The sequence below is a fragment of the Dyella terrae genome, assembly GCF_004322705.1.
GTDB classification, from domain to species: Bacteria; Pseudomonadota; Gammaproteobacteria; order Xanthomonadales; family Rhodanobacteraceae; genus Dyella_D; species Dyella_D terrae.
Genome location: NZ_SIZZ01000002.1, coordinates 514,750 through 630,092, shown reverse-complemented (window position 1 = coordinate 630,092; position 115,343 = coordinate 514,750). Strand labels below are relative to the sequence as shown.

General features: G+C 64.3%; 103 protein-coding genes, 3 tRNA genes, 1 other RNA gene, 1 pseudogene and 1 riboswitch (2 of these 109 only partly in view). Of the genes and pseudogenes, 41 read left to right on the top strand and 67 right to left on the bottom strand.

What is annotated here, in order from left to right; all coding sequences use genetic code 11:
• Positions 1-1,837, bottom strand: the 5' portion of a protein-coding gene (gene ppc / locus EYV96_RS13660) for a phosphoenolpyruvate carboxylase (RefSeq protein WP_131152087.1). The gene continues 869 nt to the left of window position 1, outside the view; the window shows 1,837 of its 2,706 coding nt (coding positions 1-1,837); it begins with the start codon at positions 1,835-1,837; the stop codon falls past the left edge of the window.
• Positions 1,838-2,021: 184 nt separating this feature from the next.
• Complete coding sequence (locus EYV96_RS13655) at positions 2,022-4,523, bottom strand: S9 family peptidase (RefSeq protein WP_131152086.1); 2,502 nt, start codon at positions 4,521-4,523, stop codon at positions 2,022-2,024.
• A 132-nt stretch (positions 4,524-4,655) separates the two neighbouring features.
• Positions 4,656-4,747: riboswitch (S-adenosyl-L-homocysteine riboswitch) on the top strand.
• Between the two features lie 39 nt (positions 4,748-4,786).
• Here EYV96_RS13655 and ahcY point away from each other — a divergent pair.
• The 5 genes from ahcY (at position 4,787) to EYV96_RS13630 (ending at position 10,647) form a co-directional block, all read left to right on the top strand.
• A complete protein-coding gene (gene ahcY, locus EYV96_RS13650; RefSeq protein ID WP_131152085.1) occupies positions 4,787-6,220 on the top strand; it encodes an adenosylhomocysteinase in 1,434 nt (477 codons plus the stop codon).
• A 121-nt stretch (positions 6,221-6,341) separates the two neighbouring features.
• A complete protein-coding gene (locus EYV96_RS13645) occupies positions 6,342-7,880 on the top strand; it encodes a serine hydrolase domain-containing protein (protein ID WP_131152084.1) in 1,539 nt (512 codons plus the stop codon).
• 206 nt (positions 7,881-8,086) lie between these two features.
• Positions 8,087-8,914, top strand: coding sequence for a methylenetetrahydrofolate reductase [NAD(P)H] (gene metF / locus EYV96_RS13640; RefSeq protein WP_131152083.1), 828 nt, complete (start codon positions 8,087-8,089; stop codon positions 8,912-8,914).
• Positions 8,915-8,943: 29 nt separating this feature from the next.
• Positions 8,944-9,576 (top strand): DUF4124 domain-containing protein, encoded by a 633-nt coding sequence (locus tag EYV96_RS13635; protein ID WP_131152082.1) that lies wholly within the window; start codon positions 8,944-8,946, stop codon positions 9,574-9,576.
• A gap of 153 nt (positions 9,577-9,729) precedes the next feature.
• Positions 9,730-10,647 carry a branched-chain amino acid transaminase gene (locus tag EYV96_RS13630; protein ID WP_131152081.1) on the top strand — a complete coding sequence of 306 codons (918 nt, stop codon included), beginning with the start codon at positions 9,730-9,732 and terminating at the stop codon, positions 10,645-10,647.
• A gap of 54 nt (positions 10,648-10,701) precedes the next feature.
• On the opposite strand, the gene EYV96_RS13625 is transcribed toward EYV96_RS13630, so the two are convergent.
• The 7 genes from EYV96_RS13625 to EYV96_RS13595 all read right to left on the bottom strand — a co-directional run bounded on the left by EYV96_RS13625 (position 10,702) and on the right by EYV96_RS13595 (position 15,671).
• The gene (locus EYV96_RS13625) at positions 10,702-11,979 is read right to left on the bottom strand and encodes a sensor histidine kinase (protein WP_131152080.1); all 1,278 of its coding nucleotides are present in this window, start codon (positions 11,977-11,979) and stop codon (positions 10,702-10,704) included.
• Positions 11,963-12,649, bottom strand: a complete 687-nt coding sequence (locus EYV96_RS13620) for a response regulator transcription factor (RefSeq protein ID WP_131152079.1) — start codon at positions 12,647-12,649, stop codon at positions 11,963-11,965. The genes EYV96_RS13625 and EYV96_RS13620 overlap by 17 nt, the downstream gene beginning before the upstream one ends.
• Before the next feature lie 307 nt (positions 12,650-12,956).
• Entirely contained in the window at positions 12,957-13,451 is a 495-nt protein-coding gene (locus tag EYV96_RS13615; protein ID WP_131152078.1) for a hypothetical protein, read from the bottom strand.
• A gap of 42 nt (positions 13,452-13,493) precedes the next feature.
• On the bottom strand, positions 13,494-14,372 hold the full coding sequence (rimK, locus tag EYV96_RS13610; protein ID WP_131152077.1) for a 30S ribosomal protein S6--L-glutamate ligase: 879 nt from the start codon (positions 14,370-14,372) through the stop codon (positions 13,494-13,496).
• Positions 14,369-14,830, bottom strand: coding sequence for an ATP-dependent zinc protease family protein (locus EYV96_RS13605; RefSeq protein ID WP_131152469.1), 462 nt, complete (start codon positions 14,828-14,830; stop codon positions 14,369-14,371). The genes rimK and EYV96_RS13605 overlap by 4 nt, the downstream gene beginning before the upstream one ends.
• A gap of 203 nt (positions 14,831-15,033) precedes the next feature.
• On the bottom strand, positions 15,034-15,510 hold the full coding sequence (locus EYV96_RS13600; RefSeq protein ID WP_131152076.1) for an OmpA family protein: 477 nt from the start codon (positions 15,508-15,510) through the stop codon (positions 15,034-15,036).
• An 87-nt stretch (positions 15,511-15,597) separates the two neighbouring features.
• Positions 15,598-15,671: transfer RNA gene (locus EYV96_RS13595), tRNA-Gly, on the bottom strand.
• Between the two features lie 239 nt (positions 15,672-15,910).
• Here EYV96_RS13595 and EYV96_RS13590 point away from each other — a divergent pair.
• The 5 genes from EYV96_RS13590 to EYV96_RS13570 all read left to right on the top strand — a co-directional run bounded on the left by EYV96_RS13590 (position 15,911) and on the right by EYV96_RS13570 (position 22,410).
• Complete coding sequence (locus tag EYV96_RS13590) at positions 15,911-18,346, top strand: DUF6600 domain-containing protein (RefSeq protein ID WP_131152075.1); 2,436 nt, start codon at positions 15,911-15,913, stop codon at positions 18,344-18,346.
• Positions 18,347-18,560: 214 nt separating this feature from the next.
• Positions 18,561-18,761, top strand: coding sequence for a sulfur carrier protein ThiS (gene thiS / locus EYV96_RS13585; protein WP_131152074.1), 201 nt, complete (start codon positions 18,561-18,563; stop codon positions 18,759-18,761).
• A gap of 43 nt (positions 18,762-18,804) precedes the next feature.
• Positions 18,805-19,605, top strand: a complete 801-nt coding sequence (locus EYV96_RS13580) for a thiazole synthase (RefSeq protein WP_131152073.1) — start codon at positions 18,805-18,807, stop codon at positions 19,603-19,605.
• Between the two features lie 71 nt (positions 19,606-19,676).
• Positions 19,677-20,375 carry a tRNA (guanosine(46)-N7)-methyltransferase TrmB gene (gene trmB, locus EYV96_RS13575; protein WP_131152072.1) on the top strand — a complete coding sequence of 233 codons (699 nt, stop codon included), beginning with the start codon at positions 19,677-19,679 and terminating at the stop codon, positions 20,373-20,375.
• Between the two features lie 217 nt (positions 20,376-20,592).
• A complete protein-coding gene (locus EYV96_RS13570) occupies positions 20,593-22,410 on the top strand; it encodes an SLC13 family permease (RefSeq protein ID WP_131152468.1) in 1,818 nt (605 codons plus the stop codon).
• Between the two features lie 14 nt (positions 22,411-22,424).
• Here EYV96_RS13570 and EYV96_RS13565 read toward each other — a convergent pair whose 3' ends face one another.
• Positions 22,425-22,766 carry a Rieske (2Fe-2S) protein gene (locus tag EYV96_RS13565; RefSeq protein WP_131152071.1) on the bottom strand — a complete coding sequence of 114 codons (342 nt, stop codon included), beginning with the start codon at positions 22,764-22,766 and terminating at the stop codon, positions 22,425-22,427.
• A 79-nt stretch (positions 22,767-22,845) separates the two neighbouring features.
• On the opposite strand from EYV96_RS13565, the gene EYV96_RS13560 reads away from it, so the two are divergent.
• From EYV96_RS13560 to yedA, 3 genes are all read left to right on the top strand, one after another.
• On the top strand, positions 22,846-23,124 hold the full coding sequence (locus EYV96_RS13560) for a hypothetical protein (protein WP_131152070.1): 279 nt from the start codon (positions 22,846-22,848) through the stop codon (positions 23,122-23,124).
• 69 nt (positions 23,125-23,193) lie between these two features.
• A complete protein-coding gene (locus EYV96_RS13555; protein WP_131152069.1) occupies positions 23,194-24,066 on the top strand; it encodes a methylated-DNA--[protein]-cysteine S-methyltransferase in 873 nt (290 codons plus the stop codon).
• 153 nt (positions 24,067-24,219) lie between these two features.
• Complete coding sequence (yedA, locus tag EYV96_RS13550) at positions 24,220-25,149, top strand: drug/metabolite exporter YedA (RefSeq protein ID WP_131152068.1); 930 nt, start codon at positions 24,220-24,222, stop codon at positions 25,147-25,149.
• 15 nt (positions 25,150-25,164) lie between these two features.
• On the opposite strand, the gene EYV96_RS13545 is transcribed toward yedA, so the two are convergent.
• From EYV96_RS13545 to EYV96_RS13465, 17 genes and pseudogenes are all read right to left on the bottom strand, one after another.
• A complete protein-coding gene (locus tag EYV96_RS13545; protein ID WP_165488681.1) occupies positions 25,165-26,175 on the bottom strand; it encodes a fimbrial protein in 1,011 nt (336 codons plus the stop codon).
• Positions 26,176-26,193: 18 nt separating this feature from the next.
• A complete protein-coding gene (locus EYV96_RS13540) occupies positions 26,194-26,691 on the bottom strand; it encodes a lysozyme family protein (protein WP_131152066.1) in 498 nt (165 codons plus the stop codon).
• The gene (locus EYV96_RS13535) at positions 26,691-30,401 is read right to left on the bottom strand and encodes a hypothetical protein (protein ID WP_131152065.1); all 3,711 of its coding nucleotides are present in this window, start codon (positions 30,399-30,401) and stop codon (positions 26,691-26,693) included. Before EYV96_RS13535 ends, EYV96_RS13540 begins: the two co-directional genes overlap by 1 nt.
• A gap of 18 nt (positions 30,402-30,419) precedes the next feature.
• Positions 30,420-31,166, bottom strand: coding sequence for a type IV secretion system protein (locus EYV96_RS13530; RefSeq protein ID WP_165488680.1), 747 nt, complete (start codon positions 31,164-31,166; stop codon positions 30,420-30,422).
• A 111-nt stretch (positions 31,167-31,277) separates the two neighbouring features.
• Positions 31,278-32,027: a TrbJ/VirB5 family protein gene (locus EYV96_RS13525; protein WP_131152063.1), complete on the bottom strand. Its 750-nt coding sequence runs from the start codon at positions 32,025-32,027 to the stop codon at positions 31,278-31,280.
• Between the two features lie 117 nt (positions 32,028-32,144).
• A pseudogene (locus EYV96_RS19095) lies at positions 32,145-32,774 on the bottom strand (TrbI/VirB10 family protein); the annotation flags it as partial.
• A gap of 602 nt (positions 32,775-33,376) precedes the next feature.
• Entirely contained in the window at positions 33,377-33,895 is a 519-nt protein-coding gene (locus EYV96_RS13515; protein WP_165488679.1) for a hypothetical protein, read from the bottom strand.
• A 2-nt stretch (positions 33,896-33,897) separates the two neighbouring features.
• A complete protein-coding gene (gene trbG / locus EYV96_RS13510; RefSeq protein WP_131152060.1) occupies positions 33,898-34,791 on the bottom strand; it encodes a P-type conjugative transfer protein TrbG in 894 nt (297 codons plus the stop codon).
• A gap of 12 nt (positions 34,792-34,803) precedes the next feature.
• Positions 34,804-35,535 carry a VirB8/TrbF family protein gene (locus EYV96_RS13505; protein WP_131152059.1) on the bottom strand — a complete coding sequence of 244 codons (732 nt, stop codon included), beginning with the start codon at positions 35,533-35,535 and terminating at the stop codon, positions 34,804-34,806.
• Entirely contained in the window at positions 35,532-38,072 is a 2,541-nt protein-coding gene (locus tag EYV96_RS13500; RefSeq protein ID WP_240732549.1) for a VirB4 family type IV secretion/conjugal transfer ATPase, read from the bottom strand. The genes EYV96_RS13505 and EYV96_RS13500 overlap by 4 nt, the downstream gene beginning before the upstream one ends.
• Positions 38,069-38,380, bottom strand: a complete 312-nt coding sequence (locus tag EYV96_RS13495; RefSeq protein WP_131152058.1) for a conjugal transfer protein TrbD — start codon at positions 38,378-38,380, stop codon at positions 38,069-38,071. The genes EYV96_RS13500 and EYV96_RS13495 overlap by 4 nt, the downstream gene beginning before the upstream one ends.
• Positions 38,381-38,384: 4 nt before the next feature.
• The gene (locus EYV96_RS13490) at positions 38,385-38,771 is read right to left on the bottom strand and encodes a TrbC/VirB2 family protein (protein ID WP_131152057.1); all 387 of its coding nucleotides are present in this window, start codon (positions 38,769-38,771) and stop codon (positions 38,385-38,387) included.
• A 32-nt stretch (positions 38,772-38,803) separates the two neighbouring features.
• Complete coding sequence (gene trbB / locus EYV96_RS13485) at positions 38,804-39,784, bottom strand: P-type conjugative transfer ATPase TrbB (protein ID WP_131152056.1); 981 nt, start codon at positions 39,782-39,784, stop codon at positions 38,804-38,806.
• A gap of 110 nt (positions 39,785-39,894) precedes the next feature.
• Positions 39,895-42,591 (bottom strand): fimbria/pilus outer membrane usher protein, encoded by a 2,697-nt coding sequence (locus EYV96_RS13480; protein WP_131152055.1) that lies wholly within the window; start codon positions 42,589-42,591, stop codon positions 39,895-39,897.
• Positions 42,592-42,720: 129 nt separating this feature from the next.
• Positions 42,721-43,464 carry a fimbrial biogenesis chaperone gene (locus tag EYV96_RS13475; protein ID WP_131152054.1) on the bottom strand — a complete coding sequence of 248 codons (744 nt, stop codon included), beginning with the start codon at positions 43,462-43,464 and terminating at the stop codon, positions 42,721-42,723.
• A 106-nt stretch (positions 43,465-43,570) separates the two neighbouring features.
• Positions 43,571-44,122, bottom strand: coding sequence for a fimbrial protein (locus EYV96_RS13470; RefSeq protein ID WP_131152053.1), 552 nt, complete (start codon positions 44,120-44,122; stop codon positions 43,571-43,573).
• Between the two features lie 242 nt (positions 44,123-44,364).
• Positions 44,365-47,529 carry an autotransporter family protein gene (locus EYV96_RS13465; RefSeq protein ID WP_131152052.1) on the bottom strand — a complete coding sequence of 1,055 codons (3,165 nt, stop codon included), beginning with the start codon at positions 47,527-47,529 and terminating at the stop codon, positions 44,365-44,367.
• A 322-nt stretch (positions 47,530-47,851) separates the two neighbouring features.
• Here EYV96_RS13465 and EYV96_RS13460 point away from each other — a divergent pair, with 322 nt between their 5' ends.
• Positions 47,852-49,264: a short-chain fatty acid transporter gene (locus tag EYV96_RS13460; RefSeq protein WP_240732542.1), complete on the top strand. Its 1,413-nt coding sequence runs from the start codon at positions 47,852-47,854 to the stop codon at positions 49,262-49,264.
• Positions 49,265-49,383: 119 nt separating this feature from the next.
• On the opposite strand, the gene EYV96_RS13455 is transcribed toward EYV96_RS13460, so the two are convergent.
• The 4 genes from EYV96_RS13455 to EYV96_RS13440 all read right to left on the bottom strand — a co-directional run bounded on the left by EYV96_RS13455 (position 49,384) and on the right by EYV96_RS13440 (position 53,905).
• Positions 49,384-50,703 (bottom strand): ABC transporter permease, encoded by a 1,320-nt coding sequence (locus tag EYV96_RS13455; protein WP_131152466.1) that lies wholly within the window; start codon positions 50,701-50,703, stop codon positions 49,384-49,386.
• Positions 50,704-50,723: 20 nt separating this feature from the next.
• Complete coding sequence (locus EYV96_RS13450; protein ID WP_131152050.1) at positions 50,724-51,881, bottom strand: ABC transporter permease; 1,158 nt, start codon at positions 51,879-51,881, stop codon at positions 50,724-50,726.
• A gap of 10 nt (positions 51,882-51,891) precedes the next feature.
• The gene (locus tag EYV96_RS13445) at positions 51,892-52,578 is read right to left on the bottom strand and encodes an ABC transporter ATP-binding protein (protein ID WP_131152465.1); all 687 of its coding nucleotides are present in this window, start codon (positions 52,576-52,578) and stop codon (positions 51,892-51,894) included.
• Between the two features lie 85 nt (positions 52,579-52,663).
• Entirely contained in the window at positions 52,664-53,905 is a 1,242-nt protein-coding gene (locus EYV96_RS13440; protein WP_131152049.1) for an efflux RND transporter periplasmic adaptor subunit, read from the bottom strand.
• 274 nt (positions 53,906-54,179) lie between these two features.
• Here EYV96_RS13440 and EYV96_RS13435 point away from each other — a divergent pair, with 274 nt between their 5' ends.
• The 3 genes from EYV96_RS13435 to EYV96_RS13425 all read left to right on the top strand — a co-directional run bounded on the left by EYV96_RS13435 (position 54,180) and on the right by EYV96_RS13425 (position 56,914).
• Positions 54,180-54,866, top strand: a complete 687-nt coding sequence (locus EYV96_RS13435) for a fumarylacetoacetate hydrolase family protein (protein WP_131152048.1) — start codon at positions 54,180-54,182, stop codon at positions 54,864-54,866.
• 83 nt (positions 54,867-54,949) lie between these two features.
• Positions 54,950-55,357 carry a large-conductance mechanosensitive channel protein MscL gene (gene mscL / locus EYV96_RS13430; RefSeq protein WP_131152047.1) on the top strand — a complete coding sequence of 136 codons (408 nt, stop codon included), beginning with the start codon at positions 54,950-54,952 and terminating at the stop codon, positions 55,355-55,357.
• Between the two features lie 114 nt (positions 55,358-55,471).
• Entirely contained in the window at positions 55,472-56,914 is a 1,443-nt protein-coding gene (locus EYV96_RS13425) for a M20/M25/M40 family metallo-hydrolase (protein ID WP_131152046.1), read from the top strand.
• A 68-nt stretch (positions 56,915-56,982) separates the two neighbouring features.
• Here EYV96_RS13425 and EYV96_RS13420 read toward each other — a convergent pair whose 3' ends face one another.
• The 3 genes from EYV96_RS13420 to EYV96_RS13410 all read right to left on the bottom strand — a co-directional run bounded on the left by EYV96_RS13420 (position 56,983) and on the right by EYV96_RS13410 (position 62,034).
• Positions 56,983-60,090, bottom strand: a complete 3,108-nt coding sequence (locus EYV96_RS13420; protein ID WP_131152045.1) for an efflux RND transporter permease subunit — start codon at positions 60,088-60,090, stop codon at positions 56,983-56,985.
• A gap of 4 nt (positions 60,091-60,094) precedes the next feature.
• Entirely contained in the window at positions 60,095-61,222 is a 1,128-nt protein-coding gene (locus EYV96_RS13415) for an efflux RND transporter periplasmic adaptor subunit (RefSeq protein ID WP_131152044.1), read from the bottom strand.
• 347 nt (positions 61,223-61,569) lie between these two features.
• Complete coding sequence (locus tag EYV96_RS13410) at positions 61,570-62,034, bottom strand: MarR family winged helix-turn-helix transcriptional regulator (RefSeq protein ID WP_131152043.1); 465 nt, start codon at positions 62,032-62,034, stop codon at positions 61,570-61,572.
• 78 nt (positions 62,035-62,112) lie between these two features.
• On the opposite strand from EYV96_RS13410, the gene EYV96_RS13405 reads away from it, so the two are divergent.
• Entirely contained in the window at positions 62,113-62,628 is a 516-nt protein-coding gene (locus EYV96_RS13405; protein ID WP_131152042.1) for an O-acetyl-ADP-ribose deacetylase, read from the top strand.
• Between the two features lie 6 nt (positions 62,629-62,634).
• On the opposite strand, the gene EYV96_RS13400 is transcribed toward EYV96_RS13405, so the two are convergent.
• The 11 genes from EYV96_RS13400 to EYV96_RS13350 all read right to left on the bottom strand — a co-directional run bounded on the left by EYV96_RS13400 (position 62,635) and on the right by EYV96_RS13350 (position 75,268).
• Entirely contained in the window at positions 62,635-64,317 is a 1,683-nt protein-coding gene (locus EYV96_RS13400) for a BatD family protein (protein WP_240732540.1), read from the bottom strand.
• On the bottom strand, positions 64,314-66,206 hold the full coding sequence (locus tag EYV96_RS13395; RefSeq protein WP_131152041.1) for a VWA domain-containing protein: 1,893 nt from the start codon (positions 66,204-66,206) through the stop codon (positions 64,314-64,316). Before EYV96_RS13395 ends, EYV96_RS13400 begins: the two co-directional genes overlap by 4 nt.
• On the bottom strand, positions 66,203-67,189 hold the full coding sequence (locus tag EYV96_RS13390; protein WP_131152040.1) for a vWA domain-containing protein: 987 nt from the start codon (positions 67,187-67,189) through the stop codon (positions 66,203-66,205). Before EYV96_RS13390 ends, EYV96_RS13395 begins: the two co-directional genes overlap by 4 nt.
• A complete protein-coding gene (locus tag EYV96_RS13385) occupies positions 67,182-67,724 on the bottom strand; it encodes a DUF4381 domain-containing protein (RefSeq protein WP_240732539.1) in 543 nt (180 codons plus the stop codon). Before EYV96_RS13385 ends, EYV96_RS13390 begins: the two co-directional genes overlap by 8 nt.
• Positions 67,721-68,656 (bottom strand): DUF58 domain-containing protein, encoded by a 936-nt coding sequence (locus EYV96_RS13380; RefSeq protein WP_131152039.1) that lies wholly within the window; start codon positions 68,654-68,656, stop codon positions 67,721-67,723. Before EYV96_RS13380 ends, EYV96_RS13385 begins: the two co-directional genes overlap by 4 nt.
• On the bottom strand, positions 68,653-69,648 hold the full coding sequence (locus EYV96_RS13375; RefSeq protein ID WP_131152038.1) for an AAA family ATPase: 996 nt from the start codon (positions 69,646-69,648) through the stop codon (positions 68,653-68,655). The genes EYV96_RS13380 and EYV96_RS13375 overlap by 4 nt, the downstream gene beginning before the upstream one ends.
• 305 nt (positions 69,649-69,953) lie before the next feature.
• Positions 69,954-72,125, bottom strand: a complete 2,172-nt coding sequence (locus EYV96_RS13370; protein WP_131152037.1) for a type IV pilus secretin PilQ — start codon at positions 72,123-72,125, stop codon at positions 69,954-69,956.
• Positions 72,126-72,181: 56 nt separating this feature from the next.
• Positions 72,182-72,718 carry a pilus assembly protein PilP gene (locus EYV96_RS13365; RefSeq protein ID WP_131152036.1) on the bottom strand — a complete coding sequence of 179 codons (537 nt, stop codon included), beginning with the start codon at positions 72,716-72,718 and terminating at the stop codon, positions 72,182-72,184.
• Positions 72,715-73,374, bottom strand: coding sequence for a type IV pilus inner membrane component PilO (locus EYV96_RS13360; protein ID WP_131152035.1), 660 nt, complete (start codon positions 73,372-73,374; stop codon positions 72,715-72,717). Before EYV96_RS13360 ends, EYV96_RS13365 begins: the two co-directional genes overlap by 4 nt.
• Entirely contained in the window at positions 73,371-74,210 is an 840-nt protein-coding gene (locus EYV96_RS13355; RefSeq protein WP_131152034.1) for a PilN domain-containing protein, read from the bottom strand. The genes EYV96_RS13360 and EYV96_RS13355 overlap by 4 nt, the downstream gene beginning before the upstream one ends.
• Positions 74,210-75,268 carry a pilus assembly protein PilM gene (locus EYV96_RS13350; RefSeq protein WP_131152033.1) on the bottom strand — a complete coding sequence of 353 codons (1,059 nt, stop codon included), beginning with the start codon at positions 75,266-75,268 and terminating at the stop codon, positions 74,210-74,212. The genes EYV96_RS13355 and EYV96_RS13350 overlap by 1 nt, the downstream gene beginning before the upstream one ends.
• A gap of 262 nt (positions 75,269-75,530) precedes the next feature.
• On the opposite strand from EYV96_RS13350, the gene EYV96_RS13345 reads away from it, so the two are divergent.
• Positions 75,531-78,056 (top strand): penicillin-binding protein 1A, encoded by a 2,526-nt coding sequence (locus tag EYV96_RS13345; RefSeq protein ID WP_131152032.1) that lies wholly within the window; start codon positions 75,531-75,533, stop codon positions 78,054-78,056.
• 118 nt (positions 78,057-78,174) lie between these two features.
• Positions 78,175-78,855, top strand: a complete 681-nt coding sequence (locus tag EYV96_RS13340; RefSeq protein WP_131152031.1) for a hypothetical protein — start codon at positions 78,175-78,177, stop codon at positions 78,853-78,855.
• 101 nt (positions 78,856-78,956) lie between these two features.
• Here EYV96_RS13340 and EYV96_RS13335 read toward each other — a convergent pair whose 3' ends face one another.
• The 7 genes from EYV96_RS13335 to rpoZ all read right to left on the bottom strand — a co-directional run bounded on the left by EYV96_RS13335 (position 78,957) and on the right by rpoZ (position 87,176).
• The gene (locus tag EYV96_RS13335) at positions 78,957-80,252 is read right to left on the bottom strand and encodes a citrate synthase (RefSeq protein WP_131152030.1); all 1,296 of its coding nucleotides are present in this window, start codon (positions 80,250-80,252) and stop codon (positions 78,957-78,959) included.
• 259 nt (positions 80,253-80,511) lie between these two features.
• Entirely contained in the window at positions 80,512-80,757 is a 246-nt protein-coding gene (locus EYV96_RS13330) for a type B 50S ribosomal protein L31 (RefSeq protein ID WP_131152029.1), read from the bottom strand.
• A 105-nt stretch (positions 80,758-80,862) separates the two neighbouring features.
• Complete coding sequence (locus EYV96_RS13325; RefSeq protein WP_131152028.1) at positions 80,863-81,798, bottom strand: nucleoside hydrolase; 936 nt, start codon at positions 81,796-81,798, stop codon at positions 80,863-80,865.
• Positions 81,799-81,871: 73 nt separating this feature from the next.
• The gene (recG, locus tag EYV96_RS13320) at positions 81,872-83,983 is read right to left on the bottom strand and encodes an ATP-dependent DNA helicase RecG (protein ID WP_131152027.1); all 2,112 of its coding nucleotides are present in this window, start codon (positions 83,981-83,983) and stop codon (positions 81,872-81,874) included.
• A gap of 75 nt (positions 83,984-84,058) precedes the next feature.
• Positions 84,059-84,442: a RidA family protein gene (locus EYV96_RS13315; protein ID WP_131152026.1), complete on the bottom strand. Its 384-nt coding sequence runs from the start codon at positions 84,440-84,442 to the stop codon at positions 84,059-84,061.
• A gap of 144 nt (positions 84,443-84,586) precedes the next feature.
• On the bottom strand, positions 84,587-86,752 hold the full coding sequence (locus EYV96_RS13310) for a RelA/SpoT family protein (protein WP_131152025.1): 2,166 nt from the start codon (positions 86,750-86,752) through the stop codon (positions 84,587-84,589).
• Between the two features lie 133 nt (positions 86,753-86,885).
• Positions 86,886-87,176, bottom strand: a complete 291-nt coding sequence (rpoZ, locus tag EYV96_RS13305) for a DNA-directed RNA polymerase subunit omega (RefSeq protein ID WP_131152024.1) — start codon at positions 87,174-87,176, stop codon at positions 86,886-86,888.
• Between the two features lie 212 nt (positions 87,177-87,388).
• Between rpoZ and EYV96_RS13300 the strand changes: the two genes are divergently transcribed.
• Entirely contained in the window at positions 87,389-88,252 is an 864-nt protein-coding gene (locus EYV96_RS13300; protein WP_131152023.1) for an MlaA family lipoprotein, read from the top strand.
• A gap of 75 nt (positions 88,253-88,327) precedes the next feature.
• Here the strand turns inward: EYV96_RS13300 and EYV96_RS13295 are convergent, their stop codons facing one another.
• From EYV96_RS13295 to EYV96_RS13265, 7 genes are all read right to left on the bottom strand, one after another.
• Complete coding sequence (locus EYV96_RS13295) at positions 88,328-88,636, bottom strand: STAS domain-containing protein (RefSeq protein WP_131152022.1); 309 nt, start codon at positions 88,634-88,636, stop codon at positions 88,328-88,330.
• Positions 88,636-89,307, bottom strand: coding sequence for an MlaC/ttg2D family ABC transporter substrate-binding protein (locus EYV96_RS13290; protein ID WP_131152021.1), 672 nt, complete (start codon positions 89,305-89,307; stop codon positions 88,636-88,638). The genes EYV96_RS13295 and EYV96_RS13290 overlap by 1 nt, the downstream gene beginning before the upstream one ends.
• 35 nt (positions 89,308-89,342) lie before the next feature.
• Positions 89,343-90,191, bottom strand: a complete 849-nt coding sequence (mlaD, locus tag EYV96_RS13285; protein WP_131152020.1) for an outer membrane lipid asymmetry maintenance protein MlaD — start codon at positions 90,189-90,191, stop codon at positions 89,343-89,345.
• Between the two features lie 46 nt (positions 90,192-90,237).
• Positions 90,238-91,005, bottom strand: a complete 768-nt coding sequence (gene mlaE / locus EYV96_RS13280; RefSeq protein ID WP_131152019.1) for a lipid asymmetry maintenance ABC transporter permease subunit MlaE — start codon at positions 91,003-91,005, stop codon at positions 90,238-90,240.
• Entirely contained in the window at positions 91,002-91,838 is an 837-nt protein-coding gene (locus EYV96_RS13275) for an ABC transporter ATP-binding protein (RefSeq protein WP_131152018.1), read from the bottom strand. Before EYV96_RS13275 ends, mlaE begins: the two co-directional genes overlap by 4 nt.
• 148 nt (positions 91,839-91,986) lie before the next feature.
• Complete coding sequence (gene gmk / locus EYV96_RS13270; protein ID WP_131152017.1) at positions 91,987-92,625, bottom strand: guanylate kinase; 639 nt, start codon at positions 92,623-92,625, stop codon at positions 91,987-91,989.
• The gene (locus tag EYV96_RS13265; RefSeq protein WP_131152016.1) at positions 92,622-93,482 is read right to left on the bottom strand and encodes a YicC/YloC family endoribonuclease; all 861 of its coding nucleotides are present in this window, start codon (positions 93,480-93,482) and stop codon (positions 92,622-92,624) included. The genes gmk and EYV96_RS13265 overlap by 4 nt, the downstream gene beginning before the upstream one ends.
• A gap of 88 nt (positions 93,483-93,570) precedes the next feature.
• Between EYV96_RS13265 and rph the strand changes: the two genes are divergently transcribed.
• The 11 genes from rph to cydX all read left to right on the top strand — a co-directional run bounded on the left by rph (position 93,571) and on the right by cydX (position 104,158).
• On the top strand, positions 93,571-94,314 hold the full coding sequence (gene rph / locus EYV96_RS13260) for a ribonuclease PH (RefSeq protein ID WP_131152015.1): 744 nt from the start codon (positions 93,571-93,573) through the stop codon (positions 94,312-94,314).
• A 2-nt stretch (positions 94,315-94,316) separates the two neighbouring features.
• Positions 94,317-94,919, top strand: a complete 603-nt coding sequence (gene rdgB, locus EYV96_RS13255; RefSeq protein WP_131152014.1) for an RdgB/HAM1 family non-canonical purine NTP pyrophosphatase — start codon at positions 94,317-94,319, stop codon at positions 94,917-94,919.
• A 4-nt stretch (positions 94,920-94,923) separates the two neighbouring features.
• On the top strand, positions 94,924-96,087 hold the full coding sequence (gene hemW, locus EYV96_RS13250; protein ID WP_131152013.1) for a radical SAM family heme chaperone HemW: 1,164 nt from the start codon (positions 94,924-94,926) through the stop codon (positions 96,085-96,087).
• A gap of 134 nt (positions 96,088-96,221) precedes the next feature.
• On the top strand, positions 96,222-98,495 hold the full coding sequence (locus EYV96_RS13245; RefSeq protein WP_131152012.1) for a DUF1631 family protein: 2,274 nt from the start codon (positions 96,222-96,224) through the stop codon (positions 98,493-98,495).
• Positions 98,492-98,854, top strand: coding sequence for a PilZ domain-containing protein (locus EYV96_RS13240; RefSeq protein ID WP_240732537.1), 363 nt, complete (start codon positions 98,492-98,494; stop codon positions 98,852-98,854). The genes EYV96_RS13245 and EYV96_RS13240 overlap by 4 nt, the downstream gene beginning before the upstream one ends.
• Positions 98,855-98,941: 87 nt before the next feature.
• Complete coding sequence (pepQ, locus tag EYV96_RS13235) at positions 98,942-100,264, top strand: Xaa-Pro dipeptidase (RefSeq protein WP_131152011.1); 1,323 nt, start codon at positions 98,942-98,944, stop codon at positions 100,262-100,264.
• 7 nt (positions 100,265-100,271) lie between these two features.
• Positions 100,272-100,739 carry a hypothetical protein gene (locus EYV96_RS13230; protein WP_131152010.1) on the top strand — a complete coding sequence of 156 codons (468 nt, stop codon included), beginning with the start codon at positions 100,272-100,274 and terminating at the stop codon, positions 100,737-100,739.
• A gap of 330 nt (positions 100,740-101,069) precedes the next feature.
• Positions 101,070-101,294 carry a cytochrome oxidase putative small subunit CydP gene (cydP, locus tag EYV96_RS13225; protein WP_131152009.1) on the top strand — a complete coding sequence of 75 codons (225 nt, stop codon included), beginning with the start codon at positions 101,070-101,072 and terminating at the stop codon, positions 101,292-101,294.
• Positions 101,291-102,868 (top strand): cytochrome ubiquinol oxidase subunit I, encoded by a 1,578-nt coding sequence (locus EYV96_RS13220; protein WP_131152008.1) that lies wholly within the window; start codon positions 101,291-101,293, stop codon positions 102,866-102,868. The genes cydP and EYV96_RS13220 overlap by 4 nt, the downstream gene beginning before the upstream one ends.
• A gap of 10 nt (positions 102,869-102,878) precedes the next feature.
• Positions 102,879-104,009, top strand: coding sequence for a cytochrome d ubiquinol oxidase subunit II (gene cydB / locus EYV96_RS13215; RefSeq protein WP_131152007.1), 1,131 nt, complete (start codon positions 102,879-102,881; stop codon positions 104,007-104,009).
• Positions 104,010-104,026: 17 nt separating this feature from the next.
• Positions 104,027-104,158: a cytochrome bd-I oxidase subunit CydX gene (gene cydX, locus EYV96_RS13210; protein ID WP_131152006.1), complete on the top strand. Its 132-nt coding sequence runs from the start codon at positions 104,027-104,029 to the stop codon at positions 104,156-104,158.
• A 34-nt stretch (positions 104,159-104,192) separates the two neighbouring features.
• Here the strand turns inward: cydX and EYV96_RS13205 are convergent, their stop codons facing one another.
• Positions 104,193-105,284: an aminopeptidase P family protein gene (locus EYV96_RS13205; protein ID WP_165488678.1), complete on the bottom strand. Its 1,092-nt coding sequence runs from the start codon at positions 105,282-105,284 to the stop codon at positions 104,193-104,195.
• Positions 105,285-105,292: 8 nt separating this feature from the next.
• On the opposite strand from EYV96_RS13205, the gene EYV96_RS18795 reads away from it, so the two are divergent.
• A tRNA-OTHER gene (locus tag EYV96_RS18795) sits at positions 105,293-105,383 on the top strand.
• Positions 105,384-105,499: 116 nt separating this feature from the next.
• Here the strand turns inward: EYV96_RS18795 and EYV96_RS13200 are convergent.
• A complete protein-coding gene (locus EYV96_RS13200) occupies positions 105,500-106,069 on the bottom strand; it encodes a UPF0149 family protein (RefSeq protein ID WP_131152004.1) in 570 nt (189 codons plus the stop codon).
• 101 nt (positions 106,070-106,170) lie between these two features.
• On the opposite strand from EYV96_RS13200, the gene EYV96_RS13195 reads away from it, so the two are divergent.
• From EYV96_RS13195 to EYV96_RS13165, 7 genes are all read left to right on the top strand, one after another.
• Positions 106,171-106,410: a TIGR02449 family protein gene (locus tag EYV96_RS13195; protein ID WP_131152003.1), complete on the top strand. Its 240-nt coding sequence runs from the start codon at positions 106,171-106,173 to the stop codon at positions 106,408-106,410.
• 8 nt (positions 106,411-106,418) lie between these two features.
• Complete coding sequence (locus EYV96_RS13190; protein ID WP_131152002.1) at positions 106,419-106,724, top strand: cell division protein ZapA; 306 nt, start codon at positions 106,419-106,421, stop codon at positions 106,722-106,724.
• Between the two features lie 7 nt (positions 106,725-106,731).
• Positions 106,732-106,918: non-coding RNA, 6S RNA (ssrS, locus tag EYV96_RS13185), on the top strand.
• Between the two features lie 103 nt (positions 106,919-107,021).
• Positions 107,022-107,642, top strand: coding sequence for a 5-formyltetrahydrofolate cyclo-ligase (locus EYV96_RS13180; protein ID WP_131152001.1), 621 nt, complete (start codon positions 107,022-107,024; stop codon positions 107,640-107,642).
• Positions 107,639-108,091 carry an EVE domain-containing protein gene (locus EYV96_RS13175; RefSeq protein ID WP_131152000.1) on the top strand — a complete coding sequence of 151 codons (453 nt, stop codon included), beginning with the start codon at positions 107,639-107,641 and terminating at the stop codon, positions 108,089-108,091. Before EYV96_RS13180 ends, EYV96_RS13175 begins: the two co-directional genes overlap by 4 nt.
• Positions 108,092-108,119: 28 nt before the next feature.
• On the top strand, positions 108,120-108,758 hold the full coding sequence (gene rpiA, locus EYV96_RS13170; protein WP_131151999.1) for a ribose-5-phosphate isomerase RpiA: 639 nt from the start codon (positions 108,120-108,122) through the stop codon (positions 108,756-108,758).
• A 157-nt stretch (positions 108,759-108,915) separates the two neighbouring features.
• Positions 108,916-109,425, top strand: coding sequence for a nuclear transport factor 2 family protein (locus EYV96_RS13165; protein WP_205746166.1), 510 nt, complete (start codon positions 108,916-108,918; stop codon positions 109,423-109,425).
• Positions 109,426-109,449: 24 nt separating this feature from the next.
• Here the strand turns inward: EYV96_RS13165 and EYV96_RS13160 are convergent, their stop codons facing one another.
• From EYV96_RS13160 to rplM, 6 genes are all read right to left on the bottom strand, one after another.
• Positions 109,450-109,986 carry a hypothetical protein gene (locus tag EYV96_RS13160; protein WP_131411390.1) on the bottom strand — a complete coding sequence of 179 codons (537 nt, stop codon included), beginning with the start codon at positions 109,984-109,986 and terminating at the stop codon, positions 109,450-109,452.
• Positions 109,987-110,049: 63 nt separating this feature from the next.
• On the bottom strand, positions 110,050-110,769 hold the full coding sequence (locus EYV96_RS13155; protein ID WP_131151997.1) for a hypothetical protein: 720 nt from the start codon (positions 110,767-110,769) through the stop codon (positions 110,050-110,052).
• Positions 110,770-110,826: 57 nt separating this feature from the next.
• Positions 110,827-112,839 (bottom strand): serine hydrolase domain-containing protein, encoded by a 2,013-nt coding sequence (locus EYV96_RS13150; RefSeq protein ID WP_165488677.1) that lies wholly within the window; start codon positions 112,837-112,839, stop codon positions 110,827-110,829.
• Between the two features lie 291 nt (positions 112,840-113,130).
• Positions 113,131-113,204: transfer RNA gene (locus EYV96_RS13145), tRNA-Gln, on the bottom strand.
• Positions 113,205-113,261: 57 nt separating this feature from the next.
• Complete coding sequence (gene rpsI, locus EYV96_RS13140; RefSeq protein WP_131151995.1) at positions 113,262-113,654, bottom strand: 30S ribosomal protein S9; 393 nt, start codon at positions 113,652-113,654, stop codon at positions 113,262-113,264.
• A 9-nt stretch (positions 113,655-113,663) separates the two neighbouring features.
• Positions 113,664-114,092: a 50S ribosomal protein L13 gene (rplM, locus tag EYV96_RS13135; RefSeq protein WP_131151994.1), complete on the bottom strand. Its 429-nt coding sequence runs from the start codon at positions 114,090-114,092 to the stop codon at positions 113,664-113,666.
• Positions 114,093-114,254: 162 nt separating this feature from the next.
• Here rplM and EYV96_RS13130 point away from each other — a divergent pair, with 162 nt between their 5' ends.
• Positions 114,255-115,343, top strand: partial view of a (Fe-S)-binding protein gene (locus EYV96_RS13130; protein WP_240732535.1) — the 5' portion only. 90 nt of this gene lie beyond the right edge of the window; only the first 1,089 of its 1,179 coding nucleotides appear in the window; it begins with the start codon at positions 114,255-114,257; its stop codon lies off the right edge, out of view.

The following is a 115,343-nucleotide window of genomic DNA, read 5'->3' as shown; positions in this document are numbered from 1 at the left end:
GCGCACCACCGCGACTGGCCGATCCGCCACGACCGTGGAAAAACGACAGCCGGACATCGTGTTCCTTCGCGACATCCAGCAGTTCGACCTGCGCCCGCTGCAACCCCCAGCGCGACGCAAGCGTGCCGCCGTCCTTGCCACTGTCCGAGTAACCCAGCATCACCCACTGGCGACCGCCGCGCGAGGACAAGTGTTCGCGGTACACCGGATCGGCGAACAAGGCGCGCAGCGTGGCGGGAGCGTTGGTGAGATCGTCCACCGTTTCGAACAGCGGCGCGATATCCAGCGGCACGTGTTCGTCGGACACCAGTCCGCCGTAGCGTGCGAGCGCCAGCACCGCCAGCACGTCGGCCGCCGTGCGCGCCATGCTGATGATGTAAAGGCCGATGGCCTCGCGACCGTAAATGCGACGTGACCGATGCAGTGTTTCGAACACACCCTTGAGCGACTGCGCATTGGCGTCGTCGCTGCCCTTGAGCGCTGTCCTGCCACCGGCGAAAGGTTGCAGTGTCCGGGTGCGATGCTCGACATCGCGGCCGGCCCATTCCTCATCCCCCAGCAAGGCCGCCAGCGCATCGTCGTGTACGCGCGAGTCCTGACGCACATCCAGTCGCGCCAGGTGAAACCCGAACGTCCGCACGCGGGTGATCATGCGTTGCACCGCGTAGGCGCCTGCATGCAGGCCGCGATGTTCGATCAGGCTGTCCTGGATCAGGGTCAGATCGTCCAGCAGTTCGCGGAACGAGGCGTAGCCTTCCGGATGGTCGTCTTCCAGCGTGGCATCGAGCCGCGCCTCGACCACGGTGAGGAAGCCGCGATACAGCATGTCCGCGTGGCGCGGGCGGATATGTGCAGCGGCCTGGGGAAAACGTCGCCGGTAATCGGCGAGTCGGGCATCCAGTCGCGGATCGACATCGACGCGGCTCTCCGTCTGACTGAGCAGTCGCGCCAGACCGGCGATGTCAGCCTTGTAGTGCTCGAGCACGTGCGCACGCTGTGTCGCGAGGCTCTGGGCAATGGTGTCCGCACCCACGTTCGGATTGCCGTCCATGTCGCCGCCCACCCAGGTGGCGAAGCTGAGCAGGCGCGGCAGTGCCACGGCGACGCCATACACTTCCTGCAGCGCCTCCGTCAGCGATTCGTAGAGCGCCGGCACGATGCGATAGATCGGATTGGCGAGGTAGAATCCGACGTGGTGATGCTCGTCCTGGACACTGGGACGAACGGGCGAGGCCTCGGCCGTCTGCCAGCCCGACGACAGCGCCATGAAGATGCGATCGTCGTCTTCCTTCTTTTCCTGCGGCGTGCGCGTGGGATCGAAGTTGTCGATCAGCGCGCGCACGATGGCCTGCTCTTTCTCCAGCAGCGAACGGCGCATGGCTTCGGTGGGGTGCGCGGTGAACACCGGCTCGACATGCAGGCGATCGAGCCACTCGACCAGCTCGCCCGCGCCCACGCCCTGCTCCTTCAACTGCTGGAGGACATCGAGCAAGGACTCCGGTTGCGGGGCATCGCCCAGGCGCTGGTAGTCACGACGGCGGCGGATGCGATGCACACGCTCGGCGATATTGACCGCCTGGAAATACGTAGCGAAGGCACGAGCGAGTGATTCGGCTTCCGCGGTTTTCAAACCTGTCAGTAGCGTGGCGAGCTGTTCCAGCGGCGCACCTTCATGGCGTCGCGCAATGGCGGCGGTGCGGATGGTCTCGACTTCATCGAGGAACGCGGGAGCGACCTGTTCGGCCAGCATGGTGCCGACCAGGGTGCCCAGGCGGCGGACATCTTCGCGGAGAGGAGCGTCGTGCGGGAAGAACTCAGGACTGCGCTGCTGGTTCATCAATGCCACGTGGTTTTGGATGTCTGGACGGCCAGACTAACCCAATGGGCGTTGATTTTGTGCATTGCGGCAACGCCAGGATGATTAGTTTCAGGCGAAACGAAAAGACCTGGAACGGCGTGCGCGAGCGCAAAAAAAAGGGGCCCCGACAGGCGCCCCTTTTTCCGGATCACCGCCGTGACGCTTACTTCGTCGCGGCCGGCGCCTTCGGCGCCGCCGGCGCGTTCTTCACGTACTTCTCCAGCCACGCATTGGACTCGGCCAGCATCTGCATGATCGATTCGCGTGCACGATAAGCGTGTGCCTCGTTGGGCAGCATCACCAGGCGAGCTGTACCGCCGAGGCCCTTGATGGCCGCATACAGGCGCTCGCTCTGGATCGGGAACGTGCCGGAGTTGTTGTCCTGCTCGCCATGAATCATCAGGAGGGCGTCCTTGATGTCACCGGCGTAGTTGAAGGGCGACATCGTCATGTAGACGTCCTTGGCCTGCCAGTAATTGCGCTCTTCCGCCTGGAAGCCGAACGGGGTCAACGTACGATTGTAAGCACCGCTACGCGCGATGCCGGCCTTGAACAGTCGGGTGTGCGCCAGGAGATTGGCCGTCATGAAGGCACCATAGGAGTGGCCGCCCACCGCGATGCGGTTGCGATCAGCCACGCCACGACGCACCACTTCGTCCACCGCCGCTTCGGCACTGGCGACCAGCTGCGGGACATAGGTGTCGTTCGGCTCCTTCTTGCCCTCGCCGACGATCGGCACGGAGAAGTTGTCCAGCACGGTGTATCCCATCGCCAGAAACGCCTGCGCGCCCCAGTAGCTGATGCGGTTGAAGCGGTACGGCGAACCGGTCACCTGGCCAGCTGAGTCGGCCGATTTGAACTCGGCGGGATAAGCCCACATGAGCATCGGGCGTGGGCCGTCTTTCTTCGGGTTGTAGTTCGGCGGCAGGTAGAGGGTCGCCGTGAGCTCGACGCCGTCCTTGCGCTTGTAGCGGATCTGCTCCTTCTTCACGCCACGCAGTTGCGGCGTGGGATGGGCGAAGTGCGTCAGTGCCACCGGCGCGCTCTTGGCCGCAGTCGTGCGCACATAGAAGTTGGTCGGCTCATCCGGCGTTTCGCGCGACGTCAGCAGGCGCGCGCCTTCGGTATCGAGCAGGGCCTGCGCCTCTTCGTAGTACGGCGCCTCGGAGCGGAACAGGCGCGTCGCCTGGCCGCTGGCGAGGTTCACCTTGTCGACGAAAGGACGATCACCTTCCGGCGATGCGCCATCGCCCAGACGGAAGATGCTGGTGCCGTCGGCAGTGAACATAAGACGCGACTGGCCGCGCTCGTCAGGTCGCGTGGCCGGCGTGCCCGGATCGTTGTAGCGATCTTCCGAGGTGCCTTCGTGCATGAGCTTGGCGCTCTGTTCCGGGTGATCCGGAGCAACGCGCCATTCCTTGATCTTGCGCGACTTCCACCAGAACTCTTCGATCAACGCGACGTCGCCATTGCCCCAGTAGGCACCGGCGTAGCGGCTGGACAGCCTGGCCAGTGTCGTCGGCTGTTGCGAGAACGGGGCTGACTGCATCAGCACCAGGTCGCGAATGTCCGCAGCCTTCGCCGGATCACCGCCGTCCTGCGCTTCGGCCCACACCAGCGTCGCCGGTGCATCGGCGCGCCAGTCGATCTGTCGCACGCCTGTGCGCACGGCATCGTTACCCGTGGGCAAGCCTTCGATCAGCGGCTGGTGGGCCATTTCCTTGACCAGCTTGCCGGCCAGGTCGATGACTTCGATGCGACGCGGGAAGTTCTCCACCGGCACGACGTAGGAGAACGGACGCTCCACGCGCTGGCGCAGCAGGTACTGACCATCCGGCGACGGGCGCACGGCCAGCGTCATCGTCGGCTCGCCCACGGGCGTGACCTTGCCCTGCAGGTCGACCAGTGCGGTCTGCGCGGTGAGGTAATGCGCGAACACGCGCGCGTCGTCTTCGCTATGCAGCAGGTCCTGATAGGTGGGGATGGATTTGACGCCACCGCCGGCCTTGGTTTCCTGCGTATTCGGACCGGTGGGGATGCCGTTGCCGACAGGCGCATCGCCCTGCCCCTGCGGACGCAATTGCACAAGCAATTGCTGGCTGTCCGGCATCCAGGCGTAACCGCGACCAGACACTGTATTGAGCGGCTGCGAGGTGAGGCGCCGCGCCGAACGCGCGGCCACGTCCACGATCCACAGCTCGTTGGTGCCCGCCATCGCGTTCACCTGATTGAAGGCGATGTATTTCTGGTCAGGCGACCACACCGACGAGGCGATGGAGAGCGGCTGCGGCAGGCCGGTCAGACGAATATCCTTGCCGCTGGCGATATCGAGCAACCAAAGATCGCTACCGAAGGAGAACCGGCTCTGCGCGTACGTGCGCGGGTTGATGCGCACGCCGGCGAGTTTCAGTTCCGGCTGCGCCACCAGGTCGATGCCCGGCAGTGCAGGCGTCTGCGTCAGCGCCAGCAGGTCACGGTGCGGGCTGAGCGACACTGCCGGCGGACGCGGCGCGTCGACCAGGGCCTGCAGTGGTGCCGGCGGCAGCTGGTAACCGCCCTGGGTGGCCGTGGCAGCGGTGGGCGTAACGGCCTTGTCGGCATGGGCCAGCGGGAGCGCGGCCAGCAGGAAGGCGGCAAGGGCTAGGCGGCGTAGCGGTCGGTCCATGGTCGGAGTCGTTCCTGTCTCGAAAGAGCTTGCGACCATAGCGGCTGTACAGGGCCGCGACCTAGGCCATCAGTCATGGATGACGTGCGCCTGATCGCCTCTTTAACGCGTCGTCTGGCTATACTTCACGACCCTGTCGAGGGGCGCTGCGACCGCAAGTACCTGTATCCACGGGTCAGGCGGCCAGGCTCGACAGATCGTCATTGGAACGGCGCCCGGTCAACGATGTGGCTTCAGGGCCACACTTATCCGGAGCAAGCCAAATGAACGCAGTCAGCAAAGACGCGGCCTTCCAGGACTACAAGGTCCGTGACATCTCGCAGGCCGACCTCGGCCGTCGTCGTATCCGCATGGCCGAAGAAGAAATGCCGGGCCTGATGCAGATCCGCGCCCGCTACGCCAAGGAACAGCCGCTCAAGGGCGTGCGCCTTTCGGGTTCGCTGCACGTCACCAAGGAAACGGCCGTGCTGGCCGAAACCCTGCGCGCGCTGGGCGCCTCGGTGCGCTGGGCCTCGTGCAACATCTTCTCGACCCAGGACGACGTCGCCGCAGCCCTCGCCGCGGGCGAACTGCCGGTCTTCGCCTGGAAGGGCGAGTCGCTGGAGGAATACTGGGAATGCACGCTCGACATGCTCACCCACCCGGGTGAACTGGGCCCGCAGCTGATCGTGGACGACGGTGGCGACGCCACGTTGCTCATCCACAAGGGCCTGGAAGCCGAAAACGGCGACAACTGGATCAACACCGCCAGCGGCAACCACGAAGAGCAGGTCATCAAGGACCTGATCAAGCGCGTGCTGAAGGAGCGCCCGGGCTTCTGGAAAAAGGTCGCGGCCGACTGGAAGGGCGTGTCCGAAGAGACCACCACCGGCGTGCATCGCCTGTACCAGCTGGCCGAAGCCGGCAAGCTGCTGGTCCCGGCCATCAACGTCAACGACTCGGTTACCAAGAGCAAGTTCGACAACCTCTACGGCTGCCGTGAATCGCTGGCCGACGGCATCAAGCGTGCGACCGACCTGATGGTCGCCGGCAAGGTGGCCGTGGTCTGCGGCTACGGCGACGTGGGCAAGGGTTGCGCGCACTCGCTCAAGGGCTTTGGCGCCCGCGTGATCGTGACGGAAATCGACCCGATCAACGCCCTGCAGGCGGCGATGGAAGGCTTCCAGGTCACCACCGTCGAAGAGTCGCTCGGCATCGCGGACATCTACGTCACCACCACCGGCAACAAGGACATCATCACCCTTGAGCACATGGCGGCGATGAAGAACAACGCGCTGGTGTGCAACATCGGTCACTTCGACAACGAGATCCAGATCGATCGCCTGAACACCGCCGACGGCGTGACGCGCGAGAACATCAAGCCGCAGGTCGACCGCTACACCTTCGCCAAGTCCGGCCACAGCATCTACATGCTGGCTGAAGGCCGCCTGGTGAACCTTGGCTGCGCCCACGGCCACCCGAGCTTCGTCATGTCCAACAGCTTCTCCAACCAGACGCTGGCCCAGCTCGACCTGTGGGCGAACAAGGACAAGTACGAGAAGACCGTGTACCGCCTGCCGAAGAAGCTGGACGAGGAAGTCGCTCGCCTGCACCTGGAGCAGATCGGCGTGAAGCTGACCCGCCTCACGGACGACCAGGCCGCCTACATCGGCGTGCCGGTGGAAGGTCCGTACAAGCCGGATCATTACCGCTACTGATCGACCTTGGTGTCGATTCGGGAAACGGGCGCTTCGGCGCCCGTTTTTTTTGCGCCCTGGTCTTCAACCCTTGCCTGACCTGGCGCATCAGAATCAGACGATCCGGTCCTGGAGCATCCCCATGCGTCTCGCCTTCACGCTCTTCGCTTCGCTGCTCGCGCTTCCCACGCTGGTCCATGCACAGACGTCCAAACCGCCGATCGACAAGGGCACCGTTTTGCTGGAAGTTCCCGCGCAGGGAAAAACCCTGCGCATCACGCTCGGGCAGATGATGTCTTCGCTGCACGTTCCGGGTGTCAGCGTCGCGGTGATCGATGACTACCGGATCACCTGGGCCGGCGGCATCGGCACGACTCGCGAACAAGGCGGCACGCCGATCACCACGGAGACGCCGTTTCAGGCGGCGTCGATCAGCAAACCCGTGACAGCCGCTGGCGCCTTGTGGCTGGTGAGCCAGGGCAAGCTCGATCTGGACCAGGACGTCAATGAGCGACTGGTGCAGTGGAAAGTCCCCGCCAACGATCTGACGAAGACGCAGAAGGTCACGTTGCGTCGTCTGCTCAGCCACAACGCCGGCGTCAATGTGCATGGCTTCGCCGGTTACGAGGCGGGCAAACCGATGCCGACGTTGCGCCAGATGCTCGATGGCGAAGCGCCATCGAACAGTCCCGCCATTCGCGTCACGGCGACGCCCGGAACCCTGTGTCGCTACTCGGGCGGCGGCTTCGTGATTGCGCGCGCGCTGATGGAAGACGTAAGCAAGCAACCCTTCGACGAGTTCATGCAGCAACACGTGCTGACACCGGCGGGCATGAAGCACAGCACGTTTCGCATGGAGCTGTCGCCGGCCGATGCCGCACGCGCACCCACCGGCACGAGCGTGGCCGGCAAATCGCTTCCCGGCCAGTATCACCGCTATCCGGAAATGGCACCTGACAGCTTGTGGACCACGCCTTCCGACCTTGCGCTGTTCGCCATCGAGATCGCGCGCTCCGCGCAGGGCAAGTCCAATCACGTGCTGCCACAGGCCATGGTGCAGGAAATGCTCAAGCCGCAATGCGAAGGCGACGGCGATCGCATTGGCCTGGGCTTTGGGCTGCGCTGGGAACAGACACGCGGTACGTTCGCGCACAACGGCGGCAACGACGGTTTCCAGTCGACGTTGATGATGGATGCGAACACCGGCAAGGGCCTGGCCGTGATGGGTAACGGCGATGGATTCAGCGGCATCGGCGAGGCTGTCATGCGAGTGATCGGTGAGCGATACGGCTGGCACGCCACATTCCGCGACCCTGATCTGGGCGATATCGTGCTCGTGATCGCCGGCGTGAAGGATCTCGATGCGGCCCTCGGCGCCTACCGCCAGGCCAAGGCATCCGGGTTCAAGGGCTATCGCCATGGGCCGGGCACGCTGAATACGCTCGGTTACCAGCAGTTGATGCGCAAAGACACGGCCAGCGCCATTCGCGTGTTCGCCATGAACGTGGCGGAGTTCCCCAAGGATGCGAATGCCTATGACAGCCTGGGCGAGGCATACATGGCTGCCGGCCAGCGGGAGATGGCGATTCAAAACTACGAAAAATCGCTGACACTCAATCCGGATAATTCAAATGCCGAGGAGCAGTTGAAGACGTTGCGAAAAGGGAGTCAGAACGACTGACTTCCGGTGTGAGTCCAGGACTCCGTGGGCACCTCCTCCGCCGCGAACACCCACCCCTCATCCGACCCTCCGGACCATCTTCTTCCGGAGGGAGAAGGTAAAAGCGCTCCCACCCCGTTCACCCGTTTACCGTTCACCGCTCCTTCTATCGCTCCATCGCGAGAAAGAGATATATACTCTGATCCATTGCCGGACAGAGACGTGACATGGCCCAGATCAGCTTCGAATTCTTCCCGCCGAAAACGGACGAACAGCGTGAACAGCTCGACCGCGCCGCCCGCAGCCTGAAGGCCCGGGGACCGGAATATGTGTCGGTCACGTTCGGCGCAGGCGGCTCGACCCTGAGCTACACCGGGGAGACGGTGGCCCGCCTGCACCGCCAGCATGGCCTGGATGTGGCCCCCCATCTGTCCTGCATGGGCGGCACCCGCACCGAAATCGCCGAGCTGCTCGACGCCTATCGCGCGGCGGGTTATCGCCGCGTGGTGGCCCTGCGCGGCGACCTGCCCTCGGGCATGGCCACGCCAGGCGACTTCCGCTACGCCGCCGAGCTGGTCGCCTTCATCCGCCAGCACAGTGGCGATCATTTCCACATTGAGGTGGCGGCTTATCCGGAGACCCATCCGCAAGCCGATGACGCGCTCGCCGATCTGCGCCACTTCAAGAGCAAGGTCGACGCCGGCGCCAATGGAGCGATCACGCAGTACTTCTTCAACGCCGATGCGTATTTCCGCTTCGTCGATGACGTGCAGCGCCTGGGCGTGGACGTCCCGGTGGTGCCGGGCATCATGCCCATCTCCAACTTCAGCCAGCTCAAGCGCTTCTCCGATGCGTGCGGTGCGGAGATCCCGCGCTGGATCGCCAAGCGCATGCAGGCCCACGGCGATGACGCCGACGCCGTGCGGGAACTTGCCGCCGATGTGGTGGCGCAGCTTTGCCAGCGCCTGCTCGATGGCGGTGCCCCTGCCCTGCACTTCTACACGCTGAACCGGGCCAAGGCGACCATTTCGATTCTGGACAGAATCGGCATCTGAGCCGGTAAGTGCGGCGTATCCTCTCCGGGATGCGCCTCGCCTTTTTCCTCCTGCTGATCGTGTGCGTCCTGCGTGTCCATGCGCAGGACGGCGTGCACCGCTGCGTCGACGCCGACGGGCGCCCTTTGTTTACCGACCAGCCGTGCGCGGCCTTGAACGCAACGCCCGTAGCCACGCCCGAAAAAGCGCCGCCGCCTGGCGTGTCCATGACGCGCGAGCCGACCCTGGTGGTCGCACCGCCACCCGTGTTGTGCGCAGGGAGCGTCGGCGCGCTGAAACAGAGTGTGCTCGATGCTTTTGGCGCACGTGATCCGAATCGTCTGGCAGGACTGATGGTGTGGGATGGCGCAGGCCGCCAGTCGGTCGTCGCCAACATTCGCGCCCTGGGCGACCTTATGAAGCGCCCGCTGCTCGATATCAGTGAAGAGGGCGCTGCGCCGATGCCTGCGCCCGTCAAAGCGCACGACGACATCTACGACCTCAGCACGACACCGGGCGTGGTGAATGCGGGCACGCCATCACTGGAACGCAGCCCGGAAGGTGAAGCGCGCGCACTCGTTGTTCGAACGGCCGGTGACGATGGCTCGGGAAATCCGCGTGAATCGCGATTCCCGATCGTCCGCCGCTCCGGCTGCCTGTGGCTGCGACCACGCGGCGAGTAAGAAGGCCGCAGGCACCCATTGCCGGCATGCCGCTGTTTCACATCCTTCACATACGGCCGCCATGCGCTGCGGTACGGCGCCTTCGACAGCAGCGAAAGCATCGCGTAGCCCTCTCCCGCGCTATCATATTGCTCATTTTTCCGGAGAACCGACATGGCGCAGCAGTATCCCGAATGGATCTGGCAGAACGGCCAGATCAAGCCCTGGCGCGAGGCCACCACGCATGTGATGTCCCATGCGCTGCATTACGGCTCGTCGGTGTTCGAGGGTATTCGCAGCTACGCGACGCCGGATGGCGCGGCCATTTTCCGCCTGACGGATCACATCAAGCGCTTGTACCAGTCGGCCAAGATCTACGACATGGAACTGCCGCATACGCAGGACGAGATCTCGGCAGCCTGCCGCGAGGTCATCAAGAAGAACGGACTTAATGCCGCCTACCTGCGCCCGGTGGCTTACCGTGGACTTGGCGGTTTCGGCCTGTCGGCCGAGACGCCGATCGATGTTGCCGTGGCAGCATGGCCGATGGGTCCGTACCTCGGGCCGGAGGCACTGGAGAACGGCATCGACGCCTGCGTGTCGAGCTGGCAGCGTTTTGCGCCGAACACCATTCCGGCGGGTGCCAAGGCGGGCGGCAATTACCTCTCCGGCCAACTGATCGCGCGCGAAGCGCGTCGTCTGGGTTTCGGTGAAGGCATCGCGCTGGCTTCCACGGGCCTGCTCAGCGAAGGCGCGGGCGAGAACCTGTTCCTGGTGTTCGACGGCGTGCTGCACACCACGCCGGCCAGCGCCTCGATCCTCACCGGCATCACCCGCCACACGCTGATGACGCTGGCCCGCGAAGACGGCATCGAAGTCGTCGAACGCGACATCCCGCGCGAATACCTCTACCTGTGCGATGAGCTGCTGATGTGCGGCACCGCAGCTGAAATCACGCCAATTCGCTCGGTGGACGGCAAGCAGGTCGGCTCGGGCAAGGCCGGCCGCGTCACGCGTCGCCTGCAGGAACTGTTCTTCGGCCTGTTCAATGGCAAGACGAACGACCAGTGGGGCTGGCTGGAGCCGGTGTAAACCGCACCGCCCTGCTGCAAGAAAAAGGCCCCGATGATCGGGGCCTTTTTCGTATCAACCAAAGGTGATGGTCGCCACCGCGCCGTTGACATCGGCGCGCGGCTTCATCGAAACATCCCAGTTATAGAGTTCGCACAGGCGACGAACGATCGCCAGGCCGAGGCCCGCGCCGCTGCCGCCGGCCCCTTCACCGCGCACGCCGCGCTGGAACAGGCGCTCGGCGTCTTCCGGCTTGATGCCGGGGCCGGTGTCGATGATTTCGATGCGATCCTTTTCCACGCGGATGGTGACGAGGCCTTCCAGCGTGTACTTGATGGCATTGCCGATCAGGTTGGTCAGGGCCACCGAGAGCACCGATGCCGGTGCATTGATGCTAAGCGGCGAACCCACCACCAGCTCGATGCCCAGCGGCTTGTCGCGCATTTGCGGGCGCTGGCTTTCGATCACGTCACTGGCGACCCTGGCCACATCCGTCGTTTCGCCACGCGTGGGTCCACGGCGCTCGGCGCGCGACAGCAGGAGCAGCGCTTCGATCAGCTCCGTCGCCTGGCGCGATGCGCGCTCGATGCGCTTGAGGCGTTCGCGCAGCTTGTCGGTCAGGTCGGGCGAGCCCTGCAGCAATTCCGTGGTGCTCGCGATCACTGCGAGCGGCGTGCGCAACTCATGGCTGACGTCCGAATTGAATTCGCGGTCGCGCTCGACCATCGCCGTAAGACGATTGGAGTATTCATCCAGCGCCAGCGCCAACTCACCCACTTCGTCATCGGCGAAATGCGGTGCCAGCGGCTCGGCCTTGCCCGTCTTGCGGAACTCACGCAAGCGCTGCGCCAGCTGCGTCACCGGCTTGAGCACCTTGCGCGACAACCACAGGCCGAGCACGAGCGACATCAAACCGAAGATGATCACCGCGCCGATCACGCTGAGCAGCAACTGGCGCTTTCCCAGCTCCTCGCGCGACACGTCGTACTTGATGAAACTGATGACGCCGTTTTCGCGATACACCGCCAGCTTGTAGTGGTGCATCTGGCCGTCTTTGTCGGCCTCGTTGATGTCGTGGACACCGGTCTGCAGGCCCTGCCAGGTCAGCGGCGCCTTGTACAGGGTGCGATCACTGAGCACGCTGCCGGTAAGCAGGCGCGAACTGACCGGCTGACCGGCCTGCGTCTGCTGGTTCGCCCACTTGGCGTCATCCATCAGACTGGAGTTGACCAGCTGGTCTTCCACGCGGGAACGAATGTTGAGCGCCGCGAATGCGAACAGCGCACTCAGTCCGAAACCGAACAGCGCGAACGAAACGATCAGGCGGAAACGGAGCTTACGCCTGGACCGCATCCGGCTCCACCATGCGATAACCGATACCGTGCCGCGTATGGATCAGCGGCTTGTCGAAGGGCTTGTCGATCGCGGCGCGCAGGCCGTGGATATGCACGCGCAGGCTGTCGCTGTCGGGCAGCTCCTCACCCCACACGCGCTGCTCCAGATCCTGGCGGGTCACCACCGACGGGCTGGCTTCCATCAGCGCCTGCAGCAACTTCAGGCCGATCGGATTGAGCTGGATCGACTTGCCATCGCGCGTGACGGTGAGCGTGTCGAGGTTGTAGGTGAGATCAGCCACCTTGAGCACGCGACTCTGCGGACCCTTACCACGACGCGCCAGCACTTCCAGGCGCGCCGCCAGTTCCTGCAGCGCGAACGGCTTGGTCATGTAGTCGTCGGCACCGGATTCGAATCCGGTGAGCTTGTGTTCCAGCGAGTCGCGTGCGGTGAGCATGAGCACCGGCGTCTGCTTGTGCGCTTCGTGACGCAGCTTGCGGGCGACGTCCAGGCCGTCCATGCCCGGCAGGGTCAGGTCGAGCACGATGACATCGAAATCGTGCACGACGGCCAGATGCAGGCCCGTCACACCATCACCGGCGAAATCGACCACGTGGCCGCGATCTTCGAGGTAATCGCCGATATTGGTGGCGATATCGCTGTTGTCTTCGATTACCAATACGCGCATATGCCACTCCATGTCGCTGCCGGCGCCCGGCCGGCTTTGTCGCTTAGCTTAACAAGCTTAACGAATGACGGTAGCGGGAGTCGGTAGCGCTGCTGAATGCGAAATCCGGGGGGCGGGCAAAGAAAAAGGCCCGGGTGTGCGACGGCTGCCGCTTCACCCGGGCCCAAGCTACTGCCCCGATACCGAAATCTGCTGTCACTAGACCATAGCGGTTGAAGTGCCGAGCAAATTGCAGTGGGGTCTTTATAGGGCCGGGCGGGTTACGGTGTAGTTAACCCGTACTCACTTCATCGTTAACCCGTGACGCTCAGCCGCCCGAAACGGCGGCTCCGTGAGTGGCCCTTTCACTTCGGTGAACCTCCTGCATGGTGTTGGCGCCGTCGGCGCTGCGGGCCTCCAGTTGGCGCCGCGTGTCGCACGTACGCTGTGCAATGGCCGAGCCGGTCTGCGTCTGGACGGAGCAGATCTTCTCGTCGCCGTCACGTTGCGTAAGCACGGCGTTCACGCGCTCCTGGTTGTTGAACAGGTCCAGCTGCTGTTGCTGGGTGAGCTGGTCAACGCTGTCGTGTCCTTCCAGGAGCTTCTGCATGGCATCCAGCCGCTGGTCGATTTCCGCGCGTTGGGCGTCATTGACCAGGTATCGGCCGCCGGGCTGCATGTCGGCGCGGACCTTGGCCGCCAGCGCAGGAAATTGCGATGGCGTGGTGGCATTGCGGGGGAACGGATCGGTGTGACTGGCCGCGGCCAGTCCTGTCCAGAGACACAAGGCCGCCGCCAGAACGGCAAGAGACACGTGCTTCATGATGGGATCCTCGTTAACCCGTGGGGACGGGATCCCAATACATCACTTCCGGGCGTGCTGTTCCAAGTGCCGGATGATGTAAGCGGATACGTCGACGCCCGTCGCCGCCTCGATGCCTTCCAGGCCCGGCGAAGCATTCACTTCCAGGATCAGCGGGCCGCGGTTCGACCGAAGGAGATCGACGCCGGCAATGCCCAGGCCCAGGGCCTTGGCCGCACGGACGGCAATCTGCTTTTCCTCGGTGCTCAGCGTGGCGGCGGCGGCGCTGCCACCGCGATGCAGGTTGGCGCGGAACTCACCGGGGCTGGCGTCGCGCTGCATGGCAGCCACCACCTTGCCGCCGACGACGAAGCAACGCAGGTCGCTGCCGTTCGCCTCGCCGATGAACTCCTGCACCAGGAAGTTGGCGTACAAACCACGGAAGGCCTCGATGACGCTCTGCGAAGCGCTGCGCTTCTCAGCCAGCACGACGCCCGTGCCCTGGCTGCCTTCGTTGAGCTTGATCACGTGCGGCGGCTCGCCAAGCATGGCCAGCACGTCAGCCGTGTCGTCGGGGTTGTCGCCGAAGACCGTGACGGGCATGTCCAGGCCCTGCGCGGCCAGAATCTGCAGCGCACGCAGCTTGTCGCGCGCGCGCAGCACCGCGTCGGACGGATTGGGCGTGTACACGCCCATCATCTCCAGCTGACGCAGCACCGCCGTGCCATAGAACGTGCTGGTAACGCCGATGCGCGGGATCACCGCATCGATGTCCTTCAGCGGCTTGCCCTTGTAACGGATCGCCACGTCCCCCGGCGCGATGCGCACGTAGCAGCGCAGCGGGTCGAGCACGCGCACGACATGGCCGCGCTCGCGCGCCACGTCGACCAGGCGCTGGGTGGAGTACAGCCTGGAATTGCGGGACAGAATGGCAATCTTCATGGGTGAGCCTGGTCAACGGATGTCGCGACGATCAGGCGCGACTGGGTATAGGAAAGCCCGGGGTCCACGGCAAAGCGGCCAAGCAATGCCGTGCGCCCCAACAGCATGGGGAAAAGCATGTGACGACGGTCGGTCAGATTGATGTCGACGCCGAAGCGTTGCCCAGCCAACATGATGTCGGTGCGAATGAACCAGCGCTCGCTGCGCTTGCCGCCCGTGTCGGTGACGACGCGACGATCGAGCGCCGGCAGCTCGCAGCACACCTCGGTCGGATGGCGACGCCCCATGCGCACCACGAAGCGCAGCCAGGTGGCACCGTCCCGATCGAACTCCTCGAGCGCGTCAACGTGCAGCGCACTGCTACGTGCACCGGTATCGAGTTTGGCCTTGAGGAGGGGAATGCCGAGCTCCGGCAGCGCCAGACGCTCCCGCCAGCCGAGGGTTATGACTTGCGCCATCATCAGCGTATGCGGTGTGGTTGCGGGGCTCTTGGGGGATGGGAGCGCGAGTGAGGCAGTTGAACTTCCTCGCCGGATAAACCGTGGTTTGAGACGTCTTCGAGACAGTCTGCCCTGGGCCCTGCGGGGAACAGCGTGCGCATCCTACCAACTGTCCGAGCACCGTGTCCAAGCTTCTGGCGGATGCCCTGCTGCGCCACGCCTCACCGTTTTTCATCGACGAAGAAAGGGGCAAAACTGACCCGGCGATTCAGCCTCAGCTGAGGCTCGGACTCATCCTGGGCGACCGCATATTCCGTTGCGAATCCGCTAGGTCCCCTCAGCTGCCATGGCGGTAGCCCGTTCAACAGCATCCAGTCGTACACGGCCTTGGCGCGGCGATAGGAGACTTCCTGGCATTCGACAGGACTGCCACATTCGCGACTGTCGGCGAATCCCTGAACTTCACCGCCCAGGATCGGTTGTTCCTTGAACCCCTGGAGTACCCGATGCAGGTTTTGGCGACTGTCGGCATCCAGATAGCTTTCCAGGTCCGCCGGCCCATCGGTCGGGCCCGGTCTTCCATGAGGAAAGTAGATGAGGGCGACATCGAGACTCGCCTGTTCCGTGCCGGTCATGCGGAGCATGCCCACGACGGCGATTCCCATGACCAACAGCCAAATGCAGTTGCTCAATCGCATCACGATGCCGGACCTGTCTGCTACACCGTCTGCGTCGCAGGCGCGATCGCGGACATCTCATCAAAGGGGATTTGTTACCGAAGAGGCTGGAGCGGGTGAAGGGAATCGAACCCTCGTCAGTAGCTTGGGAAGCTACAGCTCTACCATTGAGCTACACCCGCAACGCCCGGCGATGGTAACCGGGAGCCGCGCGATTGGGAATCGTCCGCAGGCAGGCCTCGCTCAACGGCTGATGAACCGCAGATGGCGGCCGGCTGAATCGCCATCCGCCGGCAAAGCCTGAACTCAGGCGGAGTCGCCGAACCCGTGAGCATAATCAAGCCGTCATCGTCCGAAATCGATGGCGCGTTTTACGCTTATAGATTCCGAAGATTCCTAACCTTTTCATCCGGAGCCATTCATGCGCTCGCTTCACCGCTCCAACCGGCGACCCTGGTCTTTGTTCGCCGCCACGTTGCTGCTCCTCGCGGCAGGCTGGCTGCACGCTCAGGACGCCGCACCGGACGACGGCGACAGCGCCGGCGATCCGCCATCACGCGTCGCGCGTCTTTCCTATCGCACCGGCGACCTCGGCCTCCTTCCGTCGGGCGCCAAGGACTGGAGCGACGCCAATCTCAACCGGCCGCTGACGACAGGCGATCGGCTCTCCAGCGGCGACCATGCCAAGGCCGAACTCGAGCTCGGCGGGAGCAGCCTGCGCATGGCCGCGCAGACCGATCTGGGCGTGCTCACGCTTAACGACCAGATGGCCCAGTTCGAACTCACCCAGGGCACGGCAAACCTGGCTGTGCGCAATCTTGAGGAAGGCCAGACCTTTGAGATCGACACGCCGACCGTGGCGCTGGTGGTCGACCGACCGGGCACCTACCGCGTGGACATCGCGCCCGACGGCAAGGGCACCCAGGTCACCGTCTTCCGCGGGCAGGCCACGGTGTATGGCGAGAACAACGCGCAGCGCACCGTCGTGGCCGGCACGCATTATCAGTTCGACGACTCGTCGCTCCAGCAGGTCTCGCTGACCAACATGGATGGCGGCGACGCCTTCGACGACTGGTGCAGCAGCCGCGACCAACGCTATGCGCAGTCCAATACCCGCCAGTACGTCCCTGAAGACATGGTCGGCTCCCAGGACCTCGATCAGTACGGCGACTGGCGCCAGGATCCCGAGTACGGCGCCGTCTGGTATCCGTCGGACGTCGCCACGGACTGGGCGCCTTATCGTGACGGCCACTGGGCCTATGTCGCGCCGTGGGGCTGGACCTGGGTCGACGATTCGCCGTGGGGCTTCGCCCCCTACCACTACGGTCGCTGGGCGTACGTGCGCGGCTCATGGGGCTGGGTGCCTGGCCCGATCGGCATTCGTCCGGTCTATGCGCCGGCCCTGGTCGCCTTCGTCGGTGGCAGCGGCTGGAGCGTGTCGGTCGGTATCGGCGGCAGCCCGGTGGGCTGGTTCCCGCTGGGCCCGGGCGAGGTCTACAACCCGTGGTACCACGCGAGCCGCCGTTACTACACCAACGTCAACGTCACCAACATCTACGTGCACAATCGCGTCACGGTGATCAACAACATCAACCACCAGTACGACTACTTCCGTCGCGGCCAGATGGCGCCGAACATGCGGTATGCCAATCGCGGCGCGCCGCGTGGCTTCACTGCCATGCAGGGTCGCGACTTTGCCGATGCGCGCAACGTGCGCGGACACATGTGGCAGGGCAATTCGCGTGACGTCGCCAACGTGCCGGTTCTTCCGCGGGGCGCAAACGTGACGCCGACGCGCGCCAGCTTCGCGCCGCCGCGCTCCGCGCAGGCACGCCCGCTGCCGGCGGGCGGTTTCCAGCGAGAGGTGGTCGCGCGCAATGCGCCGCAGAATCCGGGTTGGCATCAGCAAGGTAACAACGGCAACGGTCCGCGCTTTGGCGGCATGCCGCGGCAAGCGAATGCAGCGACGCCGGCGGCGCCTTCGAACGTGCGCGTGCTGGGGCAGAACGGCCATCGCGGCGGCCCGGATGTCGGTCGGGATGGTCCGCAGCCCGCCATGCGCAATCCGGCCAGCGCCGCTGACAATCGCCCGGGATTCGATCGCGCCAATGACAATCGCCCGGGCCCGGATCGCGGCAATGACAACCGCCCTGCTTTCCAACGTGGTGACGCGCAGGTGCGGACGGTCCAGCCGGAACAGGGCGATCGCCCGATGCCGGATCGCGGCAACCCCGATCAGCCGGGCGAACTGCGTTCCTCGCGCTTCGCGCACCCCAATGGCGCGGACCGTGGCAACTGGCGTACGAGCAGTGACCGCCAGCCGCAGGGCGACAACCCGCGCCCGGGCGTGAGCTACATCAGCACGCCGCAGCAGGACCGCGAGCGCGCGGCACAGCAGCAGGTGCAGGAGCAACCGCGCGGCACGCTGCCCGACACCCCGCGCTTCAATCGCGACGCCAGCCCGCGCGATAACCAACCCAGCCCGCAACCGCGCTTCCGCACCGACGAAGGCCGCGACGGCGCCGTCGTCGCCAACCGGCCGGATGCCTCCGCGTGGCGCAACCGCGGCAACGACAACCCGCAGCCTCGTGCCGACAGCGACCAGCCTCAGGTGCGCTCGGAGCCGCAGCGCCAGAACTGGCAGCGTCCGGAGCCTCAGCCGCGACAAGAGCGCCAGAACTGGCAGCCACAACGCCAGCCCGAGCAGGCGCGCATGGAGCAACCTCGTCAGCCCCCCCAGCCACAGCAACCGCAGCCGCAACGCCAGGCGCCGCAAGGCAACGGCAGCGAACGCCAGGCACACAATCCGCCACCGCGCGGGGATGATCACCGGAACAAGCGGGACGATCACAACTGAGGCCGTAACGGGGCATGGCCTCGCCATGCCCCGCGCCTCCTGGCAGGCCCGCCTAAGCTGGCCCGCGCTCCGCGCCACGGACCAGGGCGATCAACCATCCGTCATCTGCCCCAGGCTTCGAATCACCCTGGGGCGACCCCCGCCTCTCTCCGCCCTTCGGGCACCGCGTGCCCTCGGAAGGGAAGGGTCTGGTCGATGGGGCTACAATAGGCGGATGCTGATCACACTTAATGGCAGTCCGCGCGACTGCGCCAACGGAACCACGGTCGCCCAACTGCTGGAAGAAGCCGGTTACGGCCAGCGTCGGGTCGCGGTGGAGGTCAATCGCGAGATCGTGCCGCGCAGCCAGCACATCCGTTACGTGCTGTCCGAGGGCGACCAGATCGAGATCGTGCACGCCATCGGTGGCGGCTGATCCGTCCGGCTTTCGCCAACCCTCCCCTTCCCCAGGATTGCGCATGAATACCAAGACCATCGACGCGGCCGACCCGCTCGTCATCGCCGGCAAAAGCTATGGCTCGCGCCTGCTCACCGGCACCGGCAAGTACAAGGATTTCGACGAGACCCGCCGCGCCTCGCAGGCCGCCGGCGCCGACATCGTCACCGTGGCGATCCGCCGCGTGAACATCGGCCAGGACGCCGGCCAGCCGAACCTGCTCGATGCCCTGCCGCCCGAAGAGTTCACGCTGCTGCCCAACACCGCCGGCTGCTACAACGCCGTGGACGCCGTGCGCACCTGCAAGCTCGCGCGTGAGCTGCTGGACGGCCACAAGCTGGTGAAGCTCGAAGTGCTCGGCGACCAGCGCACGCTGTTCCCGGACGTGGTCGAAACCTTGAAGGCCGCCGAAACGCTCGTGGCTGATGGCTTCGACGTGATGGTCTACACCAGTGACGACCCGATCCTGGCCAAGCGCCTTGAAGAAATCGGCTGCGTCGCCGTGATGCCGCTGGCCGCGCCGATCGGTTCGGGCCTGGGTATCCAGAACCGCTACAACCTGCTCGAGATCATCGAGAACGCCAAGGTGCCGATCATCGTCGACGCGGGCGTGGGCACGGCCTCGGACGCCGCCATCGCGATGGAACTGGGTTGCGACGGCGTACTGATGAACACCGCCATCGCCGGCGCCAAGGATCCGGTCCTCATGGCCCATGCCATGAAGCTGGCGATCCAGGCGGGCCGCGCCGCCTTCCGCGCCGGCCGCATCCCGCGCAAGCGCTTCGCCTCGGCCTCGAGCCCCATCGACGGCACCATCGGCTAAAACCTCGGTACAAGCCGGCAAGCAACCGCCGGCTTGTCCCCGTTCCTCCCTTCACCCTTCACTGCTTTCCAATGACCGATTCGGACGACAACGCCCTCTACCTCCGCCGCATCCGCAGCTTCGTCCTGCGCGAAGGCCGCATGACGCCTGCCCAGCAGCGCGCATTCGACGATCACTGGGCGCGTTTCGGCATCGACTACAGCGGCACGGCGCAGGACTACGCCGCGCGTTTCGGCCGCGAAGCACCCTTGGTGATGGAAATCGGCTTTGGCAACGGCGAAGCGCTGGCCTGGGCCAGTGAGCACGACCTTGCCCGTGATTACGTTGGGATCGAAGTGCATGGACCGGGCGTCGGCCGGCTGATGAATGCCCTGGCCGCGCGCGACGCGAACAACGTGCGGCTGTACAAGCACGATGCGGTCGAGGTGCTGGAGAACGAGATTGCGCCGGGCACGCTGTCCGAGGCACGCATCTGGTTCCCGGACCCGTGGCACAAGAAGCGCCACAACAAGCGCCGCATCATCCAGCCTGCCTTCGTCGCCCAGCTGGCGACACGCATGGCGCCGGGCGGCCTGCTGCATCTGGCCACCGACTGGCAGCCCTATGCCGAGCACATGCTCGAAGTGATGGAAGCGGCGCCCGACTGGACCAATGACGTCGGCCCCGGCCAGTACGCCGAGAAGCCGGCATGGCGCATCGAGACGCACTTCGAGCGCCGCGGCCTGAAGCTGGGCCATGGCGTCTGGGACCTGCTCTACCGGAAGCGCTGAGCTGCCGATCGGCGTTTCGGTTCGGCGTCTCGTTTTCCCTGCTTGCTGCGTTTCTGTTCACCAGCCCCTGAGACATTGCCCCTATACTCGGCGGTCAAACAGGGACGAGCCATCGCAGCGTGATTGCAGCAGCGCACAATCGCATCCACCTCTGTCCGCCGGCCCGTGTGGGTGATATGGGAGACGCCGGCTAGTGGGACTCGCGCTCACCCCCGAAATGATGCTGGTACTCGGGCTGGTGGGCTTCACCATGCTGATGCTGGTGCTGGAGTGGATCCGCGCCGACATGGTGGCGCTGCTCGTGGTGGTGGTCATCGGCCTCACCGGCCTCATCCCCTCCGATCGCGTCTTCAACGGTTTCGCCGGTAATGCCGTCATCGCGATCATCGCGATCATGATCATGGGTGCCGGCCTCGATCGTGCTGGCGTGCTCAGCCTCACCGCCAATTTCGTCATGCGCATGGCACGCGGCGTGGAGTCACGCCTGGGTGTGGTGATCAACCTGGTCACCAGCCTGTTCAGCGCGGTGATTCCAAGCCAGGCGCTTGCCGCCTTGATGATCCCGGTCACCAGCCGCCTCGCCGCGCGCACCGGCGTGCCGATCTCGCGCCTGCTGCTGCCGATGGCGTTCTGCATCCTCACGGCGACCAACACGACGCTGATCGCCAACTCGCCACTGATCGTCCTCAACGACCTGATCGCCAGCGCCAACGCCAATCTGCCGGCCGGCGCGCACACCATTCCGAAGTTCGGCCTTTTCAGCGTGACGCCGGTAGGCCTGGTGCTGGCGTTGACGGGCGTGGCGTTCTTCTACTTCTTCACCGCGAAGCTGCTGCCCGAGCGCGAAGACGAACGCCTCAAGGTGACGCCGGGCCGCACCGAAAGTTACTTTGCCGATACCTACGGCATCGTCGGTGAAACGGCCGAGCTCACGGTGACGGCGGAGAGCCCGCTGGTGGGCATGAGCATCGGCGAAGTCGAACAGCTCTATGGCGCACCACTGATCCTGGCGATCAAGAGCGGCACCGAAGCACGCATGGCGCCGCCGGCCGATCACGTGATCTGGGTAGGTTCGGTACTGGGTGTGCTGGGTCCCCGCGAACAGCTCAACCAGTTCGCCAACAACCAGCTGTGCAAGCTCTCGCCGCGCATGCGCCAGCTGGGTGAGTTGTTCAATCCCACGCGCGCCGGTATTTCCGAGGCCGTGATTCCGCCGAGCTCGCGCTTCATCAAGCAAAACGTGGGCGAGCTGCGCCTGCGCAAGCGCTATGGCATTTCGGTGCTGGCGGTGAATCGCGGCGACCAGGTGTTTCGCGACGATGTGCGCTCGGTGAGCCTGCGCGCCGGTGACACGCTGGTGCTGCATTCGAGCTGGCGTGATCTGAGCCTGGCGTCGGAAGACAAGGATCTCGTGGTCGTCACCGACATCCCGAAGGAAGAACAGCGCCCAGGCAAGATCTGGCAGGCCGTGGGCTTCTTCGTGCTCGCCAAGTGCCTCGCGCTGTTCACGCACCTGGATCTGTCCGTCGCCATGATGACCGGCGCCATCGGCATGCTGCTGACCGGCGTGCTCAACATGGACGAGGCCTACAAGGCCATCAACTGGAAGACGATCTTCGTCACCGCCTGCCTGATTCCGCTGGGCTGGTCGATGGATGCCACCGGCACGGCCGCGTGGGTGGCGCAGGAAGTGTTGCAGCACCTGGGCGAAGCATCCCCGTGGGTGCTCCAGGCCTGCCTCGCCATCCTCACCCTGCTGTTCTCGCAGGTGATGTCCAACGTGGGCGCCACGGTGATGATGGTGCCGATTGCGATCAGCGTGGCCGTGGCCACGGGCGGCAATCCGTCGGCCTACGCGCTGATCGTCGCGGTGTCGTCGTCCAACACCTTCCTGCTGAGCTCCGGCCATCCGGCCCTGATGATGGTGGCCGGCCCCGGCGGATATCGTGCGAAGGATTTCCTGCGCGTGGGCATTCCGCTGACTTTGCTGGTGCTGGCCATCACGCTGGTGGTGATCAACCTGATGTTCCGCTGAGAGAGGCGGGAGCGTCAGTCGAGTACGACGTCCTCGCCGGTCACGCGAACGGCCACGGATCGCAGGTGCTCACCCCGGCAAGGCCCCCCGACGCACAGACCATCCTGCGCCTGAAAGCTGGCGCCATGCGCCGCGCAGACCAGGATGTCGTTCTTGAGCAGGAACTTGCCCGGTGCCCAGTCGAGACGGCGGCCAGCATGCGGGCAGATGTTCATGTAGGCATGCACCCTCTCGCCGCGACGGATGATGATGAGGTTTTCCGGGCCGTCGGGCAGCACGGCGTCGACCGCGATGGCTTCGCCTTCGGTGAGCTCGTCGAGGCGGCAGATATGTCGATCAGATTGCAGTGTGTCCATCTGGCACTTGTCTCTTGAGGGCAAAAGCCCCATCGTTACGCACGTAAGTCATTGATTTTACCACACGGATTTTTAACACATGCGTTTCGTGCTGCCTCTTCCGCGTCGTTCCCGTCATCCGCTGGTGCGTGCCTTGTCCCTGCTCGTGGGCGTGGCATTGGTCGGTGTGCTGTTCGTGTTCGGGTTGATGGTGGCTGGCGTCCTGCTGGTCGGCGGCGGTCTGCTGCTGGCCCTGCGTGCCTGGACCACGCGTGGTCGTCGCGCGTCTGCGCAAGCCGCTGCTGCGCGTCCGCAGCACAAGCCGGAGGTGCTGGAAGGCGAATTCGTCGTCCTGCGCCACACCCGTTCGGCCCACTGAGCAAGATCCGGATGGCCGCGTCGGCGGCGCCCCTCTAGTCTGGCACCGTCGCAGAGCCACGGTGCCAACATGACTATCGCTCATTCTACCGAACTCGTCCTGGAGCATGTCCGCCAGATGGTGGAGCGTGCCGACCAGGCGCCCAGCCTTGCCGCACTGGCCGAGGCTGCCGAACTCAGCCCCAGCCACCTGCAGCGGCTCTTCCGCCGCCGCTATGGCATGAGCCCAGCTGAATACCACCGCGCCCGGCGCTTCGGTCAGTTCAAGGCAGCACTGCGCGACGGTGCCGCCGTCACCGATGCCGTCTACGAGGCTGGATTCGGCTCCGGCAGCCGCGTCTACGAACACACCAATCGCCTGCTCGGCATGACCCCGGCCAGCTATCGCGCCGGCGGGGCGGGCGCGAGCATCCGCTACACGACGACCGAGACCCCGCTGGGTCGCCTGCTCGTCGCGACTACGGCGAAGGGCATCTGCTCGGTGACGCTGGGCGCGGATGATGACGAGCTCGTGCAGCGCCTGGGGAAGGAGTTTCCGCAAGCCGCCTTCGAGCGGGTGGACGCGGGACGCGAAGAATGGCTGGATGCCGTCATCGCACGCATTGCCAGCGAACTGGGCTGGAGCGAAGCCAGCGCGCCAGCCATGCCGCCGATCGATGTCGCCGCCACCGCATTCCAGTGGCGCGTATGGGACGCGCTCACTCGTATTCCCGAGGGCAAGACGGTCAGTTACGGCGAACTGGCCGCGCAGATCGGCATGCCCGGCGCGGCGCGTGCGGTGGGCAACGCCTGCGGCAGCAATCGCCTCGCCCTGATCGTGCCCTGCCACCGCGTGGTGCGCGAGGACGGCTCCCTCGGCGGCTGGCGCTGGGGCGTTGAACGCAAGCGCGTGCTGCTGGCCCAGGAACAGAAGCACCAGGGTCAAACCAGCCGCGCTGCATAACATCCGGATGGCGCGTGCTTCGACACGCGCCTTGAACGCGGCTCAAGCCTGCCTCGCAAAAGCCTCGCTACCGCGGCGATCTGCCACGCCTTATCGTTCATCCCCGTTAGAATTCGCCTCGCATCCGCGTCGCGATGCCCACCGTCCCCGACCATGAACGACACGACATCCACGACCGCCGCTCCCACGGCGAGCAGCTCGCTTGCCGATCCCCGCCTGCTCGTACCGCTGGCGCTGTTCGCGCTGTACGTCATCTGGGGTTCGACTTACCTCGGAATTCGCTTCGCGCTGGAGAGCTACCCGCCTTTCCTGCTCGCAGGCGTGCGCTTCCTGATCGCCGGAAGCTTGTTGTTTGGCGTGCTACGACTGCGTGGCGTTGCCATGCCGACGCGTGCCCAGTGGGGCAATGCCGCTGTCACCGGGATCCTGCTTCTGGGTTTCGGCAATGGTTTGGTGTGCTTCGCCGAACAGACCGTAAGCTCGGGCATCGCCGCCGTCGCCGTCGCGAGCATGCCGCTTTTCGCGGCCGTGTTTGCCTCCGTCTATGGCGAACATCCGACACGCGGCGAAATTGCCGGACTTCTGCTCGGTTTCGTCGGCGTGATCGTGCTCAACCTCGGCAGCGGCCTCAGCGGTTCGCGCATGGGCGCCATCGCCTTGCTTACCGCTGCCGCGGCCTGGGCCTTCGGCTCGGTATGGAGCAAGCGTCGCGACATGCCCAAGGGCCCGATGAACACGGCCGCACAAATGCTGTGCGGCAGTGCCGGCCTGCTTATCGTCGGCCTTCTTCATGGCGAGCGCCTGCCGGATCATCCCAGCGTTCGCGCTACTGCCGCCGTTGCCTACCTCATTGTCTTCGGCTCGCTGATCGCTTTCAGCGCATACCTCTACGTGCTCAAGACCGTGCGTCCAGCGCTTGCCACCAGCTACGCGTACGTCAACCCACCGGTGGCCGTGCTGTTCGGCGTGATGTTCGTCGGCGAGCGCATCGGCCCCTTCGATTTGCTGGGCATGGCCTTGATTCTCTCCGCTGTCGGCTTGATCGCCATGTTCCGTGCACCTGCCAACAAATCGGCCAAGTGAAATGAAAGCGTATCGCTAACGGAACTCGACCATCACGATGGTCGCGCGCCGGAATGAGCCCGCCTGCAGTGCCGCCGTCGTGCGCTTGAGCCGTGCCTTGAACTTGTAGTGATTGCCGGTGGATACGGCCGGCATCGTGCCCTTCACGCCCGGCACGAACGACGTGGAATCCACGTTGTCCTGCGCGACTTCAATGCCTACGCCTTTGACCTTGCCCGTGGGCATGGCAAACAGCGTGCTGTCATCGGCATCCGCGTCATGCGCGAATCCGAACGTGATATCGGCGAAGACGCCACCTGGATCACTGCAATTGGCAGACGTGAGTGCGAATGGCACCCACGGCGACGCGTCCCCGGGACGGGCGAATACGGACGAACTATGGGTTCCAAGCGCAACCTCGCGCATGAATCCGTCGCCGCCTTCTATGCCACAGCTTGGCCGGGAGAACGAAAGATCGTTGATCCAGATGGAACGATATTCGCCGTCGCCGCCCTCCACATAGGATGTGCCGACCTGAACTGGCTCAATGGCGCCGTAATACAGCTCACCCGACATGCGGATCAGTTCGTACTGCAGGTCGTCCGTAAAGGACACCTTCACATCCTCATCAAAGGTACGCCGTACCGTCCAGGGAAATCGATGCATGGCACCGTCGGATCCGCTGCCATGCTCCCTGACCGACAAACGAATACCTACGCCGCTGGCCACGCCGAATCCGGCGACCCGCAGCGGCACGATATCGCCCGACGAAGATGGCACATGGCGAGCGACAAAGCTGTAGGTTCCGGGATCGCACGTCATCTGCCACTGATTGCCCCCGCTATTGCCCATGCCGGTCTTGATGACATCGCCTTCGCTCGCGTTGCCGGGAATCAGCACGGGCGTGCCCTGACCCACCGTGAATTTCGACGTACTGCCCAGGATCACGCAGCCATTGGCGGTGGCCGACGCGGTGAAGGCCATGCCCAACAATGCCAAGCCCGCTGTGACGAACCGGCGGCCAGGGAATCCGATTGAATTAGTCATGCCTTGCATCCTTCCTATTCATGGCGCAACCGAACCCTTCGCCCAGGTCGCGGGCGAGAGTTCGGAAAGATTGACTGAGTGGGTAACGAAATTGCGATCGAGCCAGCGCACCCAGATGGCCGCCTTGCGGCGTAAGTCGTAGCGATATCGCGCGTTGTAGCGAGGCGTGCGCGAGTGATAGTTGGCGACGCGCGTCCAGACATCGCCGGCATCGCTCCTGAGATGACCACGGATGCGCCACGCGGCTAGCTTGTACGCAAAGCATCCTTCCGCCGCCACATGTCCCGGCTCGATCCCGAAACGCGACAACTCCCGCAAGTACGCTGTATTGAACTGGAGTGCGCCAACATCATACGTACCGTTGCGATTGCGCATCCACAGCCCCGGCTTGCCTGCTTCTTTCTCGGCAACCGCCAACATGATGTTGACGGGCACCTGATAGGCGATCGCGGCAGCCACCGAACACGTAACCATGTCCTGCCTGTCAGGCGGAAGATCGGGAAAATCAGGAAGCATCAGTCATCGTCCGGAGCCTTCAAGTCACTCCACCGTTCGTGTCGCTGGCTGAACCGGGCGATTTCGTCGGCATAGTCGTCCACGGCATGGCCATGCGCGACCTCGGGGCCGCGCCCTGCATCAGCGTTGCCGCGCGCGATCTGTTCTTTCCGGGCAGTCGGTTTATCCGTGGTTGAAGTGACCTCCTGGTCCCGACGCGCGGGTTCCTTCGCGTTTTGTTTCTTACGGGACTTGCCGGCGTTCTTCTTGTCTTTCTTCGATTTTTTTCCACGCTTGTCGTGAGGATCATCGACGGCGGAAGAACGCATTGGCGTATGGGCTCCGCCTGGCGCCGATGCGGAATACTCCCGTCGCACGGGCGCGTCTGCGCTGGATGTCGAAGGCATGGCATTCGAGTGCCGGTTGTTGGCACCGTCGGATTTCGCGCCATCCGCCATGGCCTGGGGGCCGGGCTTTTCGTCGGGACGGCTGGTCGCCTGTTTCGGCGACGCCATGGACGGCTTGACCGGCATCGCTACGCCCGATGACGAATCCGATCTGGAAGCATCAGGGGTCTTGGTTCGTGTAGAGGAAGAGGAAGTCGACTTCTCTGCGCCCGGTGTGGTGGCATGGCCGTCCGGCGCAGCGCGTGAGGCCGTCGTGTCGGCGGGTGCCTGAGTCGAAACCGCCGCCGGCATGGTGGCGTTGTTCGAGGGTGCGCCGCTCGTGCGATCGTCGCGCACACGTTGACTCGAAGCTGGCACCATCGCACTCGTTGGCGCGGCCGTCATGCCCGACGCAAGGCCTGCACCATCCGGTGCCCGCGTCGCAGGCGCCGATCCCAAGAAGGAGTCGCTGGCGCCCCCCGCTCCACGCCGCATATCCTTCGCATGCGACGAAGGAGCGGGGCTGTCTGATCGTTGCGCGAAGCCATCGTTCGCCTGCGTAGCGGGCGTCGGCGAAGGGGACGAAGAGGGCGTCTTGCCTTCACCCGAAGCCTGGCCGGCTTGACCTGTACCCGCCACATGCGCGTGCGTTACCTGAGCGGCGACCGGGCTCGCCCCCCGACGTAACCTGACTCCATCTTCGTTCGACGAGGCGGTTCCGTTGTGCGATGCATGCGTCGCGCTTGCCGGGCCTGGCGACACCTGCGCAGCGTCGGACGACGCAGGAGACGGAGCGTTGCTGACGGTTGTGACGCTTTGCCTCGTGCTGTCGCTGCGGGCACCCTGTGATGCCTCGCCAGGCGACGCCGGTGCATGACCAGAAGCGGTGACCATCGTCGATTGCGACGTCATATTCCCGCTGCCCGAATCTTTGCCTTGCGTATCGCTGCGCATGCCCTGCTGCATCGCTGTCGGCTGGGTTGCACCCGGTGCTTGTGGCGTCGCGGGGATAACGGGGGCCGGGGCCGTTGACGTCGGTTGCGTCACGTTCTTCGCGTCGACGGAAACGTTCGTGCCCTGGGCATCGCCACGCATCCCCTGCTGCATCGCTGTCGGCTGGGTTGCATTGGCTGGCTGCGATGTCGCGGAGACGCCATGCGCCGAGGGCGTCGTCGGCTGTTGCGATGCGGACTTTGCATCGACGGAAACGTTTGTGCCCTGGGCATCGCCGCGCATCCCTTGCTGCATCGCCGTCGGTTGGGTTGCGTTGGCTGGCTGGGATGTCGCGGGGACGCCATGCGCCGAGGGCGTCGTCGGCTGTTGCGATGCGGACTTTGCATCGACGGAAACGTTTGTGCCCTGGGCATCGCCGCGCATCCCTTGCTGCATCGCCGTCGGTTGGGTTGCATTGGCTGGCTGGGATGTCGCGGGGACGCCATGCGCCGAGGGCGTCGTCGGCTGTTGCGATGCGTTCTTCGCATCGACGGAAACGTTCGTGCCCTGGGCATCGCCACGCATCCCCTGCTGCATCGCCGTCGGCTGGGTTGCATTGGCTGGCTGCGATGTCGCGGGGACGCCATGCGCCGAGGGCGTCGTCGGCTGTTGCGATGAGGTCTTCGCATCGACGGAAACGTTCGTGCCCTGGGCATCGCCACGCATCCCCTGCTGCATCGCTGTCGGCTGGGTTGCGTTGGCTGGCTGCGATGTCGCGGGGATGCCATGCGCCGAGGGCGCCGTCGGCTGTTGCGATGCGTTCTTCGCATCGACGGAAACATTTGTGCCCTGGGCATCGCCGCGCATCCCCTGCTGCATCGCCGTCGGCTGGGTTGCACCCGGTGCTTGTGGCGTCGCGGGGATAACGGGGGCCGGGGCCGTTGACGTCGGTTGCATCACGTTCTTCGCGTCGACGGAAACGTTTGTGCCCTGGGCATCGCCGCGCATGCTCTGCTGCATCGCCGTCGGCTGGGTTGCACCCGGTGCTTGTGGCGTCGCGGGGATAACGGGGGCCGGGGCCGTTGACGTCGGTTGCATCACGTTCTTTGCATCGACGGAAACGTTCGTGCCCTGGGCATCGCCGCGCATCCCCTGCTGCATCGCGGTCGGCTGGGTTGCACCCGGTGCTTGTGGCGTCGCGGGGATAACGGGGGCCGGTGGCGTTGACGTCGGTGGCGTCACGTTCTTCGCATCGACGGAAACGTTTGTGCCCTGGGCATCGCCGCGCATGCTCTGCTGCATCGCCGTCGGCTGGGTTGCACCCGGTGCTTGTGGCGTCGCGGAGATAACGGAGGCCGGGGTCGTTGACGTCGGTTGCATCACGTTCTTTGCATCGACGGAAACGTTCGTGCCCTGGGCATCGCCACGCATGCTCTGCTGCATCGCCGTCGGCTGGGTTGCACCCGGTGCTTGTGGCGTCGCGGGAATAACCGGGGCCGGGGCCGTTGACGTCGATTGCGCCCCCGGCCTCGCATCCATGGAACCCGTCGCGCCCTGGACGCCCACGGGCATAACCTGGTGGACAGCCGTCGGCAAAGGCTCCGCACCATGCGGCAACCCGCCTTTGCCGCTCCTGGCATCGCCACCTGACAACTGCTGTGCTGCAGTCACATGAGTGGCCGTCCCCGCCGCCTCTGTGTGCGGGCCTGACGTGCTCCGGATACCCTCGCGAGTTGCCGACATGGATTCGGCAGCGGCCAGCATGGCCTGTCGTTCCTGTGCACGCAATGCGATGGCCTCGCGAGGCACCTCACCCCGCGCTGCTGCGCCCAGATCACTGGACGCCGCCATGGCCGGCCTCTCTGCGGGAGGTGGCGAAGACGTACCTTGCCCGCGCGATCCGGATTCGCGGTGCACAACATGCTCGCTACCACTTCCGCCCTGACCGGGCGAACCGGATTTGTCGTCGCGACGATCATCGCCGCGTGCATCAGCATGGCCTTGCTGGGAAGGCGCGGGGGGCCACGCGACGGTTGCCTGCGATGCACCAAAAGGACTGGCTTGTGGGCCTGCGCGCAGATCAGCCTCTGAACGACCCTCCGAGGACCCGGGGTTGACCGGCATTTGCACACTGTCCATGCGATCGACTTCCGCCGATACGTGACGGAAAGCATCCATGACGGTCATGGAGGGCCTCGTTTCACCCGCCGGCGCGGGATCGCGCCATCCCAGGGACGCCATCGCCGAGTGGCCTGCCGACACCATGGCACCCGACGCCATGGCGGCCGTGCCGTTGACCCAGCCGAGCTGCGACCCGGTGATAACCGCATAGAGCAGCTTGGGCACCTTCCACGCGACGACCGCCATGATCAGGGACGCCACCAGCATGATGGCCATGCCGTCGTAGCGCATGTTGCCGCCTTCGTAGACCTATGGCTCCAGGGCGGCAAGGAAGCGATAGCCGATCGACATCAGCACGATCAGGACCAGGATCGCGGCACCTACCGCGATGACATGTTTGTAATAGTTGACGGCTATCTGCGACGTCCAGCGCGAGGCCCCGAAACCCAGCAGGAATATCCCCACATAACCCAGTGCCCAGGCCATCAGCATCAGAAGCGCGGCTTGTGCGGCGACGAGAGTGATGCACAACAGCACGCCCAGGGCCATGCCCCAGGTCGCGATCGCGTCGCCTGTACGCATCGACTCCGTATGAGACATGACGTTGGCGAAAAAATGGATACCGAGATTGCCGAAATGGTCCGCAGGCTCACGCAACACGGGATCGGCGCTGGCGATCTTGCCGCCGATGATGCCCAACGACTCCAGAATGCGCTGGATAAGCCCCTGCCCCGTGGGGTCGCTGGCCGAGGCCAGTAGCCAATAAAAGAAGCCGGTAGCTATCACGAACCGAATCAACTCGAAAAAGAGATCCGAGAAATCGCCGCGACCCATCAACACATGCGCCATTGACCATACGAGGCTCATGACCGCCAAGGACCAAAACAGGGTTTTGGCCGCTTGCATGACGGCAGCAGGCAACGGAAACGGTGAAAAAGAATCGACGAATGACCTGACGATGAAGTTCTTGTCCGGGGCTGCCATGGCATCAAGCGAAACAGCACATAGCAGGCACAGCAATGCGAACGGAAGCCAACGGGATGAACGAATCGACATGGGATCAGGACCAGCATTCCGCCGCATGAACGGCCGATGGAATCAAAGAGGATGGTTCAAGCCTGCCCGTGCAGTGGCAGGCTCGATGCATCACGGGTCGAACGCGAAAAATCAATCCGCGCCAGCGGCACCCGAACGCGTAATGCTGGTACGACGCAGACTCTGCCCCACCGCGATCTCGCGCGCCTCACGGTCCGCCTGAGCCTGTGCCGCGGCATTCTGCGCATTGGCCTGCGCCAACATGAGCGAACGCATCTGGATCAACTGATGCGCCTGCTCACCCGCAATGGCGTTGGCGTACTGCAGCTGGTGGCCCTGGCCCTGGGCGATGGTGGAGTTGTCGACCAACTGGGTCACCAGGTCAGCATCGTGCGACAACTGGCCCTGCTGCGACTTCATCGCATCGACCAGCAGGTCATTGGCGCTCTTGCGCGCCTGTGACCCTTCCAGGTCAGCCGCCGACATCAGCTCACGATCGGAAATCTTGCCGTTGTAATAACCCGAGTCGTAGTTGTTGCCCTTGCTATCGGGAATGGGCGTTACGCCACCACCACCTCCGCCTATGATGATCTTCCAGTCGTAGTTCTTGGTGATCTCATAGTTCCTGATGTCGTACTGCATGCTGACGTCGGTCGAGCGGTCGATATGGGTGGTCGAATTGTCGATGTGTTGCGTCATGTGGTTCATATCGCCTTCCGCCAGCTGCCAGCTGATCACCGCCAGCTCGACCGACTGGATCGTGTTGACGGCGAGGTTAGCCGCGTCCACCACAGGGATACCGGCAACGGCGCCCGTGGACATCGCCATCGCACCACTGGCGACGATGCCCAGCACGCGCCTTTTCGAAACATGTGTCTTCATCTGATCTCTCTTCGTTGCTTTCACTGATAGCGCCCCTGAGGGCGGTCGCTTGCGGCCGGCAGACCGGGAGCAAGCCATGACCGAAGTCAATTACCGTGACACTCGTGCAGGAGATAGTTAGTAATCGAATGGCCGATAGGGCTTCTGGAAGGTGAGGTCCTTCACCACCATGACGTTGAATCGATAGCCCGGGCGAATTTCCAGCGTCGGAGCCATATTCATGTTCTTCCGAAGCATCTCCGTCGCCACGTTGCCGAGCTCGCGGGACAACGACTGGCGCATTTGCGCATCCATCGATACGCCAAATCGATCATCCTCGCTCGTCTGGTTCGCCTTGCTGATGCCTGCAATGACGCCTGACAGCATCACTGCCGAACCGAAGATGCGCAGATAGTGGTTGTTGACCTTGTCCTTGAAACCCGAATAGCCATCGCTGCTTGCTCCAGGCATGGCACCGATGTCGAGCGCCCGGCCATCGGGAAACACGAGCCGTTGCCACGCAACGAGAACGCGTGACTGCCCGTATGCCACGCTGGCATTGTAGGTACCCACCAGCCGCGTACCTTGTGGAATGAGCTTGTGATTGCCGGTCGGCGTGTCGTACACGTCTTCGCTGACCTGGCCGATGATCTGTCCAGGCAGCTCGGAGTTGACACCCGACATCAGAATCGCGGGAATGACGAAGCCCGCGCGCAGTTCAAAAGCAGTGCGTGGTGCTTCGCTTTTCTGTCCTAGCAGCCAGCGATCTCCGCCGGGCTTCAGATCGTAGTTGCCGTAGCTGTTGTCGATCGCCGGCGACTCCCCGCCCGGAGCCATGGGATAGCCCGGGGGTCGTGACGGAGCTCGGGACGATGGTTCCCGCCGGTCGGTGATGCCCACGTCCGGATGCTGGGGCGGCAGCGGCAACGAAGTTGATGACGCCGACTGAGACGAACCGGCGCGTGGCGACGAAGCGCCCGACCCCAGTGAGCTCTTCGCCTCAATGGCGCGCTTGAGCATCGCCATTCGCGCATCGCGCAACTTGTCTGTCTCCACCGGCCCGTCGCCCGGCGGCACCGGAGGTGCATCCGGATCGTGCACGACCGCGAGCGACATAGCCGTGGCTTCCGATTCGGGAACAATGCCATTCATGCTGTCGCCCATCATTTCCATCGCCGAGGCGCTCGCATCCGTGCCGGCCTCCAGCGTGCCCGGCTCCGATGCGCGGTTCATGCGATCGAGGCCAACCATGATGATCAAGCCGACAAAGACCAGCAGCACGCCACCGACGAGGAGCAAAGGCATGTTGTTCACCCGGCGCACACCACCGGACTTGCCGTCGACACCCGCATTGCTCTTGCTTTTCTCGTTCATTTGCCCCGCTCCCGGATGGCCCACACACCTGCTCCATAGATCTGGTCGCCGGCGCGAATGAAGAGCCGCGACAATCGCGTTCCCGCCACGTCCATCTCGACCAGGGTCATGGACGTACCGACGAGCTCCTCCATGCGAAAGCTCAAAGGCAGCCCGCCCACTGGCGCCGACGCGCGCCGCCGGGTCCGATCGCGCATGGGTTCCAGGACGCCATAGCCTTCCGCACGTAGTGCCGAAACGAAGGCCTGGGAGACCGATGCGCCGGCGAGCGACTGGATCGCCAGTTCCGTGTGCGCGGGAGGCACCAGCGCCACCAGCTGTTCGACGGCGTCCTCGACGATTAATGTCTCGAACGCTGTCATCGCGGGCGCGATTGCCCTTGCGGGCGGATGCGCGGCATCCCCGGCATCCGCACCGAAGAAGGACGCGGCTGGCCTCGCAGCAGGGAGAGGCGTGCAACCGGCCGACGCGACGCATGCCAGTACCGCCGACAACGGCATGACGTTGCGCACCACAGTCATTGCGTCCTCTCGATCGTGATCTTCATCTGCCCGCGACCGGTACCGGCGACCAGCATCGCTTTGTCGATGATCGAATCGACGATGTACCGATTTCCCTGCAGGCGATAGTTCAGCAGAACCTGCTCATCCTTCTTGAGCACCGACTGACTGTCGCGAATGGCCATCAACGTCGGAGCCTCGCCCTGCGACAGGGTCTTTGGCATTTCGATGATGGTCTTCCTGCCATCGTGGTAAACGCGCACGGGCTTCCAGGGTGCCCGTCCGGACACCTTGTAGTTGAAGTTCAGGTCGCCGAGATACTCCCTGGTTGCGGGTATCGTCTGGCGCTGGCGTTCCACCTGCTGCGCCCGCTGCAGGGCCGCCCATTTGGCCGCAGCCACTTCCGGATAGATGAACGCGACGCGCGGCATGTACTGCGAACGATGCGAACGCAATCGAATGTGATAGATCCGGATATTGGTTGCCACCACCAGCGACGAGTCGAGTCCAACATCCAGTGGCTTGATGATCAGGTGCTGCACGGCCGCCGGACCGGCTCCACTGATGGCAGGCTCGACCAACCAGCGCACCGCATCGCCGACATTCACTGAGTTGACCACTTCGCCCGGCTGCAACTCCACGTCGCACACCTGCATCACTGCGCAGACGATGCTTGGCTGGCTCGCGCCATAGACAAAGCGAACGGTGCCATCCTCGCCCGGCACAGGCTTGTTCGCTTCACCCGAACGGGACATCCATTTCTCGGAAATGTTGAGGCCAGCCTTTTCCTGGTTCGTCAGGGACGGGTTGGTCTGGCTGAAGTATTGCTCGGCCATCGCCGATTCGCTCGTCTGGGCGCAGAGGGCCAGCGGCGCCGCGGCCATGGCCGCGCCAATAAGAAACTTTTTCATGCGGGATGCTCGTTAGATCTGCTTTGACCAGGAATAGTCGACGACGTAGATGCCCAGCGGGTTGGCCCGCAACTGCTCTTCGTTGCGACTGCCTTCGGTGCTTCGCTGGGTGACCGTCAGCAGCGCGCGCATGCGGAATGGTTTCACGACCAGCTGCCCCGTCTTGCGCGAACGCACTGATTCAATCCACTCGATTTGCCAGGTCTTGTTGGTCTGCGGAATCATCGAGGCAATCTCAATCGAAACGACCTCCTTGGCCGCTCGCTTGAACGGACTGAGATTCGGGTCGCCGTTGTAGAACGTGTTCATCTTTCCCTGCGCAGCGCTTCCGGAAGGAATCATCGAGTAGGCCCTGAAGATCGCCTTGCGCTGCAGCGCCACGTCCGGGGTAACGAGGCGCGCGCTGTTGATGAACTCGGCCAGTTGCGCTCGCACTACACGAGGATCCGCCACCGTTGACAGCGACGCAGGCCGCGCCGCCACCGTGTTCCCCAGCTTGTCCACCTCGACCACATAGGGGACAAACTTGGACTGGCTTCCGATATGAATGATGCCGCCAACGGCGACGAGCACGGCGAGCAACGCCGCGATGGCCGTAAATTGCCACAGCGCGCGGGATGCCGCGAGACTCCCTACGTGGGCGTTCCACGTTCGGCGGGCGTCGAGGTAAGGATTGACCGCTTCACCCGCTTTGCCCTCTTGGACGGCGCGCCGTGCGACCTTGTTTCGCTTTGATAGGATCATGCTGTCACTCCGTAGTCCGCCAGGCGCAGACCCTTGCTTTCAAGCCAGGCGTGCACCCAACCGTCGCCGTAGCGGGCTTCGAGATTCTTGATGGCGGCGATGGACTCCTTGTCCGAAGACCCGACAAACGCAAGCGCGAGCGGCCCCAGGGCCAGGTCGTACAGGCGGCGTCCCTTGTCGGAGGTGTAGTAGTAGTGGCGCTTCTGAACAGCCGTCGCGAGGATCTCGATCTGCCGGGCGTTGAGTCCCATGCGTCGATAAAGCGCCGAAGCATCCTCTTCCCGTGCGAAGGAGTTCGGAAGGAAGATCTTGGTAGCCGTCGATTCGACGATCACATCGAGGATGCCCGAATTGGCTGCATCCGACAGGCTTTGCGTGGCCATCAGCACCAGGCAATTTGCCTTTCGCAACACCTTGAGCCATTCGCGGATCTTCTGTCGGAACACGGGATGACCGAGCATCAGCCATGCCTCGTCGAGGATGATGGCGGCAGGCTGGCCCTTCAACGAAAGTTCGATGCGGCGAAACAGGTAAAGAAGCACCGGCAACACGTATTTGTCACCGAGATTGAGCAGATCCTCGATCTCGAAGACCGTGAAATTGGTCATCTTCAGGCCGTCGCGATGCGCATCAAGCAAATGACCCATGGCGCCATCGGCGGTGTAAGGCTTCAGTGCTTCGCGGATAGCTTCGTCCTGAATCGTCAACACGAATTCCGACAACGTCGTCGCGCCACTCTGGTGCATGCTGACGATGGCCAGCGCGATTTCATTGCGCTGCGCCGGGGTCGTTTCCACGCCATTGAGTGCGAGGATGGTGTCAATCCAGTCCATGGCCCAGCCGCGGTCGGCCTTGGAGTCCAGGAATTGCAGCGGACAGAACGCCAGGTCGTCATCATCACCGGCAACTTCGAAATGCAGGCCGCCGCAGGCCCTCACCAGTGGATACATCGACATGCCCTTGTCGAAGCAGAACAGCGTCATCCCGTGGTAGCGGCGCATTTGGGCGGCGAGCAAGGCCAGATGCGTCGACTTGCCGGCGCCGGTCGGTCCAAAGATGAATGTGTGGCCGAGGTCATTGACATGGAGGTTCAGGCGGAACGGTGTAGCGCCCTGGGTCACGCATTGCATCAGCGCCGGCGACCGCGGCGGGTACATGGGGCACGGCGCCTCCACGCTGCCGGTCCAGATGGTGCTGCTCGGGATGATGTCCGCCAGGTTCAGCGTATTGAGCATCGGACGGCGAACATTCTCGACACCATGGCCCGGCAGCGAACCCAGGAAGGCATCCATGGTGTTGATCGTCTCGATACGCGCCACGAATCCGCGCGCATTGATGGCCTTCTCCACTGTCCGCACGGTCTTCTCCAACGTGTCACGATCCTCGTGCATGAGAATGACGTTGCTGGTGAAGTAACCCTGCGCAACCAGGCCGCTATTGACCTCCGTGATGGCCGCGTCGGCATCGTGCACCATCTGCAGTGCGTCGTAGTTCAGCGACCCGTTGTTGGTATTGAAGAACTGATCGAAGAAGCCGCGCACTTTCTGGCGCCACTTCTTGCGGTACTTTTCCAGGTGGGAAACCGCCTCGTGGGCATCCATGAAGATGTACCGGTTCGACCACCGATACTCGCAGGACAGCTCACCAAGCGAACTGAGGATGCCCGGGTAGGACTCCAGCGGGAAACCCTCGATGGCCACTACCTGGATGTAGTGCTTTCCAATCCTTGGTACAACGCCCGACCAAAGTTCCTGCCCGCCGACAAGGGCGTCAAGATAGGTTGGATGCGAAGGAAGCTGCACCGGATGGTCGATGCCGGACACGCAGTAGTTCAGCCAACGCAGGAAGTCATCGTGCGTGACCTGGCCGCCGTCCTCCGTCACCGAAGCATGACCATGCAGGCGATTGAGCTTGAGGACACTGGTCAGCCGAGATTCGAAACTGACGCATTCACGCTTGAACTGATCCATCAGACCCCGTGTCCGTTCCTCGGAGTTCGCGATGCGCGCATCGTCGTCGAACATCATCTCGACAAATTTCCGCTGCGCGATCATGGGTGGAAACCACGTAAGCGTCAGGACGAAATGCCCTTCGTACGTTGCGCCAAGGCTCTGGAACAGGCGCCTTCGCTCCTCATCCATGGCGCGTGATACCGGATCGGGGAAATGCGAGTCCGCCGAATCCGAATAGTTGGTCGCGTGACGACGGATGGCGTCCACATGGACCATCCAGCCACTGCCCAGGCGGGCAAGCCCCTGATTGATGCGCATCGACACCAGCTCGCGCTGCTCGTCGGTGCTGCTGGCTGCATCGTCACCCTGGTACATCCAGGCCGCCATGAACGCGCCGTTTTTGCAGACGATCACGCCGTCATCGACGACCGCGGCATAGTTGAGCAGGTCCGATACCCCTTGCGCCCCGGAGCGATGAAGCTTCAGCTTGCGTTCGTCGTCGACCTTGCGAATGGCCACGAACAGCAAGCCAAGCATGATCACTCCAAGCAGCGCCACGACCGCTGCAATGGCGATGATGATCATCGGAACTGCACCTCTTCGGCTCGTCCATTCACCCGAAAGGGCGTGCTGCGGGGTGCGTAGTATTCACGGTAGCGGCGCTGGCGCAGGTATACATGGCGCATTTTGGGATCCGATTTAGCCATCAGACGAAACACATAGAGCGCGGCAATCCACAGACCTACGCCGAAGACAAAGGCCTTGAAATCCTGGGCCGAGAAGATCATGGCCGCGGCCATCAGCCCGCACAGCAGCACGAGCTCCCTATCACCGCCCATGAAGAGATTCTCGCGATTGCCGGCCCGGCGTATGGGAATCGTTCGGATGGCCATGACGTCAGCTCAGGTGACGCGTCTCGAGTACCTGGCCGGTCTGCGACAAGCCGGGATCAGCGGCCTGCACCCGGAACACGCGAACGATAGTGGCCGAATTCACGATGAGCGAGATCACCAGCACGAGGAAGACCAGGGTGCGCAGGAAGCCGCTGAGCTCGCCGCCGAAGATCAGGATGGCCCCTGCCGCAACGATGCCGACAATGGAGATGCCGAACGCAATCGGCCCCGTCAGGGCGTTGGTGATCATTGTCAGATTGCTCTCGAACGGAAGCTGGTCCTCCGCCATCACGAGGCCCGGCAGGATCATCAGGAGCAGCAGTGCCGCCATGCGTGCCCAGCGATGGAGGGCCGGCTTGGCCTTGGAGGCCGTGGTATTGCGATTTGACATCGACATTCTCTCTTGGTTGTTCACAACAGACTTCACATGGGACGAAGCAGGTAGCGGCCGTTCTCGTAGCCGTCCACTTCGACGATTTCCTGAACCCGACGGCCGGTGGGCGTCCTGCCGATGTGCACAAGCACGTGCACCGCCTCACCGATAAGCGGCTCAATCGGCGTGGGTGCGTCCGGGTGCATGCTGATGAGCATGGCCAGCCTGCTGAGGCCGGCACGTGCGTCGTTGGCGTGCAAGGTAGCGGCGCCACCTTCGTGGCCGGTGTTCCATGCCATCAGCAGATCGAGTGCCTCGGGGCCACGCACTTCACCCACCAGAATTCGGTCCGGCCGCATGCGCAACGACGTGCGCAGCAGGGTCGTCATGCTGATGTCTGGTGACGTGCGGTATTGCACGAAGTTTTCGGCGGAACACTGGATCTCGCCGGTATCTTCGATGATGAAGACGCGCTCCTGCGGATTGCTCACGACCATCTCTCGGATGATGGCGTTGACCAGGGTGGTTTTTCCCGACCCGGTGCCACCGATCACAAGGATGTTTCGATGCGCGCCAATCGCCCTCACCAGAACGTCGCGTTGCGCGCCCGACATGACACCCGTCGCCACGTACTGATCCAGCGTAAAAATGGCGACTGCCCTTTTCCGCAGCGCAAAGGTTGGCGCAAGGACGACAGGTGGAATCTGTGCCGCGAAGCGCGAACCATCAAGCGGAAATTCTGATTCGAGCACCGGTTGTGAGCGCGTCACTTCCTTGCCATAGAACCCCGCGACGGTCTTGATCGCTGCTTCGGACTGGCTTGCGCGGAGCGAGCCGATGCAGGCCATGCCCTTGCCGAGACGCTCCTGCCAAAGACGTCCATCGGCATTGAGCATGATCTCGACGGTTGAGACGTCATCGAATGCCGCCATGAAGACCGGACCGAGGTCACGCGCCAGCTTGTCGCGCGCACGATCCTTGACGATATGCGAGGCATCTTGGTTGCTATCGTGTTGATTCGTGACGTGCATGAAAGGGCTCTGCGGATGACGGTATCGAATGGCCCCGTCTTCGCGGAATCATTCGTTGGACGGGACATGGTCGAAAGATGAAAGTCACGCCAGTCGTGCTGTTCTATGCTTCATCGCAAGGAAAACGGCGGCGGATCGGGCTGACTGAATGGGGCGGATTCCGAAAGTTCGCAGCGCGCTTCCCAGCTTCGGTACGCGCCATCCGCAGGCAGCGATGACACCGATGGCGGCAGGCGGATCCTGCAACTCTCGCCCGCTTGCTGGCCCCATGACACCTTGAGGACTGCGCCCTCCGGAGCTCCGCGGATGAATGCGCGACTGCCTTGCCCCACGACGCCCACTTCATTGCCTTCGGCATCGAACACGAGCGCACCAAACGGCAGCGGGCTCCCATCCGCATGCAGCGCGTGCACCATCACGGCCTTTCCCTGCACTGTCGTGTAGTTCAGCTGGACCACGGCACCCGCGCGCGGAACGACCAGGGCGTTGGTCGACTGCATCTCAACGTCCGCGTCCGTGCCAATGGGATCGATATCGATGGAGTTGACCTGGTACGGGTTGAGGTGCGGCACGATGGCGTTGCCCCACCGGTCGATGCGCACGCCACTGCGGCTGTCGACGCGCGCACCCCTTGCACCCGGTGCGTGGACGATGGCATTGGTCTCGCCCAGCTCCTGCCCCAGGGTTACGCCGTGGCGGTGGGCGACCACGGCCCCCGAAGCGCTCAATGAGTACTGTGAAGGCGAGCGCGAACTTTTCCCGACGCTTGCCGCGAGCACCGCAAGCGGCGAACGATAGGTAGCGTTGGCGCTCCCCCCGGTCACCGGTTGTGCGCCACCGGAGCGATGGCCCTGAACGCCGTAGCTGAAAGCATTGTCGGCACCCAGCGTCCCGTTGATGCCGGCCTGGTAGGTGTCCGACGACCTCGATCGGCGGCTGACGGAGCTATGGAAGCGCGGGCTGTTCGCCGCATGCCCCAGTGGCACGTTGATGCTGACGAAGACCGAGTTATCCGGCTTGCGCTCCTGGCGCGCACCCGCCGACGAGGCGTTTCCATACTGCGATCGCTGCGCCTGCACGTTCAGCCCGATGTGTCGCCAGGTGTGGGAATAGCCCACGGAGTAGTCAAGCCGCGCGGCTCGCCCGTTCCAGTACCTGATCTGGGATGCCCCAAGCGACAACTGGCCGGACATGGAACCCAGCGATTGCTGCAGGCTTACGTCAAAGCGGCTTCGCTCCCTGTCGCCCCAAGGAACACTGCCGCGCTGATTGAGGCGCGCCGCATCCGCGATGCCAAGGTAACCACGGGTATTGCAGCGATAGGCCGCAAGACCGAAGGTCGTATCCGTGCTCGCCACTCGCTTGGCATATGCAAGGCGCGCACTGATGCCATGCTCACGCTTGCCCTGCCGCGGCAGGCGGGCGTGCGCGTCGGTGACATCCATCGACAGCGCGCCCAGGCGCGTGTTGATGGCTGCGCCTGTCATCACCGAGCGATAGTCCTTCGAGCCGGTGATGCCGCCGTACAAGGTCAAGGCATTGGATACGCCATACTGGAGCGTGCCCTGCACCACCATGGGCGACGTGCTTTGCGACAGTTCGCGAAGCTCGCCGACCGCGATGTTGAATCGGTACTGACCTTCGCGCAGCAGGCGGGGCTGTGCGCTGAAGGGAATGCGAATGTACTTCTCGCGCCCGTCCGCTTCCGTAATGGTGACCTCCAGGTCGCCATTGAAACCCGACGGGTACAGGTCATCGATCTGGAACCCGCCGGCGGCCACGGTGGTTTCGTAGATCACATAACCACGTTGCTTGACCGTCACCCGCGCGTTGGTTTCGGCTACGCCACGGATGACCGGGGCAAAGCCTCGCTGTGACGGTGCAAGCATGCGGGTGTCACTGCCAAGCGTGACGCCACGAATGCGCAGGCTGTCGACCAGTTCGCCATTCGTGTACGTATCGCCAAGGGTCAGCTGTGCCTTGGCCGCAGTGACATCGCGCTGCACATAGGTCTGGTTGCCCCGGTACTGATGCGAACCGGATTGATGATTGAACGCGCCGTCATGCCTGAATCGCCAGCGACCCGCGTTCACGCCCGCCTGGACGCCGACATAGGTACTCGTCGATGTCTGCCCATGGCCGCGCAGGTGATAGGTGTTGGCGTTGTAGGCCAGGGTCGCTACCGGCACGCCGTGGTCCCACTGGTCCGGATTGACGTACCCCCGGGCCGAGGTTCTCAGAAAAACCTGTGGAATCGAGACGCGAAGTACCAGCTCATAGCTGTCGAACTCAACGCGTGCATCGGGAAGGTATCGATGAAGATCGCCGCATGCTTCGAAGTTACCCGACGGCATGGGCACCGTATCCGGATGGTCTTTCGTGTGCAGGGCCACCTTGACCGGATCAAGTCCCATCTGGCTCAACAGGCCCGGCGTAATGCACGCCTGCGCTCCGGCCTGGCCCGGCACGGTGCGGAACGTGACATCCTGCGTGAGAAGCGGATCGCCATTGACAAGGATGCGCGTCCGGTAGGTACCGGGCAGCGTCGACTGGCCCTTTTCAAAGCGCGACAGATCCACCTCGTTGATGCGACCGTGCAGCAAACCCGGATTGAAGTACACGTCGGCTGCCGCTCCCGATGCCGCCCCCACACCAGGCTCGGGGCCCGAAGCGACCGCCGGCTCAAGCGCGGCGCCCCAGGAGGTGGCCGGCAGCAAGGTCGCCAGGGCTGCGTAGAGACGCCGGCGAGGCATGACATCGACGGCAAGCGGCGAAACACGCGCAGGATGGGTGGCCATCGGGTTCATGGTTTCAGCTCTCGGTTCGGGTGATCAGCCGATTTGCGCGGGCGCAGCCGTCCTTGCTGCCTTCGTGGGCAGCGCGAAATCGATTCGAAGGTGTCCAGGTTGTCCCTATGGGGCGAAGCGCGCCGCGGCTCAGCGTTCCAGTGGCTTGCTATGCGGGATGAAGGCACCCCAGTCGTCGATGGAGTGGTAGTCCACCTTCACAGCGCCCGTACCATGGGCGGGCATGGCACCTTTGACGGGCACGCCCCTGGAGGAGAACGGGGCGATGGCCATCGTGTCCAACGCCATCGACGCCTGACCACTGGCCAGGGCCAGGCTGTTGAGCGTCACGTGATAAGGCGTGTCGTTGCGCGCTGTCAGCTGGCCATCCGCCAGCTTCCACACCAGCTTCGACGGCGCCTCCCCTGCACTCCCTGGCAAGCCGGACGGACGGTAAAGCAGCTTGAGTCGATACCGAAACGAAAACTCAAGCCGGCTCTGCTCCTCGCCCGGCAAGTCCTTTTGGCGCGAGCTCACTTCAAGGACGTTCAACCAGTACTGCGTTTCCCGGTCGCGGGCAAACTCATGCTTGAGTGCACTGATGCGCAGTGTTTGCGCACGCCCCACGTCCAGTCGCGCGATGGGTGGCGTAAGACCAAAGGGTGCCGCTGAGGATTCGGGTGTCGACTTGTAGTCGCCTTCGTCGATCCACGACTGGACCAGGACGGGCACCTTGCCCTCGTTGGTCACCTTGACCGTGATTTCCTTATCCGTACTGGCGTAAATGAACCGCGTGCCATTCATGACGACGCCCGCGCGCGCAGGTGTCACGGCAACAAGGCTGGCAAGCATCGACAAGGCGATGCCCGCAAGGAAATTCAAACGTTTCGACATGACTCTTGCCTCGAACTTTGCACATGCCCCACCGACCAGGCCAAGCCTTCCGGCTCAATGACGGCGCAGTCATTGACCGCGCCGCCCTCCACGGCCGGGGAGTCGATCAGGGCTCGAAGCTGATCACGTAGGGCGTCTGCGACTGCAGCGCGCCGTTAGAGATCGAAGCAACCCTGTAGTAGGCAACGCTGTAGAACAACGTAGCCGTGTTATTGACGATCGTTTCCTTTACGTCACCCTGCGAACCATCGCCCACGATGATGGCCTTGTTGTTCTTGTCGTAAAGCTGGAATTCCACGCCGGCATTGTCGCGATTGCTGGCGCGCAGGCGGCCAGTCTCGACGGAGCCGTACGAGCCGGCTTCGAAAAAGGCGTAGACCTTGGTGCCATTGGGGCACGATGCATCACCCGGGCCGCCGATGACGAAGCGAAAGGTGGTCTTGGCAGCCGTATCACCGACGCTGGCCATATCGCTGGCGCGCACCCACGGCATGGTGACGTTCTTGTTGATCGGACCGGCACCCGGGTCTTGTCCGTCCACTTTGCAGGTCGAACTGGTGATGCCGCCATTGAAGTTGACGACACCCGTCGATGCAAACGCCGACGGTGCGGCGATGGCGGCGGAGATAAGTCCTGCGGCAATGATTTTCAAATTCATGCGGATGACCCTAAGAGAAGATTGCAGAAAGACGGCCGGTCTGCACACCCGCCGCCACAGTCGTCACGTGGTGCACATCGCTGTGCCACACGCGGTCGTTCTGTGTAAGCGATTGTTCGCGCCTTGCGCGACTCAAACCATTGGATGGTTCTGATCCGTCGGTCTGCTGCGCGCCTTTCCGATTGCTCTTAGATTTCATGCACGGTCGATGAAACCATGATGGTTGTTCACCGGCGTCACGGTCAGAAATTGACGCGTACACCGGCGCTTGCCGACCAACCCTTGAAGCCCGCCTTGTCGGCGCGGCCTTGGAAACTGGTCTCGCCGAAGGCGCTCACGTGTCGCGTGACCTGGGCCGTCACGCCTGCCCCAACGCGGTAACCCAGACCTTGCCGTCCACTGGCAAATGTCTCTGCCACTTGCCAATCCGGATGGCTTGCCTTCAGCGTGGCCCGCCCCCCTGTCGTATGGACGAGGTCGACCCGCCCGTACGGCGTGTAGCGGTCGTCATTCTCCAGGGCGATCCTTGCACCGATGCGCGCCTGTACCTGCGTGGCGCCCTTGAAGGCAACATCGATGCCATCAGCGTCGCGGAACTTCTTGAAGGAGAGCGACTGATACGCCACCTGTGCCTGCGGTTCAATCAGCCAGCCTCCCTGCAGTTGAACGGGATAGCCCGACTCCAGTGAGGCCGTCCAGCCGTTCGCATGCAGTCGTCCCGTATCCTCACCGTGGCGGCTGGTACCGACGCGACCTGCGTAGCGCCGATGGCCCACCACGCCGTCAAGATAGAAGCCGTTGACCTGATACCAGGACAACCACGCGGACACACCGTGCGCGTCGTAGCGCGTGCGACTGTGACCATCGATCGCCTTGGGCGAGAACGTGGTGCGGCCTTTGTCCGCGGACCAACCCGCACGCACGGCGGTGTCGTCGGGAAGCCACGTCACGATGCTCCCGCCCAGCTGAAGCGCCTGGATGTTCTGGTCGAAGGCGTAGCCAAACCGCTTGAATCCAAGATCAGAGCGATAGCTCGATCCGCTCGCCACTGTTCGCACGAAGAGCTCGCCGTTGTGCGGTGAGTAGTGGGGCAAAGCGCGGCGTAGCTCGCCCTGGCGGCGATGAAGCGTGCTGTTCATCTCGTCGCCGTAAGCAAGCAGGGCCGTAGGCGACGAAAGGTAAGCCGGCAGCTGTGGCACGACGGAGCGCCGCGTTTCTTCTTCGCCGACAAACCGGCTGCCCAGGCGATAGTCCCACGTCGCCGGCTCTCCCCCGGCGCCACTTTGCGGATCGGCGACGTCGCCCGGACCAAAGGCCTTGAGCGTGTATTGCCACGGCCCCGCGGCAACGTAGCCACCGGCAAGCGCGAAGGCATCCGCGCGCGAATCGCCCCTGACCTGGACCAGCGAATGACCTTCGTCGGCATTGATGATGCCGTCACCGTTGATGTCGGTGTTTCCGCCGTTGCCACGGGCGCTCACCGCCAGATACGTCGTCCCGGTCGTCGCAACCTTGCCGCCAATCCAAAGGCGATCCGTGGATGCGTCCGGCGTGGCATCGAGCAAGGCGTGCATGCGCACCACGCCCCCGCGACCGCTGTAGTCACCCATCACCTGCAAAGTCTTGAACGAGCCCGCCGGCGATTCATCGAAGGCGATCACGCCGTCGTCGACATGCAAGCGGCCCAGCTTCGCATCGGCGGACATCTGCCACTGGGACTGACCCTCGATGGCCAGTGTTCCGAGTACGGTCGTTGATCCGAGCCAGGCCGAGCGATTTCGCAGCGACATCGTCAGGCCCGCATGGTTGTCCGAGCGACCGCCCGCGTCGATGACACCCTCGGAAAGCACAATATCGCCCTGAGCCACTGCACCTTCCCGCAGTTCCAGCGACTGGATGCCGGCAGCGTCATCCACGCTCATCAGCACGCCGTTGCCGCCGATGGCATGGGTGCCGCCATGCAGCTCAATGCTTGCGTCACCCTTTACCGCGAAAGCGCCATGCGTCTTGCTGCGCACCTGCCCGCCCGTGACTTGCAGTCGTCCACCGTCCTCAACGCGCGCGGCCCATGCGCTTGGGCCCTCGGCCGAGATGGACGTATGGCGGGCCTGGACCGAGGCACCGGAGGTCACGTGCAGGGCGTCCGCCGAGTCGCCTTGTGCGGTCACCCGGCTGTTATGCATGGCCAGGTTCGCGCCACCGCCCGCACGGACGGCCGTACTTTCCATGCCCGTCGCTTCGACAATGGTCTCGGACAGCGCGACCCGGCTTGCGTGGGTCCATAGCCCGGTGGAGGCGTCGCCCGTGGCCCGGATCAGTCCAAGCCGGGCATCAAGATCGGCCTGGCCACTGACCGCCACGGCCGTACTCTTCGCTCCCTCCGACAGGATCTGCGTACCTTCCATGCGCGTGTTCGACGCATCACCTGCAACGCCCTCTCCGATCATGACACCCGTGGCCCGCTCGCCCCGTGTTCGGATAAGGCCATGATCGAAGCTCAGTTCACTGCCTCGCGAATAGATACCCGTGGCGCCGGTGCCATCCGCATCGATATGGACCTGCGAGGCGCGCGCTGAAACACGCACCGGAAGGAACAGGCCATAAGCAGCTTCGCCCGAGGCGCGGATCGCGACGCGCTCCAGATCGGCCGATGCGCCGGATGCGCCCAGTTGGATGCCCGCTGACGCCTTGCCGTGAACATCGATGTCGACATCGCGAAGCGTGGCCTGGCCGCTCCCCAGTAACCGCAGGCCGTCGGCGCTGGGTCCGCTGGCTGTCAGGCGACTGGACTGCAGCAGCAGGGAGCCCTCGCCCAGCCGTATCGCCGAGGCGTCGCTGCCGGAAGTCGTGATGTCGCTGTGGGCGATGCTCGCCTCGGCACCCTCTCCCACGGCGACACCCTCCGCCAACTTGCCTTGCGTGTCGATGGACAGATATTCGAGCGAGACCCGGGTGCCTTCGCCTTCCGCGACGATGCCCGTGGCGAAGTCCCCCTGAGTGCGAAGTGTCGCCATGTTGGTCGGCGAACCCAGGACGTTCAGCGATGCGCCGGCCAAGGCATACAGCCCGATGCTTCCGGTGCCTTCGGTCACGACTTGCGTTCCGACCAGTCTCATGGTCGAACCTTCGCCACGCACCAGGCCGCCAAAGGCGTTCTCACCGCTCGAATGGATCAGCGTGTCGTTGACAGTGAAGATGCTTCCGCCGTTGTACGCGTGCAGAACGGTGCCGCCGTAGTTCGTCGTCCGGTAATCGCCACCGGCCAGCTCGAGCCGGGTGCCGTCGGCAACCTGTGCACCTCGTTCGGCCGACGCCAGGCTGGGCGCCATCAGTCCACTGACCACGGCCAGTGACAACGCCTTCCACGGATGACCCTGGTCCGCGCTGGACTTCTCGACGACCACCATGCTTTCACTCCTCGCGACCCTGGGTGCGCGCAACAAAAAAAGACCCGCCCTGACAACGAGGGCGGGGCGGAACCGTCGATCCGGGCCCGGAACGGCCCACCATGAAGGCCTTGGTGCACGGATCCACGCCGATCCAAACAATCGGGCTCAGAACGCCCCGGCGCGGACTCTCGACGAACGGCCGGCCTGAAAACATGAGAAGAGTCCGAAAGACCATTCACCTGATGCAGAATCAGACGGTGCCCCCGGGGGCCGACCAAGATCTAATGGATGCGGCTTAACTCCCGCCGCGAAGATGTCGTCTTTTGAGGAGGTTCTCGCCGTGCAGCCATCGAAAGAGGGGTTCCTCGCGCGCGCCGCCTTGCGCAGTTCAGCCTGGGCCGAACGCTGGTTTCCGGACGCCTGGGTCTTCGCGGCATTGGGCGTCATCCTGGTCGCGGCCGCCGCGCTCGCCTTCGGGGCAACGCCTACGGTCACGGTCAACGCCTTCGGGGACGGCTTCTGGAGCCTGATTCCCTTCACGATGCAGATGGCTTTCGTCGTGATCGGTGGCTATGTCGTCGCCACGGCGCCCATCGTGGCGCGTTTCATCGATACCCTGGCGCGCGTTCCAAAGACCGGTCGCGGCGCGATCTGCTACGTCGGCCTGGTCAGCATGCTGGCGTCGCTGCTCTCCTGGGGTTTTTCGCTGGTCTTTGGCGGCTTGCTCGTGCGTGCACTGGCCCGACGCGAGGAGCTGCGCATGGACTATCGCGCGGCCGGCGCAGCGGCCTATCTGGGACTGGGTGCCGTGTGGGCGATGGGGCTCTCCTCGTCCGCGGCACAGCTGCAGGCCAACCCCAAGAGCATGCCGCCCGGGCTGTTGCAGATCACCGGCGTCCTGCCTTTCAGCCAGACGATCCTGCTGTGGCAGTCAGTGGCACTGACCGCCTGCCTGATTGCCGTGTCGCTGGTGGTCTGCTGGCTCACCGCGCCCTCGCGCGACAACGCCCGTACGGCTGCCGATTTTGGCGTCACCGAATCCGCCACGCCGCCGCTTCCCGCGCGCAGCCGCCCCGGCGAGTGGCTGGAATACAGTCCGGTGCTGTCGGTCCTGATCGGCATGCTCGGGCTTGGCTGGCTCATCCATGAGTTCGCGACGAAACCGGCCGTCACCGCCATCGCCAACCTCAACACCTACAACTTCCTGTTTCTCACCCTGGGATTGCTGCTGCACTGGCGCCCGCGCAGTTTTCTCAATGCCGTGGCACGCGCCGTGCCGAGCACGGCGGGCGTACTGATCCAGTTCCCGCTCTACGGTGGCATCGCCGCCTTGCTGACGCAGGCACCGGGCACGGGCGGCGATACGCTGGCCCATCATCTTTCGGGCTTGTTCGTCAGCATCGCTTCGACCGACACGTTCTCCCTGGTCATGGGCGTGTATTCGGCGGTGCTCGGATTCTTCGTTCCGTCGGGTGGCGGCAAGTGGCTCGTCGAAGCACCTTACGTGATGCAGGCGGCCAACGATCTGCACGTCCATCTGGGCTGGGCTGTCCAGGTCTACAACGCCGCCGAAGCCCTGCCCAACCTGATCAATCCGTTCTGGATGCTGCCGCTGCTGGGCGTGCTGGGGCTCAAGGCGCGCGACGTGGTCGGTTTCACCTTCATGCAGCTGATCGTGCATGTGCCTCTCGTACTTGGGCTGCTTTGGGCGCTTGGGTTGACGTTGACGTATGTGCCACCGGTGATGCCGTGAAGAGAGGGGCGCGCCGTTGGCGCTGTAAAGGGTGAACGGTGAACAGGAAGAGCAAGGCGACGCCCGCTCTTCCCGTTTACTGTTCACCGTTTACAGGCAGCGAAGCTGCCTACCCACCCTCACAGCTCGCGCAACGCCGTCGTCACCGGCAACCGCGCTGCGCGCACCGCCGGGAACAGGCCGCCCACGAAACCAATCGCCAGTGCCCACTTCACGCCGGTCCACAGCACTTCAGGTGAAACGCGGAAAGCAAAGGTGAGCTGGCCAACCGAGCCTTGCGCCAGCGTCGAGGCGGTGAAGTTGTTGAAGATGGCCCAGGCGATGACGCCGCCAAGCAAGCCGCCGATCAGGGCGAGCAGCATGGTCTCCAGCATGATGGCCACCACGACAGGCAAACCCCGGAAGCCGATGGCGCGAAGCGTGGCGATTTCACGCGCACGGCTGGCCACCGCGGCGAACATCGTGTTCAGGGCGCCGAAGAGCGCACCGATCGCCATGATCAAACCGACGGCAATGCCAATGCCCTTGATCATCTTGGTCGTGCCTTCGGACTGCTTGCTGAAGTACTCGATGGTCGATTCGGCATCGACTTTCAGGCGCGGATCGGCGGCAAGCGCGGACTTGAAGGCGTCGAAGCCCTTGGGATCGGCAAGTTTGACCGTGACCGAGGCCCGGCTGCTGCCGCGACGGTAGGTATCGGCCACGACGGCGGCGTCACCCCACACCTCCGAGTCCAGCGCGTCGCCACTGGAGAAAACGCCAACGACGGTCCACTCCTGATTGCCCAGCCTGATCTTGTGCCCCGGCTCGAGGCCAACGAACTGCCGTTGGGCGCCCTTGCCGACAATCAGCTCACGCATGCCCGGGTTGAAGTTGCGTCCCTCGATGATCCTGAAGTTCGGCCGGATCAGCGTCGCCTTGTCACCCACGCCTCGCAGCTGCACGCTGCCCTCATCGTCGGGACCACCGCCCTTCACCGGCAGGTTGGCCGCCACCACCAGTTCCGGCGATGCAATCGGGTCGCCTTTCGCGTCGCGCGCAATGCCCGCTGTCTGCGGAATCACGACCAGGCTGTCGCGATCGAGCACGGACATCACTTCACTGGCGGAGCCACCGCGCATCACGATGACGGTATCCGGGCTGCCCGTCTTGCGCAGGGTCTCGGCATAGCCTTCGCCCATCGCCAGCATGGCAACCAGCACGCCGACGACGCCGGCGATGCCGACGACGACGACAGCTGACGAGCCCAGACGCGCACGCAAGGTGCTGAGGCCTACCGACGCCACGGAGGCAGCCTGCCGTCCGCGTCGGGTCAGCGCCATCCATAGTGCCAGCAGTACGACCAGCACCAGCACGGCGATCGGCGGCATCATCGTCCAGGCCGTCAGGCATACGCCAACGGTGACGCAAAGCGCCATGCCGACGCCAAATTCTTTCATCTTGGCCATGTCGTCGCTCCTCAGCGTCCTGCCAGTGCATCAACAATGTTCAGGCGCATGGCGCGGATCGCCGGCAACGCACCCACCAACAAACCGATCAACACCATGAAGCCGATGCCGAGCGTCCAGCTGCCCTTGCCGACGCTGGGCAGGTTGAACATGCCACCGTTGCCAAGGGCCGGAATCAACAGCGACGCCAGGCCGAGGCCGATGACGCCACCGAGCAAGAGCAACAACACCGACTCGGCCAGCACCATCGCCAGCACGCCACGACTGCTGAAGCCGATGGTCTTGAGCACGGCCAGTTCGGACGTACGCTCGCGCACCGCTTGCATCATCGTGTTGCCGGAGAGCAGCACCAGGGTGAAGAACACGGCGCCCATGATCGAACCGACGATCAGGCCGATGTCCGCCATCTGCTTGACCCACGACGCGGTTGCGGCTTGCTCGGTCTGCGTACGCGTTTCGTGGTCCGAGTTGGCCGAGAGTGCATCGATGGCCTTCGCCACGCGATCGGCCTGGTTCACGTCACTCACGCGACTGACGTACCAACCCACCTGGCCACGGTTGTAGGGCGTGCCCTCGTCGAAGTACTTCCAGTGCATCAGCACCATCTGCTCGTACCACGCGGCGCTCTTTTCCTTGGCGTGCATGACACCGACGATGTCGAACGTCCAGTTCTTGCTGCCATCATGCTGCGGGAAGATCGTGGACTGCAGCGGGATTTTGTCACCCACCTTCCAGCCGAACTTCTTCACCAGCCCTTCGCCCACGATGATGCCGGTGCGTGAGTTCTCGAACGCCTTGCGCACATCCGGGCTGACTTCCACTTCGGGATACTGATCGAGGTAGTTGTCGCTCACCGCGAAGCTGAAGACCTGGTTGTGCGGATCCTGGTAGGCGCCACCGAACCAGTTGGCATAAGCCACCGATTTCACGCCCGGCACGTTCTGGATCTGCGTGGTCAGACCCTGCGGCAGGGTCTGAATGAACGAAAGGCGCGAACCGGTCTGCAGGCGTTGCGCGCCGTTGGCACTTTGCCCGGCCTGGTCGAACGAAGCACGCACGGCATCGAGCATGCCGAACAGCAGGAACGCCGTGACGATCGACAGCAAGGTCAGGATGGTGCGCGTCTTGCTGCGAAAGAGCGCGGCCCAGATCAAGGGGAAATATTTCATGGCCGCGTCCTCACGCCATGGCCTGTTCGACCAGCGTGCCCTTGTCCAGATGCAGCGTGTGGTTCGCGTACTCCGCTGCCTTCGGATCGTGGGTCACCATGACGATGGTCTTGCCGTGCTCGCGATTGAGCGTGCGCAGCAAGCCCAGCACGTCTTCGGCCGACTGGCGATCAAGATCGCCGGTCGGTTCGTCGCAAACCAGCAGCGTCGGATCGGACACGATCGCACGCGCAATGGCCACGCGTTGCTGCTGACCGCCGGACAGTTCGCTGGGCTTGTGCGTGCCACGCTCTTCCAGGCCCACCAGCTGCAACGCGATGGCTGCGTTCTTGCGACGCTGTGCCGCTGAAAGCTTGGTCAGCAACAAGGGCAATTCGACATTGCGCTGCGCGGTCAGCATCGGCATGAGATTGTAGAACTGGAATACGAAGCCCACGTTGGTGGCGCGCCAGCGGGCCAGTTCGCCCGAGCTCATCTGATCGATGCGCTGGCCGCCGACGCTGATGCTGCCGCCCGAGGGCGAATCGAGCCCGCCCATCAGGTTGAGCAAAGTCGTTTTGCCCGAGCCAGAGGGCCCCATCAGGGCGAGGAAATCACCTTCCTCGATATTGAGGTTGATGTGATGCAGGACTTCCACTTTCTGCTTGCCGCGCTCGTACACCTTGGAGAGGTCGCGGACTTCAATCAACGTACCCATGCTCATGCCTGTTCTCCGATTCCTTGTCGATGTGGTCGCTTGCTTGCCGTCGCGCGCGGCGACGTTTCCGATCTGTTTCGATGTGCTATTTCGATGCGCTGGCGATGCGACTGCCGTCCTTCAGATCGTCCGGCGGGGTCACCACCACGGTGTCGCCTGCATTGACGGCGTCCGGTACGAGGCGCATCTCGCCAAAGGTCTCCGGCGCGGGATGGACGGCACGCTGATGCGCGACGGCGTCGGCAACGACGAACACGATGTCCTTGCCCTCGCGCTGGACGATGGAAGCCCCGGGCACGAGCACGCCTTTGGGTGCCTGGGCCGCCTGCTTGTTGTCGGTGGGTTCGAGGAAGGACACGCGCACGCCCATGTCCGGCACGATGCGCGTGTCTTTCTGGTCGAGCGCCACACGCACTTTGACCGTGGCCTTGCCGCGATCGGCAGCAGGCACGATGGCGATCACGTGGGCGGGAATTTTCCAGTCCGGATAGGCATCGAGCACGGCTTCGGCTGGCATCTTCGATTTCACGCGACCGATATAGGCCTCGTTGACGTCGACGTCGATCTCCAGTGAATCCATATCAACGATGGTGCCGACGCCCGTGCGAGTGAAGCCGCCACCCGCCGACAGGGGCGAGATGATTTCACCCACCTGTGCCGCCTTCTGCGTGATGACGCCGGTGAACGGCGCGCGCACCACGCAGTAATCAAAGTTGACCTGCGCCTGGGTCACCTGCGCGTGCGCGGCGGCAGCCATCTTGCGTTGTGCCGACAGCTGCGCCTCGGTGGTGGCAACCAGCGTGCGTGCCTGTTCGTCCTGCTGCTTCGACACCAGCCCAGTGGCCGCCAGCGTCTTGAAGCGGGCGCTGTCAGCGCGCACCTGCGTCACCTGTGCCTGTAATTGAAGCACCTGGGCGTCGGCGGCGAGCGCGCTTGCCTTGGCCGTATCCAGTGCCGCGCGATAGGCGTTGTCGTCCAGGCGCGCCAGCACCTGATCCTTCTCGACGCGATCACCTTCTTCGATCAGGACGTCGGTCAGCGTGCCGGTGATCTGCGCGGACACGGTGGCCTGGCGACGCGCCGTGACATAGCCGGTGGCCTGCAACACGGCGCCCGCCTGCGTGTTGGCAGTCGGCGCGATGGCGACCGCCGTCTTTACCTCGACCGCCTGCGTGCGCTGGAAAAACCACCAGCCGCCCGCACCCAGCGCGCACAAGACGATCACCGTGCCGCCGACGATCCAGGGCCAGCGTCCCATGCCCTGCGCGTGTTCCTCGCGCTGGTGACGCTCGATACGAAGTTCCTTCAGTAGATCCGTGTTCTTCACACTCGCTCCCCGCGTGGATCTGTCCAGTGTTGTGGTTGACGCATACGATGCGACACCGCCTCGCACGGCCATAGGGCGCGCCATCAGTCATCGACGGTGACAGCTGTCATCCGGGGGAATCGAGGGCGGCCCGACGAGGAAATAGCGCGTCCCAGTGTCACCCGGTGAGAGACCCGCTAATGGCCATGACATGGATTGGTAAGCGAAACGACAGCAAATGCCCCGCACATGGCTTGCACGCTGAATCACGCCGCACCTGCTAACCTCTCCGGCCATGACCTACGCCATCACGCCCCCTGCTGTAACGAGCCTGCCGATTGCTGGCAGCGAGCAACGCTTTCCGGTGCGCCGGATCTTCTGCATCGGCCGCAACTACGCCGACCACGCGCGCGAAATGGGCGCGACGGTGGATAAGGAAACGCCGCTGTTTTTCTGCAAGCCGGCCGACGCGGTGGTGACCGACGGCGCGGACGTGCGTTATCCGCAGGCCACGCACGACCTGCACCACGAAGTGGAGATGGTCGTGGCCCTGGCCGCGGGCGGAACTGACATCAGCGTTGAGCAGGCGGCATCGCTGATCTTCGGCTACGGCGTCGGACTGGATCTGACGCGTCGCGACCTGCAAGCCATCGCCAAGGCCAAGAGCCACCCCTGGGATGTGGCCAAGGGCTTCGATGACTCGGCGCCGGTGTCGGCCCTGGTTCCCGCCGCCCAGGCCCGCGTCGGCGACGACACGTTGCTGAGCCTCAGCATCAACGGCCAGGCGCGCCAGCAGGCGCATCTTGGCGACATGGTCCACAGCGTCCCGGAGATCATCGCCACGCTATCGAAGCTGTTCGAGCTGAAAGCAGGCGACCTGATTTTCACGGGGACGCCGGCAGGCGTTTCCGCCCTGCAGCGGGGCGATCGCTTCGTGGCCGAACTGCATGGCGTGGCAACGCTGGAAGGGCGCGTGGTGTAAGCGGACGCACGCATTCACTCCGGGCATCACCGAAACCCGCTAAATTCACCGCGCATCAATCAACAAGAGAGGGAGAGAGCCCCATGAGCATGTTCAAGGAGTTCAAAGAATTCGCCATGCGCGGCAACGTCATCGACCTGGCCGTGGGCGTGGTCATCGGTGGCGCGTTCGGCAAGATCGTCACCTCGCTGGTCGACCAGATCATCATGCCGCCGATCGGCTACCTCACGGGTGGCATCGATTTCTCGGCGATGAAGTGGGTGCTCAAGCCGGCCGACAACAGCGACCCCGCGCACAAGGTGGCCGAGGTGGCGATCCAGTACGGTGCTTTCATCAACGTGCTGATCCAGTTCGTCATCATCGCCTTCGCGATCTTCCTGGTGGTCAAGGGCATCAACAAGCTCACGCGACGCCAGGAAGCTGCGCCCGCGGGCCCGACGCCCAGCGAAGCGCTGCTGACCGAAATCCGCGACCTGTTGAAACAGAAGTAATACCCGGATGCGGGCGTGCTTCGGCGCGCCCGCTTTCCGCGCATTCCGTGACTTCTGGCCTAAGCGGCCGGTCACGCCAGCGCCATAATCGGGGTTTGCCCATGGGAGTCCCCGATGCGCCGCCCGACCCTTACCCTGCTTGCCGCCAGCCTGGCACTCGCCACCGGCCTGGCCTCCGCGACCGATACCGCCACCACCATTCCGCAGGCTGCCGTAAAGACGGCCGAACAGTTGCGCGACAAGGCGATGAAGGACAACACGGCCTATGCCGTGGTCGAATCGCTGACGACCGAAGTGGGTCCGCGCATGGCCGGCAGCCCGGCTGACCTTCGCGCCCGCGAGTGGGCCGTCGCCAAGTTCAAGGAACTGGGTTACGACAAGGTCTACACCGAAACCGTGACCTATCCGCTGTGGGAGCGCCGCAGCGAACACGCCGAAATCGTCGGCCCGTTCGCGCAGCCGCTGACCCTGCTCGCGCTGGGCTATTCGGCCGCCACGCCCAAGGGCGGACTCACCGCCGAGGTGGTGAAGTTCGACAGCCTGGATGCGCTCCAGAAAGCCGATCCGGCCAAGGTGAAGGGCAAGATCGTCTACGTGCCCACGCACATGAAGCCCCACAAGGACGGCAGCGATTACGGCATGGGTTCCGCCGTGCGCGTAGGCGGCCCGGTGATCGCCTCCAAGATGGGTGCTGCCGCTTTCCTGCTGCGTTCGGCCGGCACGGATGAACATAGCCGCACCCCGCACACCGGTGTCACCGGTTTCCGCGATCCCAAGGATGCCATCCCAGCCGCAGCCCTCTCGCTGCCCGATGCCGACCAGCTCGAGCGCGTGCTGGCCCGTGGCAAGCCGGTCAAGCTCAAGCTCGACATCGACTGCGGCATCACCGGCATGTACACCGGCGCCAACGTCATTGGCGAGATCACCGGCAAGACGCACCCGGAACAGGTCGTCGCCATCGGCGGTCACCTGGATTCCTGGGACCCGGGCACCGGCGCCATCGATGACGGCGCAGGCGTCGCCATCGCCATGGCCGCCGGCAAGCTGATCAAGGACCTGCCGCAGCGTCCGGACCGCACCATCCGCGTCATCGCCTTCGCCAACGAAGAGATGGGCCTGTGGGGCGGCCGCGCCTACGCCGACCAGCACGCCGGTGATGTTGCCAAGCATGTGCTCGGCACCGAGTCTGACTTCGGCGCGGGCAAGATCTGGCGTATGACGGCCAGCGTAAAGCCCGAGGCACGCGGCGCCATTGAACAGATCGCCAAGGTCATCCAGCCGATCGGCGTGGAATACGTGGCCGACAAGCCCGGCGGCGGCGGTTCGGACCTGTCGCAGATGCACCTCAAGGGCATGGCCGCGCTGACGCTGACGCAGGACGGTACCGATTACTTCGACTACCACCACACCGCCAACGACACGCTCGACAAGATTAAGCCGGCGGACCTGGCCCAGAACGTCGCTGTCTATGCCGCTTTCTCGTACATGGCCGCGCAGGCCAATGGCGATTTCGGCTCGGCGCCGGATGCGTTCAAGAACGACGGTGCCAGCGACTGAGTGTTGCAATCGCAAGGAAACAAAAAGGGCGCCCATCGGGCGCCCTTTTTTTGACCTTGCGAGTGACTTCATCCGGCCTGATGCGAACTTGCATCCAGCGCCTTATCCTTCTTCGCGAAACGCTGCTGCACGCGATCAAGGTAGAGGTAGATCACCGGCGTCAGGTAAAGCGTCAGCACCTGCGATACCGCCAGGCCACCGACCACCGCAAGGCCCAGCGGACGACGCGTTTCGGCACCGGCGCCAATCCCAAGCGCAATCGGCAAGGTACCGGCGAATGCGGCCATCGTCGTCATCATGATCGGACGGAATCGCACCTTGCACGCTTCGTAAATCGCGACGGCCGGCGTCATGCCCTCGTCGCGCTGACGCTCGAGGGCAAAGTCGATCATCATGATCGCGTTCTTCTTCACGATGCCGATCAGCATCACGATGCCGACGAAGGCGAACAGATCGAGCGACGCGTTGAACACGACGAGCGTCAGCAAGGCGCCAACCGCCGCCGCGGGAAGTCCCGAAAGAATCGTCAGCGGGTGGATGAAGCTTTCGTAGAGGATGCCGAGCACGAGATAGATCACGAACACCGCGAGCAGCAGCAGCAGGCCCATGCCCTGCATGGAATCCTGGAACGCCTGCGCCGTGCCCTGCACACTGCCGGAGATCGTCGCCGGCAAGCCCATGCGCGTCATCGCCGCATCGATCTCGCCCACCGCCTGGCTCAGGCTGACGCCCGGCGCGAGGTTGAACGACACCGTGACGGCAGGCAGCTGGCCCTGGTGATTCACCGTCAGCACCTGCGGCTTGCGCTTGAATGTCGCCACGGTACTCAACGGCACCAGCGTGCCGCTGTTGGACTTGACGTACAGCTGCGAGAGCACGCCCGGATCGTCCTGCAGGGTTCGCGCGACTTGCAGGATCACCCAGTACTGCGTCGCCGAACCGTAGATCGTCGACACCTGGTTCTGGCCAAAGGCCGAGCCCAGCGCCGACTGCACCTGCGCCATGGTCAGCCCCAGCGGCGCCAGCTTCTCGCGGTTAACGTCGACCATGATCGAAGGGCTGTTGAGATCCAGGTCGTTGGTGACGTCCTGGAAACCCGGCAGCTGCGCAAACGCGGAGGTGACCTTGCCGCTCCAGTCGTATAGCTCCTGCAGGTCGATCGACTGCAAGGTGTACTGGTACTGCGCCTTCGACTGGCGGCCGCCCACCTGGATCGCTGGCGGATTCTGGATGTAGGTGCGGATGCCGGTAACCTGCGCGAACTTCTTGCGCAGCTCCTGGATGATGCCATCCGGATTGAGGTCGCGCTCATGCCGCGGCTTCAAAAGCAAAAGTAGCGAGCCGTTATTGACCGTGCTGCGCGGACCACCGGCGCCGACGCTCGACATGTAGCCGGCGATGTTCGGATCGTTCGCAACGATCTCGGCCAACTGCTGCTGGCGCGCCACCATGCTGTCGAACGATACGTCCTGGGGACCTTCGGTCGTGACGCGCAGTTGGCCCGTGTCGCCTGCGGGAATGAAGTCCTTGGGCGTGATGTAGAACAGCAGGCCCGTTGCAACAAGACTCAGGGCGAAACCCACGAGCACAACGCGCGGACGATCCATGCACCAGCGCAGGCTCGACGCGTAACCGCGCTGCACCGCTCCGAAGCCCCGATCGAACTGCGCCACGACCCAGTTTTTCTTCTCATGATCATGCGCGTGGATGAAACGGCTGCACAACATGGGTGTCAGCGTGATGGCGACCACGCCGGAGATCAGGATCGCCACGCTGATGGTGACGGCGAATTCGTGGAAGAGGCGACCGACGATGCCACCCATGAACATCACGGGGATGAACACGGCGATCAGCGACAGGGTCATCGAGAAAATGGTGAAACCGATCTCGCCCGCGCCCTTCAGTGCCGCCTCGTACGGCGGCATCCCGGCTTCCATGTGGCGCACGATGTTCTCGAGCATCACGATGGCGTCGTCGACCACGAAACCCACCGCCAGCGTCAGCGCCAGCAAGGACAGATTGTCGAGGCTGTACCCCAGCGCGTACATGGCGCCAAACGTGCCAATCACCGAAATGGGCAAAGCCACGGCGGGAATCAGCGTCGCCGACAGATTGCCAAGGAACAGATAGATCACCAGCACCACCAGGACACCGGCGAGCACCAGGGTGAACTGGACATCGTCCACCGAATCCTGGATCGAGATCGAGCGGTCGTACAGTGTGTTGAGCTTCACCGACGGCGGCAGGCCAGCGGTAAAGCCCGGTAGCAGCGCCTTGATGCGCTTGACCGTTTCCACCGTGTTCGCGCCCGGCTGGCGCTGGATGGCCAGCACGATCGCGCGCTCGCCGTTGTACCAGCTGGCAGAAAGGTCGTTCTGCACGCTGTCGAATGCGCGACCAACGTCGCGAATGCGCACGGGCGCACCGTTGCGATAGGCGACGACGACATCGTTGTACGCCTCGGCCCGCATCAGCTGTCCGTCGCTGCGGATCGGCAGCTGCTGGCGCTTGCCGTAGAGCGAGCCGGTCGCGTGGTTGACGTTGGCGTCAGCGATGGCGCTCTGCACTTCGTCGATGCCCACGCCGGTGCCGACCAGGCGATCGGGATCCACGCTCACGCGCACCGCGTACTTCTGCGAGCCGTAGACGTTCACCTGTGCCACGCCATCGACCATCGACAGACGCTGCGCCAGCTCGGTTTCGGCGTACTCGTCCACCTGCGACAGCGGCAGCGTCGAGGACGTCATGGTAAGGAACAGGATGGGTGCGTCGGCCGGGTTCACCTTGCGGAAGGTGGGCGGCGTGGGCATGTCGTTGGGCAACTGGCGCTGCGCGGCGGAAATCGCCGACTGCACGTCCTGCGCGGCGCCGTCGATATTGCGGTCCAGCTCGAAGGTCAGCGTGATGTTGGTCGAGCCCAGCGCGCTGGTCGAGCTCATGGAGCTGATCCCGGCGATCGTCGACAGCTGCGCTTCCAGCGGCGTGGCCACGGCCGACGCCATGGTTTCCGGTGAGGCGCCAGGCAGGCTGGCGCTGATGTTGATCGTGGGGAAGTCGACGTTGGGCAGTTCGTTGACCGGCAGGCGCGGATACGCGGCGATGCCGAACACCAGCAGCGCTGCCATCAGCAGCGTGGTCATGACGGGCCGTCGGATACACAGTTCGGGCAGATTCATGGCATCAACCGCCGGACTTCACGCGCGCACGGCTACCGTCCACCAGCAGCATCTGCCCTTCGGTCACCACCTGCTCGCCCGCCTTCAGGCCCTTTTCCACGACCAGGCGCTTGCCTGCCGTCGGACCTGGCGTGATGAAGCGCTGCTCCACCTTGCCGTCCTTGCCGTACACGAACACGAAGCTGCCCTTGGCCGAACTCTGCAACGCCTCAACCGGAATCGATACCGCGTTGGAAATGCGCGTGGTCGGCAGGCTCAGCTGCACGAACTGGCCGGGCGTGAGGCGATCGTCGTCATTGGCGAAACGCCCCTTGAGCACGATGGTGCCCGTGGTTGAATCCACTGCGTTGTCGATGAACTCCAGCACGCCTTCGAGCGGCTTGCCCAGGTCACCGGGAATCGTCGCCGTCACCAGCACGTCGCCGCGGGACTGGGCCGCGCGAATGGCGGCGAGGCTCTCCTCGGGAATATTGAAGGCGACTCGGATCGGCTGGATCTGGTTGATCACCACGATATCGGTGGTGTCGGCCGTGACCTGCGCACCGGGCCACACCAGCGGCGCACCCATCACGCCGTCGAAGGGCGCGACGATGCGGGCGTAGTCGAGCTGGGTCTGCGCCAGTTCCTGCGCGGCCTGGTCCGTCTTCAGCGTGGCGCGGGCGATGCCCAGGTTGGCCTGGTAAGTGTCGTAGTCCGCGCGCGAGACATAGCCCTTGGCGAGCAGGTCGGTATAGCGCTGCTGGTCCGCCTCGGCCTTCACCAACTGGGCCTGGTCCTTCGCCACCGTGCCGCGGGCCTGGTCGAGCTGGGCCTTGAGCAGGCTGGGGTCGATCTGGATCAGCAGGTCGCCCTGCTTCACGTGGCCACCAGGGATGAAGGCCAGCTTTTGCAACTGACCGGACACGCGGGCGCGGATCGACACCGTCGACCAGGCTTCGGCGCGCGCCACCAGCTTCAGGCTGAGATCGATCTCGCCGCGCGTGGCGGCGGCGATCTGCACGGGCACGTCCTGCCCGCCCCCGACGGACTTGGCCTGGGGTGCGGCGGAGTCCTTGCCGCCACGGAATACGAGCATGGCGGCGCCGAGGATCGCCAGGATCAGGATGATGAAGACCGATTTCTTCCAGGGCATGGCAACTCACATTGGTCGGCAGTCGATCCACGGGCCGCCCATGGCCCATGCACACGAAAAAAGGCGAAGGATGCCGTCCGGTTGTAACCGGTTCATGGCATTCCGCTGCCAGCCCCTTCCATGGCAGCTAAGCAAAAGACCTTACTATGACGAGGAAATTCAGCTTGGCGACAGGGACTGATGGCACTGGTGCAGGGGGCGGGCGCTTCGCGCCCGGTGGGTGCGCCCGCTGCGCGGGCTGTGAACGGTGAACAGGTAAGAGCGAGGCTCCGCTCTGGCTTTTGCCGTTTACCGTATACAGGCGGCAACGCCGCCGACTCCCCGGCCCGCAAAGCGGGCCACCCACCTCAACCGCCCGACTCAGTCTCCTCAGCGGACTGGTCGAGCGCCTGCAGGTTGTCCTTGATGCGGTTGAGCACGTCCATGGCCTGCTGCATCTCGGCGATATCGATGCCGACCGTGGCGTCCTTGCGCAGGCCGCGACCGATCAGCTCCATGTCCGCGATCACGCCCTTGGCCTGTTCGGTCACATAGAGACGCCAGGCGCGACGATCGCGTGGGTCCGGGCGACGCTCGACGAAGCCGGCCGACTGCAGGCGGTCGATGACGCGGCCCACGGCGATGGGCTCCATCTCCAGAAAATCGGCCAGCTCGGTCTGGCGCAGCCCCTCGCGGTGGTACAGCACCTTGGTGGCGCGCCATTGCGCGCGCGTCAGCCCGAATTTCACGGCCCGGCGGTCAAAGTGCTTGCGGAACAGCAAGGTCACGTCATTGAGCAGATAGCCGAACGAGATGTCTTCCGTTTTCATCATGATCTACTGAAACCTCCAACGCCCGATGGGCGCCCCGCGACCAAGCATACGGCCAAAACCCGGGAGTCTCGACCCGCCATGTCCATCGACGTGCAGATTGCCGATCTGACCACCCTGGCCGTCGACGCCATCGTCAACGCCGCCAACGTCACCCTGCTGGGCGGGGGCGGCGTGGACGGCGCTATCCACCGGGCGGCCGGTCCGGATCTGCTTGCGGCCTGCCGCGCACTCCCGGAGGTCGCCCCGCGCGTGCGCTGCCCCACGGGAGAGGCTCGCATAACGCCCGGTTTTCGCCTGCCGGCCCGCTTCGTCATCCACACGGTTGGGCCCGTCTGGAACGGAGGATCGCAGGACGAGCCCGCCTTGCTGGCGAGCTGCTATCGCCGCAGCGTGGAGGTTGCCGCACGCCATGACCTGCACACCCTGGCCTTCCCGGCCATCAGCTGCGGCATCTACGGCTACCCGCTGGAGGATGCGGCGCAGGTGTCGGTGATCGCACTGCGCGAAGCGCTCCGGCTCCACCCCGCCACCTCCATCACGCTCTGTGCATTCAACCCTGGCATGGCCAGTCTCTGGCGCGCCGCGCTGGCGTGAAGATCGTCAGTCGGTCTTGAACGGATAGAGAGGCGCCAGGGCACCTCCCGTTTCACGCGGCCCTGAATCCTTCCACTGGAATCCATCGCGGAACGCGGCCGCAAGCCGGTCGCCCGCGATGCGTTCCGCCATGGGCGCGTAGCGCGAGCGCTGCAGCAACCCGATGCAGGCGCCCTGCTCGGCCGAGGCCAGCTGCGCCTCCACATCGCCCAGGGTTTGGATCCCTGGGCGCTCATGGCGTGCCCAGGCCAGCAGGCTTTCGTACTGGGCCTTGGGGTCACTGCCCCGCGCGGCCGCGATGAAGCTCGCTCGCAAGCCGCGCGAGCCACTGGGGATGGACGGAGCCCTGGGTGTCGGCGCAGGCGCCGCGACGACCTGCGACCGGCGCCGGCTGAGTGCGAAGCCGACGGCTCCGCCCACGAGCAACAGCACGATGCCGCCAGCCACGAGTGCCTGGCGCGATGGCGACGAGGTCGTCGCAGCCGGCGCCGTCACGTTGGGAGCGGGCAGATCCTGCGGTGCGGCCGGGGCCGGTGTCCCCGTGGCGGGGAGCACGTCCAGCGTCACGGGAGCGATCCGCGCCACTTCCGATTGTCCGGTGCGCACGTTGAACCAGGTCAACGTGGTCGCCGGAATGTCCAGCTTCCCGGCACGGGAAGGCACCACGGCAAAGCCCTGCTGCCTGCGCCCCTGCAGCCAGGAGTCAATCACGCGCGTGCCGTTCACCGGTTTGTCCGGATAGACCGTGGCGCCGTCGATGGACGGAAGGCTCAGGGACGGCAGCGCCTCGTACGGCAAGCCGGTGGCCTGAACGGTCATGGTCAGGTTGAGCGTCTGGCCGACGTGCAACGCGCCGCGTGCGTCGGCCCCGTCCAGCGAGAGCGTCAGCTCGCGCGCGGGCAGCCAGGCCGTCTTGCCGGCTTCGGCCGGCACCGCCTTCACATCGAGCGTGACGGGCTGCGAGATCGCCGACGCGGCGCGGGTACTGCCAAAGAAACTGTCCGGATCGGCCATTTCCACCAGCTCGCCACTGAAGGCGATCGGCGGGATCTCCAGTTTTCCGGCCTTCTGGGGAATCAAGGCGTAACGGCGCTCGATCACGTTGTAACGCCGGCCGCCCTTCTCCTGCTGGTAATTCAGGTCGTCGCTGATCTTGGACAGCTCCACGCCCTGTACACGCGGCTCGTCCAGCGAGCCATTGGCCAGCGGGGAGGCAAGATAGAGCCGGACGGTGTAGACGACCTGCTCGCCGACCCACGCCTCGCGGGGATCAAGGCTCGCCTCCAGATAGACGTCTTTACGGCCATTGGCCACGGCACGGTCATCCGCCGGCGTGACTTCCAGCGTCAACGCCTGCGTCGAACCATTGGCAAAGGTGAGCGATGGGATGGTCAGCGTGCCTACCCGGTTGGGTCGCAGTGCGACACCGTAGACCAGCTGCGCGCTGCGCTTGCCATTGATGATGCTGATGCTGGTGTTGTTCGAAGTACCCAGCACGGTGAAATCTTTGTTCAGCGCAGAAAGATCGGGCGCGTCGAACATACCGCCGCCTTCGACGCGCAGGTTCAGCGTCACGGTTTCGCCCAGCGCCACCTTGTCCCGATCGAGGCTCGCGCGCACTTCCGTGGCCGCCACCCAAACGGGCAACAGGCTCAGCATCACCAGCAACAACACGCGTCGAAACGTCACTCGCCTTCCTCCCCGCTCGCGCCGTGGCGTTGACGGTACTCCAGTTCGAATTTGCGGCGCAGCAGCGCGCCCGGATCGTCGGGCACGCGCTGCAAGGCGCGGCGCACGTCGTCTGGCAATTTCGATTGCGGATCGTCGGCTGACAACTGGCCCAGTTCGTGGGCGTCGTCCTTGCCTTGTTTCGCCGGTGCATCTTTCTGCTGCATGGCGGCGTCCATCTGCTTTTGCAGCGCCTGGCGTGCCTTCTCGGCCTGGGCTTTCTGCTCGGCTTGCTCTTTCGCCGACTGCGGCTTGGCAGGCGACGAATCGGACGAGCCCTGCTGCTGCGGCTGATCCTTGCCCTTGCCGTTGGGATCCTGCGACTGATTGGACGCGCTGTTCTGCTGATCTTTCGTATCGTCCTTGTCGTCGCTCTTGCCGCTTTTCTGGTCCTTATCGTCCTTGGGTGTGCCAGCCGACTGGCCGTCCTTGCCCTGGCCCTTCTTGTCGTTGTCGTCCTTCTGCTTGTCCTGCGGCTGATCGGGATGCTCGCGCATCCAGTCCTCAACGGCCTTGCGATTGGCCAGGGCATCCTGGTGGCGCGGATCAAGCTTCAGCGCGCGATCGTAGGCAACGATCGCTTCCTTGTACTTTTGCTGTTGCGCAAGCGTGTTGCCGAGGTTGTAGGCCGCGTCGGCGCCTTTGGCTTGCTGCAGCGCCTCGGCTGCCTCGTCGTACTTCGCGGCGCGATAGGCGGCGACGCCGCGCCACGCCGGATCGCGGGCAAGCTGCTGCGCCTGTTCGGCGTGGCCGTCCTTGAGCGCTTGCGCGGCCTGCTGGTCCGGACGCTTCCAGAGGTCGGTCCATCCACTGGCCTGCGCCGGCGATGATGCCAACGGCAGGAACATCAGTGCGGCGACCAGGACCCAGCCTCGTCGAAACGCGAGCGCGGCGATCGGCAACAAGGGCAACAGGAACCATGCGCCGCGATCCTGCCATTCGTCGCCGCGCGCGTCGGTGACCGTGGCGCCCATGCCACTGCTGCGCATGGCATCGTGGATCGCCTTCACATCCGTCGCGTCGTCGCTCAACAGCACGAAGCGTCCGTCGCCAGCATCGGCCAGGGCCTCCAGGGAGGCATCGTCACGTCGCGCCATGCGCACGTCGCCGTGCTCCCCGCGCACCAGGCTGCCATCGCTGAGCGGAATGGGCGCACCTTGCGGCGTGCCGATGCCGAGGACCGAGACGGTCACCCCGGCCTGGGCCACCCTGGCCGCCGCGTCGATGGCGGCCTTGTCGACGGCATCGGTGATCAGCACAACGTCGCCATGCCCGGCCTTGGCGTCATGGATCATCTGCGCGCCGCGCTCGATGGCCTGCGCGGCATCGTCGCCTTCGATGGGCATCGTATCCGGCGACAGTGCGTCCAGCAGGTCATGCAGGCTGGCGGCATCGTTGGTGAGCGGTGCCACGGCAAACGCCTCGCCGGCGTACGCAATCAAGCCGTTGAGTCCATCGCGATTCACATCAAGCAGATCGCGCGCCTTGAGTTTGGCGCGATCGAGGCGCGTCGGCGCCACGTCGCGCGCAAGCATGCGTTGCGACAGCGAGATGGCCACGACCTGTGCGGACTGATTGGCGTAAAGCGGCGAGTCAACGCGACTCCAGGTCGGGCCGGCCAAGGCCAGCGCGCACAGCGCCGCCGCCGATGCCATCAACATGGCCGGTGAACGCTGCGTGCTTGCCTTGCCGTAAAGCACGTGCGGGAGCAGTTCGGGATCGACCAGGCGCGCCAGTTCGCGCTGCGCCGCCGAACGACGCGAGCCCATCCACCACAGCACCGGAACGGCCAACAGGCCGAGCAACCAGAGGGGTCGCAGAAAATGAAAGTCCTGAAGCATGCCAATCATGTGGTCACCGCCAGGCGGCGCCGCGGCGCGAGCATCAACCCGGACAACAAGGTTAGTGCGATACCCGCCAGCAAGGGCCATCGAAACAACTCACGGCGGGGACGCAGCGGCGGGCCTTGCTGTGGCATGGGCTCGAGTGCGTCAATCGTGCGGTAGGCCGTCGCCAGCTCCGACGTATCGGTAGCGCGGAAGTAGCGACCGCCGGTTTCGCTGGCGATCTGCCTGAGCATCCCCTCATCCAGATCCGCCGAGGGATTGACGGTGCGCGTACCGAAGAAATCCGGCACCTGCATTTCCGTCGCTCCGATGCCGATCGTGTAGACGCGGACACCAGCCGACTGCGCGGCATGGGCGGCGTCCAGTGGCGTGATATTTCCGGCGTTGTTGACGCCGTCGGTGAGCAGCACGAGCACGCGCGCCTGCTCGGGCATGGCGGCGAGTCGCTTGACGGCAACACCAAGCGCATCGCCGATGGCTGTTTCGGTGCCGGCGAGGCCGACCGTTGCACCGGCCAGCTGCGCCTTGACCGCAGCAAGGTCATACGTGAGCGGCGTCACCAGAAAAGCGCGACTGCCGAAAAGGATCAAACCCAGTTCGTCGCCGCTGCGCCGACTGATGAAATCACCGGCAATGGCTTCGACCGCGCCAAAGCGCGTGACGGGCTGGCCGGCAAGGTGCATGTCGGACGTGCGCATGCTGCCGGAAAGATCGACTGCCAGCATCATCGCTCGCCCGCTGCGCTCCTGCGATTGCGGAGGTCCGATCCACTGCGGCCGCGCCGCGGCGCCGACCAGGCAACACCATGCCAGCACGAGCACGACCGAACGCATCCGGCTGGGCGCTGCCTCGGCCACGGCCGCCAGTTGCAGGCCCGGATGGGGTAGGTGCAACGCCTGCCCAGGCGCCGCCGGGCTGACGAAGCGCCGCACAATCCAGGGCAGCGGTAGCAGGAGGAACATCCATGGCCAGGCGAACTCAGGCACGACTCGACTCCGCTTGTGGCTTGCGCGACACCGGCCGGGTCCGCACGTGGCCACGCTCAAGCGCCGTCAGCAGCCATTGGCGGGTTGCCGCTGCCGCGAGCCTGGCATCGAAGGCGGCCGCGGGTCGGTACATCGCGTCATCGAGCGAATGCAATTGATGCAACACGTCGGCCGGGACCGGCACCGTGGCAAGACACGCCTGCCAGGCGTCGCCACGAAGATGGGTGGCGCGTGGATCGATGTGTCGCGCCGCGCGTCGCAGCAACTGATGCAGCTGGCCAGCCAGCTGGACCGCGTGGTTGCCATGCATCGCCACGAAGGTATCCACCTCGGCGACGATGGCGGCGATACGCATCCGGCGACGCCGGCGCATCACCGACGCGATGACGACACCCAGCAGGGTCATCAGAACCAGCGCCGCCAGCATCCACCAGCCGGGCGCGGGCGGCCACCATGAGGGCTCGGGCGGCAGATGGATGTCCCGCAGGACGGGGCCGCTCGCCTTCCCGGGCGCAGGCGCTGACGGGAACATCATGTGACGCCCCCGCCCTGCCCCATCAGCGCGGTGACGGCATCCATCGGATCGGCTGTCGTGTCGATCGTGCGGCGGCGCAGGCCGAGCGCGCGTGCGAGATCACCGAGACGTTGCTGGCCGGCACCGAGCGCGCGTTGAAACGTCTCGCGCTGGCGATCGGCTTCCAGGGCCACTTCGCGGCGCACGCCATCATGCTCCAGCGGATAACGCCCGGCGGGCGCACTGGCGAGTTCCAGCGGATCGCCCACCATGAGGACTCCGACACTGGCGTGGTGCCGCAGATCCAGCAATCGTTTGCGCGCGGCTTCATCGCAGCTGAAACCATCGCTGATCAGGATGACGCGACTGGCGCCGTGCAGCAGTCGACCCGCACGGGCAAGGGCGTCGGAAAGTGGCTCGAACTGCGCAGGATTTTCCAGGGCATCCCACTCGCCCAGCGCGCCGCAGAACGCCAGGGCCCCGCGCACGCCGCCTCGCGGTTTGAGCACGCGATCGCAGGCACCGAAAGCCATCGCACCAATGCGCTCGCCTGCACGCACGGCAAACCAAGCGACCAGCGCCGCCGCGCGCGCCGCCTGTACGGACTTGAAGCGCGCACGCGTTCCGAAGCGCATGCTGGCGTGGGTATCCAGCAGCACCAGGACGCGGCCCTCGCGCTCCTCCTGAAACAGCTTGGTGTGCAACTTGCCGCTGCGCGCCGTCAGTCGCCAGTCCAGGCGACGGACGTCATCGCCGGGCTGGTAGGCGCGCGACTCGGCGTAGTCCATGCCTCGCCCGTAGAGGCGACTGTGCTGCTGCCCCGCCGAACTTGCGCGACTTTGCACGGGCGGCCACGACACGCGCGCCACGCGTGCACGCAGCGCGATCAGCTCGGTGACGGCGACCCGGGTGCGGCCGTCGCCGTCAGTGGGCGTAGCGAGAACGGCGCTCACGGCAGTGGCACGAGGTCCAGCAGGCGCGTGATGACCTGATCGCTGCGGACGCCTTCGGCCTCGGCCTCGTAGCTGAGGAGGATGCGATGCCGGAGGACATCGTGCGCGATGGCATGGACGTCTTCGGGCAGGACGTAGTCACGGCCGGCGAGCCAGGCGTGGGCGCGCGCGCATCGATCGAGCGCGATGGTGCCGCGCGGACTGGCACCCCAGGCGATCCACCGCTTCAGCTCAGGGCCGTAGGCGCCGGCGTCGCGGCTCGCCAGCACCAGTTGGGCGAGATAGGTTTCGAGCGCCGGCGCGACATGCACCGCAAGCACGGCATCGCGCGCGGCGAAGACGTCGGCCTGGGTAAGGACCGCACGCGCCTCGGGTTGCGGATGGAGACTGCGACGCGCCTGTTCGCGCGCCAGCTTGAGGATGGCCAGCTCGGACGATGCATCGGGATAGCCAATGGTCACATGCATGACGAAGCGGTCGAGTTGCGCTTCGGGCAACGCGAACGTGCCTTCCTGTTCGATCGGATTCTGCGTGGCCATCACCATGAACAGTTCCGGCAGCGCCCAGGTGCTGCGCCCAATGGTGATCTGGCGTTCGGCCATGGCTTCGAGCAACGCCGATTGCACCTTGGCCGGCGCGCGGTTGATTTCATCGGCCAGCACGATGTTGTGGAACAGCGGGCCGCGTTCGAATTCGAAGCTCCCCGACTGCGGCCGGAAGATATCGGTGCCGGTGAGATCCGCGGGCAACAGATCGGGCGTGAACTGCACGCGGTGGAAGTCGGCCTCGACACAGGCGGCCAGGGCCTTTACCGCCGTCGTCTTGGCCAGGCCGGGGGCACCTTCGACCAGCAGGTGGCCATCGGCCAGCAAGGCGATCAGGAGGCAGTCGATCAGGTGAGGTTGGCCAATGATGCCTTCCTGCAGGTGTTCACGCAGTCGCACGAACGCCTCTTGCAGGCGGCTGGCAGGTTGGGCCTGGGGCATGTCCATCAAGGAATTCCGTCGCACATCGTGCGGTAACAGACCGCAGCTTCGTCCGGAAGTTTAGCCCGGGGGCGCTCAGGGAACGGTGGGACTGATGGCAGGGGTGGGGGCGCCACATTGCGCGAGGCTGTTAAGTCGCCCTGCTGCGCAGGGCTGTAAACGGGGAACGGTGAACAGTAAGAGCGGACAAGCACCTGCTCTTCTGCTTTTACCGTTTACCGTTCACAGGCGGCGCAGCCGCCGACTTCCCCCCTCCCAAAAAGAAAGGGCGCCCATCGGGCGCCCCTCCCCATTCCATCAACTGCTCAAGATCACTTCAGACTTTCACTCAGGATGCGCGGCGTCACGAAGATCAGCAGCTCAGCCTTGTCGTTCTGGCGGGTCGTCTTGCGGAACAGGATGCCCACGCCCGGGATATCGCCCAGACCCGGCACCTTGGTGATCGAGTTCGCCTTGGTGATTTCGTAGATACCGCCCAGCACCACCGTCTGGCCGTTATCGACGAGCACCGAGGTGTTGATCTCGCGGGTATCAATCTGCGGCACCTTGCCGTTCGGCGTGTCGACGAAGGCGGCGAGCGCATCCTTCTTCACGTTGATGGCCAGGTAGATGCGGTTGTCGGCGGTGATGGTCGGGGTGACCTTCAGCTCGAGCACGGCGTCCTTGAACTGCACGGATGCCGTCGGCGCCGAACCACCGGTGGTGCCGCCGTTCTGATACGTCACGTAGCCGATCTGCTGGCCCTGGCGGATGACCGCTTCCTGCTGATTGGCCGTGATGACACGCGGGCTGGAGACCACTTCGCCACGGCCTTCGGTCTGCGCCGCCGACAGTTCCAGGTCGATCGCGTAGTTCGCACCGAGGATGGCCAGGCCGAAATTGCCGCCCTGGGTCGCCGTCGGCAGGTTCACGTTCAGGCCGCCACCGGAACCGAGGTTGCCCTGATTGGTGGTGTTGTTGCCCAGCGGATCACCCAGCTTGCCGCCGGTCTGGATGACCTGGCCGCTCGGGTTGGTGCGCTGGCCGCTGATGCCGAACTTGGCACCGAGCTCGCGGGAGAACTGGTCGCTGGCCACCACGATGCGCGATTCGATCAGCACCTGCTGCACCGGCTTGTCGAGCACGGCGATGAGGTCACGGATTTCGCGGATCTTCTGCGGGTTGTCGTTGATCAGCAGGGTATTGGTGCGCTCGTCGAAGGAGACGCTGCCACGCGGCGACAGGAAGCCACGCTGGCCACCGCCGCCACCACCGCCCGCGCCACCACCACCGGCCATGCTGCCGGAGGTAAGCAACTTGGCGATATCCGCCGCCTTGCCGTAGCTGATCGGCACGTAGTCGGTGACGAGCTCAGCATTGTCTTCGGCCTTGATGCGGGCGTCGGCGACGCTCTGCTCGTAGCGGGCGAGTTCTTCCTGCGGCGCGATCCAGACGACGTTGCCGTTGCGACGCTTGTCGAGGTTCTTTGCACGGAGCACGACATCAAGGGCCTGATCCCACGGCACGTTGACCAGTCGCAGCGTGACGCTGCCGCCCACGGTATCGGACGCCACGAGGTTCAGGTTCGACACGTCAGCCAGCACCTGCAGGGCCGAGCGCACCGGGATGTCCTGGAAGTTCAGGGTAACGCGGTTGCCGTTGTAGACCGGATCCTGGCCACGCAGCGGCTTGCCGTTCGGACCAACGTTCGGATCGGCCTTCTTCTTCGGCGCCACTTCGACGACATACTGGTCGGCCGTCTGATAGGCGGACGTTTCCACACTGCCCTTGACCGCAATTTCCATGCGGGCGCCGCCACGCGGGCCATTGGCCTTGGTGGTGATGTACTGGACCGGCGTGGCGAAATCGAGCACGTCCAGGCGCTTGGCCTGGTCAGCCGGCAAGTTGACGTTCGACAGGTTGACGATGAGCTTGTCGCCCTCGCGCTTCATGTCGGCGCCAGCACCGTTGGCGCTGAAGTTGATCAGCACGCGGCCTTCGCCGTTGGGACCGCGACGGAAGTCGATGTTCGACACGGACGGGCCCATGGCGGCCGACGGCAACGCCTTGGACGGGTCGATGTTCGATGCCGTGGTGGTCGTGGTGGCGTCGGTGCCGTTGGCGACCGTAAACACCAGGCTGTTGCCCTCGACGCGCGAGCGGTAGGCCGAATCGCGCATCAGCTCCACGATCACCCGGGTGCGCCCGCCGGCCGAAACGGCCGACACGCCCGAGGTGGACCCCTGGTTGATGGCCAGATGGCGCGCGGCGGCATTGTCGGTATCGGCAAAGTCGATCGCGATGCGCGGCGGGTTGCCCGTAGTGAAGATCTTCGGCTCCGGCACGGGGCCTTGCGCGAAGTTCAGGTGCAACTCGATGCGACCGCCCGGCAGGGTGTCGTAAGTGATCTCTTTCAAGGTGCTGGTCGCCGCAGCAACCAGGCCCGACCAGGCGGTGCTGGCGATCAGCAGTCCGGCGATCAGGCGACGACTCGCTTGGCGCATGACACGGCCCCGAACAGGTTTGATTAGGTTCGTCATTGCATCAGCCCCTGTGATTCTTATTTCTCGCCAAGCGCGATGCTGGCTGAGCGTTCCATCCACCCGCCGTTCCCGTTGGGAACCAGCTCGACCAACTCGATGTGGTCTTCGCTGATGGCGGTGACGTGACCGTAGTTCTGACCCATGTAGTCGCCGCGGTGCACGCGATGAATCACATTGGCAGGATCCTTGATGAGCACCTCGATGCCATTGCCCAGGCCCAGGGTGCCGACCATCTTCAGGCTATCCAGCGCAAACGCTTCCAGCGGCTGCTTGACGCGATCTTCGTCCGGGCGCGGGCCGGCGTTGTTGCCGGTCTGCAGTTCGGCCGTGCTCGGGCTGAAGGGGTCGCGACGATCCTGGTCGGTGTAGAGGAACGTTTCGAATGTCTTGATGACCGGAAGCGGCGGGATCGGCGCGCCCTTCTTGGCTTTCTCCGCGGCGACCCACTGGCGCAGGTCGTCATCCTTGGAGCAGCCGGCGAGCGCCATCAGGGCGCCCGCGACGAGGGCTACGCGTGCCAGGCGCATGGGTTTGACGGTTTCCCGCAGGCTCATTTCCGTCCCCCGTTCTTGGCCTTCTTCGAACCCGACACCGCGTTGGCGGCCTTGGCTTCGGCGCTCTCTTCGTCTTCCAGGTAGCGATAGGTCTTGACCGTGCCCTGCAGCACCAGTTGCCCGGTGTTGCCCTTGGGCGTCAGCGAGACGTCATGCATGGTGAGGATCACCACGCGCGGGAGCGAGGCCACGCCGCTGATGAAGGTACCGAACTGGTGGTACGTACCGGTCATGCGCAGCTGGATCGGCTTCTCGGCGTAGAAGTCCTTCGGACGCTCGGCACCGGGCTGGAACAGGTCGGTCTCGAGGCCCGCGGAAAGGGCTGTCTGCGACACGTCAACCAGCAGCTCCGGCATTTCGGTACGGCTGGGCAGCTGACGCAGCAACTGGCGCAGCATGTCCTGCATCTCGTCGAGCTGTTGCTGCAGCGCTTCGAGGTTCACGGCCTTGGCCTGCTTGGTCGAGAACTCCTGCTTGAGCTGCTGCTCCTTGCCCTGCAGCGTCGCGAGTTCGTCCTGCTGGTCGTTGATGTAGAGATACCAACCGAGCAGCACGATCAGGCCGAAAAGGAGAACCGTGAAGAAGATCTTGATGGATTGCGGCCAGCCACCGATGTTGTTGCGGTCAAGGCTGCGCAGGTCATTGAGGAACTTCATGGCTTGGCTCCTCCGTTGGCTGCTGCACTGCCCGGCGCGGTGGCCTGCGGCTGGGCCGGCGCCTTGGCGGCCGGTGCGGGTTCCGTTTTGGCGGGAGCGGCCTTCGGCGGGGTTGCGGTCACCGTCGGCGACGTCGTGGCAGCGGGCGGCGTACTGGCCGGGGGTGCTGCCGCAGGCGTCGCTGCGGATGCCGCGGCTGGCATCGCTGCCACCGGGGCCGGAGCTGCCGCGCTGGCATCAGCCGGGGCATTGGCCGGGATCACCGGTTCCTTGCCGTCGCTGCCGTCATCGGCCTTGGGCTTGGCCAGTGCCACATCCAGGCCGAAGGAGTACGGCATGCGCTGGTCGCCACGGGTGTTTTCGGTCTTGCGAAGGTCCGCATGACCCATCCACGGGGACGACTCGATATTGCGCATGTACTCGGCGACGCTGGCGTTGGACTGGGCCACGCCGTCGAGCGACATGGCTTCGCCGGTCTGCTTGAGGCCCGACAGCCGCGCGCTGGACGGAATGGTCTTCACCAGCTCATCGAACAGGTGAACCATCTGCGAGCGATTGGCCTGCAGCTCTTCGATGATCTTTTTGCGCGCCAGCAGTCGCTCACGAACCTTTTCCAGGTCCTTGATCTTGGCGATGCGCTCATCGAGTTGCTTGATCTCACCCTGCATGTAGGTGTTGCGGTCGTTCTGGCTGTCGATGCGCTGGCCCATCCAGCCCACCCACAACAGGACGAAAAGCACGCCGGCCACGAAGGCCGCGCCGAGCTGCATGAAGAACTCGCGCTCGCGCTGTTTGCGGCGTTCATTGCGCCACGGAAGTAGGTTGATGTGTGCCATCAGTCGAAGCTCCTCATCGCGAGCCCGACCGCGATCATCAACGCGGGCGCATCCTGTGCCAGCTGCTGCGCCTGCACGCGCGGCGACAGCGACATGCGGGCCAGCGGGTTCGCCACCACGCACGGCACGCCGAGCTGCTCTTCCAGCATGGGACCGATGCCTTCGATCGAGGCACAGCCGCCAGCCAGCACGACCTGATCGACCTTGCTGTACTCGCTACCGGCAAAGAAGAACTGCAGGAGGCGGCTGATCTGCTGGATCAGCGATTCCTTGAACGGTTCCAGCGCTTCGCTCTCGTACGATTCCGGCAGGCCGCCCTTGCGCTTGGCGCGACCGGCTTCCTCATAGGAAAGGCCGTAGCGACGCATGATTTCGTCGGTGAGCTGCTTGCCGCCGAAGACCTGTTCACGCGAGTAGATGGTGCGCTGGTTGCGCAGCACCGACAGCGTGGTCATGGTCGCGCCGATATCGACGACGGCGACCAGGGCGTCACGACCGACGTTGAGCTGGTCGGCCACCATGCCGAAGGCGTTCTCCATGGCGAAGGCTTCGACGTCGACCACCTTGGCGGCGAGGCCGCCGAGGTCGAGTGCAGCCACGCGCATGTCCACGTTCTCCGTGCGGGAAGCCGCAAGGAGGACGTTGTTCATCTCGGGGTTGTCGCGGACCGGACCGAGGACTTCGAAGTCGAGACTGACTTCCTCGATCGGGTACGGGATGTACTGGTTGGCTTCGACCTGGATCTGACCTTCGAGGTCATCATCGGACAGGTCGGCCGACATCGGGATCACGCGAGTGATCACGGCCGAACCGGCCACCGCCGCCGAGGCATGCTTGAGCTTTGAGCCCGAGCGCGCCAGGGCGCGTCGAATGGCTTCGCCCACCGCCTCGACTTCGACGATGTTCTTTTCGACCACCGCATTGGGGGGCAGCGGCTCGACCGCGTAGTGTTCTACGCGATAGCGTCCGCCGGACTGGCTGAGCTGCAGCAGCTTGACGGCCGTCGAACTGATATCGACGCCCACCAGCGGCGGCTTCTTGGGTGTAAAAAGCCCCACGATTTTCCCCCTTGCCCCTATACACCGACGCCTCTAGCGGGCTGGTGTGCGTCGGCATTAAATCCAAAAATTAACGTATTGGCAACGGCCTACGACAACTTTCTCGACTCTTTGGCGTGACGGCATGCACACTTGCAGCCATCGCCCCATGGCCTGTTTTTTGCTCGATCCGTTCAGAAAGCGTCGGCCCCGGCCCGTTCTGCAGATACTGCTACATCTATACTCTGCAGTGTTTTGACTCAGGTCTCGCAATATCCACACCATGCAAATTCTTAAGCGTTTGCTGCGCTGGGTGCTGATCCTTGCTTTCACCGGATTACTGCTGGCGATAGCCGCGGTCGGTGTGGCGTACTGGCTCGTCTCCCCCCGGATGCCTTCAGTTGCCGCCCTGAAGGATTACCACATGCAGGTGCCGCTCAGGGTACTTAGCGCCGATGGCAAGCTCATTGCGAGCTTCGGTGAGACCCGGCGCATCCCCGTCACCATAAGCCAGGTACCCGAGCGACTGAAGCACGCGGTGCTGTCGGCCGAGGACTCGGACTTCTACAACCACCCCGGCGTGGACTGGCACGGCATCGCCCGTGCCGGCTGGCACGTGGTGGTTTCCGGAGGTGACAAGGGTCCCGGTGGGTCGACCATTACCCAACAGGTTGCGCGTAACTTCTTCCTCAGCCCCGAGAAGTTGTATTCGCGCAAGCTGACCGAGATCTTCATCGCCCTGCGCATGGAGAACGAGCTGACCAAGGACCAGATCCTGGAGCTCTATCTCAACAAGATGTTCCTGGGCCACCGTTCGTACGGCGTGGCCGCTGCCGCCTCCTACTACTACGGCAAGAACCTGGACCAGCTGAGCCTGGCCGAGTGCGCCCTGATCGCCTCGACCTTCCAGCTGCCGTCGGTGGTCAACCCGCTCAACAACCCCAAGCGCGCCATCGCCCGCCGCAACTGGGTGCTGGGCCAGATGCTCAACAACCGCTATATCACCCAGGCGGAATACGAGCAGGCTATCAACGAGCCGAACAACGCCTACCCGCATGAGCCACCCATCGAGGTGGACGCCCCTTACCTGGCCGAAATGGTTCGCCTGCAGGCCCTGGATCGCCTGGGCAACGACGCCCTGACCGAAGGCTACGTCATCAAGACGACGGTCCAGAGCACCCGCCAGCAGGCTGCCGTCGATGCCCTGCGCGCCGGCCTGATCGACTATGACCGCCGCCATGGCTGGCGCGGCCCGGAAGGCCACCAGGAGCTGGAGGCCGATGCCGGCAACGAGGAACTGGACCGAATCCTGTCCAGCTACACCGATATCTCCGGCATGACCCCGGGCATCGTCACCCAGGTGGCTGCCAACGAGGCCACCGTCTATCTGCCCAGCCGCCAGGAGATCAAGCTCGATCAGGCCGCCGTGGCCTGGGCCCGCCCCTATATCAGCGAAACCCGCGTGGGGGCCGCGCCCAAGAACGTGGCGGCGGTCCTCAAGCGGGGCGACATCGTGCGCCTGTCGCGCAATGCCGAGGGCGAGTGGCAGCTGACCCAGATCCCGGACGTCCAGGGCGCCGTTGCCTCGATCAACCCCGAGGACGGATCCGTCCAGGCCCTGGTCGGCGGCTTCAACTTCCTGCGCAGCAAGTTCAACCGCGCCGTGATGGCTGCGCGCCAGCCGGGCTCCAGTTTCAAGCCGTACATCTATTCGGCGGCGTTCGAGCGCGGCTTCACCCCGGCCTCCATCGTCAACGATGCCCCGCTGGCCCTGCCCGACCCGTCGCGACCGGACGGCTTGTGGACCCCGTCCAACGACGACGACAAGTTCGACGGCCCGATCCGTCTGCGCGAAGCCCTGGTGAAGTCGAAGAACCTGGTCTCCGTGCGCCTCCTGGACGCCATTGGCGTGCGCTACGCACGTGACTACATCACCCGCTTCGGCTTCCCGCTCGATTCGCTGCCGCAGAACCTGTCGATGGCCCTGGGCACCGCTTCGGTCTCGCCCATGAGCATGGCGCGGGGTTACTCGGTGTTCGCCAATGGCGGTTATCTGGTCACCCCGTACTTCATCAGCGAGATTGATGATCGCGATGGCAAGCCGGTCTACGTCGCCAACCCGGCCCGCGCCTGCCGCACCTGCCAGGAACGCCTGCTCGACACCCGCCCGCCCGGCCCGCCGCCGGCGGCGAGCATTGCCCCGATCAATGCCGTGGCCGCCAGCAGCACGCCGACCGCACCCTCGGGCAGCGTAGCCGCCGTGGGTGAGGCGCCCCTGCCCGCCGACCAGCATGGTGAGGGCGCGCATGCCCCGGTGCTGGCACCCCAGGTAATCGAGGTGCGCAATGACTTCCTTGTCACATCGCTGATGCAGGATGTCGTCAAGCGCGGCACGGGTGCCGCCGCGATGGCCCTGGGACGCGATGACCTTGCCGGCAAGACGGGCTCGACCAACGACCACCGTGACGCCTGGTTTGTCGGCTTCGATGGCGAACTGGCTACTGCGGTCTGGGTCGGCTTCGACGACTTCCGGTCGCTCGGTCGCGGTGAGTTCGGCGCCAAGGCCGCGCTGCCGATCTGGATGCAGTACATGGGAAGCGCCTTGAAGGACGTGCCTTCCTCGACCCTGCCGATGCCCCCGGGCATCACCACGCTGCAGATCAACCGTTCCAGCGGCCTGCCTTCGTCCGAAGGTGATGGCAACAGCATGCCGGAGATGTTCAAGGTGGAGGACGTCGATCGCCTGCGCCAGCAGGCCGCGCAACAGCAGGAGGATTCCGACCAGCAGCAGCCGTACGACATCTTCTGATCGTCGCTTTGCATGCCCGGCGCATGAGTTCTTCGCAACTCATGCGCCGGACGGGTTCAACCCGATTCAGCTGCTCCCGACGATCTTGTCCGCATTCGACCGAGGAGGCCTGACAACCATGGCACGAGGCGAACACCACCGCATCCACGCGCAGGACCGCTTGCAGCGCAACCGGCTCCGCGTCGCCCAGGAAGCCGCACGTCTGATGACGGAGCACGGCATCCGCGATTTTCACCACGCCAAACTCAAGGCCGCCGAACGGCTCGGCGTGCACGATGCGCAGGCGCTGCCGCGCAACAACGAAATCGAAGACGCCTTGCGGGAACACCAGCGCATCTTCCATGCCGACAGCCAACCCCAGCTTTTGCTGGAGCGGCGCGAAGCGGCAATCGAAGCCATGCGCTTTCTCGGAAAGTTCGAGCCTCGCCTTGTCGGCGCCGTCCTGGAAGGCACGGCCGATCGCCACTCGGCGGTTTGCCTGCACGTATTCGCCGACAATCCCGACGACGTGATCCTGTTCCTGCGCGAACAGGGCGTACCGGTCGAAACCCAGACACGCACCCTGCGCCTCACCCGTGATGAGCAGGCGGAATTCCCCGTGTTGCTCTTTGCCGCGGACGGGCTGCCGTTCGACCTGACGGTGATGCCGCGCGATGACCTGCGACAAGCACCCCTGGATCGCGTTGACGAGCGACCGATGCGACGCGCATCACTGACCCAGGTCGAGACGCTGGTCGCCGAGGCAGGTGAAGACGACGAGTTCGAGAAGAAGCTGGCAGGGGCTCTTGGCCGAAAATAGTTGCGAGGGATGCGGGCCACGGACACTTTGCGTTCCCGCAAAAGAAAACGCCCGGCATGTGCCGGGCGTTTTCATTCATGACATGACGTCGATCGAAGCGATCAACGCTTGTCGACGGCCACGTAATCGCGCACGTCGGCGCCGGTGTAGATCTGGCGCGGACGACCAATGCGCGATCCCGGCGTTTCGTGTTGCTCGATCCAGTGGGCGATCCAGCCGGCGGTACGCGCGATGGCGAACATCACGGTGAACATTTCGGTCGGGATACCCAGGGCCTTGTAGATGATGCCCGAGTAGAAGTCGACGTTCGGGTACAGCTTGCGCTCGACGAAGTAGTCGTCCTTCAGCGCCGCCTCTTCCAGCTTCATCGCCACGTCGAGCAGCGGATCGTTGACGCCCAGCTCGTTAAGCACCTTGTGGCACATCTCACGGATGATCTTCGCGCGCGGGTCGAAGTTCTTGTACACACGATGGCCGAAACCCATCAGGCGGAAGTTGTCGTTCTTGTCCTTCGCGCGCTTGACGGCGGTGTCGACCTTGTCGGCCGTGCCGATTTCCTCAAGCATCTTGAGCACGGCTTCGTTCGCGCCACCATGGGCCGGACCCCACAGTGCCGTGATGCCGGCGGCGATCGAGGCGTACGGGTTGGCACCGGTCGAACCGACCAGGCGGACGGTCGAGGTGGAGGCGTTCTGCTCGTGGTCGGCGTGCAGGATGAACAGCAGGTCGAGCGCCTTGGCGGCGACCGGGTTCATCTCGAGCGGCTCGCTCGGCACTTCGAACATCATGTGCAGGAAGCGATCGACGTACTCGAGGTTGTTGCGCGGATAACGGAAGGGCCAGCCGATCGAGTAGCGATAGCAGGCAGCCGCGATGGTCGGCATCTTGGCAATCAGGCGGATGGCAGCCAGCTTGCGGTCTTCGGCGTTATCGACGTTGATGTCGTCGTGATAGAAGGCCGACAGCGAAGCCACCGAAGCGGCCAGCATGGCCATCGGGTGCGCGTCGTGGTGGAAGCCCTTGAAGAAGTCCTTCAGGGACTCGTGCATCATCGTGTGATGCGTGATCTGGTGTTCGAACGCGTTGAACTCGCTCTTGCTCGGCAGTTCGCCATTGAGCAACAGGTACGAGGTTTCAAGGAAGCTCGACTTTTCAGCCAGCTGCTCAATCGGGTAGCCGCGATAGAGCAGGACGCCCTTGTCGCCGTCGATGTAGGTGATGGCGCTCTTGGTGCTGGCGGTGCTGCCGTAGCCCGGGTCGTAGGTGAAGTGACCCGTGTCCTTGTACAGGGTGGCGATGTCGATGCAAGCCGGGCCGAGCGTGCCGCTCAGCAGGGGCAGTTCGCTGCTGCGATTGCTCGATTCATCCACCAGCTTGACGATTTTGGTATCGGACACGGAGACCTCCTTCACTAATGTCGCTACCGACCCGGCTCCGAAAGACGGCCGGGTCGGCAAGGGAATGTAGAAGCACGCGGCCATGGGGGATGGCCAGCGTTGCAACGCCGGCCATTATCGCACATTGGCCCGCCGAACATGCCTTAGCGAATGGTCTGATAGCGGACACGCAAAAACGTGGGGCGAGCTCGCGCTCGCCCCACGATCATGCTGTCTGGCACCCAGGCGTACGCCCGGTTTCCAGCTCCGTCAGCGCGAATTACTTCTGCGCGTAGCGACGGCGGAACTTGTCCACGCGGCCGCCGACGTCGAGGGACTTCTGCTTGCCGGTGTAGAACGGGTGCGAATGGCTCGAGATATCCACCTTGATCAGCGGGTACTCATTGCCATCTTCCCACTTGATGGTTTCCTTGGCGGTAATCGTGGAGCGCGTCAGGAACGCGAACTCGGACGACAGGTCCTGGAACACCACCTGGCGATAATTCGGATGGGTATCGGGCTTCATAACTGAACCAAAGCGGTGGGTGAAAAGAGCGGCATTATAGCGACCAATCGAATTCAATGGCAAGTCCGACAGGGACTTGCCCCGCCATGGCCGCCCCGGGAAGGCTCAGCCTTCAGCACCCAGGGCCCGGCGAACCATGGCTTTGAAGCGATCCTGATCCACGTCCAGCACGATGCGGGCGTTGGCCGGCTGCTTCAGGCGTCGCGCCCAGTCGACGACGGTGGCGCCGCGGGTCAGGCGGCCGTCCAGCTCGATGGCCACGTGGCGGTCTTCGCTACGCGTGATGACGGTCGGATCGATGGCCACGGCCATCGCCAGGGCGTCGGCGGCAATGATGCCGCGACGCTCGTTCGCGGTATTGAATGCGCGCGCCGTGCGGAAAACCTGGCCGAAGAACGTCGCACGCTTGTCACCTGCGGCAAGCCAGCCGTCGAATTCATCCTCATCGAAGGCATGACGCAGCGTGGCTTCCCAGTCGACCAGATCGAAATGCGGGAATGATTCGAAAACCACGTGTGCGGCTTCCGGATCGAAACCGATATTGAATTCGGCCGGGATATTGCCGGTATTGCCATGACCGGTCACTGCGCCGCCCATCACCACCAGGCGCTTCACACGCTGCGGCAGCGTCGGATCCAGGCGCAGCGCCAGGGCCAGATTGGTCAGCGGCGCGAGCGCGACCAGGGTGAGTTCACCCGGACGTTCACGGGTGAGGCGCAGCAGCGCGAGCGCGGCCTGCTCCTGTTCCGCCGGCGTGCGCGGCTCGGGGAAGCCGATGTCGCCAAAACCATCCGTACCATGCACGAACGCGGCATCTTCATCGGGCGCGCGCACCAGCGGCGACGGGCAGCCGGCGAACACCGGCACCTTTGCGTCGACCAGGTCCATCAAGGTCCGCCCGTTGCGGACGGTGTGACCCAGGCCGACGTTTCCCGCGGCAATGCTCAAGGCAACGATATCGGCATGGGCGTGCGCCATCAGGATGGCAAGCGCGTCGTCGACGCCCGGGTCGGTATCGATGAGCAGCTGGGGCTTGGTCATAGCTGGATAAGAACCGTCTTGTTCACATAGGAACGGTCAAGTATGCAGCGACGCGAACGCTTTCTCCATGCCCTCAGGCGTGGGCAAAGCGGGCCGCGCCGCCGATCCAGCGCTCGATCAGGGCCTCGGCCTGACGCGGATGCTCGCTCAGCATGACCTCACCCACGTGTTGCACGGCGGGCAGCAGATGGGCGTCGCGCGACAGGTCGGCGATGCGGAAGGCGAGCTGGCCCGTCTGCCGCGTACCCAGGACTTCGCCCGGACCGCGCAGCTCAAGGTCCTTCTCGGCAATGCGGAAGCCGTCATTGGTATCGCGCATCACCTGAAGGCGCTCCCGCGCCAGCTGCCCCAACGGCGGCTGATAGAGCAGCACGCAACTGGATGCCACCGAACCGCGACCGACCCGCCCGCGCAACTGGTGGAGCTGAGCCAGCCCCAGCCGCTCGCAGTTTTCGATCACCATCAAGCTCGCATTGGGCACGTCGACACCGACTTCGATCACCGTCGTCGCCACCAGCACCGACAATTCGCCAGCTTTAAAGGCATCCATGACCTGCTGCTTTTCCTTCGGCTTCATGCGCCCGTGCACCAGGCCGACGGCGCAATCGGAAAGCGCCGCGGAAAGCTCGGCATGCGCCACTTCCGCCGCCTGCGCACGAAGTTGCTCGGACTCCTCGATCAACGTGCAAACCCAGTAGACCTGGCGCCCCTCGAGACACGCGGCATGAATCCGCTCGATGACCTCACCGCGACGTGCATTGGAAATGGCGATCGTCTGCACGGGCGTGCGACCCGGCGGGAGCTCATCGATGGAAGAGACATCGAGATCGGCGTAGGCACTCATCGCCAGCGTGCGCGGAATGGGCGTGGCGGTGAGGACCAGCTGATGGGGCACGCGATCGCCCTCCTTGCCCTTGTCGCGTAGCTCGAGTCGCTGCTGGACGCCGAAGCGGTGCTGTTCGTCGACGATGACGAGGCCAAGCTTGTTGAAAGCCACACCCTCCTGCATCAACGCATGCGTGCCCACCACGACGGGCGCCCCCGCGGCCACACGGTTTAGCGCCTGCTGACGTGCTTTGCCTGTCACCTTGCCGGCCAGCCACTCCACCTCGATGCCCAAAGGCGCCAGCCAGTGGCGGAAATTGCGCAGATGCTGCTCGGCCAGCAATTCCGTCGGCGCCATCAAGGCCACCTGATAACCCGCCTCCACCGCGGCGAGCGCCGCCAGGGCGGCCACCGCGGTCTTGCCACTGCCCACGTCACCCTGCACGAGACGCAACATCGGATGCGCGCGCCCGATGTCGGCCGCCACGTCGCCGGAAACGCGCCGCTGGGCACCCGTCAACGCGAAAGGAAGCTGGTCAAGGAAGCGCTGGCGAAGCTGGCCATCGCCACCCAGGGGCGGCGAATGCCGACGCTTCACTGCCGCACGCAGGCGTTTCAGGCTCAGGTGCTGCGTCAGCAGCTCTTCGAAAGCGAGGCGTTGCTGCGAGGCATGACGTCCCAGCGTAAGTTCACCCAGATGAGCATCGGCGGGCGGGCGATGCACGTAAAGCAGCGCCTCGCGCAAGGACGAAAGCCCGTGCCTGGCAGCCAGGCTCGCAGGAATCAGCTCAAGCACATCATCGCCCGGCAGCAGAGCCAGCGCCTTGCCGACCACACCGGCGATGCGTTTCTGGCCCAGGCCTTCCGTGGTCGGATACACCGGGGTGAGGCGATCCTCAAGCGCCGGCTCGTCGTCATCGGCGATGCGCGTGTACTGCGGATGGATCATTTCCAGCCCATTGCTGGCGTAACGCGCCTCGCCATAGACCAGCAGCGACACACCGGGCTTGAGTTGGTCGGCCTGCGCCCGATGAAAGTGGAAAAAGCGCAGCGTCAGTGTTTGGTGCGACTCATCGCTGATCGCCACCTTCAGCTGCGGGCGATAGCGAAACCCCCGCTCGACGGCCTCGACCACTCCGCGCACCTGCGCACGATCGCCAGGACGCAGCACATCGATCGGCGTGATCTGCGTGCGATCTTCATAGCGCAACGGAAGATGAAACCAGAGGTCCTGCACACGCTCCAGCCCGATGCGCGCCAGCGATTCCGCCAGTGCAGGCCCGACGCCAGGCAATGCCGAGACGGGCGTCAGCCCGACAGGCACACCTTCGAGGGAAACGGGACGAGAACGAACGGCCATGCATGCAAGCGTAGCCGACCGGCCCGCTGCACACGAGAGCGCCGACACCTGACTCAGGCGTCGGCGCCGAATCGATCAGCCCAGCACCATCACCGCGTCGACTTCCACCTGCGCAGCCTTGGGCAGGCCCGACACTTCGATGGTGGAGCGCGCCGGGTACGGCGCCTGGAAGTATTCGGCCATGACGGCATTCACCGCGGCGAAATTCCCCAGATCGGTGACATAAATGCCCACGCGAACAATGTCCGACAGCTTGCCACCCGCCGCTTCGGCCACCGCGACCAGATTGTCGAACACGCGGCGCGTCTGCGCGGTGATGTCACCCTCAACCAACGCACCCGTCGCCGGATCCAGCGGAATCTGACCCGAGAAGAACACGGTGTTGCCGGCACGCACGGCCTGCGAGTAGGGGCCGATGGCCGAAGGGGCGTTCGGGGTGGCGATGATCTGGCGGGTCATGGACGTATCCGTGGATGGAGTGCAGGGGATAGTAGAGCCGCTCGCGGTGCGATCTGTAAACAGTGAACGGTAAACAGTAAGCGCCAAAGACATGGCTCCTCCTTGTTCACTGCTCACCGTTCACAGGCGGCGCAGCCGCCGACCTCACAACGGGTAACGATACGCTCCGCTGACCACACCCGTCCGACGAACGCGACGAATCACATCAGCCAGATGCTTGCGGTTCTTCACCTCGATGGCGAACAGCAGCGTTGCTGCAGCGGCATCACGCTCGACGTATTCAACATTCTCGATGTTCGAGTTCGCCGCTGCGATGGCCGCTGCCACTGTGGCGAGAACGCCGGGTCGGTTGATGACTTCGATGCGCAGCTCGGCGCGGTAGTCACCTTGCACATCGCGGTCCCATTCGATGGCGACGCAACGCTCCGGCGACTTGCGCAGCTCGACGACGTTCGGGCATTCGACGCGATGCACGACGATGCCCTTGCCCGACGACAGGTAACCGATAATCTCGTCGCCCGGCAGCGGATGGCAGCAATTGCCGAAGCTGAGTACACCGCGTTCCGCACCCGTGATGCGAATCTTTTCGGCCACGTGCGGCGAAGGCGCAGCTTCACCCTTTTGCTTGCCGCGCGCGGCCAGAAGCTGGGTAGCGACAACGTCGGGCATGCGGTTGCCCAGCGCGATGTCGGCAAGCAGCTCTTCGAGTCGCTTGAGTTTGGATGCCTCGAGGAACCGATCAAGCACGGCCGGCGGGATCGCATCGAGGCTGCTGCCTTGTGCGTCGAGCGCGCGATCGAGCATGCGATGGCCGAAGTCAACGGCGTCCTCGTGCTGCAGATGCTTGAGGTACTGGCGAATGGCTGTGCGGGCCTTGCCGGTAACCACCGATTCCAGCCACGCGGGATTCGGCACCGCCGACGGCGCCGTGATGATCTCCACGAGCTGGCCGGATTCGAGTCGGGTACGCAGAGGCAGCAGCTTCTTGTCCACACGCGCGGCCACGGCGTGATCACCCACGTCGGTATGCACGGCGTAAGCGAAGTCCAGCGCCGTCGCGTTGCGCGGCAACGAAAGAATGTCGCCGCGCGGCGTGAACAGATACACCTCGTCCGGGAACAGGTCGATCTTGACGTTCTCGATGAACTCGGAGGAAGACGCCGTATTCGCCTGACTGTCGGCCAACGAGGAAAGCCATTCGCGGGCACGTGCCTGCGCACTGTTGGCCGGACCGCTGTCGGTCTTGTAGGCCCAGTGTGCGGCGACGCCGCGCTCGGCCACCGAATCCATTTCCGCCGTGCGGATCTGCACTTCGATCGGCGCACCGAAGGGCCCCAGCAGCACGGTATGCAGCGACTGGTAGCCGTTCGCCTTCGGGATGGCGATGAAATCCTTGAAGCGACGATCCACCGGCTTATACAGCGAATGCACCGCGCCCAGCGCCATGTAGCAATTCATGGCGTTCTCGACCACGACGCGGAAGCCATAGACGTCCATGAGCTGGGCGAAGCTTTTGTGCTCACTGCGCATCTTCGAATAGATGCTCCACGGCGACTTGATACGCCCGACCACCCTGGCCGTGAGATGCTCGGCCGTCAGGCGCGCGGAAAGCGCGGCTTCGATCTTGCCCATCGCTTCGCGACGATTGCCCAGCGCCGCGCGGATGCGCTCGCTGATCACGCGATAGCGATCGGGATACAGTGCGCGGAAGCCCAGGTCCTGCAGCTCCGCCTTGAACTTGTTCATGCCCAGGCGCTGCGCGATGGGCGCGTAGATCTCCAGCGTTTCGCGCGCGATGCGGCGGCGCGAGGACGAATCCTTGGCGCCCAGCGTACGCATGTTGTGCAGACGATCGGCCAGCTTGATCAGGATAACGCGCAGGTCGCGCGCCATCGCAAGCAGCATCTTGCGGAAGCTCTCGGCGTCCGCTTCCTGGCGGCTGCTGAAACGCATCTTGTCCAGCTTGGTGACACCATCGACCAGCTCGGCCACGGTTTCACCGAACTCACCCGAAAGCTGGGTACGACTGAGCTCGGTATCTTCGAGCGTGTCGTGCAGGATCGCCGCGATGATGGTCTCGGCGTCCAGGCCCAGTTCGGCCAGGATGCCCGCGACCGCCACCGGGTGCGTGATGTACGGCTCACCGCTCTTGCGCGACTGGCCCTCATGGGCCTGCGCACCGACTTCATAAGCACGGATGACGCGTGCTACCTGCGCTTCCGGCAGATAGGCGACACGTTCCTTGAGCGCCTGCACATAGACCGGCAGTGGGGACGTATCCGCAGAGTCGGGATGCGTGGCCGCCGGCATGGAGGGTCGGCCGCCGCTCAGGCTGCCGCCTCACAGGCTGGATGGAAAAAGGTGCCGGCCGAAAGCGCGCGCACGACGACAGCACTGATCGCGTCAGTGCCTTCGCGGCGTCGTTTACAGCCAGCGCCGTCCATCAGTCGTCACCGCCCTTCGAGAGGTCGTCGTCCACTTCGGCGGCAGCCCACTCGAGGGCTTCGCGTTCGGCGCGCTCACGTTCGGCGCGGTCGATCTCGTCGATCGTGGCCTGGTCGATGCGGCGGTCGGCGATCTCGCGCAGGGCCAGCACGGTGGGCTTGTCATGGTCAGGGTTGACGGCCGGTTCCGCGCCCTTGGCCAGCTGGCGGGCGCGCTTGGTCGCCATCAGCACCAGCTCGAATCGGTTATCAACTACCTCGAGGCAGTCTTCGACGGTAATGCGTGCCATTGGGAAATCCTTAGGGAATAAAGCGACTTATAGGTCGCCAGTGTAGCCATGGGGCGCTTTGCTGGCAATGCAGCATGGCCGTATGATGCGCGGTTCAGCCCTGCTGCAGCGCCTCGCGCCCACACTAGGGTTCGCTACACAATATAAGAACCAGGCAGTACACTTATACAATTGCCCCGACGATCCACCTTGCAGCGGACCCCCTGACGCCGATGCCGTCCCTCTTACGAAACCACCTGCTGCGCCTGCTGCCCCTGGTCGCGCTCGCTTTGCTGACGGGCTGCACCATCGCCAAGCCGCGCACCGACGATCCGCTTGAGAAGTTCAACCGGGGTGTCTACAGCTTCAATGACTCCGTCGACAAGGCGGTGATCCGCCCCGTCGCCGTCGGCTATCGCAAGGTGACCAACCCGCCGGTTCGCCGGGCGATGAGCGACTTCTTCACCAATATCCGCATGCCGATCACGGTCGCCAACGACCTGCTGCAGGCGCGCCCGCTCCAGGCGGCGCGTAGCACGGGCCGCTTCCTGGTGAACCTGACACTGGGCATCGGCGGCTTCTTCGACCCGGCCAGCAGCCTGGGGCTGCCCCTGGAAGACAACGACTTTGGCGTCACCCTGGCCCGCTGGGGCGTGCCCGAGGGCGACTTCCTGATGCTGCCCCTGATCGGCCCCACCACCGTCCGCGACGTCTGGCGCCTGCCGGTGGACAGCTACTTCTTCGACCCGCTGAGCTACTACGCGCGCAACAACCACTACGACTACGGCCAGCAGTACCTGCCGCAGCTGATGTATCTGGTGACCCTGCGCTCCCGCGGCATCGATGCAGAGAGCTTCCTGGAGTCGGCCTACGACCCGTACGTGTTCCTGCGCGATGCTTATCGCCAGCAGCGCCTGTACCAGATCTACGACGGCAACCCGCCGGCCGAGGTGATCGAACAGATGCAGGGCCTGAAAGAGCAGGATTTCGATCCGGAAGAACTGCTCGACGAGCAGCACAAGTGGGAGCGCAACCAGCAGCAACAGCCGCCGGCCCAGCAGCAACCCGCACCCCAGGGGCAGGCCGGTCACGGCTGATCCGGGTTTGACGCATCGCAGAAAAAAGGGCCCCAAGGGGCCCTTTTTCGTACCGGCATGTCACCGCGCGTGGACTCAGGCCAGCAACGCGTCCACTTCGCATACCTGGGCAAGGATCCGCATATTTGCCGGCACGTTGGCGACGCTCAGTCGGCGTCCACGCGAGCTGGCTTCGGAAAGCACAGCCAGCACGCAGGCCAACCCGGCGCTGTCGCTGCGCTGCACACCGGCCAGATCCAGCCGCGCCGGGGCGCCAGCTCCATCGACGGCGCCCATGATCGCCTTGAGCGCATCCGCCGCCGTCGCGAACGTCAGCGAACCCGACACGCCAAGCGTGCCGGGTTCGATCTGCGCAAGCGCAAACTGCTGGGCCGGAGCACTCATCAGGAAGAGGCCTTGCCGTCCTTTTCCAGCGTCTCCAGTGCCTTGGAGCCCTGGGTTTCCAGGTTGCTGATCAACTTGTCGACGCCGACCTTGCGGATTTCCGCATCCACCTGGTTGCGGTAGTTGGTAACGTAGGAAATGCCTTCGATGATCACGTCGTACGCCTTCCAGTCGCCCGTGCGGCTCTTGCGAAACGCATAGTCGACCTGGACCGTCTTGCCGTCATCGAGCACCACCTGCGTACGCACCACGGTGCGCTTGTCGTCCAGGCTGCCGTTGAACGGCAGCACCTTCACGCGACCACGCGTGTAGTTCAGCAGGCCCTCGGCATAGCGATGGGTGATCGAGTTGTAGAACGCCTTGGCGAAGCGCTCGCGCTGTGCCGGCGTCGCTTCGCGGGCGTGCTGGCCGAGCACCAGAATCGACGCGTAATCGATGTCGAAATGCGGCAGGAAAATGTCATCGATGACGGTGATGAGCTTTTCCTGGTCTTTCTTCAGCTCGGACTGGTGGCCGTCGATGGCCTTGCCCAACTGGTCAGCAATGCTCTGTACCACTTCGACGGGCGACTGGCCGGCAGGCGCCTGCTGGGCGGCGTCCTGTGCAAAGACCGGAGCGGCCATCACGCCGCTAAAAGCGATGGCGGTGGCAAGAGCCAGACTACGCAACATGGAAAACTCCTGGGATAAAGGGATGGGGGCGGCGATCAATGCTTGTCGCTATCGGCCGGCTTCTTGTCGCTGGGCGAACCGTTGACCAGGAACTTTCCGATCAGGTCTTCCAGCTGAAGGGCCGACTGCGTAAGCACCATCTGATCGCCGTCCTTGAGATTGTCCGGCGAGCCGCCGGGCTGGATCGCAACATACTGGGTGCCGATCAAACCACTGGTGAACACTGCCGCGGCCGAATCATCGGGGATCTGGCTGTACTTCTTGTCGATGGCGAGGGTCACCTCGGCGTCCAGCTTGACCGGGTCGGCCTTCACCGACGCCACGCTGCCGATCGCCACGCCGGCCATCTTCACCGGCGCACCCACGGAGAGCGCACCGACGTTGGTGAAACGGGCGCGGATCCGGTAGCTGCCGGACAGGTTGTCTGCCGCGCCACCCGCACCGAAGAACTTGCCGAGCATTTCTTCCAGCTGCTGCGCCGGGCGCGTCAGCGCCAGCGTGCCACCGTCCGCGACCGGCTTGGTCGAGCTGCCGTACTGGATGCCCACGTACTGGTCGCCCAACAGGCCGCTGGTGAAGATCGTAGCAACCGAATCATCCGGAATCTGGCTGTACCTGGTGTCGATGGCGAGCTTGACGTCCGCCGTCTCCTTGCCCGGATCCAGCACGATCGACTGCACCTGACCAATGCGCACGCCCGCCACCTTCACCGGCGCCCGCTCCTTGAGCTGGCCGATGTTGGCGAAATGCGCTTCGACGACATAGCTCGGGCCGCGACTGCGGTTGGCAACCGACGTCGTCTGCGTGGCGAGATAGCCCAGCGTGGCGAATCCAAGCACGATGAACAGGCCGGTGCCGACGGCATACGATGGTCTCTGGCTCACGGCACGATCCTCATCAGAAAGTTGCGAAAAATGGTCATGGCGATGGTCACATCAGGAACGCGGTGAGCACGAAATCGAGGGCGAGAATGGCGATGGACGAAGCCACCACCGTGCGCGTCGTGGCATAGGCCACGCCTTCGCTGGTCGGCGGCGTCGTATAGCCCTGGAACACGGCAATCAGCGAGACCACCGCACCGAACGCGGCGCTCTTCCAGATCACGCCGTTGAGCACGTCCTTGCCCACCTCGACCGTGGCGGTCATGTTCGACCAGAAGGTGCCGTTGTCGATGCCCAGCCAGCTCACACCCACCAGATGGCCGCCAAGAATGCCCATGGCGCAGAACACGCAGCACAGGAGCGGCATCGCGACGAGGCCAGCCAGGAAGCGCGGCACCGCAACGTAGGCAATCGGATCGACGGCCATCATTTCCATCGCCGCGATCTGGTCGGTGGCGCGCATCAGGCCGATCTCCGCCGTCACCGACGTACCCGCACGACCGGCAAAAAGCAGCGCCGTCACCACCGGCCCAAGTTCGCGGTAGATCGCAATCGCCACCACCGTACCCGTCGCGGAGGTGCCGCCGAAGATCGACAGCACGTCATACAGCTGCAGGCCCAGCACCATGCCGACGAACAGGCCGCAGACCATGATGATGATCAGGCTCATCGCGCCGACGAACCAGATCTGGCGCAGCGTCTCGCGCCCGTGCCGCATGCTGCGCGGCACCGCTGCCAGAATCTGCAGCAGGAACAATCCACAGTTGCCGATTTGCGCCAGCGAACGGGTGACGATGTTTTCGCGTGCCTCGCTCATGCGCCTTCCTTCGTGAATCCAAGCGACGCACCGAGATCGCCCGCCGGATACTGGAACGGCACCGGGCCGTCCGCGTCGCCGCCGAAGAACTGGCGCGTCCACGGCGAACCATCGTTGGCGATGGTGCGCGGATCGCCCTGCGCCACCACCTTGCCGTTGGCAATCAGATAAACGTGGTCGGCCACCTGCTGCACCGCGGCCAGCTCGTGCGCCACCAGCACACTGGTGATGCCCAGCGTCTGGTTGAGGGTGCGTATAAGTTTGAGCACCTGGTTGAGCGCAATCGGATCGAGGCCAACGAAAGGCTCGTCGTACAGGATCAGCATGGGATCGAACACGATCGCACGCGCCAGCGCCACACGTCGCGCCATACCACCCGACAACTCGGTCGGCATCAGCTTCGCCGCGCCACGCAGACCCACGGCCTGCAACTTGGTCAGCACGATGTTGCGGATCAGCACTTCCGGCAGGCTGGTGTGCTGGCGCAGCGGAAACGCCACGTTTTCGAAGACATCGAAATCGGTCAGCAACGCGGAATTCTGGAACAGGTAACCGATGCGCTCACGCAGCTCGAACAGCTGCTCGCGGCCGAGCGTCGGCACGTTGTGACCATCCACCCACACCTCGCCCGCATCGCCGCGCATCTGCCCGGTGATGTGCTTGAGCAGCGTGGTTTTGCCGGTGCCGCTGGGACCCATGATGGCAGTGACCTTGCCGCGCGGGATATCGAGATCCATCGCGTCAAAAATGGTCTTGCCGTTGAGCACCGTGGTCAGGCCACGGACACGCACGATGGCGTCGTCTTCAGGCTTGGCGCGGGTGGGATCGGTCATGGGCAGCATGGCTTCGGGTAAAGGATGGAAGGTAGCCGATGGCGGGGGCGAAGGCTATGACAGGGGCATCGCGGGGTAAGCCGGCGGTTAAGCGCGTGCATTTCACCCGGACGACCTTTCGGTGGACTTGCCATGCCCTGCGAATCGCTCAGGCGAGCAGTTCCGCGATCAGGTTCTCGTGCCGCTTCCACTGCAAGCCGGCGCGCTGCCGCACGGCGTGCACGATGGATTGGAGGTCGGCCAGGGCATCATCGAACTGGTCGTTGACGATGATGTAGTCGAACTCGTGGGCGTGGGAAATTTCCTCGCGCGAGTTGTGCAGGCGCCGCTCGATTACCTCGGCGCTGTCCGAACCCCGTCCGCGCAGACGACGCTCCAGCTCCACACGCGACGGCGGCAGGATGAACACGCTGACGCAATCAGGCTTGCTTTTGCGAATCTGGCGCGCGCCCTGCCAGTCGATTTCCAGCAGCACGTCTTTGCCCTGGCACAGCAGGTCGGACACCGTCGTGCGCGAGGTGCCGTAAAGATTGCCATGCACTTCGGCGTGCTCGAGGAAGATGCCTTCACTGATCTCGCGCTCGAACGCGGCGCGCTCGACGAAGTAGTAATGGCGACCGTACATCTCGCCCGGTCGCGGCGGTCGCGTGGTGTGCGAGATCGACAGTGAAATATCCGGCTCGCGCTCGAGCAGCGCATTGACCAGCGTGGACTTACCGGCACCCGAAGGCGCGGCCACCACGAACAGGGTGCCTTCCAGCGCTCCGTTGGCGTCTGCGGTATTCATTCGATGTTCTGCACCTGCTCACGCATCTGCTCGATGAGCACTTTCAGCTCGACGGCCGCGTTGGTGGTGCGCGAATCGATGGACTTGGAGCCCAGCGTATTTGCCTCGCGGTTGAATTCCTGCATGAGGAAATCCAGGCGACGGCCGACCGGCTCCTTGAGGCCCAGCACGCGACGTGCCTCGCTGATATGCGTGGTGAGGCGATCGAGCTCTTCGTCGACATCGACGCGCGTGACCTGCAGCACCAGTTCCTGCTCCAGACGACTGGGTTCGACCGGCTGCTTCAGGTCAGCCAGGCGCGACTCCAGACGCGCACGCAGGCCTTCGCGAATCTGCGGCATCCACTCGCGCACGTCGGCAACGATGCGCTCGATGCCGTCCAGGCGCTCCTTCAGCAGTTCGGCCAGCTTGGCGCCTTCGCGCTCGCGGGTGGCGGTCAGCGCGGTCAGCGCATCGTCGAGTACGCCGAACAGCGCCGCCTGCAGGACGTCCGGATCGACGTCGGACTGCTGCATCACGCCCGGGAAGCGCAACAACTCGGTGAACTCGATGCGCAGGTTCGGAAAGCGCGACTCCATATCCATGGCCAGCTCCGACAAGCGGCCCAGCATGGCGTGGTTGAGCTGCAGGCTGTCGCTCTTGGTCTCGCTGCGCAGGCGAACCGTCAGGTCCACCTTGCCGCGCGACAGGCGGCTGGCGATGCGCTCGCGCAGGGCCGACTCGAAGCTGCGCAGGTCGTCCGGCAGGCGCGGGCTGAGCTCCAGGTACCGGTGATTGACCGTGCGCAGCTCGCAGCTGAGCGTGCCGACGGGGCCGGTCGTTTCGGCGAAAGCGTAGGCAGTCATGCTGCGGATCATGGGAAAACCTTGCTGTGGCGGGCGGCCGGAAAGGGCGCAATGGTAAACTCTAGCGCCCGCCTTGCCCAATCAGGCCATCCAAGACCCCATGAATCAGCCCATCCTTCCCAGTGGCCGCCCCAGCGGCCGCGCCAGCGACCAGCTGCGCCCGGTCACCATCGAGCGCCATTTCACCCGCCATGCCGAAGGTTCGGTCCTGGTGAGCTTCGGCGATACCCGTGTCCTGTGCACCGCCAGCATCGAAGACCGCGTGCCGCCGTGGCTTCGTGGCAAGGGTGAAGGCTGGGTCACGGCCGAGTACGGCATGCTCCCGCGCGCCACCTCCAGCCGCACCCAGCGCGAAGCCGCGCGTGGCGGCCAGGGCGGCCGCACCATGGAAATCCAGCGTCTCATCGGCCGCAGCCTGCGCGCCTGCGTGGATCGCCAGGCCCTGGGCGAACGCGTCATCACCCTCGACTGCGACGTCATCCAGGCCGACGGCGGCACCCGTACGGCGGCCATCACCGGTGCTTACGTGGCCCTCGTGGATGCCGTGAACCTGCTGATGAAGCGCGAGAACCTGCGACGCAACCCGATTCTCGGCGCCATCGCCGCGGTCTCGGTCGGCGTCTACCAGGGCGTGCCGGTACTGGACCTGGATTACCTCGAAGACTCCGCGTGCGACACCGACATGAACGTCGTGATGAACGACGGCGGCGGTTTCATCGAGGTCCAGGGCACGGCCGAAGGCCACGCCTTCCGCCGCGACGAAATGAACGACATGCTGGCGCTGGCCGAAAAGGGCATCGCTGAGCTTGTCGCCGCCCAGCGCGCCGCCCTGGCCCAGGGCTGAGCATGGACAAGCGCATCGTCCTGGCCAGCAGCAATCGCGGCAAGCTCGCCGAGTTCAGTGCGCTGTTCGCCGAAAGCGGCATCGAAGTGGTCACGCAGGTGAGCCTGGGCGTGGAAGACGCCGAGGAAACCGGCCTGACCTTCGTCGAAAATGCGCTGCTCAAGGCGCGCCACGCCGCGCAGGCCACGGGTCTGCCGGCGCTCGCCGACGATTCGGGCCTGTGCGTGGCGCATCTGCACGGCGCGCCGGGCCTGTACTCGGCGCGCTACAGCGGTGTGCATGGCGATTCCGCGGCCAACAATGCGAAGTTGCTGCAGGACATGCGTGACGTGCCGACGCCGGCACGAGGCGCGTTTTTCATCTGCGTACTCGCCCTGGTTCAGCATGCCGACGATCCCGCGCCGCTCATCGCCGAGGGTCGCTGGCACGGTTGCGTGCTCGACTCGCCGCGTGGCCCGGGCGGGTTCGGTTACGACCCGTTGTTCCTGCCGGAGGGTCAGGCCCTCAGCGCCGCCGAACTCGAACCGGCCGTGAAGAACCGGTTGAGCCATCGCGGCCAGGCCATGGCCCTGTTGCGTGAGCGCTTGCGCCACGACATCGGTTGATTCCATGAGCATGCTGGCCCCGCCCCTGTCGCTGTACGTGCACATGCCCTGGTGCGTGAAGAAGTGCCCGTACTGCGACTTCAATTCGCACGGCGTGCGCGGCGAAGCGCCGCCTTACGCGCAGTACGTCGACCTGCTGCTGGCCGACCTGGACGCCGATCGCGCCGATTTCGCGCAGGCGCTCGAGGGGCGCGTCGTGCAAAGCATCTTTTTCGGCGGTGGTACGCCGAGCCTGTTCGCACCCGATCTGATTGCCCGCTTCCTTGACGGCGTACGCGAACGCGTGCCGCTGGCCGACGACGCCGAAATCACCCTGGAGACCAACCCGGGCACGGTCGAGCACGGACGTTTCGACGGCTATCTCACCGCCGGGGTCAACCGCCTATCGTTCGGCATACAGAGTTTCGACGATGCCAAGCTCGCGCGGCTCGGTCGCATCCACTCGGCCAGCGAGGCCGAAGCGGCGGTGAAGTCCGCCCAGGACGCGGGCTACGACAACTTCAACCTCGACTTGATGTATGCCCTGCCGGAGCAAGACCTGGCCGGCGCCCTGCACGATGTCGAGCGCGCGATCGCCCTGCAGCCGTCGCATATCTCCCATTACCAGCTGACCCTCGAACCCAACACGGCCTTCGCCGCCAACCCACCACCCCTGCCTGATGACGATCATGCCTGGGCGATGCAGGAAGCCTGCGAGCAGCGACTGGCCGAGGCCGGTTACGGGCAGTACGAGATCTCGGCGTACGCGCGACCGGGGCGTCGCTGCACGCATAACCTCAACTACTGGCAATTCGGCGACTACCTGGGCATCGGCGCCGGCGCGCACGGCAAGCTCAGCAACGTTGCCACCGGCGACATCCACCGTCGCTGGAAAACCCGCCACCCCCGCGCCTACCTCGATGCCGCGGGCGGCACGGGACTGGTCGGCGGCGACCATGTCGTTCCGGGGGACGAGCTTGCCTTCGAGTACATGCTCAATGCCCTGCGCCTGATCGACGGCGTTCCCATGGCCGAGTTCGCCCAGCGCACGGGCCTGCCCGCCGAGGCGATCGCCACCGCGCTGGCCGATGCCCGCCAGCGTGGATGGCTCCTCGCCAACGAGGATCGCCTACAGACCACGGCCCTCGGCCAGCGCTTCCTCAACGACGTCATCGGCCTGTTCCTCTGACCGGCCACCTGGCCGGATGCCCCCCATGGCATCCGGCCGACCGCTTCGCAAAAACCTCCCCCGTTCAGCCGATGGCATCGGCCCCAACTCCCCTTTATGCTTTGTGCCAACAGGGGAAAATCGGCGGTGCCGCTATGGATGTCGAACAGCAAGGTCGACGCCAGCCGTTTGCGTGGGGACGCAACGATCGCTTTGACAGCGAGCGCTGGGGACCGCGTACGCGACGGTTGGTGGAAGAGACCTACGCGCTATGCATCAGTTGGCTCGAAGCACCGCTGCGCATCTGCATCGCGGATGCCGAGCAACGCCTGTTTGCCGCCGCCGAACGCGCCCACAATCACATGGACCAGCAGGTCCACTTGACCGTTCGCCAGCAACTGCAGGCAAATCGCAGCACCCTGGAACAACATTTCGCGGCCGCCCTGCGTCGCCGTTTCGGTCACCTGGGCGAGGAAGTCGATGCCATCACGACGTCGGCCCATCAACCCCTGAGCCTGGTCGAACAGAGTGACCACGAACAGACCGTCGCGCTGGGCAAGCTGGCCGCCCGCGGCGAGTCGCGCAACGCCACCCTGTTGTTCGAACTCGGTTATCGCTTCGCCGTCCTGGTGAGCATGCCGCCCCTGGAAGGACTGGCCCTGCCGCTTGGCCCGCACGCGATGGCACGCGCCTTCCACGATGCCGGCCAGTTCATCGACATGCCCGTGCAGCATCGCCTGATGCTGCTGGACAGTTTCGAGTCGGCCGTGTCCAGTCATCTGGCCACGCTGTATGAAACGGTCAACCAGCATCTGGTAGGCGACGGCATCTTGCCGCAGCTGCGCGCCTTCCCGGTGGTGCGGCAGCCGGAACGTCAGCGCACCGCCTCAGCGGCCGCGCCGCGCGAACGCGCCCCTGAACCCACGCCTGAGCCGGCGCCGGAAGCCGCCCCGGTTGCCGCGAGCCAGCATCCCGACCACATCGCCGTGCTCGACAGCCTGCGCGAAATGCTGGCCCGCCAGCGCAGCGGTTACGGCACCATGCCCGCCGGCGGCCGCCCCGCGACACCGGAAGAACTCGAACTCGCGCTCGGCGCCGTCCAGCATCACCTGGCCCATGTGACCGAACAGGCTACGCGCGAGCTGCAAAGCGCCCAGCGCTTGCGCGAAGAGCTGCTGATGCAGCTCAACGCCGGCAAGACGCCGGATGCGCAACGCACGCATCTTTCGGCAGAACAGAACGACACGGTTGAACTGGTCAGCCTGCTGTTCGACCAGCTCGGCAACCAGCTCAACAAGGGCAGCAACGCCCACTCCCTGCTCGGCGAGCTGCAGCTTCCCCTGCTACGCATGGCCGTCACGGATCGCGGTTTCTTCGATCAGCGCGAACATCCCGCGCGCAAATTGCTTGGCACCGTCGCCGAAGCCGCCAACGACTGGCTGGATGGCTCCGAAGGCGATCCGGATCGCGGTCTCTCCACCAAGCTTTCGCAACTGGTCGAACGCGCACGCCGCGAGCCGCCGAGCACCGGCCTCTACACCAGTTTGCTAGCCGACATCGAACATCACCTGGGCATGCTCAACCGCAAGGCGCAGATCGCCGAACGGCGGCAGATCGAGGCCATGCAGGGTCGCGAGCGCCTGGAACTGGCCCGTCGCCAGGCCGCGCGCCTGATGGCCGAACGTTTCGAACTCAATCCCCCGCGCGGACTGCTGCGCACCCTGCTCGAACGCGCCTGGTCCGATGTCCTCGCACTGACGCTCCTGCGCAACGGCGAAGAGAGTGACGTGTTCGCCGCGCGCCTGCGCATCACCGATCAGCTGCTCGGCCGATTGCCGGTCGATGATCGCGAACGCCTGCTGCAGGAAGTCGAAACCGGTCTGCAGCAGATCGGCATGCACGCTGACGAAGCCAATCAGGTGGCGCAGCGGCTCGCCGGCGTGCCGGACAGCGCGCCGGCAGGCACCAAAGACAAGGACGACGCGCCCACGGCCACCGGCCTGGCCATGAAGCTCAAGCAGCATCAGCGGCTGGGCGAACACCAGGTTTCCAGCGAGTCCGTGCAGGCACCCGCCGCCCCCCAGTCACCGCACGTGCCGACGCCATCCGAGCAGCGCATTCACGAACACTTGCGAAAATTGCCGTTCGGTAGCTGGTTCGAGTTTATCGACCCGGCCAGTGGGCGCATCACGCCACGCAAGCTTGCGTGGTATTCGCCCGTCTCGGGCAACAGCCTGTTCGTCACGCGCCGCGGCCTGCGCAGCGAAGAGATTTCGCTGGAGCGACTGGCGCATGAAATGGCCAGCGGCCGCGTCCGCGAAGCCGTGAAGTCGCGCGACAGCCTGCTCGATCGCGCCATGCACGCGCTCACGGGCAGCCTGCGCAGCGCGGCAAGCCCGGCCGACGAATCGAAGGACGCGCAGTCGTGACCCAGAACATCACCTCGATCGACCAGCGCCGCGCGCAGCGCAAACGCGCCAATTTCACCGTCGTGGTGTCTGACACCATCAACCAGCGCCCGCTCGGGCACTTGGGCAACATTTCCGCAAGCGGCCTGCTGATCATCAGCGTGTATCCGCCGCGCAATGAGGCCGTCTACCAGGTCAGCCTGACCCTGCCGGGGCTCACGCAGCACCCGCAGGCCATCGACCTGGGCATCCAGGAGCAATGGCACGAAGCGGCATCCAATCCGGGCCAGATCTGGTCGGGATACCGCATCATTGCCATCAGCCCCACGGACGCGGCGGTGCTGGATGCGTGGCTGGAATTGCCCGGGAGTCGCGGCTAGTCGTCCCGTCCATGGCTGGCACCGCCAGCCCAACCGCGCGATCATGACCTGTCCCCAACGCCTCGCGGCGCCACGCCAGGAATCCCCATGATCGACCTGCTTGCCCTGCACTATCCCGACCATATCGCCACGCTGCGCGACCGCGCGGACAAGGCTCTTGCCAAGGGTGGTTTCGATCATCTCGTGATCGCCGCCGGCGCACCGATCCGCAAATTCCTGGACGACCAGGATTACCCTTTCGTCGCCAGCCCGCATTTCAAGCAGTGGCTGCCGCTGACCGATGCACCCGGCAGCTGGATCGTGCACACGCCAGGCAAGAAGACCCGGCTGATTTTCCTGCAACCGCACGATTACTGGCACGTGGTGCCGGAAGCGCCCAGTGGCTACTGGGCCGGGCAGTTCGACATCACCATCGTGCGCACGCCGGAGGAAGGCATCGCGCAACTGCCGGGCGCCGAAACGCGTCGTGCCGTCATTGCCGCGGATTACCCGGTGATGAAGGGGATGGAGCCGAACAATCCGCCAAAGGTGCTCGACTATCTGCACTGGCATCGCTCGTACAAGACGCCGTACGAACTCGACCTGATGCGTGAAGCCAGCCGCGTGGGTGCGCGAGCGCATCACGCCGCCGAACAGGCGTTCCGCGCCGGCGAAAGCGAGCTGGGTATCCACCAGGCTTATCTGCAGGCTGCGCAGGCCATCGATGCCGAACTGCCCTACAGCAGCATCGTGGGCCTCAACGAACACGGCGCGGTGCTGCACTACACGCACTTCGACCGCGTCGCGCCCGAGCACAGTCGTTCGTTCCTGATCGATGCCGGCGCCAGCTGCGCGGGTTACGCCAGCGACATCACGCGCACGTACGCGGGTGTCGGACACATGGAGTTCCAGGCCCTGATCGACAGTGTCGAGAAGGCGCAGCTTGGATTCGTCGACAAGGTGCGCGCGGGCCAGAGTTATCCCGAGCTGCACATCCATGCGCACCACGTGCTTGCGGACGTGCTGCGCGAGCACGGCATCATCCGGATGAGCGCGGAAAGCGCCGTCGCGCAGGGCGTCAGCGCCGCATTTTTCCCGCATGGCCTTGGCCACCCCATTGGCTTGCAGGTGCACGACGTGGCCGGCTTCCAGCAAAGCGAAGACGGTGGCAGCATCCCGCGCCCGGAGGGCCACCCCTACCTGCGCATGACGCGTGTGCTCGAGCCGGGCATGGTGGTGACGATCGAGCCGGGCCTGTACTTCATCGACATGCTGCTGGACGAACTGCGCGGCAAGCCGTTCGCCGGCGACATCGACTGGGCCCGCATCGACGCTTTCCGTCCCTACGGCGGTATTCGCATCGAAGACGATGTCGTGTGCACCGATGGCGCACCGGAAAACCTCACCCGCAACGCCTTCGGCCTGATCTGACCCGTCCATGAGCACCCCCGAACCCCTGCAGGGACCTGCCCCGCTGCCGCCCACCACCGGCGGCAAGCGTCGCGGCGCAGGGTTCTGGATCGCCGTCGGAGCCGGCGTGGTGGCGCTCGTCGCCGCCTGCGCGGGCGCGGTCGCCTGGTGGGGCTGGGACGCCTTCACCGACCAGGCGCGCAGCGCGATGGCCGTGCACCCGACCGTGATCGAACACATTGGCACGATTCGCGAGATGGACGTCGACTGGACGGCTACGGGCGCAGAGCCCGACGACGACACCTTTGCGTTTCATCTCTATGGTGACCACGGCAGCGGCATGGTGATCGCACGTTTCGTGACCGTCGACAGCGATCACGAGCGCATCGACAGCGGCACCCTGACGATGGACAACGGGCCGCGTGTGTCGCTTGCGCCGCAAGACGATGGCGATGTGCTGGACATGGATGAGGATGGGCAGGAGGATGCGGAGTAGGTCTCTGCTCCTCACTACACTTCCGCGGCAAAGACATACATGCCAGTGGCGCCCCCACACTCACGCCGTCATTCCGGCGCAGGCCGGAATCCATTGGCGAACGCGTGCAGGAACGAGCTATCGCTGACGGCCTGTTGATCCGGCCAAGCTCACTCGGAAGCGCATTCGCACCATCATCGTGTCCGCCGATGGATTCCGGCTTTCGCCGGAATGACGGCAATGCGGGATAGCCTCGCACGGCGATGGTGCCTGGCCCCTGCGACATTCATTCGCAAGACTTGCACATCAAGCGAGCGTATTCTCGCCGAAGCTGAATCACGGGAACGTCACATGTCGAGCCCGCAAGTCCTGGAAGTCAGCGCACCGGATGACCGGACGCTTCGTCGTCTGGCGCGAAAACTGATCCTGCTGGTCATCGCCAAAATCGTGGTACTGACCGCGATCTGGTGGATCGCCATCGCGCCGCATCCGCGCCCCGACACCCGTCCGGCCGCCATTGAGCAACTGCTCGCACCAGCCCACTCATCCACCGCCACGAACACAGGCCATCCATGATCATCGATGCCGATGTCGTTGTCCTGTCGCGCCTGCAATTTGCGCTGACAGCGCTGTATCACTTCCTGTTCGTACCACTGACGCTCGGTTTGGTGTGGATGCTCGCCATCATGGAGAGCGTCTATGTGATGACCAGGCGAGAAGTGTGGCGGCGCATGACCCAGTTCTGGGGCGTGCTGTTCGGCATCAACTTCGCCATGGGCGTGGCGACGGGCATCACCATGGAATTCCAGTTCGGCATGAACTGGGCCTACTACGCGCACTACGTCGGCGACGTGTTCGGCACGCCGCTGGCGATCGAAGGCCTCATGGCGTTCTTCCTCGAAGGCACGCTGATCGGCGTGTTTTTCATGGGCTGGCAGCGCATTTCGCCCGTCAAGCATTTGCTGGTGACATGGTTCCTCGCGCTGGCCACGAGCTTGTCGGCTTTGTGGATTCTCGTTGCCAATGGCTGGATGCAGAACCCGGTGGGTTCGGCCTTCAATCCCGAAACCATGCGCATGGAAGTCACATCTTTCAGCGAGGTGTTCTTCAACCCGGTGGCGCAGGCCAAGTTCGTGCACACGGTGAGCGCGGGCTACGTGCTTGGTGCGATGTTCGTTCTGTCGATCAGCGCCTGGTACTTGCTGCGTGGTCGCAACGTGGACTTCGCCAAGCGGTCGATGACGGTCGCCGCGAGCTTCGGCCTGGCCGCCGCGCTTTCCGTCGTCGTCCTTGGCGATGAATCCGGTTACGCCGTTTCGGAAAACCAAAAGATGAAGATGGCCGCGATCGAGGCCATGTGGGAAACGGAACCCGCACCCGCTTCGTTCACCGTCTTCGGCATCCCGGACGTAGAAAACCGCACGACGCATTACGCGCTTCGCCTGCCCTGGGTCATGGGCCTGATCGGCACGCGCTCGATCGACAAGCCCATTCCCGGCATCGCCAATCTGGTTGAGGACACCAAAGGCAAGATCAGCAACGGCATCCTCGCGTACGACGCGATGCTCGTGCTGCGCGAAGACAAGAACAACGCGCAGGCCAAGGCCATCCTTGCCGCGCATGATCGCGACCTCGGCTACGCCTTGCTGCTCAAGCACTTCGTCGAAGATCCGCGCAAGGCGACACCGGAGGACATCCAGAAGGCAGCGAACAGCACCATCCCGAATGTGCCTGTGCTGTTCTGGGCGTTCCGCATCATGGTGGCCTGCGGGTTCTACTTCATTTTCCTGTTCGGCTATTCGTTCTGGCTGGCCAGCAAGCGCCGACTTGATGAAAACCGCTGGTATCTCAAGCTGGCCTTGTGGAGCCTGCCACTTCCCTGGGTAGCGGCCGAACTGGGCTGGATCGTGGCCGAGTACGGGCGCCAGCCATGGGCGATCGAGGGCATCCTGCCGACCTCCCTGGGCGTGTCGTCGGTGACGGCGGGACAGGTGTGGACGTCGCTCGCCGGCTTCGTACTGTTCTACAGCGCGCTGGCGATCATCGATGCGACGCTGATGGTGAAGTTCGTGCGCAAGGGGCCGGATGGCCTCGGCCTGTGGCCCATCGTGCGCCGCAACGCCTCCGAACAACCCAGCCTGCAGGATTGAGGAGAACACCATGTTCGAACTCGACACGTTGCGCGTCATCTGGTGGGCATTGCTTGGCGCGCTCCTCATTGGCTTCGCCGTCATGGACGGCTACGACTTCGGCCTTGCCGCCCTGCTGCGCATCCTCGGACGCGACTCCGACGAACGCCACGTTCTGCTCGAAACCGTCGAACCGACCTGGGAAGGCAACCAGGTGTGGTTCATCCTGGGCGGCGGTGCATCCTTCGCTGCCTGGCCGATGCTTTACGCCGTCTCCTTCTCCGGCATGTATCTCGCGATCGCGCTGGTGCTGCTGGCCTTCATCCTGCGACCTGTGGGCTTCAATTTTCGCGGCAAGGTCGAGCACACGCGCTGGCAGGATCTGTGGGACTGGGTGCTGGTCGCCTCGGGTGTCGTCGTGATGCTTGTTTCCGGCGTGGCGTTCGGCAACCTGTTCCTGGGGGTGCCGTTCAAGCTGGATGACGATCTGCGCATGACCTGGGAGGGCGGCTTCTTCAACCTTCTGCATCCCTTTGCGCTGGTGACCGGCCTGGTCTCGATCACCATGCTGCTGGCGCACGGCGCGGCCTGGGCGGCGCTCAAGGCGGACAACAGCATCGCCGTTCGAGCCGCGCGCATCGCCCGACTCGCTTGCGTCGCCTGGGCCGTGCTGTATGTAGCCGCCGGCGTCTGGCTCGCCTACGGGCTGCCGGGTTACGCCATCGCCAGCACGGTCGAACCGAATGGCGTGTCCAATCCGCTCTTCAAGCAAGTGGCCGTCGGCGGAAGCTGGTTCGCCAGCTACATGCAGTACCCGGCATTCTGGCTGGCACCGATCGCGGCATTTTTCGGCGCGCTCGTGCTGCAATGGCAGGTGGGCAAGCTGGGAGTCATGGGTTTCATCGGCAGCAGTCTGATGGTGATCGGCACGATCCTGTCGGCAGGTTTCGCGCTATTTCCCTTCCTGCTGCCGTCGAGCCTGGATCCGCGTTCGAGCCTCACGGTGTGGGACGCCTCGTCCAGCCGCAGCACGTTGCAACTGATGCTGTTCGCGACCGTGATTTTTCTGCCCCTGATTCTTCTTTACACCTCGTGGGTGTTTCGCGTGATGCGTGGACGCGTCACGCTCGAGCACGTACGCGAATCGCGCAGCGACTACTGACCTCCCGGAGAACGCGCATGTGGTATTTCAGCTGGATTCTTGGCCTGGGCCTGGCGTGTGCTTTCGGCATCCTCAACGCGATGTGGTACGAAGTGCACGCCACGGACGAGGCGCATCGCCGCATCGACGAGGATGCATCGGACGTCTGAAGGATGAGGCTGCCCGTCAGGCACGGGCAGCCCTTCAGCGTTGCGCCAGCAACGCCTCGACCGCCTCGGCTTCGCGCGGCACGGCATCGGTCAGCACTTCATGGCCGTCGCGAGTTACCGCCACATCGTCCTCGATGCGAATGCCGATGCCGCGCCATCGCTCGGGTACCGTGCGGTCCTGCGGTGGAATGTAGATACCCGGCTCAACTGTCACCACCATGCCGGGCTCCAGCACGCGCGGCTCGCCGTCGATGCGGTAATCGCCGACGTCATGCACGTCCAGGCCCAGCCAATGGCCCGTCTTGGCGGGATAGAAGCGCTTGTAGCTGCCATCGGCGATGGCCGTATCGGCATCGCCCTGCAGGACGCCCAGCGAGCACAATCCTTCGGCGATCATCCGCACCGCCACTTCATGCGCCGCACTGAACGCCTGACCGGGCCGAACCTCGTCGATAGCCGCCTGCTGCGCCGCCAGCACCACTTCGTACAGCGCGCGCTGCTCGCGGGAAAAGCGCCCATTGACGGGGAAGGTGCGGCTGATATCGGACGCATAGCAATCGAGCTCCGCGCCAGCATCGATCAGCAGCAGGTCGCCATCGCGCAGCGGGGCGCGGTTGGCCTGGTAGTGCATGACACAGGCATTGGCACCTGCGGCGACGATGGGCGTAAACGCCGGCACCGCACCCTTGCCACGCATGGTGCGCACCAGCTCGGCCTCGATCTCGTACTCAAAGCGGCCCGGCGTCGCCAGCTGCATGGCGGCCAGATGCGCGTCGGCAGCGATGGCAGCCGAACCACGCATCAGGCGTAGCTCGTTGCGCGATTTGTAAAGGCGCAGGTCGTGCAGCAAATGACCCAGCGCGACGAATTCCTTCGGCACGACACCGCCGCCACGCAACTGGCGCAGGCGGCGCATCCATCCGAGCAGGCGGGCGTCGAACTCGGGCTCGCGGCCAAAGTGGCAGTACACCCGTGCCCTGCCTTCGATCATGCCCGGCAGGATGTCGTCGATGTCATCGATCGGGAAGGCGTCGTCCATGCCATGGACGGATACGGAACGTTCGGTGCCGATGGATTCGCCGTGCCAGCGCTCGTGCTCGTCATCGCGCTCGCGGCAGAACAACACGACTTCGCCGTGTTGTCGGCCAGGCAGGAGCGCCAGTACGGCGTCGGGCTCGGGAAACCCCGAAAGGTAATGCAGGTCCGAATCCTGCCGGTACGGCCAGGCCGCATCGGCATTGCGCATGCGCTCCGGGGCGGCTGCCACCAGCAGGACCGCGTCCTCGCCAGCCATTTTCATGAGCTGGCGGCGGCGACGGGCGTATTCGTCGGGCAGGATGCTCAATGCAGGGTGTCACCGGTGGGCTTGTTGCGGCCGCCCACGCATTCGGCGTGCAGCAACATGGCGCCAATGCGCACGAATTCGTGCACTTCGATCAGCGAATCCTCGTCCTCGGATTCATCACCGAACTCGAAGCTGGACGCAGCGATCGCACCGAAGTCCTTGAGGATTTCCTGGGCTTCTTCCGACAGCTTGGCGTGTTTGTCCGCGCCAGCCAGACCAAACCCACCGAGAAAGCCGCGGCACCAATCGACCAGGGCCTCGGCGCGTTCTTCCAGCGAGCGGTCGTCCGGCGGCAGCAAGGGTTCGAAGCCCAGCTCCGGATCGGCCAGTTCTTCTTCGCTCTGCTTGACCACGCGGTCAAGCATGGCCTGGTCGGATGCGCCCGGCTGAACGATATCGTCGCCATCCAGATGCAGCACGGCCAGCAGCGATTGCCGCTCGATGCGACCGCCGCCCGCCAGGAAGCCACAAAGGGAGCCATGCAGTTCGCTGGCCTCGACGGCCAGCTTCAGGCGCAGGGCAACGCCGTCGAGGTCTTCGTAGGCGATGGGTTCGAGTGTGGTCATGGTGGGGCTCCTTCGGGTACGCAAGAGAGTTTAAGGGGTGTGACCGAAAAGGCGTGAGCCTCCTCCTTTCCCGGCTTCGCTCCCCTGCTATAGTCATTGCCATGACCGCTTCCGACACCGCCAGGCCTGATCCCATCAGGCAAGAGATCGCCGCCCTGGGCGAACAGGTTGATCGCCTGCTCGATACCGTGCGTCGGCTCAACGAGGAAAACCGCAGCCTGCGCCACAGCCAGGAACAGCTGGCCAACGAGCGGGCGGGCCTCATGGCGCGCAACGAGCAGGCGCGCAGCCGTGTCGAAGCGATGATCCAGCGCCTGAAGGCGCTCGAGAACAATAACTGAGCGTACCCATGAGCACCCCGAGCGAACCGGTAGCACTCCGGCTGATCGACCGTGAATTCCTGATCGCCTGCGCCCCGGAAGAGCGCGACGGGCTGCTGGAATCGGCGGCCTATCTGGACCGCAAGATGCGTGAACTGCGCGCCAACGCCAAAACGCCGGGTTTCGACCGCCTCGCGGTCCTGGCCGCCATCAGCATCACGCACGAGTTCCTGGCCCTGCGCAAGCAACACTCCGGCCAGGATGTCAATGTGGGCGATAGTCTTGCGGCGCTTCGTCGCAAGCTTGAAGCGGCTCTCGAGGGCCAAGTAAAATAGTCCTCGGCGTTATCTGCGGTGTGCGCCAGCACACTCTTACATTTGCCTTGTTCCTAAATACGGCCCCGGGTCGGCTTTTCATCGGCTGTTGTGCATGTCCGCTGCGTGCGGAAAGCCTTGAGGCCATGTAGCTCTCCCACCTGATCCATCGTGGATCAAGGTCGTTTGGTGGGCAGCGGCATCGCGGTTAACGCCACCTTTTTTACCGCTACGGCCGAGCTTGTTCCGACATCGGCCGGGCCCGCGGAACCGCCCGCAGCAGCCGCTGCGGGCGTTCTCTTGAGGAGATGCGTCACCGTGGACGCCACCGCCCAGCGACGCGAACTGCGCCAGCAGCTGGCTGAACGCCGCCGCGCCCTCACGCCCGCCCAGCGCATCGCCGCGGCCCAGGGCCTGCGCCGCAGCCTCGATCAGCTTCCTGAATACCTCACCGATCTGCGCGTGGCCGGCTATTGGGCCACCAATGGCGAGCTGCCCCTGAATCTGGTCATTCCGCCTCTGGCCGGGCGTGGCCAGCAGTTCCTGCTTCCGGTGATCGGCCCGGGAACACGCCTGCAGTTTGCCCCCTGGCAAAACGGCGAAGACGTCCAGCCCAACCGCTACGGCATCCCTGAACCGGTGGATCCGCGCGAGCTGCTGGAGCCGTTCCAGCTGGACCTGGTGCTGGTTCCCTTGATGGCCTTTGACCGCCGCGGCGGCCGCCTGGGCTACGGCGGCGGCTATTACGACCGCAGCTTCGCCTTCCTCAATGACCAGGTCCGCCCTACCGAACCCCTGCTGGTCGGCATCGGTTACGCCTTCCAGGAGCTCGACCATATCGAGCAGGCCGACTGGGACGTGCCGCTGGATTTCATCGCCACCGACCAGGAACTGATCGACTGCCACGCCGGCAGCGAAAATGGAGCTGCTGACGCATGAACTACTGGCTTATGAAGTCCGAGCCGGACGCTTTCTCCATCGACGACCTGAAGAAGAAGGGCCAGGAGCACTGGGACGGCGTCCGCAATTACCAGGCGCGCAACTACATGCGCGACGGCATGCGCGTGGGCGACAAGATTTTCTTCTATCACTCCAACTGCGCGGAACCCGGCATCGTCGGCATCGCCGAAGTGGCCACCGAGGCTTACCCGGATGCCAGCCAGTTCGACCCCAAGAGCAACTATTTCGATCCGGGCGCGTCGCACGACAAGCCGCGCTGGATGCTGGTGGACGTTAAGTTCGTGAAGAAGCTCAAGCGGACCATTTCGCTGAAGGAGCTCCAGGCCGAGCCGGCCCTGGCCGAGATGCCGCTGGTCAAAAAGGGCAACCGTCTCTCCGTCATGCCCGTGAGCGCCGCCGACTGGCGCCACATCGTCGGCATGGAATGAATTTTCCCTCCTTCCGGAACGCATCGTCATGAGCGCTAACGAGAAAAAACTGGCCGGCGAAGCCGCCATCCGCTTCGTCGAGGACAATGCCATCGTCGGTGTGGGCACGGGCTCGACCGTCGCCTTCTTCATCGACGCCCTGGCGGACCTCAAGGACCGCATTCAGGGTGCGGTATCTAGCTCCGAACAGTCCACCGCGCACCTCAAGCGCCTGGGCATCCCGGTGCTGGACCTGAATTCGACAGGCGCCCTGTCCCTCTACGTCGATGGCGCCGACGAATGCGATCCGCACAAGCGCCTGATCAAGGGCGGCGGCGCGGCACTGACGCGCGAAAAGATCATCGCCGCAGCCAGCGACAAGTTCGTCTGCATCATCGACTCGGGCAAGCGCGTGAACCTGCTGGGCAAGTTCCCGCTGCCGATCGAGGTCATTCCGATGGCCCGCAGCCTGGTCGGTCGCGAGATCGCCAAGCGCGGCGGCAGCCCGGTGTGGCGCGATGGCGTGGTCACCGACAACGGCAACTGGATCATCGACGTGCACGGCTGGCAGATCGCCGATCCGGTGGGCCTGGAGAAGGATCTCAACCAGATCCCGGGCATCGTCACGGTCGGTTTGTTTGCCCAGCGCGCCGCTGACGTGGTGCTGGTAGGCGACAAGCAGATCTGAGCGGATCATCCATGGCTCAAAAAAAAGGCGCCCTCAGGCGCCTTTTTTGCTGCTAGCCACCCCTGACGCAAGTCATGGCCACGTCCCCGGGAAATTCCGCTACCTTGTCTTTGCCAGGTTTGGCCGTCCAAACGAACACACCACAGGGGCCGCACGCATGACGCATCGACTCGCTCGCATGATGTTCGCCGCACTCGCATGCTGTGCCAGCCTCGGAGCTGCGGCGTCAGACGATGACACCGATCCGGAGCTGACCCGCACCATCGCGGGGCTCGACCAGAAGGTCTTCGACGCCTACAACCGCTGCGACCTGGACACGTTCACCACGTTCTTCGCTCCCGATGTCGAGTTCTATCACGACAAAGGCGGCGCCACTTTCGACCGCCAGTCCGTCGTCGACAACACGCGCAAGTACATTTGCCACAAGGTGAAGCGCGAGCTACTGACGGCCACGCTGAAGGTCTACCCCATCAAGGATTACGGCGCGATCGAGGAAGGAGAGCACCGCTTCTGCGAGCTGGCCACCGGCAAGTGCGAAGGCAGCGCGAAGTTCCTGATGATCTGGCGCCTCAAGGATGGGCAGTGGCAGATGACCCGGGTGGTGAGCTTTGGGCATCGAGCGCTGACACCGGCTGAGATTGCGGCGATGGATAAAGCCACGCACTGAGCGATTTCCAGCGCGGCGCATCCGTTATTCGGAACACGGCGCCAGCGCCTGACCTTCGACCACTTTGAACTCGACCGGCTCGTAATCGAACATACGGTAGCCTGTTTCATGCAGCAGGCTTCGGAAGTCGTAGGAAGGCGTGGCGCCTACGATGATGCCTACGATGCCGACCTTGTCCCGGTAGTGAAACAGGTAGTTGGGCGACTCATCGAAAACCATCCAGACGTGATCGTGAAGCGCCGAGATGACTTTCGAGTGAAAGCGGAGCCGGTTGCGCCAGCCCTCATCGCCTGCATCTGTACACTTGCGCACATACGCAAATGCAAATCCGTGACCGTCGGTAAGGCACCATTGATAGGCATCACTGCAATCGCGCAATACCGTTGAAGTCTTCCCGGGACCGCGACTGAATCTTGCGGCACCGTCAAAGACTAATGTCTGGCCCATCGAATTGCGGTAAGCGACCCTCTCTGCCACAGGGGCCTCTGTCGCCTTGAGCAAAGCCGGTGAACAAAGCGCGGCGGCAATAAACAGGCCGAAAGTTGCCCGCATCATTTGCATCCTCGCGAGATTCCGCAGTTGTACTGTGCCTTGACGGACTCGATAGACCGGCCACATGGCGCCTTACTTTTTCGGCACCAGCTCGCCCGTCACCTTGCCATGCTCATCCAGCATCTGAAGCGACGGCGAGCCATCCGGCGCGACCTTCATGACGATGCGCGGGTGTCCTGCCTCGTCGCTCATCGACAGGGCCACGCTATTGTCCGGGTCGCGCCCCAGCACCATGCGCGTGGCGGGCTTGCCGTGCTCCTGCTGGTACGCGGCCCACCTGGCCTTCTGTTGATCCTTCGACAGGTCCTTGATGGAGGCCATGAACTGGATGTCTTGCAGGATGGAGTAATCCGGGTAATCGGTGAACACCAGCGACGACGAGCGCTTGTTGCCGACCTGGTGCGAGGATAGCGCCATGGTCTGGTCCTGCTCGTATGCATCGAAGGACAGATGGCCATGCGACTCCTTGCTGCCGTCTGCATTCTTCTCGCCGCCAAAGATGAGGCCGCCGTTCTCCGTGCCTTCGTCGTTGAAGAAGATCATGCCCGCCGCCTTGCGATCCGGATGCGGGTATTCCTTGCCCTTGATGATGATGCCCGGGGCCTTGCCCGCGCTGTTGATGACCAGGCGCAAGGTGCCATCAGCTTCGCGCAGGTTGATGCGTTGAACGTCGATCTCTTCGAATGTCGCTTTCTGGGGCGACTTCACGAAGCCGGACAGCACGGTCACGGCAAACACGGCGGTAAGCACGCCCGAATACAGGACGAGAAAGCGCTGGCTGTTGAACTTCATCGATGAATCCTTGCTGGCGACCAAGCGCACAGACTAAACCTTGCGCACGCGCTCCGCTCAACTGGCCTCCGTGAAGACGTACTCATGCTGCGCATCGCGGATGGTCAGCGTGCGCTTGCCGTCCTTGTTGCCCATCACGAGCTCCGGCCACCAGCCCGGCGAGGTGACGACGAGCAGCGAACCACCGTCCGGTGTCGAACGCGATGCGATCGGCGCCTGCCAAGCGCCGAAATTGAACCGGGTATTTCCACCGCTCCTCTCGACGCGAATGTCGCCGAGCAGATCGTTGTGATAGTGGCTCGCGAGTTTCGAAACCACGGCCGGATCGGCCGGAAGCGTGATCGAGCGGCGCGCGCTTGCGACGCGCGTCTCAATGGATTTGGCCGCAAAGGTCACCATGCCCTGCGCCTCTGGCTTGCCATCGAACAGCAGCTCCAGGAGGCGGCGCGGCACGGCGTCCATCAGGATGTCGCCCGAATCGGCATTGGTGAGAATCACCGCGCCGACGTTGTATTCCGGCAACCACATGATGTTGCTGCGGTAGCCGCGCATGCGCCCGCCATGGAACACCATGCGCACGCCCGTGCGCGCATCGGTTTCCAGCCCCATGCCGTACCAGGAGTCGCGTCGGGTTTTTACCTGGGGCGCCGTACGCGCTTCGAGCACCGACTTCTGAATGTAGCGGGAGCCGTCCGGCAGGACACCACCTGCCGCTTCCATGCCGACGTACTTCAGCAGATCGTTGACGTTGCTCCAGGCGCCTCCAGCGGGACGGATCGCATGGATGACTTCGTTCTGCGCCATATTCACCGGCACCTGCTGCGCTTCCTGATTGAGGGCGTAGGGGTGCGCATAGTTGCCACGCGTCGCGCGTGCGAAGTCGAAGGTGGTACGCGTCATGCCGAGCGGTTTGAACACGCGCGTCGCCATGGCCTGGTCGTAGCCTGCGCCGATTTCCAGATCGGGATACGCCGCATGACCTCCCACGAGGCCGGCTGCTGCGGCAATGGGGTTGGAATACTGGTAGGTCTCGCCGAATTTGCTGGTCGGCTGCATGCGACTGAGGATCGACAGCGCGAGCGTCGCAGGGGCACCCGGCGGGCTGAGCAGCCATTCGAGGTCGTGGCGTGGCAGGCCGGTGCAGGCGCAAAGCAGATGCTTGATCTGCACCTTCTTCGTCGTATCCGCGTCACCCAGACGAAAATCCGGCAAGACCTGGGTGACCGGTTCATCCCAACGAATCACCTTCTCATCGACGAGCTTGCCCAGCATCAGCGTCGTGAGCGACTTGGTGTTGGAGGCAATCAGATAGAGCGAGTCGGCGTCGACCTTTTCAGGCTTACCCAGTTCGCGAACGCCGAAGCCTTCGGCCATGAGCACCTTGCCGTTCTGCACCACACCGATCGAAACACCGGGGATGTTCAGTGTCTTTTGCGAGTCGCGGATGAAAGCGCGTAACGCATCGAGCCGGGCCGCGTCGAGCGGGTGGGCGGTGCGTCCGGCGAAACTTTCGCGAACGAAATTTGGCGGAAGGGCTTCTTCGCGAAGCAAGGCCAGATCGGCTTCCCGCTTGCCCGCCACGTCGTTGGATACATCGATCAACCGGACAACCCACAGATCACCACGATGCATGGCCTGGGCGGTCACGCTGCGCTTTTCGTCGGGCGAGGTTTCGTACACGTAATTCTGCTGGTTGTCCCAACCGTCAGCGTCCTGAAGTGGCGTCGTGCTCCTGAGCTTGCGATCGGCCTGCGGCAAAAAATGTTGCCAGGTCGCCGCGACAGCGGTATCCGCCGACGTTTGCTTCGTCTCGTAGACGTAAACGCGGGATCCACCTTCCGGCGACTCAAGCGTGACCGCCGAAGCTTCTTCCGAGGCAATCGACCAGCCGGCCGGCACGATGAGCTGGGTTCCGGCCCCCAGCTTGTAGGGCGAATCGGCAGCTACGCGTTTCGCGGCTGATGCATTGACGCGATCTTCCGGCGCCTGGACAGAAGCCAGCACGGGTGCAGATGCCACAAGCGCGAACAGGAACGCGGGCAGGGAAAGACGAAAGGCTCGGCGATGCACGGACTTCTCCTCAGACACGGGGGCGGGGAGCGTGACAACGACAGCAAAGGTGACGGGCCGGCGCTGGCCAAGTTGGGGAATGCTGGAGCCGGCGGCGTGCCGCATGTTTTTGCGACACTCGCGGATTTGAGGGGAGCCCGGCGACGGCGGACAGTGCCGAAAGTGGGGGGATCGAGGTAACCCTGTTTCCACCCGGGCGCTTCCGCAGCCAAGTCACTTTTCGGACAAACCGAGGTGCCGGCATAAGGCGCGCAAAACAAAAAGCCCGCCATAAAGGCGGGCTTTCTGTTTTGGCTGGGAGACTAGGATTCGAACCTAGATAAACGGAGTCAGAGTCCGTTGTCCTACCGTTAGACGATCTCCCATTAGCCGGGACAATCCGGAGCGCTCTGACCTCTTGGCCCTGGATTGGTGAAGCGCGATTAGCGCTTCGAGAACTGCGTAGCGCGACGGGCCTTGTGGAGACCGACCTTCTTACGCTCGACTTCGCGAGCGTCGCGGGTCACGAAGCCAGCCTTGCGGAGCTGGGTCTTCAGGCTTTCGTCGTACTCGACCAGCGCGCGGGCGATGCCCAGGCGGATCGCGCCGGCCTGGCCGGTGATGCCACCGCCAGCGACCGTGACCATGATGTCGAACTTGTCGGTCGCTTCGATCAACTCAAGCGGCTGACGCACGATCATGCGCGAGGTCTCACGACCGAAGAACTGGTCGAGGGTCTTGCCGTTGACGGTGATGTCGCCCTTGCCCTTGCGCAGGAACACGCGAGCGGCGGAGGTCTTGCGGCGGCCGGTGCCGTAATTCTGCTGGATCGCCATGATGATTCCTTAGATTTCCAGCGCCTGCGGCTGCTGTGCGGTATGCGGATGCTCGGAGCCACCGTACACCTTAAGCTTGCGGTACATGGCGCGACCCAGCGGGTTCTTCGGCAGCATGCCCTTCACGGCGATTTCAATCACGCGCTCGGGATGCGAAGCCAGCATGTCCTTCAGACTCGTGGTCTTCAGGTTGCCGACGTAGCCGGTAAAACGGTGGTACATCTTGTCGTCCAGCTTGGCACCGGTGACAGCCACCTTCTCCGCATTGACCACGACGATGTAATCGCCGGTATCAACGTGCGGGGTGAATTCCGGCTTGTGCTTGCCGCGCAGACGGCGGGCGATCTCGGTCGACAGACGACCGAGCGTCTTGTCGGTGGCGTCGATCACGAACCAGTCGCGCTTGACGCTTTCAGGCTTGGCGCTGAACGTTTTCATTTCGGAATACCTAGTCTGCCGCCACAAGGACGGTAAGCATAATCGGTGATGCAAAGGCGCGAGATGATAGCGGAGCTTTCATCTATCGCGCAAGCCCTACCGACCGGTGGGCTGCGAGCTGGCGATGATAGCATGAAGTCCATGTCAGATGAAAAGCCCCCCATGCGCATCGCCGAGCTGGCCGATCAATGCGTGCAGTGCGGATTATGCCTGCCGGTGTGCCCCACCTACGCGCTGGACGCCAATGAAGTGGAGTCGCCCCGGGGCCGCATCGCGCTCGCCGCGGCCCTCGCGCGGGGCCAGGTGGAGGCCAGCGCGGATCTTCGAATCCATCTGGATCACTGCCTGGGCTGCCTCAACTGTCAGAAGGTCTGCCCCGCGCACGTGAAATATGACGATCTGCTGGTGCAGACCCGGGCCCTTCTGGGAGCGGCCCCGGAGCGCCCGACGCAGCTGCTCGAGATCATCAAGCGCCCGGCTCAATGGACGCGCTGGCGACGGATCGGCCAGTGGACAGCATTTGACGCATGGAAAGGGGCAGTCGCGCCGATACTGGCCAGGCCGAGTCTGCGCAACGCCCTCGCGGTTTGGCCGAAGTGGCCCCTGCCCGCACGGCACCAAGGCGTCGCAGGCACTGTGAGCGCAGACGACGATGTCGTCGCCCTCTTTCCCGGCTGTATCGCCAGTGTGGAAGACCGTGATGCGCAGGCCGCCGCCACAACACTATTGAGTGCAGCCGGCTACCGGGTCGTCGAACTTCCGGCATTCTGCTGTGGCGCCATGGATCTCCATGACGGCGCCACGAGCGAGGCCGACCGGGCCGCAGCGCAGGTTCGCGCCGCCTGGCAGCAGGCAAACGCCCGGTACCTTGTGTCCGTGACACCCGGCTGCATCGGCACGCTGCGCCACGCGCTTCCCGAAGCCCAGGTGGTCGACCCACTCACGCTTCTCGCCGATCGCATCGACCGGCTGGACTTCCGGCCGCTGGAAGAACGCGTGGCGCTCCATATCCCCTGCACCCAATACAACGTGACCCGCAGCGACGGCGCCTTGCTTGCACTCCTGCGCAAGATTCCCGGCCTCGACGTACAGGCCCTGCCCCGCCCGCCCCACTGCTGCGGTGCCGCCGGCAGCCACATGCTGACCTTCCCCGAACGCGCCGCCACCTTGCGTGACCAGACGCTGCGTCAGGTCGCCGCGTTGGCAGCGGATCGTGTCTTGTCGTCCAATATCGGTTGCCGCATGCATCTG

Bases quoted from the DNA above. Each gene is read 5' to 3' on its own strand.
- ahcY (WP_131152085.1), top strand. From the start codon at position 4,787: ATGAACGCAGTCAGCAAAGACGCGGCCTTCCAGGACTACAAGGTCCGT.
- EYV96_RS13365 (WP_131152036.1), bottom strand. From the start codon at position 72,718: ATGAGCCTGCGGGAAACCGTCAAACCCATGCGCCTGGCACGCGTAGCC.
- EYV96_RS13330 (WP_131152029.1), bottom strand. From the start codon at position 80,757: ATGAAGCCCGATACCCATCCGAATTATCGCCAGGTGGTGTTCCAGGAC.
- thiS (WP_131152074.1), top strand. From the start codon at position 18,561: ATGCTGATCACACTTAATGGCAGTCCGCGCGACTGCGCCAACGGAACC.
- EYV96_RS13200 (WP_131152004.1), bottom strand. From the start codon at position 106,069: ATGACCACACTCGAACCCATCGCCTACGAAGACCTCGACGGCGTTGCC.
- EYV96_RS13580 (WP_131152073.1), top strand. From the start codon at position 18,805: ATGAATACCAAGACCATCGACGCGGCCGACCCGCTCGTCATCGCCGGC.
- EYV96_RS13405 (WP_131152042.1), top strand. From the start codon at position 62,113: ATGTCCATCGACGTGCAGATTGCCGATCTGACCACCCTGGCCGTCGAC.
- EYV96_RS13565 (WP_131152071.1), bottom strand. From the start codon at position 22,766: ATGGACACACTGCAATCTGATCGACATATCTGCCGCCTCGACGAGCTC.
- mscL (WP_131152047.1), top strand. From the start codon at position 54,950: ATGAGCATGTTCAAGGAGTTCAAAGAATTCGCCATGCGCGGCAACGTC.
- EYV96_RS13445 (WP_131152465.1), bottom strand. From the start codon at position 52,578: ATGGGTACGTTGATTGAAGTCCGCGACCTCTCCAAGGTGTACGAGCGC.
- EYV96_RS13355 (WP_131152034.1), bottom strand. From the start codon at position 74,210: ATGGCACACATCAACCTACTTCCGTGGCGCAATGAACGCCGCAAACAG.
- hemW (WP_131152013.1), top strand. From the start codon at position 94,924: ATGAGCATGCTGGCCCCGCCCCTGTCGCTGTACGTGCACATGCCCTGG.
- EYV96_RS13490 (WP_131152057.1), bottom strand. From the start codon at position 38,771: ATGTCAAATCGCAATACCACGGCCTCCAAGGCCAAGCCGGCCCTCCAT.
- EYV96_RS13165 (WP_205746166.1), top strand. From the start codon at position 108,916: ATGACGCATCGACTCGCTCGCATGATGTTCGCCGCACTCGCATGCTGT.
- EYV96_RS13525 (WP_131152063.1), bottom strand. From the start codon at position 32,027: ATGAAGACACATGTTTCGAAAAGGCGCGTGCTGGGCATCGTCGCCAGT.
- EYV96_RS13195 (WP_131152003.1), top strand. From the start codon at position 106,171: ATGACCGCTTCCGACACCGCCAGGCCTGATCCCATCAGGCAAGAGATC.
- EYV96_RS13310 (WP_131152025.1), bottom strand. From the start codon at position 86,752: ATGCCGGCGGCCACGCATCCCGACTCTGCGGATACGTCCCCACTGCCG.
- EYV96_RS13600 (WP_131152076.1), bottom strand. From the start codon at position 15,510: ATGCGATTGAGCAACTGCATTTGGCTGTTGGTCATGGGAATCGCCGTC.
- yedA (WP_131152068.1), top strand. From the start codon at position 24,220: ATGAACGACACGACATCCACGACCGCCGCTCCCACGGCGAGCAGCTCG.
- EYV96_RS13385 (WP_240732539.1), bottom strand. From the start codon at position 67,724: ATGATGTTCCCGTCAGCGCCTGCGCCCGGGAAGGCGAGCGGCCCCGTC.
- EYV96_RS13500 (WP_240732549.1), bottom strand. From the start codon at position 38,072: ATGATCATCATCGCCATTGCAGCGGTCGTGGCGCTGCTTGGAGTGATC.
- cydP (WP_131152009.1), top strand. From the start codon at position 101,070: ATGTCGAGCCCGCAAGTCCTGGAAGTCAGCGCACCGGATGACCGGACG.
- cydB (WP_131152007.1), top strand. From the start codon at position 102,879: ATGTTCGAACTCGACACGTTGCGCGTCATCTGGTGGGCATTGCTTGGC.
- EYV96_RS13265 (WP_131152016.1), bottom strand. From the start codon at position 93,482: ATGATCCGCAGCATGACTGCCTACGCTTTCGCCGAAACGACCGGCCCC.
- rpsI (WP_131151995.1), bottom strand. From the start codon at position 113,654: ATGGCGATCCAGCAGAATTACGGCACCGGCCGCCGCAAGACCTCCGCC.
- EYV96_RS13535 (WP_131152065.1), bottom strand. From the start codon at position 30,401: ATGCGCTACGACGGCATGGCCATCATGCTGGTGGCGTCCCTGATCATG.
- metF (WP_131152083.1), top strand. From the start codon at position 8,087: ATGGCCCAGATCAGCTTCGAATTCTTCCCGCCGAAAACGGACGAACAG.
- EYV96_RS13570 (WP_131152468.1), top strand. From the start codon at position 20,593: ATGATGCTGGTACTCGGGCTGGTGGGCTTCACCATGCTGATGCTGGTG.
- EYV96_RS13555 (WP_131152069.1), top strand. From the start codon at position 23,194: ATGACTATCGCTCATTCTACCGAACTCGTCCTGGAGCATGTCCGCCAG.
- cydX (WP_131152006.1), top strand. From the start codon at position 104,027: ATGTGGTATTTCAGCTGGATTCTTGGCCTGGGCCTGGCGTGTGCTTTC.
- EYV96_RS13325 (WP_131152028.1), bottom strand. From the start codon at position 81,798: ATGACCAAGCCCCAGCTGCTCATCGATACCGACCCGGGCGTCGACGAC.
- trmB (WP_131152072.1), top strand. From the start codon at position 19,677: ATGACCGATTCGGACGACAACGCCCTCTACCTCCGCCGCATCCGCAGC.
- trbB (WP_131152056.1), bottom strand. From the start codon at position 39,784: ATGCACGTCACGAATCAACACGATAGCAACCAAGATGCCTCGCATATC.
- rpiA (WP_131151999.1), top strand. From the start codon at position 108,120: ATGAGCGCTAACGAGAAAAAACTGGCCGGCGAAGCCGCCATCCGCTTC.
- EYV96_RS13620 (WP_131152079.1), bottom strand. From the start codon at position 12,649: ATGCGCGTATTGGTAATCGAAGACAACAGCGATATCGCCACCAATATC.
- pepQ (WP_131152011.1), top strand. From the start codon at position 98,942: ATGATCGACCTGCTTGCCCTGCACTATCCCGACCATATCGCCACGCTG.
- EYV96_RS13545 (WP_165488681.1), bottom strand. From the start codon at position 26,175: ATGACTAATTCAATCGGATTCCCTGGCCGCCGGTTCGTCACAGCGGGC.
- gmk (WP_131152017.1), bottom strand. From the start codon at position 92,625: ATGAATACCGCAGACGCCAACGGAGCGCTGGAAGGCACCCTGTTCGTG.
- EYV96_RS13470 (WP_131152053.1), bottom strand. From the start codon at position 44,122: ATGAATTTGAAAATCATTGCCGCAGGACTTATCTCCGCCGCCATCGCC.
- EYV96_RS13655 (WP_131152086.1), bottom strand. From the start codon at position 4,523: ATGGACCGACCGCTACGCCGCCTAGCCCTTGCCGCCTTCCTGCTGGCC.
- EYV96_RS13505 (WP_131152059.1), bottom strand. From the start codon at position 35,535: ATGATCCTATCAAAGCGAAACAAGGTCGCACGGCGCGCCGTCCAAGAG.
- EYV96_RS13435 (WP_131152048.1), top strand. From the start codon at position 54,180: ATGACCTACGCCATCACGCCCCCTGCTGTAACGAGCCTGCCGATTGCT.
- EYV96_RS13275 (WP_131152018.1), bottom strand. From the start codon at position 91,838: ATGACCGATCCCACCCGCGCCAAGCCTGAAGACGACGCCATCGTGCGT.
- EYV96_RS13590 (WP_131152075.1), top strand. From the start codon at position 15,911: ATGCGCTCGCTTCACCGCTCCAACCGGCGACCCTGGTCTTTGTTCGCC.
- EYV96_RS13345 (WP_131152032.1), top strand. From the start codon at position 75,531: ATGCAAATTCTTAAGCGTTTGCTGCGCTGGGTGCTGATCCTTGCTTTC.
- EYV96_RS13160 (WP_131411390.1), bottom strand. From the start codon at position 109,986: ATGCAAATGATGCGGGCAACTTTCGGCCTGTTTATTGCCGCCGCGCTT.
- EYV96_RS13155 (WP_131151997.1), bottom strand. From the start codon at position 110,769: ATGAAGTTCAACAGCCAGCGCTTTCTCGTCCTGTATTCGGGCGTGCTT.
- EYV96_RS13300 (WP_131152023.1), top strand. From the start codon at position 87,389: ATGCCGTCCCTCTTACGAAACCACCTGCTGCGCCTGCTGCCCCTGGTC.
- EYV96_RS13465 (WP_131152052.1), bottom strand. From the start codon at position 47,529: ATGGTGGTCGTCGAGAAGTCCAGCGCGGACCAGGGTCATCCGTGGAAG.
- EYV96_RS13560 (WP_131152070.1), top strand. From the start codon at position 22,846: ATGCGTTTCGTGCTGCCTCTTCCGCGTCGTTCCCGTCATCCGCTGGTG.
- mlaE (WP_131152019.1), bottom strand. From the start codon at position 91,005: ATGAGCGAGGCACGCGAAAACATCGTCACCCGTTCGCTGGCGCAAATC.
- EYV96_RS13230 (WP_131152010.1), top strand. From the start codon at position 100,272: ATGAGCACCCCCGAACCCCTGCAGGGACCTGCCCCGCTGCCGCCCACC.
- EYV96_RS13455 (WP_131152466.1), bottom strand. From the start codon at position 50,703: ATGAAAGAATTTGGCGTCGGCATGGCGCTTTGCGTCACCGTTGGCGTA.
- EYV96_RS13295 (WP_131152022.1), bottom strand. From the start codon at position 88,636: ATGAGTGCTCCGGCCCAGCAGTTTGCGCTTGCGCAGATCGAACCCGGC.
- EYV96_RS13480 (WP_131152055.1), bottom strand. From the start codon at position 42,591: ATGAACCCGATGGCCACCCATCCTGCGCGTGTTTCGCCGCTTGCCGTC.
- EYV96_RS13175 (WP_131152000.1), top strand. From the start codon at position 107,639: ATGAACTACTGGCTTATGAAGTCCGAGCCGGACGCTTTCTCCATCGAC.
- EYV96_RS13370 (WP_131152037.1), bottom strand. From the start codon at position 72,125: ATGCGCCAAGCGAGTCGTCGCCTGATCGCCGGACTGCTGATCGCCAGC.
- EYV96_RS13395 (WP_131152041.1), bottom strand. From the start codon at position 66,206: ATGATTGGCATGCTTCAGGACTTTCATTTTCTGCGACCCCTCTGGTTG.
- EYV96_RS13450 (WP_131152050.1), bottom strand. From the start codon at position 51,881: ATGAAATATTTCCCCTTGATCTGGGCCGCGCTCTTTCGCAGCAAGACG.
- EYV96_RS13425 (WP_131152046.1), top strand. From the start codon at position 55,472: ATGCGCCGCCCGACCCTTACCCTGCTTGCCGCCAGCCTGGCACTCGCC.
- EYV96_RS13630 (WP_131152081.1), top strand. From the start codon at position 9,730: ATGGCGCAGCAGTATCCCGAATGGATCTGGCAGAACGGCCAGATCAAG.
- EYV96_RS13415 (WP_131152044.1), bottom strand. From the start codon at position 61,222: ATGCCCTGGAAGAAATCGGTCTTCATCATCCTGATCCTGGCGATCCTC.
- EYV96_RS13420 (WP_131152045.1), bottom strand. From the start codon at position 60,090: ATGAATCTGCCCGAACTGTGTATCCGACGGCCCGTCATGACCACGCTG.
- EYV96_RS13615 (WP_131152078.1), bottom strand. From the start codon at position 13,451: ATGAAGCACGTGTCTCTTGCCGTTCTGGCGGCGGCCTTGTGTCTCTGG.
- EYV96_RS13530 (WP_165488680.1), bottom strand. From the start codon at position 31,166: ATGTCGATTCGTTCATCCCGTTGGCTTCCGTTCGCATTGCTGTGCCTG.
- recG (WP_131152027.1), bottom strand. From the start codon at position 83,983: ATGGCCGTTCGTTCTCGTCCCGTTTCCCTCGAAGGTGTGCCTGTCGGG.
- EYV96_RS13220 (WP_131152008.1), top strand. From the start codon at position 101,291: ATGATCATCGATGCCGATGTCGTTGTCCTGTCGCGCCTGCAATTTGCG.
- EYV96_RS13475 (WP_131152054.1), bottom strand. From the start codon at position 43,464: ATGTCGAAACGTTTGAATTTCCTTGCGGGCATCGCCTTGTCGATGCTT.
- EYV96_RS13245 (WP_131152012.1), top strand. From the start codon at position 96,222: ATGGATGTCGAACAGCAAGGTCGACGCCAGCCGTTTGCGTGGGGACGC.
- EYV96_RS13625 (WP_131152080.1), bottom strand. From the start codon at position 11,979: ATGCGGTCCAGGCGTAAGCTCCGTTTCCGCCTGATCGTTTCGTTCGCG.
- rimK (WP_131152077.1), bottom strand. From the start codon at position 14,372: ATGAAGATTGCCATTCTGTCCCGCAATTCCAGGCTGTACTCCACCCAG.
- EYV96_RS13360 (WP_131152035.1), bottom strand. From the start codon at position 73,374: ATGAAGTTCCTCAATGACCTGCGCAGCCTTGACCGCAACAACATCGGT.
- rph (WP_131152015.1), top strand. From the start codon at position 93,571: ATGAATCAGCCCATCCTTCCCAGTGGCCGCCCCAGCGGCCGCGCCAGC.
- rplM (WP_131151994.1), bottom strand. From the start codon at position 114,092: ATGAAAACGTTCAGCGCCAAGCCTGAAAGCGTCAAGCGCGACTGGTTC.
- rpoZ (WP_131152024.1), bottom strand. From the start codon at position 87,176: ATGGCACGCATTACCGTCGAAGACTGCCTCGAGGTAGTTGATAACCGA.
- EYV96_RS13495 (WP_131152058.1), bottom strand. From the start codon at position 38,380: ATGGCCATCCGAACGATTCCCATACGCCGGGCCGGCAATCGCGAGAAT.
- EYV96_RS13635 (WP_131152082.1), top strand. From the start codon at position 8,944: ATGCGCCTCGCCTTTTTCCTCCTGCTGATCGTGTGCGTCCTGCGTGTC.
- EYV96_RS13410 (WP_131152043.1), bottom strand. From the start codon at position 62,034: ATGATGAAAACGGAAGACATCTCGTTCGGCTATCTGCTCAATGACGTG.
- EYV96_RS13315 (WP_131152026.1), bottom strand. From the start codon at position 84,442: ATGACCCGCCAGATCATCGCCACCCCGAACGCCCCTTCGGCCATCGGC.
- EYV96_RS13340 (WP_131152031.1), top strand. From the start codon at position 78,175: ATGGCACGAGGCGAACACCACCGCATCCACGCGCAGGACCGCTTGCAG.
- EYV96_RS13645 (WP_131152084.1), top strand. From the start codon at position 6,342: ATGCGTCTCGCCTTCACGCTCTTCGCTTCGCTGCTCGCGCTTCCCACG.
- rdgB (WP_131152014.1), top strand. From the start codon at position 94,317: ATGGACAAGCGCATCGTCCTGGCCAGCAGCAATCGCGGCAAGCTCGCC.
- EYV96_RS13290 (WP_131152021.1), bottom strand. From the start codon at position 89,307: ATGTTGCGTAGTCTGGCTCTTGCCACCGCCATCGCTTTTAGCGGCGTG.
- EYV96_RS13375 (WP_131152038.1), bottom strand. From the start codon at position 69,648: ATGGACATGCCCCAGGCCCAACCTGCCAGCCGCCTGCAAGAGGCGTTC.
- EYV96_RS13540 (WP_131152066.1), bottom strand. From the start codon at position 26,691: ATGCTTCCTGATTTTCCCGATCTTCCGCCTGACAGGCAGGACATGGTT.
- EYV96_RS13190 (WP_131152002.1), top strand. From the start codon at position 106,419: ATGAGCACCCCGAGCGAACCGGTAGCACTCCGGCTGATCGACCGTGAA.
- trbG (WP_131152060.1), bottom strand. From the start codon at position 34,791: ATGAAAAAGTTTCTTATTGGCGCGGCCATGGCCGCGGCGCCGCTGGCC.
- EYV96_RS13605 (WP_131152469.1), bottom strand. From the start codon at position 14,830: ATGGCGCAAGTCATAACCCTCGGCTGGCGGGAGCGTCTGGCGCTGCCG.